This is a genomic window from Rhodoglobus sp., assembly GCF_053580035.1.
The window spans coordinates 285,592-400,934 of record NZ_JBMDVL010000001.1 but is presented as its reverse complement, the minus strand read 5'-3'; the positions used below and the strand labels follow the sequence as shown (position 1 = coordinate 400,934).

The 115,343-nt window shown below is 58.2% G+C and carries 102 protein-coding genes, 5 tRNA genes and 1 other RNA gene (1 of these 108 running past the window's edge); 77 read left to right on the top strand and 31 right to left on the bottom strand.

Features of this window, described 5'->3' with window-relative positions; genetic code table 11:
• The 6 genes from ACOH1Z_RS01935 to aceE all read right to left on the bottom strand — a co-directional run.
• Positions 1–168, bottom strand: the 5' portion of a protein-coding gene (locus ACOH1Z_RS01935; RefSeq protein ID WP_449646809.1) for a beta-ketoacyl-[acyl-carrier-protein] synthase family protein. 1,068 nt of this gene lie to the left of the window's left edge; the window shows 168 of its 1,236 coding nt (coding positions 1–168); its start codon is at positions 166–168; the stop codon falls past the left edge of the window.
• A 116-nt stretch (positions 169–284) separates the two neighbouring features.
• Positions 285–533, bottom strand: coding sequence for an acyl carrier protein (locus tag ACOH1Z_RS01930; protein WP_009772406.1), 249 nt, complete (start codon positions 531–533; stop codon positions 285–287).
• Between the two features lie 68 nt (positions 534–601).
• On the bottom strand, positions 602–1,606 hold the full coding sequence (locus ACOH1Z_RS01925) for a beta-ketoacyl-ACP synthase III (RefSeq protein ID WP_449646808.1): 1,005 nt from the start codon (positions 1,604–1,606) through the stop codon (positions 602–604).
• Complete coding sequence (locus tag ACOH1Z_RS01920; RefSeq protein WP_449646807.1) at positions 1,603–2,523, bottom strand: ACP S-malonyltransferase; 921 nt, start codon at positions 2,521–2,523, stop codon at positions 1,603–1,605. The genes ACOH1Z_RS01925 and ACOH1Z_RS01920 overlap by 4 nt, the downstream gene beginning before the upstream one ends.
• Positions 2,524–2,618: 95 nt before the next feature.
• Entirely contained in the window at positions 2,619–3,767 is a 1,149-nt protein-coding gene (locus tag ACOH1Z_RS01915; RefSeq protein ID WP_449646806.1) for a PucR family transcriptional regulator, read from the bottom strand.
• A 50-nt stretch (positions 3,768–3,817) separates the two neighbouring features.
• A complete protein-coding gene (gene aceE / locus ACOH1Z_RS01910; RefSeq protein WP_449646805.1) occupies positions 3,818–6,544 on the bottom strand; it encodes a pyruvate dehydrogenase (acetyl-transferring), homodimeric type in 2,727 nt (908 codons plus the stop codon).
• Between the two features lie 179 nt (positions 6,545–6,723).
• Here aceE and ACOH1Z_RS01905 point away from each other — a divergent pair, with 179 nt between their 5' ends.
• The 8 genes from ACOH1Z_RS01905 (at position 6,724) to rnpB (ending at position 17,016) form a co-directional block, all read left to right on the top strand.
• The gene (locus ACOH1Z_RS01905) at positions 6,724–7,200 is read left to right on the top strand and encodes a redoxin domain-containing protein (RefSeq protein WP_449646804.1); all 477 of its coding nucleotides are present in this window, start codon (positions 6,724–6,726) and stop codon (positions 7,198–7,200) included.
• 75 nt (positions 7,201–7,275) lie between these two features.
• A tRNA-Val gene (locus tag ACOH1Z_RS01900) sits at positions 7,276–7,351 on the top strand.
• Between the two features lie 122 nt (positions 7,352–7,473).
• Positions 7,474–8,868 (top strand): pyridoxal phosphate-dependent decarboxylase family protein, encoded by a 1,395-nt coding sequence (locus ACOH1Z_RS01895; RefSeq protein ID WP_449646803.1) that lies wholly within the window; start codon positions 7,474–7,476, stop codon positions 8,866–8,868.
• Between the two features lie 26 nt (positions 8,869–8,894).
• Entirely contained in the window at positions 8,895–9,809 is a 915-nt protein-coding gene (locus ACOH1Z_RS01890) for a DMT family transporter (protein WP_449646802.1), read from the top strand.
• A gap of 9 nt (positions 9,810–9,818) precedes the next feature.
• On the top strand, positions 9,819–14,990 hold the full coding sequence (locus ACOH1Z_RS01885) for a cytosine permease (protein WP_449646801.1): 5,172 nt from the start codon (positions 9,819–9,821) through the stop codon (positions 14,988–14,990).
• 9 nt (positions 14,991–14,999) lie between these two features.
• Positions 15,000–15,818 carry a Nif3-like dinuclear metal center hexameric protein gene (locus tag ACOH1Z_RS01880; protein WP_449646800.1) on the top strand — a complete coding sequence of 273 codons (819 nt, stop codon included), beginning with the start codon at positions 15,000–15,002 and terminating at the stop codon, positions 15,816–15,818.
• Positions 15,819–15,848: 30 nt separating this feature from the next.
• Complete coding sequence (locus tag ACOH1Z_RS01875; protein ID WP_449646799.1) at positions 15,849–16,589, top strand: zinc ribbon domain-containing protein; 741 nt, start codon at positions 15,849–15,851, stop codon at positions 16,587–16,589.
• 56 nt (positions 16,590–16,645) lie between these two features.
• Positions 16,646–17,016, top strand: an RNA gene (gene rnpB, locus ACOH1Z_RS01870) — RNase P RNA component class A.
• 9 nt (positions 17,017–17,025) lie between these two features.
• On the opposite strand, the gene ACOH1Z_RS01865 is transcribed toward rnpB, so the two are convergent.
• The 3 genes from ACOH1Z_RS01865 to map are packed head-to-tail and all read right to left on the bottom strand — an operon-like array spanning position 17,026 to position 19,373.
• The gene (locus ACOH1Z_RS01865) at positions 17,026–17,736 is read right to left on the bottom strand and encodes a VIT1/CCC1 transporter family protein (protein WP_449646798.1); all 711 of its coding nucleotides are present in this window, start codon (positions 17,734–17,736) and stop codon (positions 17,026–17,028) included.
• A gap of 3 nt (positions 17,737–17,739) precedes the next feature.
• Complete coding sequence (gene ppgK / locus ACOH1Z_RS01860; RefSeq protein WP_449646797.1) at positions 17,740–18,486, bottom strand: polyphosphate--glucose phosphotransferase; 747 nt, start codon at positions 18,484–18,486, stop codon at positions 17,740–17,742.
• Between the two features lie 20 nt (positions 18,487–18,506).
• On the bottom strand, positions 18,507–19,373 hold the full coding sequence (gene map, locus ACOH1Z_RS01855) for a type I methionyl aminopeptidase (protein WP_449646796.1): 867 nt from the start codon (positions 19,371–19,373) through the stop codon (positions 18,507–18,509).
• Positions 19,374–19,421: 48 nt separating this feature from the next.
• Here map and ACOH1Z_RS01850 point away from each other — a divergent pair, with 48 nt between their 5' ends.
• Positions 19,422–19,589 carry a methionine aminopeptidase gene (locus ACOH1Z_RS01850; RefSeq protein WP_449646795.1) on the top strand — a complete coding sequence of 56 codons (168 nt, stop codon included), beginning with the start codon at positions 19,422–19,424 and terminating at the stop codon, positions 19,587–19,589.
• Positions 19,590–19,621: 32 nt separating this feature from the next.
• On the opposite strand, the gene panB is transcribed toward ACOH1Z_RS01850, so the two are convergent.
• Positions 19,622–20,452 (bottom strand): 3-methyl-2-oxobutanoate hydroxymethyltransferase, encoded by an 831-nt coding sequence (gene panB, locus ACOH1Z_RS01845; protein WP_449646794.1) that lies wholly within the window; start codon positions 20,450–20,452, stop codon positions 19,622–19,624.
• Positions 20,453–20,602: 150 nt separating this feature from the next.
• Here panB and ACOH1Z_RS01840 point away from each other — a divergent pair, with 150 nt between their 5' ends.
• Both ACOH1Z_RS01840 and ACOH1Z_RS01835 read left to right on the top strand, forming a co-directional pair.
• Positions 20,603–21,940, top strand: a complete 1,338-nt coding sequence (locus tag ACOH1Z_RS01840) for a glutamine synthetase family protein (RefSeq protein ID WP_449646793.1) — start codon at positions 20,603–20,605, stop codon at positions 21,938–21,940.
• Positions 21,941–21,956: 16 nt separating this feature from the next.
• Positions 21,957–24,887 (top strand): bifunctional [glutamine synthetase] adenylyltransferase/[glutamine synthetase]-adenylyl-L-tyrosine phosphorylase, encoded by a 2,931-nt coding sequence (locus ACOH1Z_RS01835; RefSeq protein WP_449646792.1) that lies wholly within the window; start codon positions 21,957–21,959, stop codon positions 24,885–24,887.
• Between the two features lie 64 nt (positions 24,888–24,951).
• Here ACOH1Z_RS01835 and glnA read toward each other — a convergent pair whose 3' ends face one another.
• On the bottom strand, positions 24,952–26,388 hold the full coding sequence (gene glnA, locus ACOH1Z_RS01830) for a type I glutamate--ammonia ligase (protein WP_449646791.1): 1,437 nt from the start codon (positions 26,386–26,388) through the stop codon (positions 24,952–24,954).
• A gap of 136 nt (positions 26,389–26,524) precedes the next feature.
• Between glnA and ACOH1Z_RS01825 the strand changes: the two genes are divergently transcribed.
• Positions 26,525–26,929 carry an RDD family protein gene (locus ACOH1Z_RS01825; RefSeq protein WP_449646790.1) on the top strand — a complete coding sequence of 135 codons (405 nt, stop codon included), beginning with the start codon at positions 26,525–26,527 and terminating at the stop codon, positions 26,927–26,929.
• Positions 26,930–26,979: 50 nt separating this feature from the next.
• Here ACOH1Z_RS01825 and ACOH1Z_RS01820 read toward each other — a convergent pair whose 3' ends face one another.
• Positions 26,980–27,696 (bottom strand): DUF4191 domain-containing protein, encoded by a 717-nt coding sequence (locus ACOH1Z_RS01820; protein WP_449646789.1) that lies wholly within the window; start codon positions 27,694–27,696, stop codon positions 26,980–26,982.
• Between the two features lie 181 nt (positions 27,697–27,877).
• On the opposite strand from ACOH1Z_RS01820, the gene ACOH1Z_RS01815 reads away from it, so the two are divergent.
• Positions 27,878–29,365, top strand: coding sequence for a hypothetical protein (locus tag ACOH1Z_RS01815; protein ID WP_449646788.1), 1,488 nt, complete (start codon positions 27,878–27,880; stop codon positions 29,363–29,365).
• Between the two features lie 11 nt (positions 29,366–29,376).
• On the opposite strand, the gene sucB is transcribed toward ACOH1Z_RS01815, so the two are convergent.
• The 3 genes from sucB to ACOH1Z_RS01800 form a co-directional block, all read right to left on the bottom strand.
• Positions 29,377–30,963 (bottom strand): 2-oxoglutarate dehydrogenase, E2 component, dihydrolipoamide succinyltransferase, encoded by a 1,587-nt coding sequence (sucB, locus tag ACOH1Z_RS01810; RefSeq protein WP_449646787.1) that lies wholly within the window; start codon positions 30,961–30,963, stop codon positions 29,377–29,379.
• Between the two features lie 60 nt (positions 30,964–31,023).
• The gene (gene lpdA / locus ACOH1Z_RS01805; protein WP_449646786.1) at positions 31,024–32,397 is read right to left on the bottom strand and encodes a dihydrolipoyl dehydrogenase; all 1,374 of its coding nucleotides are present in this window, start codon (positions 32,395–32,397) and stop codon (positions 31,024–31,026) included.
• A gap of 97 nt (positions 32,398–32,494) precedes the next feature.
• Entirely contained in the window at positions 32,495–33,982 is a 1,488-nt protein-coding gene (locus ACOH1Z_RS01800; protein WP_449646785.1) for a leucyl aminopeptidase, read from the bottom strand.
• Between the two features lie 101 nt (positions 33,983–34,083).
• On the opposite strand from ACOH1Z_RS01800, the gene ACOH1Z_RS01795 reads away from it, so the two are divergent.
• From ACOH1Z_RS01795 to ACOH1Z_RS01785, 3 genes are all read left to right on the top strand, one after another.
• Positions 34,084–35,019, top strand: coding sequence for a proteasome assembly chaperone family protein (locus ACOH1Z_RS01795; protein ID WP_449646784.1), 936 nt, complete (start codon positions 34,084–34,086; stop codon positions 35,017–35,019).
• Positions 35,020–35,160: 141 nt separating this feature from the next.
• Positions 35,161–36,522 carry an RNA polymerase sigma factor gene (locus ACOH1Z_RS01790; protein WP_449646783.1) on the top strand — a complete coding sequence of 454 codons (1,362 nt, stop codon included), beginning with the start codon at positions 35,161–35,163 and terminating at the stop codon, positions 36,520–36,522.
• 7 nt (positions 36,523–36,529) lie between these two features.
• The gene (locus ACOH1Z_RS01785; RefSeq protein WP_449646782.1) at positions 36,530–37,231 is read left to right on the top strand and encodes a coenzyme F420-0:L-glutamate ligase; all 702 of its coding nucleotides are present in this window, start codon (positions 36,530–36,532) and stop codon (positions 37,229–37,231) included.
• A 58-nt stretch (positions 37,232–37,289) separates the two neighbouring features.
• Here the strand turns inward: ACOH1Z_RS01785 and ACOH1Z_RS01780 are convergent, their stop codons facing one another.
• Together ACOH1Z_RS01780 and ACOH1Z_RS01775 are read right to left on the bottom strand one after the other, a co-directional pair.
• The gene (locus ACOH1Z_RS01780) at positions 37,290–38,291 is read right to left on the bottom strand and encodes a sugar-transfer associated ATP-grasp domain-containing protein (protein WP_449646781.1); all 1,002 of its coding nucleotides are present in this window, start codon (positions 38,289–38,291) and stop codon (positions 37,290–37,292) included.
• Positions 38,292–38,352: 61 nt separating this feature from the next.
• Positions 38,353–38,583 carry a DUF7455 domain-containing protein gene (locus ACOH1Z_RS01775; protein WP_449646780.1) on the bottom strand — a complete coding sequence of 77 codons (231 nt, stop codon included), beginning with the start codon at positions 38,581–38,583 and terminating at the stop codon, positions 38,353–38,355.
• Between the two features lie 214 nt (positions 38,584–38,797).
• Here ACOH1Z_RS01775 and ACOH1Z_RS01770 point away from each other — a divergent pair, with 214 nt between their 5' ends.
• Entirely contained in the window at positions 38,798–40,876 is a 2,079-nt protein-coding gene (locus tag ACOH1Z_RS01770) for a DNA gyrase/topoisomerase IV subunit B (RefSeq protein WP_449646779.1), read from the top strand.
• Positions 40,877–40,914: 38 nt separating this feature from the next.
• Here ACOH1Z_RS01770 and ACOH1Z_RS01765 read toward each other — a convergent pair whose 3' ends face one another.
• Entirely contained in the window at positions 40,915–43,374 is a 2,460-nt protein-coding gene (locus ACOH1Z_RS01765; RefSeq protein ID WP_449646778.1) for a DNA gyrase/topoisomerase IV subunit A, read from the bottom strand.
• Positions 43,375–43,386: 12 nt separating this feature from the next.
• Between ACOH1Z_RS01765 and ACOH1Z_RS01760 the strand changes: the two genes are divergently transcribed.
• Positions 43,387–44,526 carry an alkaline phosphatase family protein gene (locus ACOH1Z_RS01760; protein ID WP_449646777.1) on the top strand — a complete coding sequence of 380 codons (1,140 nt, stop codon included), beginning with the start codon at positions 43,387–43,389 and terminating at the stop codon, positions 44,524–44,526.
• A gap of 23 nt (positions 44,527–44,549) precedes the next feature.
• On the opposite strand, the gene sepH is transcribed toward ACOH1Z_RS01760, so the two are convergent.
• Positions 44,550–45,560 (bottom strand): septation protein SepH, encoded by a 1,011-nt coding sequence (gene sepH / locus ACOH1Z_RS01755; RefSeq protein WP_449646776.1) that lies wholly within the window; start codon positions 45,558–45,560, stop codon positions 44,550–44,552.
• 200 nt (positions 45,561–45,760) lie between these two features.
• Here sepH and ACOH1Z_RS01750 point away from each other — a divergent pair, with 200 nt between their 5' ends.
• A complete protein-coding gene (locus tag ACOH1Z_RS01750; RefSeq protein ID WP_100389298.1) occupies positions 45,761–46,054 on the top strand; it encodes a DUF4193 domain-containing protein in 294 nt (97 codons plus the stop codon).
• Here ACOH1Z_RS01750 and ACOH1Z_RS01745 read toward each other — a convergent pair.
• Positions 46,029–46,484, bottom strand: a complete 456-nt coding sequence (locus tag ACOH1Z_RS01745) for a DUF3093 domain-containing protein (RefSeq protein ID WP_449646775.1) — start codon at positions 46,482–46,484, stop codon at positions 46,029–46,031. The genes ACOH1Z_RS01750 and ACOH1Z_RS01745 overlap by 26 nt on opposite strands.
• 69 nt (positions 46,485–46,553) lie before the next feature.
• Between ACOH1Z_RS01745 and dut the strand changes: the two genes are divergently transcribed.
• The 5 genes from dut to dxs all read left to right on the top strand — a co-directional run bounded on the left by dut (position 46,554) and on the right by dxs (position 53,453).
• Positions 46,554–47,018 carry a dUTP diphosphatase gene (gene dut, locus ACOH1Z_RS01740; protein ID WP_449646774.1) on the top strand — a complete coding sequence of 155 codons (465 nt, stop codon included), beginning with the start codon at positions 46,554–46,556 and terminating at the stop codon, positions 47,016–47,018.
• On the top strand, positions 47,015–47,626 hold the full coding sequence (locus ACOH1Z_RS01735) for a DUF3710 domain-containing protein (protein ID WP_449646773.1): 612 nt from the start codon (positions 47,015–47,017) through the stop codon (positions 47,624–47,626). The genes dut and ACOH1Z_RS01735 overlap by 4 nt, the downstream gene beginning before the upstream one ends.
• Positions 47,623–48,366: a DUF3159 domain-containing protein gene (locus ACOH1Z_RS01730; protein ID WP_449646772.1), complete on the top strand. Its 744-nt coding sequence runs from the start codon at positions 47,623–47,625 to the stop codon at positions 48,364–48,366. The genes ACOH1Z_RS01735 and ACOH1Z_RS01730 overlap by 4 nt, the downstream gene beginning before the upstream one ends.
• A gap of 181 nt (positions 48,367–48,547) precedes the next feature.
• Entirely contained in the window at positions 48,548–51,364 is a 2,817-nt protein-coding gene (gene acnA, locus ACOH1Z_RS01725) for an aconitate hydratase AcnA (protein WP_449646771.1), read from the top strand.
• A gap of 142 nt (positions 51,365–51,506) precedes the next feature.
• Positions 51,507–53,453, top strand: a complete 1,947-nt coding sequence (dxs, locus tag ACOH1Z_RS01720; RefSeq protein WP_449646770.1) for a 1-deoxy-D-xylulose-5-phosphate synthase — start codon at positions 51,507–51,509, stop codon at positions 53,451–53,453.
• A gap of 159 nt (positions 53,454–53,612) precedes the next feature.
• Here the strand turns inward: dxs and ACOH1Z_RS01715 are convergent, their stop codons facing one another.
• From ACOH1Z_RS01715 to ACOH1Z_RS01700, 4 genes are all read right to left on the bottom strand, one after another.
• The gene (locus tag ACOH1Z_RS01715) at positions 53,613–55,736 is read right to left on the bottom strand and encodes a 3-hydroxyacyl-CoA dehydrogenase NAD-binding domain-containing protein (RefSeq protein WP_449646769.1); all 2,124 of its coding nucleotides are present in this window, start codon (positions 55,734–55,736) and stop codon (positions 53,613–53,615) included.
• Positions 55,737–55,738: 2 nt separating this feature from the next.
• The gene (locus ACOH1Z_RS01710) at positions 55,739–56,935 is read right to left on the bottom strand and encodes a thiolase family protein (RefSeq protein WP_449646768.1); all 1,197 of its coding nucleotides are present in this window, start codon (positions 56,933–56,935) and stop codon (positions 55,739–55,741) included.
• A 77-nt stretch (positions 56,936–57,012) separates the two neighbouring features.
• Positions 57,013–58,269 carry an HRDC domain-containing protein gene (locus ACOH1Z_RS01705; protein WP_449646767.1) on the bottom strand — a complete coding sequence of 419 codons (1,257 nt, stop codon included), beginning with the start codon at positions 58,267–58,269 and terminating at the stop codon, positions 57,013–57,015.
• Positions 58,262–58,858 carry a DUF3000 domain-containing protein gene (locus ACOH1Z_RS01700; RefSeq protein WP_449646766.1) on the bottom strand — a complete coding sequence of 199 codons (597 nt, stop codon included), beginning with the start codon at positions 58,856–58,858 and terminating at the stop codon, positions 58,262–58,264. The genes ACOH1Z_RS01705 and ACOH1Z_RS01700 overlap by 8 nt, the downstream gene beginning before the upstream one ends.
• Before the next feature lie 78 nt (positions 58,859–58,936).
• On the opposite strand from ACOH1Z_RS01700, the gene ACOH1Z_RS01695 reads away from it, so the two are divergent.
• The gene (locus ACOH1Z_RS01695) at positions 58,937–60,139 is read left to right on the top strand and encodes an alpha/beta hydrolase family protein (RefSeq protein WP_449646765.1); all 1,203 of its coding nucleotides are present in this window, start codon (positions 58,937–58,939) and stop codon (positions 60,137–60,139) included.
• On the opposite strand, the gene ACOH1Z_RS01690 is transcribed toward ACOH1Z_RS01695, so the two are convergent.
• Together ACOH1Z_RS01690 and ACOH1Z_RS01685 are read right to left on the bottom strand one after the other, a co-directional pair.
• A complete protein-coding gene (locus ACOH1Z_RS01690; RefSeq protein ID WP_449646764.1) occupies positions 60,136–60,573 on the bottom strand; it encodes a SufE family protein in 438 nt (145 codons plus the stop codon). The genes ACOH1Z_RS01695 and ACOH1Z_RS01690 overlap by 4 nt on opposite strands.
• Before the next feature lie 9 nt (positions 60,574–60,582).
• Positions 60,583–61,482 carry a sulfurtransferase gene (locus tag ACOH1Z_RS01685; RefSeq protein ID WP_449646763.1) on the bottom strand — a complete coding sequence of 300 codons (900 nt, stop codon included), beginning with the start codon at positions 61,480–61,482 and terminating at the stop codon, positions 60,583–60,585.
• 139 nt (positions 61,483–61,621) lie between these two features.
• Here ACOH1Z_RS01685 and zapE point away from each other — a divergent pair, with 139 nt between their 5' ends.
• Together zapE and ACOH1Z_RS01675 are read left to right on the top strand one after the other, a co-directional pair.
• Positions 61,622–62,635, top strand: a complete 1,014-nt coding sequence (zapE, locus tag ACOH1Z_RS01680) for a cell division protein ZapE (protein WP_449646762.1) — start codon at positions 61,622–61,624, stop codon at positions 62,633–62,635.
• 108 nt (positions 62,636–62,743) lie between these two features.
• Entirely contained in the window at positions 62,744–63,820 is a 1,077-nt protein-coding gene (locus ACOH1Z_RS01675; protein WP_449646761.1) for an ammonium transporter, read from the top strand.
• Here ACOH1Z_RS01675 and ACOH1Z_RS01670 read toward each other — a convergent pair.
• Both ACOH1Z_RS01670 and ACOH1Z_RS01665 read right to left on the bottom strand, forming a co-directional pair.
• Entirely contained in the window at positions 63,746–64,576 is an 831-nt protein-coding gene (locus ACOH1Z_RS01670) for an EI24 domain-containing protein (protein ID WP_449646760.1), read from the bottom strand. The genes ACOH1Z_RS01675 and ACOH1Z_RS01670 overlap by 75 nt on opposite strands.
• Positions 64,577–64,677: 101 nt before the next feature.
• Positions 64,678–64,750, bottom strand: a tRNA-Val gene (locus ACOH1Z_RS01665).
• Positions 64,751–64,866: 116 nt separating this feature from the next.
• On the opposite strand from ACOH1Z_RS01665, the gene ACOH1Z_RS01660 reads away from it, so the two are divergent.
• From ACOH1Z_RS01660 to ACOH1Z_RS01585, 16 genes are all read left to right on the top strand, one after another.
• Positions 64,867–64,938, top strand: a tRNA-Gly gene (locus ACOH1Z_RS01660).
• Between the two features lie 40 nt (positions 64,939–64,978).
• Positions 64,979–65,049: transfer RNA gene (locus ACOH1Z_RS01655), tRNA-Cys, on the top strand.
• Positions 65,050–65,078: 29 nt separating this feature from the next.
• Positions 65,079–65,150 (top strand) — tRNA-Val (locus ACOH1Z_RS01650).
• Between the two features lie 154 nt (positions 65,151–65,304).
• Positions 65,305–67,218: a threonine--tRNA ligase gene (gene thrS / locus ACOH1Z_RS01645; RefSeq protein ID WP_449648177.1), complete on the top strand. Its 1,914-nt coding sequence runs from the start codon at positions 65,305–65,307 to the stop codon at positions 67,216–67,218.
• Positions 67,219–67,221: 3 nt separating this feature from the next.
• A complete protein-coding gene (locus ACOH1Z_RS01640) occupies positions 67,222–67,785 on the top strand; it encodes an HIT family protein (protein WP_449646759.1) in 564 nt (187 codons plus the stop codon).
• Positions 67,786–67,838: 53 nt separating this feature from the next.
• The gene (gene pdxS, locus ACOH1Z_RS01635; protein WP_449646758.1) at positions 67,839–68,741 is read left to right on the top strand and encodes a pyridoxal 5'-phosphate synthase lyase subunit PdxS; all 903 of its coding nucleotides are present in this window, start codon (positions 67,839–67,841) and stop codon (positions 68,739–68,741) included.
• The gene (gene pdxT, locus ACOH1Z_RS01630) at positions 68,731–69,342 is read left to right on the top strand and encodes a pyridoxal 5'-phosphate synthase glutaminase subunit PdxT (RefSeq protein WP_449646757.1); all 612 of its coding nucleotides are present in this window, start codon (positions 68,731–68,733) and stop codon (positions 69,340–69,342) included. Before pdxS ends, pdxT begins: the two co-directional genes overlap by 11 nt.
• A gap of 18 nt (positions 69,343–69,360) precedes the next feature.
• The gene (locus ACOH1Z_RS01625; protein WP_449646756.1) at positions 69,361–69,975 is read left to right on the top strand and encodes a hypothetical protein; all 615 of its coding nucleotides are present in this window, start codon (positions 69,361–69,363) and stop codon (positions 69,973–69,975) included.
• A 51-nt stretch (positions 69,976–70,026) separates the two neighbouring features.
• Positions 70,027–70,785: a YebC/PmpR family DNA-binding transcriptional regulator gene (locus tag ACOH1Z_RS01620; protein ID WP_449646755.1), complete on the top strand. Its 759-nt coding sequence runs from the start codon at positions 70,027–70,029 to the stop codon at positions 70,783–70,785.
• A gap of 3 nt (positions 70,786–70,788) precedes the next feature.
• Positions 70,789–71,400 carry a crossover junction endodeoxyribonuclease RuvC gene (gene ruvC / locus ACOH1Z_RS01615; RefSeq protein WP_449646754.1) on the top strand — a complete coding sequence of 204 codons (612 nt, stop codon included), beginning with the start codon at positions 70,789–70,791 and terminating at the stop codon, positions 71,398–71,400.
• A complete protein-coding gene (ruvA, locus tag ACOH1Z_RS01610) occupies positions 71,397–72,014 on the top strand; it encodes a Holliday junction branch migration protein RuvA (RefSeq protein WP_449646753.1) in 618 nt (205 codons plus the stop codon). The genes ruvC and ruvA overlap by 4 nt, the downstream gene beginning before the upstream one ends.
• Positions 72,014–73,045, top strand: coding sequence for a Holliday junction branch migration DNA helicase RuvB (gene ruvB / locus ACOH1Z_RS01605; protein ID WP_449646752.1), 1,032 nt, complete (start codon positions 72,014–72,016; stop codon positions 73,043–73,045). The genes ruvA and ruvB overlap by 1 nt, the downstream gene beginning before the upstream one ends.
• A gap of 64 nt (positions 73,046–73,109) precedes the next feature.
• Positions 73,110–73,547 (top strand): preprotein translocase subunit YajC, encoded by a 438-nt coding sequence (locus tag ACOH1Z_RS01600; protein WP_449646751.1) that lies wholly within the window; start codon positions 73,110–73,112, stop codon positions 73,545–73,547.
• Positions 73,548–73,638: 91 nt separating this feature from the next.
• Positions 73,639–75,384, top strand: a complete 1,746-nt coding sequence (secD, locus tag ACOH1Z_RS01595) for a protein translocase subunit SecD (protein WP_449646750.1) — start codon at positions 73,639–73,641, stop codon at positions 75,382–75,384.
• Positions 75,384–76,400, top strand: coding sequence for a protein translocase subunit SecF (gene secF, locus ACOH1Z_RS01590; protein ID WP_449646749.1), 1,017 nt, complete (start codon positions 75,384–75,386; stop codon positions 76,398–76,400). The genes secD and secF overlap by 1 nt, the downstream gene beginning before the upstream one ends.
• A gap of 112 nt (positions 76,401–76,512) precedes the next feature.
• On the top strand, positions 76,513–78,759 hold the full coding sequence (locus ACOH1Z_RS01585) for a RelA/SpoT family protein (protein ID WP_449646748.1): 2,247 nt from the start codon (positions 76,513–76,515) through the stop codon (positions 78,757–78,759).
• On the opposite strand, the gene ACOH1Z_RS01580 is transcribed toward ACOH1Z_RS01585, so the two are convergent.
• The 3 genes from ACOH1Z_RS01580 to ACOH1Z_RS01570 form a co-directional block, all read right to left on the bottom strand.
• On the bottom strand, positions 78,756–79,328 hold the full coding sequence (locus ACOH1Z_RS01580; RefSeq protein WP_449646747.1) for a hypothetical protein: 573 nt from the start codon (positions 79,326–79,328) through the stop codon (positions 78,756–78,758). The two genes, ACOH1Z_RS01585 and ACOH1Z_RS01580, sit on opposite strands and share 4 nt — an antisense overlap.
• An 82-nt stretch (positions 79,329–79,410) precedes the next feature.
• Entirely contained in the window at positions 79,411–80,640 is a 1,230-nt protein-coding gene (locus tag ACOH1Z_RS01575; protein ID WP_449646746.1) for a DUF349 domain-containing protein, read from the bottom strand.
• 85 nt (positions 80,641–80,725) lie between these two features.
• On the bottom strand, positions 80,726–81,520 hold the full coding sequence (locus ACOH1Z_RS01570) for a peptidylprolyl isomerase (RefSeq protein ID WP_449646745.1): 795 nt from the start codon (positions 81,518–81,520) through the stop codon (positions 80,726–80,728).
• A 152-nt stretch (positions 81,521–81,672) separates the two neighbouring features.
• Here ACOH1Z_RS01570 and ACOH1Z_RS01565 point away from each other — a divergent pair, with 152 nt between their 5' ends.
• The 34 genes from ACOH1Z_RS01565 (at position 81,673) to ACOH1Z_RS01400 (ending at position 115,313) form a co-directional block, all read left to right on the top strand.
• A complete protein-coding gene (locus ACOH1Z_RS01565; protein ID WP_449646744.1) occupies positions 81,673–83,004 on the top strand; it encodes a replication-associated recombination protein A in 1,332 nt (443 codons plus the stop codon).
• 251 nt (positions 83,005–83,255) lie between these two features.
• Complete coding sequence (rpsD, locus tag ACOH1Z_RS01560; RefSeq protein WP_010202678.1) at positions 83,256–83,885, top strand: 30S ribosomal protein S4; 630 nt, start codon at positions 83,256–83,258, stop codon at positions 83,883–83,885.
• 118 nt (positions 83,886–84,003) lie between these two features.
• Complete coding sequence (locus ACOH1Z_RS01555; RefSeq protein ID WP_449646743.1) at positions 84,004–84,366, top strand: DUF948 domain-containing protein; 363 nt, start codon at positions 84,004–84,006, stop codon at positions 84,364–84,366.
• 68 nt (positions 84,367–84,434) lie between these two features.
• Entirely contained in the window at positions 84,435–84,662 is a 228-nt protein-coding gene (locus ACOH1Z_RS01550; protein WP_449646742.1) for a hypothetical protein, read from the top strand.
• A gap of 46 nt (positions 84,663–84,708) precedes the next feature.
• Positions 84,709–87,363: an alanine--tRNA ligase gene (gene alaS / locus ACOH1Z_RS01545; RefSeq protein ID WP_449646741.1), complete on the top strand. Its 2,655-nt coding sequence runs from the start codon at positions 84,709–84,711 to the stop codon at positions 87,361–87,363.
• A 3-nt stretch (positions 87,364–87,366) separates the two neighbouring features.
• Positions 87,367–87,828, top strand: a complete 462-nt coding sequence (gene ruvX, locus ACOH1Z_RS01540; protein ID WP_449646740.1) for a Holliday junction resolvase RuvX — start codon at positions 87,367–87,369, stop codon at positions 87,826–87,828.
• Positions 87,829–87,831: 3 nt separating this feature from the next.
• Positions 87,832–89,175: an endolytic transglycosylase MltG gene (gene mltG / locus ACOH1Z_RS01535; RefSeq protein WP_449646739.1), complete on the top strand. Its 1,344-nt coding sequence runs from the start codon at positions 87,832–87,834 to the stop codon at positions 89,173–89,175.
• A complete protein-coding gene (locus ACOH1Z_RS01530; RefSeq protein ID WP_449646738.1) occupies positions 89,169–90,053 on the top strand; it encodes a shikimate dehydrogenase in 885 nt (294 codons plus the stop codon). Before mltG ends, ACOH1Z_RS01530 begins: the two co-directional genes overlap by 7 nt.
• Positions 90,054–90,134: 81 nt before the next feature.
• Complete coding sequence (gene aroC / locus ACOH1Z_RS01525) at positions 90,135–91,340, top strand: chorismate synthase (RefSeq protein WP_449646737.1); 1,206 nt, start codon at positions 90,135–90,137, stop codon at positions 91,338–91,340.
• Positions 91,330–91,839 (top strand): shikimate kinase, encoded by a 510-nt coding sequence (locus tag ACOH1Z_RS01520; protein WP_449646736.1) that lies wholly within the window; start codon positions 91,330–91,332, stop codon positions 91,837–91,839. Before aroC ends, ACOH1Z_RS01520 begins: the two co-directional genes overlap by 11 nt.
• The gene (gene aroB, locus ACOH1Z_RS01515) at positions 91,836–92,912 is read left to right on the top strand and encodes a 3-dehydroquinate synthase (RefSeq protein ID WP_449646735.1); all 1,077 of its coding nucleotides are present in this window, start codon (positions 91,836–91,838) and stop codon (positions 92,910–92,912) included. The genes ACOH1Z_RS01520 and aroB overlap by 4 nt, the downstream gene beginning before the upstream one ends.
• A 28-nt stretch (positions 92,913–92,940) precedes the next feature.
• A complete protein-coding gene (locus tag ACOH1Z_RS01510) occupies positions 92,941–93,396 on the top strand; it encodes a type II 3-dehydroquinate dehydratase (protein WP_449646734.1) in 456 nt (151 codons plus the stop codon).
• A gap of 71 nt (positions 93,397–93,467) precedes the next feature.
• The gene (efp, locus tag ACOH1Z_RS01505) at positions 93,468–94,031 is read left to right on the top strand and encodes an elongation factor P (protein WP_449646733.1); all 564 of its coding nucleotides are present in this window, start codon (positions 93,468–93,470) and stop codon (positions 94,029–94,031) included.
• A complete protein-coding gene (gene nusB / locus ACOH1Z_RS01500; RefSeq protein ID WP_449646732.1) occupies positions 94,032–94,445 on the top strand; it encodes a transcription antitermination factor NusB in 414 nt (137 codons plus the stop codon).
• 92 nt (positions 94,446–94,537) lie between these two features.
• A complete protein-coding gene (locus ACOH1Z_RS01495; protein ID WP_449646731.1) occupies positions 94,538–95,350 on the top strand; it encodes an ABC transporter ATP-binding protein in 813 nt (270 codons plus the stop codon).
• 33 nt (positions 95,351–95,383) lie between these two features.
• Positions 95,384–96,424, top strand: a complete 1,041-nt coding sequence (locus ACOH1Z_RS01490) for an aliphatic sulfonate ABC transporter substrate-binding protein (RefSeq protein WP_449646730.1) — start codon at positions 95,384–95,386, stop codon at positions 96,422–96,424.
• Positions 96,387–97,262, top strand: a complete 876-nt coding sequence (locus ACOH1Z_RS01485) for an ABC transporter permease (RefSeq protein WP_449646729.1) — start codon at positions 96,387–96,389, stop codon at positions 97,260–97,262. The genes ACOH1Z_RS01490 and ACOH1Z_RS01485 overlap by 38 nt, the downstream gene beginning before the upstream one ends.
• Before the next feature lie 78 nt (positions 97,263–97,340).
• A complete protein-coding gene (gene pyrR / locus ACOH1Z_RS01480; protein WP_449646728.1) occupies positions 97,341–97,868 on the top strand; it encodes a bifunctional pyr operon transcriptional regulator/uracil phosphoribosyltransferase PyrR in 528 nt (175 codons plus the stop codon).
• Positions 97,865–98,812: an aspartate carbamoyltransferase catalytic subunit gene (locus tag ACOH1Z_RS01475; RefSeq protein WP_449646727.1), complete on the top strand. Its 948-nt coding sequence runs from the start codon at positions 97,865–97,867 to the stop codon at positions 98,810–98,812. Before pyrR ends, ACOH1Z_RS01475 begins: the two co-directional genes overlap by 4 nt.
• A 58-nt stretch (positions 98,813–98,870) precedes the next feature.
• Complete coding sequence (locus ACOH1Z_RS01470; protein ID WP_449646726.1) at positions 98,871–100,196, top strand: dihydroorotase; 1,326 nt, start codon at positions 98,871–98,873, stop codon at positions 100,194–100,196.
• A complete protein-coding gene (locus ACOH1Z_RS01465) occupies positions 100,189–100,689 on the top strand; it encodes a PH-like domain-containing protein (protein WP_449646725.1) in 501 nt (166 codons plus the stop codon). Before ACOH1Z_RS01470 ends, ACOH1Z_RS01465 begins: the two co-directional genes overlap by 8 nt.
• Complete coding sequence (carA, locus tag ACOH1Z_RS01460) at positions 100,679–101,818, top strand: glutamine-hydrolyzing carbamoyl-phosphate synthase small subunit (RefSeq protein ID WP_449646724.1); 1,140 nt, start codon at positions 100,679–100,681, stop codon at positions 101,816–101,818. The genes ACOH1Z_RS01465 and carA overlap by 11 nt, the downstream gene beginning before the upstream one ends.
• A complete protein-coding gene (gene carB / locus ACOH1Z_RS01455; protein WP_449646723.1) occupies positions 101,818–105,132 on the top strand; it encodes a carbamoyl-phosphate synthase large subunit in 3,315 nt (1,104 codons plus the stop codon). The genes carA and carB overlap by 1 nt, the downstream gene beginning before the upstream one ends.
• Entirely contained in the window at positions 105,125–105,967 is an 843-nt protein-coding gene (pyrF, locus tag ACOH1Z_RS01450) for an orotidine-5'-phosphate decarboxylase (protein ID WP_449646722.1), read from the top strand. The genes carB and pyrF overlap by 8 nt, the downstream gene beginning before the upstream one ends.
• The gene (gene gmk / locus ACOH1Z_RS01445; RefSeq protein ID WP_449646721.1) at positions 105,967–106,896 is read left to right on the top strand and encodes a guanylate kinase; all 930 of its coding nucleotides are present in this window, start codon (positions 105,967–105,969) and stop codon (positions 106,894–106,896) included. Before pyrF ends, gmk begins: the two co-directional genes overlap by 1 nt.
• Positions 106,889–107,149: a DNA-directed RNA polymerase subunit omega gene (gene rpoZ / locus ACOH1Z_RS01440; protein ID WP_009772249.1), complete on the top strand. Its 261-nt coding sequence runs from the start codon at positions 106,889–106,891 to the stop codon at positions 107,147–107,149. The genes gmk and rpoZ overlap by 8 nt, the downstream gene beginning before the upstream one ends.
• Before the next feature lie 11 nt (positions 107,150–107,160).
• Positions 107,161–108,360 carry a bifunctional phosphopantothenoylcysteine decarboxylase/phosphopantothenate--cysteine ligase CoaBC gene (gene coaBC, locus ACOH1Z_RS01435; protein ID WP_449646720.1) on the top strand — a complete coding sequence of 400 codons (1,200 nt, stop codon included), beginning with the start codon at positions 107,161–107,163 and terminating at the stop codon, positions 108,358–108,360.
• A 29-nt stretch (positions 108,361–108,389) separates the two neighbouring features.
• Positions 108,390–109,586 (top strand): methionine adenosyltransferase, encoded by a 1,197-nt coding sequence (gene metK, locus ACOH1Z_RS01430; RefSeq protein ID WP_449646719.1) that lies wholly within the window; start codon positions 108,390–108,392, stop codon positions 109,584–109,586.
• A gap of 2 nt (positions 109,587–109,588) precedes the next feature.
• Positions 109,589–111,565 carry a primosomal protein N' family DNA-binding protein gene (locus ACOH1Z_RS01425; RefSeq protein WP_449646718.1) on the top strand — a complete coding sequence of 659 codons (1,977 nt, stop codon included), beginning with the start codon at positions 109,589–109,591 and terminating at the stop codon, positions 111,563–111,565.
• Between the two features lie 54 nt (positions 111,566–111,619).
• The gene (fmt, locus tag ACOH1Z_RS01420) at positions 111,620–112,540 is read left to right on the top strand and encodes a methionyl-tRNA formyltransferase (RefSeq protein ID WP_449648176.1); all 921 of its coding nucleotides are present in this window, start codon (positions 111,620–111,622) and stop codon (positions 112,538–112,540) included.
• Positions 112,537–113,901, top strand: a complete 1,365-nt coding sequence (locus ACOH1Z_RS01415; protein ID WP_449646717.1) for an RsmB/NOP family class I SAM-dependent RNA methyltransferase — start codon at positions 112,537–112,539, stop codon at positions 113,899–113,901. Before fmt ends, ACOH1Z_RS01415 begins: the two co-directional genes overlap by 4 nt.
• Before the next feature lie 13 nt (positions 113,902–113,914).
• On the top strand, positions 113,915–114,577 hold the full coding sequence (gene rpe, locus ACOH1Z_RS01410) for a ribulose-phosphate 3-epimerase (RefSeq protein ID WP_449646716.1): 663 nt from the start codon (positions 113,915–113,917) through the stop codon (positions 114,575–114,577).
• A gap of 36 nt (positions 114,578–114,613) precedes the next feature.
• Entirely contained in the window at positions 114,614–114,988 is a 375-nt protein-coding gene (locus tag ACOH1Z_RS01405) for an FKBP-type peptidyl-prolyl cis-trans isomerase (RefSeq protein ID WP_449646715.1), read from the top strand.
• Between the two features lie 61 nt (positions 114,989–115,049).
• Entirely contained in the window at positions 115,050–115,313 is a 264-nt protein-coding gene (locus tag ACOH1Z_RS01400; protein ID WP_449646714.1) for a phosphoribosyl-ATP diphosphatase, read from the top strand.
• Positions 115,314–115,343: the final 30 nt, after the last annotated feature.

Genomic DNA, 115,343 nt, shown 5'->3' with positions numbered 1-115,343 from the left:
CTTCGCCTGAGCGGCAAAGGTCACAGGCAAAGAGTGTTCCGCGACCCAGTCGTGTTCGAGTGAGCGGGCACCGGATTCGCCGGCGAGGAGGGCGTTCCACGACTCCGTCGCGGTTCCGCCGAGTGGCGTAGTGGCACCAATGCCGGTGACAACGATCTTTTTGGTCATTTCACGTTCCTTTTGAATATACGACTCAGGCATTCCACAAGGGGCTGCGCGTAGACATAGTGCTGCGCGGCGGCCAACCGAACTCGTGTCGATTGGCCGGCCGCGATTAGCTCGATCTAGCCTTGAGCGTTGGTGATGAAGGTGACAGCGTCACCGACGGTCTTGAGGTTCTTTACCTCTTCGTCGGGGATCTTTACGTCGAACTTCTCTTCGGCGTTGACAACGATCGTCATCATCGAAATCGAGTCGATATCTAGGTCATCGGTGAACGACTTGTCCATCTCGACAGTGTCGGTCGCAATGCCGGTCTCGTCGTTGATGAGCTCAGCCAGTCCGGCCATGACTTCTTCGGTGGACAGTGCCATGTTTTTCTCCTTGGGGTGTGAATTGACCGTTAGCCAGTGTAGGCCAGCGGCCGCGCTTAGCGGGGGTGCTACGGCAGAACGATTACCTGCGCGCCGAAAACAAGACCAGCACCGAAGCCAATCTGCAGTGCAAGGCCCCCACTGAGTTCAGGGTTTTCCTTGAGCAGACGGTGAGTGGCCAGCGGGATTGATGCGGCTGATGTGTTGCCAGTGTCGGCAATATCGCGTGCGATGACAACAGACTCCGGAAGCTTGAGTTGCTTTGCGAACTCATCGATGATCCGCATGTTTGCCTGATGGGGGATGAACGCTGCGAGGTCCTCTGCAGTGATGCCTGCGACATCCAGAGCTTCTTTCGCTACCTTCGCCATATCCCAGACGGCCCAGCGGAAAACCGTCTGGCCCTCCTGGCGGAGCGTCGGCCAAGCCGCATCACCCTCGCGGAAGTCGACGAGTGTCGCATTCATCTTGATGGCGTCTGCTTTAGAGCCATCGGAGCCCCATACTGGTGCGGAGATTCCGGGAGTGTCACTCGGTCCGATAATGACGGCACCTGCACCATCGCCGAGCAGGAACGAAATACTGCGATCGGTGGGGTCGACCACGTCTGACAGCTTCTCGGCACCGATAACTAGCGCGTACTTCGCTGCACCGCTGCGGATAAGCGCGTCGGCCTGAGTGACGGCATAGCTGAAACCAGCGCATGCTGCATTCATGTCATAGGCCGCAGCCGGATTCGCGCCAACGCGGTCGGCGACGACGGCGGAGATTGAGGGGGACTGCTGAACGTTGCTGATCGTTGCAACAATCACCACACCGATCTCGGCAGGATCGATACCCGACTTCTCAATCGCTTCACGTGCCGCATCCGTTGCCAAGTCGAGCGCGAGGATGCCAGCGGAAGCACGACGGCGTGTGATCATTCCGGTGCGCTGTTGAATCCACTCATCGCTCGAGTCAATCGCCTCGACAAGCTGGTTGTTGTCAACAATAAGGTCACCGCGTGCGGCGCCGTAACTATAAATTCTGGTGAACTGTGTGCCGACTGACTGGTTCAGTGTGGGTGCGGTCATGCGTTGGCCTCCATCAGGTCAAATGCTGCTGATAAGTCATCTGGTGTCTTGACGGCGACCGCCGGGATGCCCCGGAGTCCACGCTTCGCGAGACCAACTAAAGCGCCGGCAGGCGCAAGTTCAATAATTCCGGTGACGCCAGCATCCGCCAGCGCGTTCATAGTGAGATCCCAACGCACCGGTGACGACACCTGGCCAACCAACAACTCAACGAAGTGCTCGCCGACTTCAATGAGCGATCCATCACGGTTGGTAAAAATGGGGAGAGTGGGATCGTTCTTGGCGAGTCCAGCGGCGACCGTCTCCAGGTGAGCGACGGCGGGCTGCATGTAGTGCGTGTGGAATGCCCCAGCGACCTGCAGGGGGATAACGCGAGTGCCCTTGAGCGGTTCCTCGGCAAGTTTGGCGAGAGCATCGAGCGCTCCAGCGACAACAATCTGGCCGCCACCGTTGAAGTTTGCCGGCTGCAGCCCAAGCTCAGCAAGGCGCTCGAGCAGCGCTTCTTCATCGCCGCCGATAACCGCGGACATTCCTGTCTCCTCGAGGGCGGCCGCAGAAGCCATGGACGAGCCACGTTCAACAACGAAGCGGATTGCATCATCCTCAGAAAGGATTCCCGCCGCCGCCGCTGCCGTAATCTCGCCGACAGAGTGGCCAGCAACCGCACCGATGTGCTTACGGCGGTCGCCGCCGGTGAGCGCAGTGAGGGTCAGAAGACCGGCCGCGACGATGAGGGGTTGGGCAACCGCGGTGTCGCGGATAGTGTCGGCATCCGACTCCGTGCCGTGCTTGACGAGATCGATTCCCGCGACCTCAGAAATGGCCCCGAGCTGATCGCGCAGGGTTTCATCCTCGAGCCAAGGTGCGAGAAAACCGGGGGTCTGGGAGCCCTGACCGGGCGCTACTACAACAATCACTTAGCTAGTCTGCCAATCTTTTCTCAGAAACGCTTGGATGACCCCACCAAACCTTTGGGGGATCGTTGTGTGAAATCACCAAAGAAGGAACGAGGCTAGTGTGAGCGGCCCGCGTCTGGGTCCGAAATCGACCCGACAATGAGTGCTGCCTGCAGGATTAGCGCTTCACGAGCCCCGGTAGCATCCCAGCCGATGACTTCGCTGACACGCTTGAGGCGATACCGCACCGTGTTGGGGTGCACGAAGAGTTCCCGCGCCGTCGCCTCAAGCGAGCGGCCGTTGTCGAGATAACACCACAGCGTGGTCAGTAGATCGGTTGAATGAGCCTGAAGAGGCTTGTAGATCTTGTTGATGAGCGTCGAACGCGCGAGCGGATCTCCAGCGAAAGCACGTTCCGGCAGTAGATCATTGGCCAAAGTCGGTCGTGGAGCGTTTCGCCACGACCGAGCAACGGCGAAACCTGCCAAGGCGGCCTTCGCGCTCTTAGACGCATCAACCAGACTCGCAACCTCAGGACCAAGAACCAGATGGCCACTTCCGAACCCGGGTTCGAGCTGTTCGGCGATCGTGATGAACGGGAGGGGCTCAGCATCCTCGCTCTTTTCAGAACGGGGAGCAGCGCGCCCGATCACCAAAACAAGGCGACTACCTTGAACACCGATCAGAACATCGGCATCCAAATGCCGCGCTGTGCGGCGAAGCTGGTCGACATCGAGCATCCGAGGTGCGGTGCCAACAAGCACACACACCTCTCCATGACCGTTCCACCCCAAAGCGGCAATGCGACTGGGGAGCTCGTTGTCGTACTCCCCGCTGAGAATCGAATCGACAACGAGAGCTTCAAGACGTGCATCCCAGAGTCCTCGTGCTTCAGCGGCTCGAGCGTAGACATCTGCCGAAGCAAACGCGATTTCCCGTGAGTAAAGCAGGATTGCTTCACGCAAGACATCGTCATCAGCCTTGACCCGTGCTTCAACAACCTCAACCGTGATGCGGATCAGCTGCAGCGTCTGTTGCAAGGAGACCGAGCGGAGCAGCTCGCGAGGTGCTGCCCCGAAAACATCTGCCGCAATCCACGGTGTCGTTGTCGGATCTTCGAACCAACTGATGAAGCTCGTAATGCCGGCCTGCGCCACGAGTCCGACAGCGGAACGCCGACCTGGTGGCATTTCGCCATACCAGGGCAGCGTGTCCTCAAGCTGTTTCAGTGTTGCTGTCGCAAGTTCGCCCGAAATCACACGCAACCAGGCGAGCGTCTGCGCCTTGGTCTTCTGTACCGGGGGAATGGTTGCGCCTAGCTTTCGCCGCCGGCAGAACCGGTGGTGCCTGCATTGACGTCATGGAGGCTGTACTTCTCAATTGCTTGAGCGGGAACAGCTGGGTCCATTTCGCCGCGCTTGACGAGTGACTCCAACGTGCGAACGACGAGCGAGTGGCTGTCGATCTTGAAGAAGCGTCGTGCAGCGGCGCGTGTGTCTGAGAAGCCGAAGTCATCAGCACCGAGCGTCGCGAAGTCGCCAGGTACGAACGCACGGATCTGATCCGGCACCGCATGCATGAAGTCAGTGACCGCAACAAACGGGCCCTTGGCATCCGCAAGCTTCGAGGTGACATACGGCACACGCGGCTCTTCGTTGGGGTTGAGGAAGTTGTATTCCTCAGCCGCAAGTCCGTCGCGACGCAACTCAGTCCACGAGGTGACTGACCAGACATCAGCAGCAACGCCCCAATCGGAGGCGAGAATTTGCTGCGCTTCGAGCGCCCACGGAACAGCGACACCGGACGCCAACAATTGTGCCTTCGGACCAGTGATCGTCGGAGCAGTCAAGTGATAAATACCCTTGAGAGCACCGTCGACGTCGAAGTTCTCCGGTTCGGCAGGCTGAACAAGAGGCTCGTTGTACAACGTCAAGTAGTACATGACGTTGGGATCCTCGTGCTCGCCGCCATACATACGCTCGATTCCCGCGCGAACAATGTGGCCAAGCTCATAACCGTATGCGGCGTCATAACTGACGACTGCAGGGTTAGTCGATGCCAGCAAGAGCGAGTGGCCATCAGCGTGCTGAAGCCCTTCACCCGTGAGCGTCGTGCGACCCGCAGTTGCGCCCATGATGAAGCCGCGCGCCATTTGGTCGCCGGCAGCCCACATCGCGTCACCAGTGCGCTGGAAACCGAACATCGAGTAGAAGACGTAAACCGGGATGAGGGGCTCACCGTTGGTGGCATACGAGGTGCCGACGGCAGTGAAGGCAGCAAATGCTCCTGCCTCGTTGATGCCGACGTGCACAATCTGCCCCTGAGGGCTCTCCTTATACGCCAGCAACTGCTCACGGTCCACCGAGGTGTAATGCTGACCGGCAGGGTTGTAAATTTTCGCCGTGGGGAAGTAGGCATCCATGCCGAACGTGCGCGCCTCATCCGGAATGATCGGAACGATCCGGTTACCGATTGACTTGTCGCGCAGCAGGTCTTTCAACAAGCGAGCGAACGCCATTGTGGTGGCGATCTCCTGCTTGCCTGAGCCCTTCTTGACGACGTCGTAGGTCTTTGCCTCTGGCAGTGAAATCTGCGTGTACTTCGTGCGACGTTCGGGAACGTAGCCGCCGAGTTCGCGTCGGCGCTCCTGCAAATACTGAATCGCTTCGTCGTCTTCACCCGGGTGGTAGAACGGGGGCTGGTACGGATCTGCTTCGAGTGCGGCATCCGTAATCGGGATGTGCATTTCGTCGCGGAACTTCTTGAGGTTATCGAGCGTGAGCTTCTTCATCTGGTGGGTCGCATTGCGGCCCTCGAAGCTCGGGCCGAGACCGTAGCCCTTGACCGTCTTCGCGAGGATGACCGTTGGCTGGCCCTTGTGTTCACTGGCAGCCTTAAACGCTGCGTACACCTTGCGGTAGTCATGGCCACCGCGCTTGAGGTTCCACACCTGATCGTCGGAAAGGTGTTCAACCATTTTGAGCGTGCGGGGGTCGCGACCGAAGAAGTTCTCGCGAACGTAGGCTCCCGACTCTGCTTTATAGGTCTGGTAATCGCCATCGGGGGTTTGGTTCATGAGGTCGCGAAGTGCACCCTCATGGTCGTTGGCAAGCAGGTCATCCCACTCGCGGCCCCAAATCACCTTGATAACGTTCCAGCCAGCACCACGGAAGAAGCTCTCGAGCTCCTGAATGATCTTGCCGTTACCGCGCACAGGGCCGTCGAGGCGCTGCAGGTTGCAGTTGATGACGAAGTTGAGGTTGTCGAGCTTCTCGTTCGCGGCCCACTGGAGGGCTCCGCGGCTTTCGACCTCATCCATCTCGCCGTCACCCAGGAATGCCCAAACTTGTTTCTCTGAGACGTCGCGGATGCCGCGGTTGGTGACGTATTTGTTGTTCTGTGCCTGATAGATGGCGTTGATCGGGCCGAGACCCATCGACACGGTGGGGAACTGCCAAAACTCCGGCATAAGGCGCGGGTGCGGATAGCTCGAAATGCCGTTGGGTGCCTGAGACTTCTCTTGACGGAAGCCCTTCAGCTGATCTTCGCTCATGCGGCCTTCAAGGAAAGCACGAGCGTACATACCGGGGGAGGCGTGGCCCTGGTAGAAGATTTGGTCTCCACCAGATTCGTGGTCTGCACCACGGAAGAAGTGGTTGTGGCCTACTTCGTAGAGAGCGGCAGACGAGGCATAGGTCGAGATGTGCCCTCCGACGCCGACGCCTGGGCGCTGCGCGCGGTGCACGGTGATCGCTGCATTCCAGCGGATCCACGCACGGTAGCGACGCTCAAGAGTCTCATCACCCGGGAAGTCGGGTTCGTCATCCTTGGCGATGGTGTTGATGTAATCGGTGGTCGGGACCATCGGTACACCAAGGTGCAAATCTTTAGAACGCTTAAGAAGGCTGAGCATGATCTCGCGACCGCGCTCGTGGCCTTGTGCTGCAACGAGGGAGTCGAGTGATTCGTTCCACTCGGCGGTCTCCTCCGGGTCCTTGTCGGTGTTGGTTACCGAGTATGGGTCCTGGTCGTTTACCGTCACCGTTGACCTCTTTCGTGTAGAGAACAGAGTCGTGCGAGTCGAGGCACTACCGGGTTACGGATGTGATGGGATCAACTACGCCCATCGATTCTAGTTGTCGAATGCAGCAAGTCTCGAACCGAGGGTGATTGCGGCCTGAACTCACAGGTCACGCGCTTGCGAATGAAAGGTCTGAAGCCATGAAAATTGCTGTCGGAGATCACGCACCGGACTTTGAATTGAAAAATCAGCACGGTCAGCTGGTGCGATTGAGCGCCCTGCTCGCACACGAACCGGTGCTGGTCGTGTTTTTGCCGCTCGCGTTCTCTCTGGGGTGCACGAGTGAAGTCGAGACTCTTCACCGCGAAAGACAGCGTTTTGTGGATGCTGGGCTCGCCGTAGTGGTGGTTTCTGTTGACTCGACAGCCACGCTTCGAGCATGGGCGGATGCTGGCGCCTATGACTATTCGTTTCTTTCAGACTTTTGGCCGCATGGCGCTGTGGCCCAAAGCTTTGGTGTGCTTCTCGAAGACAAGGGTTTTGCTTCGCGAACGAGTTTCTTGATCGATCGATCGAGGATCGTGCGTGATGTTGTTGAGGCCCCACTAGACGGCATCCGCGATTTTTCTCGGTATGAAGACGCGATTTCGTTGATGGAAATCGCCGAGTGGTCGTGAGCGTAGCTGCGGTGTTCAACGCCTTGTAAAAAAACCTGTAACATTATCTCGCGCTGCTTCGCATTGCGACGCTGCGGGCCTTTAGCTCAGCTGGTAGAGCGCCACGTTTACACCGTGGATGTCATCGGTTCGATCCCGGTAGGGCCCACCACACAGAAAACCCCCGCAATCGCGGGGGTTTTCTTCGTTTTCGCCGCCTTTTCAGCGATAGGCTCCGGGCAAGATCACGGGCGATCAACTCGGATTCGCCTTACCCTCGCGAGGTGGAGCATCATGTCAAATGATTTGCTAGATCCTGTGTTTGAAACGGCACGTCTGCATGCCGCAAGGTATCTCGAGGGGCTTGCGACCCGTCATGTTGGTGCGTTACACGGTCGCAATGAGATGTTTGAGAGCCTGCGCGCTCCGTTGCCGGTCGACGGAGAAGACCCTTCGGCCGTAATTGACCTTTTAGCGAGCCAAGCTGAGGTCGGGATGACGTCGTGCAGTTCTCCTCGATATTTCGGGTTCGTGATCGGCGGCACTCAACCAGTGGCACTCGCTGCGGACTGGCTGGTGTCGACCTGGGACCAAAATGCAGGCATCCACGCCATTTCACCGTTCTCGGCCGCAGTGGAGGAAGTAGCGGCTGAGTGGATGCTCGAACTTTTCGATCTTCCGCGAGATTCTTCTGTCGGGTTCGTCACTGGTGGGCAGATGGCAAATTTCACTTGTCTGGCAGCGGCGAGGCACAACGTGTTGAGGCGAGTGGGGTGGGATGTAGAACTCGATGGGGTTGCTGGTTCCCCCCATGTCAATATCGTCGTTGGGGCGGGCGCGCACGTCACGATCGATGTGGCTCTCCGCTATCTCGGGTACGGAACCCGCTCACTGTTGATTGTGGAGTCCGACAATCAGGGACGTATGCGCGCAGACAAATTGCGCGAACTGATGGCGACGCTCGAAGGTCCGACGATCATCTGCGCGCAGGCAGGCAACGTCAATAGCGGGTCGTTCGATCCGTTGCGAGAAATAGCGGTGGTGGCCAACAAGGCTGAAGCATGGTTGCACGTTGATGGTGCCTTCGGTTTGTGGGCCCGCGCCAGCACGCAGCTTTCAGCGCTTGTCGACGGGATCGAGTTGGCGGATTCATGGTCGACCGACGCCCACAAATGGTTGAACGTACCGTATGACAGCGGCGTGGCGATTGTGAGGCACTCTGCTGACCATCGTGCAGCGATGACATCATCCGCTTCGTATCTCATCCAAACCCACGGGCCAGAGCGAGACGCGATCGATTGGGTTCCTGAACTATCCCGGCGGGCGCGAGCCATACCGATTTACGCGTGTTTGCGGGCATTGGGCCGGAAAGGTGTTGCGGATCTCATAACGCGGGGTTGTGCGCGAGCCCAACAAATGGCGTCGATGCTGGAAGCAGAGGAAGGCGTCCAGGTTCTCAACGATGTCGTGTTGAATCAGGCACTGATTCGTTTCGGTGACGACGATGAAGTCACTCGTGCCGTTGTTGCTCACGTTCAAGATGAAGGAACGTGCTGGGCTAGCGGAACCAACTGGAATGGCCAAGCGGCAATGCGGATCTCGGTAACAAATTGGGCTACGTCAGAAGAAGACATCGCTCAGAGTGCAGTCGCCATCCTGTCGATCTACCAGAGGCTGCGACGCGAATGAGGCCAGCGCAGCAATAGGCTGACCTAGTGCCGACAACTGCAGCAAACCGGGCTGGATCTCTGGCCATAATTGGCGCGGCCGTACTGTGGGGCACTACGGGAACCGCAGCAAGTTTCTTCCCGGAAAACGTCAGCCCACTAGCTATTGGTGCCGTGACGATGATTGGCGGCGGAGTACTTCTCTTTCTTCGCAGTTTTCGGAGTTCCCAAGTTGCGTTGCGCGATTCACGTGCGCGACGGTGGCTGTTGCTCGGGGCGCTCGGGGTGGTCATGTATCCGCTCGCGTTTTACAGCTCAATGAATCTCGCAGGAATAGCTGTCGGAAACGTGGTTTCTCTGGGCACGGGCCCCCTCTTCGCGGCTCTCCTTGAGCGTCTTATCGATCACAGGCACCTCAGCAGACTGTGGGCAGCAACAACATCAATCGCGCTGCTCGGAGTCATCCTCTTGGCGTTCGGTGGCAGTCACCTAGGCGCTACGACTAGCGGAACACTATTTCCCGGCGTGATTCTTGGTCTCGTCGCCGGGTTCGCCTACGCCCTCTACACCTATTGCTCAACGCGAGCTATCCGTATCGGTCACTCGTCGGACGCCACAATGGGCGCAATGTTTGGAACGGGCGCTCTCGGGCTGTTGCCCGTGCTTATTGCCTTCGGCGCGCCCATTCTTCACTCTGCTGGGAGTATGAGCCTCGCGGTGTATTTGATCATCGGTCCCATGTTCGTGGCGTATGTCCTGTTTGGTCGAGGACTTCGGACAACCAGCAGTTCGACGGCGACCACGATCACCCTTCTCGAACCTGTTGTTGCGACGCTTCTTGCGGTGCTCATCGTGGGGGAGGTGCTTTCGCCGGTGTCGTGGGTGGGTCTTGGCCTCATATTTGTTGCGGTATCTGTACTGAGCACGGCTCGTCATCCCCGCAAAACACTGGACTCGTCTTAGTATCTGTGCATGGCATTCCACGACGACGTTGACGACGCGAACGATGCGAACGACAAAACGTCTTCCGAGCATGAGTTCGAACTACCTTTCCCTCGACGTGCCGCGTCGGGAGTGCCCGCTGCGAATTCGGCGGATGACGGCGATGACTCGACGCCCGTCGACCTCAGCGAAGCGTCCACGGGGGGCGTTTTCGATTTGGATGCCGAATTTAATTTGGGCGCCGAATTTGACTTGGATACCGCGCTGGGTTTGCCCGCTTCGCCCGATATCGCAGCGCCGGCGGACTTGCCACCGCCTCCCAGCGCATCCAGTTTCGCCCCGATTGATTTGAACGAGGAGTTCGAACGTTCCGACCTTTCGGAGGGTCTCGACCAGGGAAAGCCACCGTGGGCGATGGCGCCAGCTCCCGATCCAACGCAGGCTGTCTCTCAGCTCGAAGCGCCGGATGGTCTCTCAGACGAACAGCGCACGGCAGCAAGCGAATCGGATGATGCCGGGACGGCCCAGAACTCGGGCAGTTTCGAGAACGCTTCCGATGCAGATGGTGCTTCGGTCGACGACTTTGCGCCAAAGTCTGCTGCGGCAACACACGACGATCCGTACCAGATTCCTGCTGACTACACGACACCGGATTTCTTCGCTTCGCGCATCTCACGCCGTCGTGTAACTCCCGACGAGAACGATCTCGATAACACCGCAGAGAACGCTCCTGCGGACGACACTTCTCTAGAGGGCGCTTCGGTAGAGGGCACTTCGGCGGAGAATACCGAGGAGCACGCGTCGCCCGTTAATATGCCTGCAGAACCGTTTGATGAACGCGGTCCGCAGGTCGATGAGTTTGCTGACTCGGCAGAGCCAGAAGATACGCGTGACTTTGATTTCGATTCCCTGTTCGCAACGACGGAACCTGATAGCGCTGCGAGCCCCATGCCTGCAGGCGAGGATACGGCGGCGGATGTCGCGCCACCGTTGAGTGCAACGCACTCGGCTCCGGCCGACGATAACCTCGCGACCAATAACGTTTGGAAGCTTGGGCCACTCGAGCCCAACGTTCAGCCTGAGGCGCCCGACGAACCCGTAGATTCGGATGAGGTCACAGTTCCCGCTAACGGTGATTCGGCATCCGCTGGACTCCCGCCAGCGATTGAAGAGGTCATCGAGGGCGCACCGATGTGGAACCTCGACGGCGTTGATACTCCAGAGGCTGCCAGCGCTGCAGGCTCGAATGAGCCTTCGCCCCCAACTGCAGCGTCGTCTTTCGGAGGCTCACAGCCGGTCGAATTTCCTGCGGACGCGTTCTCCGCTGCCGCTGCCGAATTCGCTCCACAGTCAGGAGCTTCGTCGTCTGTAGATGACCAGTCCGAGAACTCAGAGACGTCGGCGGCAGCGGGAACTGTTGATGCCGATGGCTTCCTGGTACTGCCCGAAGTCAGCGACGAGTCAGATCTGTTTGATGATTTCGACAACGACGAGCCGGAAGAGCCTTTCTTCACCCCACCCGCAGAGCCCGCGACGGACAGCGTTGCGTCGGCGGACACCGAGTATGTTGCAGATGCTGCAGATGCTGCAGATGCTGCAGATGTTGGCGACGCTGCAGATGTTGGCGACGCTGCCGACACTCCCATTGACTCATCGGTCGCGCCATCCGAGGAGCAGCTGCCGGTCGTGCCATCCGACTCGTTAGCGGCATCTGCCGAAACAGAGCCTCCCGAAACAGAGCCTGCCGCGGAGACAGAGCCTGCTGCCGAAACAGAGCCTGCCGCGGAGACAGAGCCTGCTGCCGATCCACAGGTTGGCGTCGAGGACGACTTTACTGCTGTAGCCGTCGTGCCTGCGGCCGATGGCGAACCGGTCGAACCCGCAGAAACTGATGCGATCGCCAAAGAGAGTGGCTGGGTCGACGCGCCATTCGCTTCGGCGGCTAGTGAATCACCGTCAGCAGCTTCGACGACTGAGCGTTCTGAACCAGAAATAGCTGAATCGCCCGCATCTGCAGAGCCGACTTCCGAGTCCGGAACGACTGACGACACTGCGATTGAGCTTACGGCCGAGCAGACTGAGACCCCTGAACTCGTGTATGAGTCGGAAATTCCGGCACCACCGGTACGGCGATCAATGGCTGACGATGAGCTGCTGAATTGGGCTGATAATCCGGAAAACCAGTCAACCGGCACCCTCAGCGTGATCGAAGTGCTCGAAGCTCAACTACGACTTCGCGAAGAAGAAGCTCGCGAATATCGTGAATGGGAAACAACACTTCGCTCTAAGGCAGCTCCTCTTCCTGAAGAGAGCATCGAGTCAGTTCCGGTGGAAGAACGAGCATCCTCGGCTGAGTCACCAACTGAGCCCGCGGCGTCGAGTGAACCCACTGCCGTTGCTTCGCCCGCAGCGACAGAAACAGCGCCAGAACCCGTCGCGCCCGAAACGTCGGCAGCAGCACAATTGCCAGCCTGGGATGTGCCGCCGCCCAGCGACACCTGGGCACCCGGTGATGACTTCGACGACGAAATTCCGTTCGCCGCGCACGCAGACCCGACCGGGTCAATCACCCTGCCCGTTCTCGACGACGAACCCACTAAAGAGACTCGTGACGACGACGAGGCTACCGCCTTCGCTGCAACCGGGTCATCTACGGTCGACCAGTCCGCAGCAGACGGAAGTGGCTTACCGAGCGACGCAACGTCGCCGATGCCAGCACCCGTAACACCACCAGTCGAAGACAGCGCCGCTGTAGCGGCTGGTCAATTTGCCTCATCTCCGCAATTTCCGGCCGACGAAGATGGCGACTACGACGAGATTCCGTTCACTCCGCCGCCTCTAGTCGAACCGATTACGGCGCCATCGACACCGCGCGCAAACCTCGACGAACACGTCTCTTTCGGAGACTTCGGTTTCACGCCGCCAATCACAGGAGAACCAGAAGCCGGTGACGAACCAACGTCACCTTCCGCGACGGCAGCTGCGAGTGACACCGACACCGAGGCTCCCTTCGCGTTTGATCTCGACTCGCCCGCAACATCCGCCGTCGCAGAATTTGAGCGTTCTGAGGCCGACCTGGCCGACAGTGCGAGCACGGACGGTGCCGTAGGAGATGACGGATCAACGTCGGCTGGCTCGCTAGCCGAAAGCGATACGGGCCCTGTTGCATTCAATTTCGCTTCGCAGGAAACACCGCGCTACGTTCCCGCAGCACCTGTGAGCTTTGATGACCTGCTCAAGACCGCTGGCCTCGACGAGGCGATCGACGAGCCGGAAGCGGACGAGGACAATCCGTTAGACGCGTTCCTCGCCGAACCGCAGAGTGACGCCGCTCCAGCGTCTGGGGCGCGGCCTGATTCCGAGTCCGAACTTGTGCAGCAGAGCGACCCGCTCGCCGCAGTGCAGACGGGTTCGTTCCCGATCGCCCAAACCGCGTTCGAAGAAGAATCCGACGATGCTGTAGACCCAAGCGATCGCCGGGTACCGCTGGCAGACCTGCCTGATTCACCAGCTACAGACGAAAGCAACCCCATCCCGTTTGCGGCAGCTGGAGCGGGTACGGCCGTTGCTGCAGGGGCCGCAGCAGCGGCAACTCAGCCTGCATCAAGTGGCATAGCCGCGCCAACGTCTGCCGCGATTCCGCCAGTGACAGACTCATCCGCTATTCCGCAGCCGATGCCCCTCGCGACAGCGATGGTCAGCCAGCAGCCTCTCGGCCTTGACGACGTCGCCCCTACCGCGCAACGCGTTTTTAGTCTTGAGGAAAGCGGGCTTGAGCCGACTCCAATCGACCGACGCATCGGTCACGCCGCTCGTTTGTTCTGGCTCTGGTTCGCCGCGAACTCATCGATCATTAGTATCGGACTAGGAGCAGCAGTCTTTGCGGTGGGAATGAGTCTCCGACAGTCTGTTGTGGCGATTCTCGCCGGTGTAGCACTGTCGTTCATCCCCCTTGGCCTAACGACACTGGCGGGCAAGCGAAGCGGCCAGCCCACAATGGTCATCTCACGATCAGCATTTGGGTTGATTGGCAACGTTGTTCCCTCAGTGATCGCGTTGATCGCTCGACTCTTCTGGGGAGCAGTTCTCCTCTGGGTCCTTGCCTCGTCCGTCGCCATCGTCCTGATCGGCTCCGACATGAATGTCGGCCTGGGTGATCGCCAGATATTGCTGCTCGCTCTCGCGCTCTCGTTCCTCGTTGCGCTCGTGATCGCCTTCGCCGGCTACCCGCTGTTTGCGCGCATCCAGCTAATCCTGAGCATCATTTCGGGACTGTTGGTCGTCGGCCTCATCGTCTTCACTGCTCAGTACATCGATGTATCGCAGGCCCTTGCTACCCCAGACGGATCGTGGCTACTGACCGTTACAGGCGCGGTACTTGTCTTCAGCTTCTTAGGACTCGTCTGGGCTTACAGCGGTGCCGATATCGCGCGCTACCAACGCCCATCGTCAAGCGGACCGGCTTCAGCTCTCTCTGCCGCGTTCGGTGCCACTCTTCCCGCGTTCGTGCTGATTGCCTATGGCGCACTACTGGCAGCGTCAGACCCGGCGATCGCTCGCGGTTTCTTGGCCTCACCACTCGACACCCTCCTACTGCTGCTTCCTGGCTGGTACCCGATTCCCCTCCTGTTGGCTGCGGGGCTGAGCCTGCTTTCCGGCATAACGCTGAGTCTTTACTCTGGTGGTTTCGCTCTACAAGCTGTCGGTGTGCGCCTCCCTCGCCAGTGGTCGATCGTCATTGTCGGAGTGCTCTTGGGGGCGCTGGCCGTCTTGTTTGCTTTCGGAGTGGATGGCGGAATCAACGAACTCTTCCGCGATGTGGCAACGACCCTTGCTGTGCCGACGGCAGCGTGGGTAGGAATCTTTGCCGCAGAAACGATGATTCGCACTCGCCGTCTCGACAGCGCCGCGCTGACTACGCGCGGAGGAATCTACCCAGACTTCCGGTGGGTAAACCTCAGCGCCTTCATCGTGATTTCGGCGATAGGGTTTGCGCTGACCAGCGCAACGATTGCATGGCTCTCTTGGCAGGGGTATGGCTTCGTAGCGTTGGGCATCGATCTCAGCTCTGAGCTGGCCGCAACCGACCTTGGGGTACTCGTCGCGCTCGTTCTCGGAATTCTCACGCCAATCGTTGCTGGCATCCCCGCGATCCGGCGTCAAGAAGCGGGCAGCCCTGATCGTGCTGCCCGCCCCGCCTAGACTGAAAGCGTGTCTACTACTGTTGCCGAAGTAATCGCTGCATCCGAAAAACTCTGGCCGTCTTCTGGGGCCGAGTCGTGGGATGCGGTCGGTCTCATTGCGGGTGATCTCGATGCACCGGTGTCAAGAATTTCCCTCGCAGTTGATGCTGTGCTGGACACGGTGAACGAAGCGATCGAAGATGACGCTGACATCCTCATCACCCACCACCCATTACTGTTGCGCGGCGTCACGTCAATTGCGAGCGACCGCTATAAGGGCGCAGTTCTTACCAAACTTGTCAGGGCCGAGTGTGCGCTCCTCGCTGCACACACCAACGCGGATGTCGTTGAGACCGGTACTTCTGGGCGCTTCGCAGCACGGTTGGGCCTCACTGACGTTGCACCGATCGTTGCTGGTCAGACTCCGGATCGCGGCATCGGTCGCACCGGAAATTTGCCAGAGCCAATGACGCTCGGCAGACTCGCTCGTCTCATTGGCGAGATCTTGCCGCCAACAGCGACCGGCATCCGAGTCGCTGGTGATTTCGATCAGCTCGTGCAATCGGTGGCGCTGTGTGGGGGAGCCGGTGACGCATACTTGAACGAGCCGGCGGTTCTTGCCGCTGATGTGTACATCACGAGTGATTTGAGGCACCATCCGGCCTCGGAGGCACGAGAGAACGCTCGCCTCATGAAGGGCCCGGCGCTTGTGGATGTTTCGCATTGGGCAAGTGAATGGCTGTGGCTGGAGGCTGCAGCAGAAGAATTACGGGCTTTGCTCCCAGAAGTCATGATTACGGTGAGCGAACTGCGCACCGATCCTTGGGATTTTGCGGTTGTGCAGTAAGCGCACCGGTAGACAGAAAGAAGTATCACTATGGCGTTAACTGCTAGCCCAGCCGACCAGGCATTACTCCTCGACTTGCAGGCGTTTGACACAAAGATTTCGCAGCTTGAGCACCGTACCAAGAAGCTCCCGCAGCACGAGGCACTAGCGGAGTTGCAACAACACCGAGACAAGCTTCAACTGACCCTTCTTGAAGAGCGTGGAATCAAAGAAGATATCGAGCTTGAGCTGAGTCGTATTGACTCCGATGTGAAGGTTGTTGACGCCCGTATCGCTCGGGACAGCGCCCGTCTCGATGCAACGTCGTCGGCAAAAGACGCGGCGGCTTTCGAACACGAGTTGACCGCACTGCGAACGCGCTTGAGCAACCTCGAAGACATTGAGCTTGCCGTTATGGAGCGCCTCGAGGGTCAGCAGAAAGTTGTCGACAACCTCATTGAGCAGGGCCAAAACCTTACTGCCCAGACTGCTGAGCTTGAAGCAGCCCGAGATGAAGCTCTTCGAGAGATTGAGGCCGAGTTGGGCACCGTGCGGGCGGGGCGTACTGCGCTCCAGAGCACGATTCCTGAAGACCTCCTCGCTCTCTACGAGCGCCAGCGCACTCGCTACGGAACCGGTGCTTCGCTCCTGCGAGGAGGCGTTTCCTTGGCATCCGGTGTGAAGCTTCTCGAGAACGAGATGCAAGAAATTCGCGCGGCAGCTCCCGAGGCGGTCATCATGTGTGCCAGCAGCGAAGCAATTCTGGTGCGCACGGACCAGTCCGGACTCTAGCGCCACAGCACTGTGGTGTGCCACCTGCAGCTCGAACGATAGGATTGACAGCTGAATGGGTCGGCAAGACGGTCGCGTTGCCCGCAAGGGTACCGAGGAACGTCCGGGCTCCGTAGAGCAGGATGGTGGGTAACACCCACCCGGGGTAACCCGCGAGAACAGTGCAACAGAAAGCAGACCGCCACAGGTTTCGACCTGGGGTAAGGGTGAAACGGTGGTGTAAGAGACCACCAGCGGCCGGGGTGACTCGGTCGGCTAGGTAAACCTCGTCCGGAGCAAGATCAGACAGAAGACGCTAAGGCTGCTCGCCGAGTCTTCGGGTAGATCGCTAGAGGTGTGCGGCAACGTACATCGTAGATAGATGACCGTCCAGCACGAGATCTCGGTCTCGTGTGAACAGAACCCGGCGTACTAGCCGGCCCATTCTTCTCTTCGGTTAGACGATTCCTGAGGTTCCGAGCAAAGTTCCGATAAGGAACGTTGTTGCGAGAGCCAGTGCTCCACCGATCACAATTCTTAGCGTAGGGCGCAGCCAATGGTTGCCGCCGACCCTAGCCGAGAGAGCACCGGTGATGATGAGCGCGGTGAGCACCGCGATGAATGTTGCGAGTACCCGCACCGGTTCGGGAGCGAGAAGGATGGCTGCTACCGGCAGTATCCCACCGACGGTGAATGCCAACGCCGATGCTCCAGCAGCGTCCCACGGGCTAGCAACGGCATGTTCTGTGATCCCGAGCTCGGCTTCCAGATGCGCGGCCAACGCGTCGTGTTCGGTGAGTTCTTTCGCTACCTGCGTGGCCGTAGCCAAACTGATGCCCTTTGACTCATAAATCGCCGTCAGCTCGGCAAGTTCCTCTTCAGGCATTTCGGTAAGTTCTCGTCGTTCTTTCTCGATGAGTGCGCGCTGGCTATCGCTTTGACTGCTGACGGAAACGTACTCGCCAAGAGCCATCGAGATCGCACCGCCGACCAGCCCGGCAATGCCGGCAGTGAGGATGGGCGCTATAGCTGACGTAGCTCCAGCAACACCGACGACAATCGCCGCAACAGACACAATTCCATCATTGGCTCCCAGAACTCCAGCGCGAAGCCAGTTAAGGCGCCCTGCGAGATCTCCGGTGTGGGGTTCATTCGGGTGAATACTCACGACTTATTCCTTTACGGCAAGGGCGGCTGCGCCAAGAATGCCAGCATTGTTGCGCAGCTCTGCAGGGATGATGGGGGTAGTGAGCTTCAATAATGGCAAGAACTTTTCGTGGCTTTTTGAGACTCCGCCTCCGACAAGGATGAGGTCGGGGGAGAAGAGCAGCTCGAGGTGTGAATAGTAGCGCTGCAGTCGCTTTGCCCACGATTTCCAACTGAGTCTGCGACGTTCCTTCGCTGCGAAAGATGCCCCCTTTTCGGCATCACGACCGCCAATGAGCAGGTGGCCGAGCTCAGAGTTCGGGATGAGCGTGCCGTTGTAGATCAGCGCGCTGCCGATTCCCGTTCCCAACGTTGTGAGTAGCACGAGACCGCGAACGCCTTTTGCGGCACCGTAGCGAACTTCGGCGACACCAGCGGCATCCGCATCGTTGACAAAGTGGATGTCGCGCCCGAGTGCTTTCTCGAACAGTTCTTCCGCTTCGAGGCCGATCCATTCGTCAGAGATGTTGGCTGCTGACATGGTTTTTCCGTTGTGAACGATGGCAGGAAAGCAGATTCCGATGGGCATGTCCTCAGGGATGCCACCGAGTTTCTCGATGAGTTCGACGACGACATCAATGATGGCGTGTGGTTTGCCCGACTTGGGCGTCGCGAGCTTCTTTCTCTCGCTGACAAGTTCTCCGGTACTTGTATCGACGATGGCACCTTTGATTCCCGTGCCGCCAATATCGATGCCTAGAGCCTGAGTCATTGTGTGTCTCTTTCGCGTAGTTAGGGAAGCGTCAGAATTTCAGTGCCGCGTTCTGTGACGACCATCGTGTGCTCGAATTGTGCGGTCAAACTCTTGTCGCGGGTTGTGACCGTCCAGTCGTCTTCCCATTGATCCCACTCGTGAGTTCCGAGCGTGAGCATTGGTTCGATTGTGAAGACCATCCCGACCTCAATGAGGTCATTGAATTGCGGCGCCGAATCGTAGTGGGGAATGATGAGGCCGGAGTGGAAGGCTTCGCCAACTCCGTGGCCAGTAAAGTCCCGAACAACGCCATAGCCGAAGCGCTTGGCGTATGACTCGATTGCACGACCTATGACGTTAACCTGGCGGCCGGGAGCTACAGCCTTAATTCCACGATTGAGTGCTTCTTGAGTTCGCTCGACGAGGTTGCGCGCATCTTCTGACACTGTGCCGACCAGGAAGGTCTTGTTGAGGTCTCCGTGCATCCCGTTTTTGTATGCGGTGATATCAATGTTGATGATGTCACCTTCTTCGAGCACGGTGTCATCGGGAATCCCGTGACAGATCACCTCATTGATGCTCGTGCAGCACGATTTGGGAAAGCCCCGATAGCCCAGGGTGGATGGGTAGGCTCCACGGGAGATCATGTATTCGTGAGCGATCTGGTCGAGTTGTGCGGTGGTAACGCCCGGTGCGACCGCGGCGCCTACCGCTTCAACAGCACCGGCTGCGATCTTGCCAGACTCACGGATGCGGTCAATCGCTTCTGCACTGTAGACATCAGACCCGGTGAACGGGCGTGGTGCCTTCTTGCCGACATACTCCGGACGGGTTATTGACGACGGAACTGCGAGTGGGGGTGGGATTACTCCCGGAACGAGGTGACCAGATTTATTCCGAGGCATCTGACCAGTCTACCGGCGTAGCCTTGTGCTTAACGAAGGGACGAGACCATGACGCAATGGTGGTACAACCATAAGACCGGTGAAGTCGAAGAGGGCCCACAATCTCTCGGGGTAGATCGGGACGGTCCGTTTGATAGCCGTGAGAGCGCTGAGCGCGCACCCCAGATCATCGCCGAACGAGCTCGCAAGTGGGCCGAAGAGGAAAAGGCAGACTAAGTCGTGTCCGCGCTGTTCTACAGCGGGGCGCTCTAATAGGAGTGTTCCGCTGTGGGATAGATTCCTGCTTCGACTTCAGCGCGATACTCAGAGACGGCACCGGAAAGTGTCGAACGCAGATCGGCGTACTGCTTCACAAATTTGGGGATGCGGCCCTTCGTGAGTCCCGCCCAGTCCGTCCAGACGAGCAACTGCCCGTCAACGTGGGGGCCGGCGCCAACACCGATCGTGGGGATCCTGAGCGCTTCGGTGATCTTGGCGGCAGCATCCGCAGGAACCATTTCAAGCACAACAGCGAATGCACCGGCCTCTTGAACCGCGAGTGCATCCTCAAGCAACTGTTCGAAACCTTCGCCTCGCCCTTGAATGACGTGCCCGCCGAGGCCGTGTTCACTCTGCGGGGTGAAGCCGATGTGCGCCATGAGAGGGATGCCGGAGTCGACAATTCGACGGATCTGTTCGGCACTGCGAACTCCGCCTTCAAGCTTCACGGCGTGAGCGCCCGTCTCTTTCATGAACCGGAACGCGGTGTGGAGGGCTTCATCGGGGCCAGTCTCGTAGGAGCCGAACGGGAGATCCGCAACGACAAAAGCGCGCGTAACAGCGCCTGCTACCGCCCGCGTGAGCGGAATGAGGTCATCGATGCTGACCGGCAAAGTTGTGTCATAGCCGTAAACGTTGTTACCTGCGGAGTCCCCGACTAGGAGAAAGTCGATGCCGGACTCGTCAAAAATGCCAGCAGTTAGTTGGTCATAGCTGGTTAGTCCAACGATCTTGATGCCATTCTCTTTTGCCGTCTGAAAATGGCGAGTGCGGACACGTTTCAGGTTGGCTTGCGCGGCAGCTGCTGCAGGGTCAGTCATACGGGTAAGTCTAACGACACCGCAGCGGCCGATGATTGGGTCGCGCGGCGGCGATTGCGCTGCAATGCCGCTTCAGAGCAAGTAGCCTAAGGAAGGCACAATCGACGTCGCGGTTTCGCGACACGGCACGGATCGAGGGACTCAATGTCAATGGACAAGCAGCGCGACTTCGTTCTTCGTACGATCGAAGAACGTGGAATCAAGTTCGTTCGTCTCTGGTTTACGGATGTCGTCGGAACCCTCAAGAGCGTTGCTGTTGCTCCTGCCGAAATCGAGGGCGCGTTTGCCGAAGGATTGGGCTTTGATGGTTCAGCTATTGAAGGTTTTACCCGCGCTTACGAAGCAGACATGCTTGCGCATCCAGACCCCACAACTTTCCAGATTCTGCCTTGGCGTGGCGAGATTGATCCCACAGCACGCATGTTCTGTGACATCACAACGCCAGATGGCCAGCCTGCAGCTTCTGACCCCCGCAATGTTCTGAAGCGCACACTCGAAAAAGCTGCGGATCGCGGCTTCACTTTCTACACACATCCTGAGATCGAGTTCTACCTCCTCAAGTCGAGCAAGCTGAAGAACGGTAAGCCGCAGCCCGTCGATTCAGCCGGCTTCTTTGACAACGTTCCTGGCGGAACAGCACACGATTTCCGTCGCCGTTCTGTGCGGATGCTCGAAGACCTGGGCATTTCGGTTGAGTTCAGCCACCACGAGTCTGGTCCTGGCCAGAACGAAATCGATCTTCGCTACGCAGATGCGCTGACGACGGCTGACAACATCATGACGTTCCGCACGGTGATCAAAGAGGTCGCAATCGAGCAGGGCGTTTATGCAACGTTCATGCCGAAACCGATGTCCGACCAGCCAGGTTCTGGCATGCACACCCACATGTCGCTCTTCGAAGGCGACCAGAATGCGTTCTACGACGCGAGCGGGCACTACCAGCTTTCCAAGGTCGGGCGGCAATTCATGGCTGGCGTTCTCAAGCATGCACCCGAAATTACGGCGGTTACGAACCAGTTCGTCAACTCCTACAAGCGGCTCTGGGGTGGCGACGAGGCGCCGAGCTTCGTAACGTGGGGCCACAACAACCGTTCTGCACTCGTCCGGGTTCCGCTGTACAAGCCAGGCAAGGGCCAGAGCGCTCGCATCGAATACCGTGCCCTCGATTCTGCAGCGAACCCGTATTTGGCATACTCGCTTTTGCTCGCTGCTGGGCTCAAAGGCATCGAAGAAGGCTACGAATTACCTCTAGAAGCTGAAGACGCCGTCGGTGACCTTTCCGAGCACGAGCGCCGGGCTCTCGGCTACGAGCAGTTGCCCTCGAATCTCAATGATGCACTCGCGATCATGGAGAGTTCCGAGCTCGTCGCTGAAACGCTGGGGGAGCAGGTCTTCAATTTCGTTCTCCTCAACAAGCGACGCGAATGGAAGGCGTACGGCGCTCAGGTGACTCCCTATGAGCTGGAGAGCAACCTAGAGATTCTCTAGAGGACGCCGACGTCTCATGTCTAAGTCTCCGTATACTCTGACCGAACTCGCCAAGCTGGGTTTCCTAGAACTGAGCGAAGCGCGTGAGCGGCTTCTTGCTCTCGATCGTCCTGAAGTTCCGCAACTTTTCGCGCGAGCGGCAGATCCCGATCAGGCGTTACGGCTGCTGTTATCGCTCTCCGAAACGGCACCAGAAAAGCTTGAACCCATTCTCGAAGACGCTGCCGCTGCGGTGCGTCTTGTGCAGATCTTGGGTGCGTCATCCGGTTTGGGCGATTTCTTTGTCCGGCATCCTCAAGAATTGGATGCTCTTTGCTCGCCTATCGAGGGCCCGCCAACGCCAGAAGAATACGTGGCGAAGCTGGCTGAGGCGACGGTGGGACATGACGGCGAAGATGCGTGGGTCGCATTGCGAATCCGCTACCGGAGCGAACTGGCCAAGCTCACGGGGTGGGATTTAGCGCAGGAAGACCCCCTTGCTGCGGTGGACCGTGTGGCGATGGCACTGGCGGATCTCGCGGGGGCAGCGCTAGAAGAATCGCTAAACATTGCTCGCCGCACAGTCAATTTTCCCGCATCTGATATCGCGGGCACTCGGGTCGCGATTATCGGAATGGGGAAAGCCGGCGCCCGCGAACTCAATTATGTGTCGGATGTCGACGTCATTTTTGTCACCGAACCGGATGGCATCGAGGCGAACCGTGCTGTCGACATCGCAACGAGCCTTGCTGTTCAGACTATGCGCGGAATCAATGACCTCACCCTTGAACCCGGGCTGTGGGAAGTCGACGCTAATCTCCGGCCAGAGGGCAAAGACGGTGCGCTGGTTCGTACGTTGGAATCGCATCTTGCCTACTACGAACGCTGGGCAGACAGTTGGGAGTTTCAAGCACTCCTTAAGGCCCGACCGATTGCGGGCGATCAGGACCTCGGCGAACGCTACGTTGCCGGAGTTGCGCCGATGGTGTGGTCGAGTGCATCTCGCGAGAACTTTGTTGCGTCGGTCCAGCGGATGCGGGAGCGGGTAACAGAGAACATCCCGCCAGAAGAACGCGACGTGCAACTCAAACTGGGCCCCGGTGGCTTGCGTGATATTGAATTCACTGTTCAATTGCTGCAACTTGTGCACGGACAAAACGACGAAGAAGTGCGTCAAACTTCGAGTCTGCGGGCACTCATCGCTCTAGCGGAGCAGGGCTATATCGGCCGTACTGAGGCGGGCGAGTTTGCGCGTGATTACCGGTTCCTCCGCCTATTGGAGCATCGCATCCAGTTGTCACGACTGCGGCGCACTCACCTGATGCCGCGCGATCCTGATGATCTGCGCGTCTTGGCTCGCGCTACTGGTGTTGCTAAGAGTGCAAGTGATCTGACCGAGCAGTGGCAGCGGACCAAGATTGCGGTTCGTCGTTTGCACGAGCGCCTGTTCTATCGCCCGCTCCTTTCAGCTGTCGCCGCTCTTCCAGAAGAAGGGCTCGCGCTGTCTAGCGATCAGGCGGCGGCGCGACTTGCTGCTATCGGCTTCCTCGATCCGAAGGGTGCTCTTGCCCATATTGCGGCACTCACCGGGGGAGTCAGCCGCCGAGCGACTGTGCAAAAGACACTTCTTCCCGTCATGTTGCAATGGTTCGCTGACGGAGCGGACCCCGACTATGGGCTTTTGGCTTTTCGACGACTCAGCGAGGCTCTCGGAGAGGCGTACTGGTTCCTGCGGATGCTGCGAGACTCCTCAGGGGCAGCGGAGCGGCTCACCCAAGTGCTCTCCTCATCGAAGTATGTCGGTGGGCTTTTTGAGAGGATTCCCGAGGCGGCCGCCTGGTTGGAATCAGAGAAGGAGCTTCGCCCCCGATCGGCGGACGTCTTGCGGGATGAGGCACGAGCAATCGTCGCGCGTCATCGCGGTGACGAGGATGCCGCGGCTGTCGCGCTGCGCACTGCGAGGCGACGTGAGGTGTTACGTCTCGCACTTGGCTCGATCCTCGGAGTTATTTCTATTCGGGAGTTGGGCCGTGGTCTCAGTGATGTGACCACAACAATCCTCGAGGGCGCGTTGGCGGTGCTCCGGCCCGAGCCCGACGGCATAGAGTTCGGCGTAATTGCGATGGGGCGCTACGGCGGTGCGGAGTCTGGCTTCGGCTCAGATACCGACGTGATGTACGTCTACCGAGCCACGGATGCCGAGAGTGAAGTTGCCGCCAAACGAGCGGAAGCTCTCGCTAAGGGGCTCAAACGCATTACGGAAGATGTGAAGTTGCCGCTCGACTTGGATCTCGACTTGCGGCCAGAGGGGAAGAACGGCGCAATAGTGCGCTCATTGGACTCCTATCAGGCCTACTACGAGCGTTGGTCACTCACGTGGGAAGCACAGGCGTTGTTGCGTGCGCGCGGCGTAGCGGGCGATCTGGGGCTGCTAAACGACTTTGAAACCTTGGCTAATGGTGTTCGCTATCCGAAAGCGATTTCTCCCCAAGATGTACGCGAAGTGAAGCGGATCAAAGCCAGAGTCGAGTCCGAACGACTTCCGCAAGCTGCTGACCCCTCGCGACACCTCAAACTGGGACGCGGGTCGATTAGCGATGTCGAGTGGTTTGTCCAGTTGCTTCAACTCCAGCACGGCGCACGGGTGCCGGGGCTCCGCACGACGTCAACTTTGGATGCACTTGACGCTGCTGTGGCAGAAAAACTCGTCATTGCCTCTGATGCTGCCCGGTTGCGTGAAGCGTGGATTTTGGCTTCGCGCGCACGCTCCGCAATCACCCTGTGGACGTCAAAGTCTGCCGACGTGCTTCCTAATGATCGGCTCCAGCTAGAGGGTATAGCCCGAATGCTGGAGTACCCACCTGGCTCTGCTACCAAACTCGAAGAAGACTACCTTCGTGCAACCCGCCGAGCTCGACGGGTCTTCGAGCGACGCTTCTATGGTGTCGCGAATACCGTCCGCCGCTAGCCGGGTTAACGCAAATCGGGCCGCACCCCGAAAGGTGCGACCCGATTATGTGCTGTGTTAGCGCTTAGACGCCGAAGTACAGTTCGTACTCGTACGGGTGCGGGCGCTGTGCGAATGGGAGCAGTTCGTTCGTACGCTTGTAGTCGATCCAGGTCTCAATGAGGTCCTTGGTGAAGACGTTTCCTTCCATGAGGAACTCGTGGTCACCTTCGAGAGCTACGAGAGCTTCTTCAAGAGAGGCAGGAACCTGAGGAATCAGGCGTGCTTCCTCGGGAGGCAATTCGTAGAGGTCCTTGTCGACGGGCTCGTGCGGCTCAATTTTGTTCTTGATGCCGTCAAGGCCAGCCATGAGCTGGGCAGCGAACGCGAGGTAGGGGTTACCTGATGCGTCGGGTGCGCGGAACTCGATGCGCTTTGCCTTGGGGTTCGTTCCGGTAATCGGAATACGGATGGAAGCCGAACGATTTCCGGCCGAGTACACGAGGTTCACGGGAGCTTCGAATCCAGGGATCAAACGACGGTACGAGTTGACGGTCGGGTTGGTGAATGCGAGCACCGCTGGTGCGTGCTTGAGCAGTCCACCGATGTACCAACGAGCCACGTCGCTGAGTCCGCCATAGCCCTTTTCGTCATAGAACAACGGAGTTCCGTCGTTCCACAGCGACTGGTGCGTGTGCATTCCCGAACCGTTGTCGCCAAAGAGCGGCTTCGGCATGAACGTTGCAGTCTTGCCCCATTCGTTCGCCGTGTTCTTGACGATGTACTTGAACTTGAGGATGTCGTCGCCAGCGTGAACCAGAGTGTCGAACTTGTAGTTGATCTCACCCTGCCCTGCCGTGCCGACCTCGTGGTGGCTGCGTTCGACGTCGAGTCCGACATCGATGAGCTTGACGACGATGTCGTCGCGCAAGTCAGCGTGCTGGTCGACGGGGGAGACGGGGAAGTAGCCGCCCTTGAATGGCGTTTTGTTTGCGAGGTTTCCGCCTTCTTCCGTGCGTCCGCTGTTCCAAGCACCTTCGCTGGAGTCAACTTCGTAGAAGCTCTTGTTGGCGCTTACTTCGTAGCGAACATCGTCGAAGATGTAGAACTCTGCCTCGGAGGCGAAGAAAGCAGTGTCGGCGATTCCCGTCGACGTGAGGTACTTCTCAGCCTTCTTGGCTACCTGGCGCGGGTCGCGAGGGTAAATCTCACCATTGCGCGGGTTGTAGATGTCGAAAATGATGATGAGGGTGCGCTCGACACGGAACGGGTCAACGTATGCGGTGGTGACGTCGGGGATGAGCTGGAGGTCTGATTCGTGGATCGACTGGAAACCGCGGATTGATGAACCATCAAAGAGCTGGCCTACGGTGAAGAAGTCTTCGTCGACGGTGGCAGCAGGAATGTTGAAGTGCTGCTGGATTCCGGGCAGATCGGTAAACCGGATGTCGAGAAACTTCACGTCTGTGTCCTTGATAAATGCAAGAACCTCAGACGAATTGGAAAACTTCGGATGAGACATTGAGTGGAACTCCAAGGGGTTCATTGGCGATCGGCTGTCGTTACAACCACCTCTTAGGGTACAGAACCCGAGTTTCACAATCATCACCGAATTGTTTCGGGCGTGTTACATGCGCGGTATTGGTTAGGCTGAGGCAGTGAATCAGCAGCAAAACTCTAATGATCAGTGGCCGGGCAAGCGAATCGGACTCCCTGCCGAGGGCCCACGTTCGATTGTGCGACTCGGCCGTCGCCTTGTCGCCTTGGCGATCGACTGGGGTTTTGCCGTCGTTGTATCGATTGCCTTTTTTGATTATGACGCGTTCGCGACCCTTGCTGTTTTCGTGACAGCCGAGATTGTCTTGCTCATGACAGCGAATGGCAGCTTCGGGCACCTCATTATGGGGATGCGAGTGGTGCCCCTTGCCGGAGGCTACCTCGGTGTCTGGCGTCCCATTGTAAGAACGCTCCTCATGGCCATTGTGATTCCGGCGGTGATTTGGGACATCGATCAGCGAGGCATGCACGATCGACTAGCAGGGACTCTACTCGTTCGTCGCTAGCCCGGCAGGTCTGCGCAAGCAGCACACTCCTGCACGTGGCGCGAGAAGTGCTAAGCGCGTTGTGAGCGCTGCGCGCGGGCTTTCATCGGATCGATTCCCTTGGGAATGGGCAGCCCATTCTTGTCGAGGGACGTAAGACGATTCGAAATCGCGAGTATTTCTGGCTTGCGGAGAACGCTCTTGAGTCGACCGAGGGCGGGGGCAAGTTTGTGAAGCGGCACCGACTCAGCGTCAGGGCCGACATAAATGAAATGGACGGGAACGTTGGGCAAGAAGCGAACAAGCTTGCGACGTTCGTCTTCAAGCATCTTTTGCGTGCGGCTTCGCGGGCCTTCGCCGATTAGTGCGACGCCACCCTTGCCGACCGCACGATAGACAGCATCCTGGGTCTTGGGGCTAATCGCGACCGGCATTTCGCTCGCGGTCCAGCCGCGGCGAAGAGAACTCTTCAAAACGGCGCCAACTGCACCGGGCTCGCCAGCGATCTGCGAGTAGGCAGCGCGTTCGGCGCGACGACCGAGAACGATGAGGAAGGCGAGGAGTCCAGCCATAACGCCAGCAATGATATAGAGGACGAAGCCGAGTACGTTGTCTGCAGAGAGCAGGAACGCAAGGGCGAGTCCGACGACTATCGGCAGCAGGAATGCGAGCAAGAAGAACCATACTGCGAGGTTGTCGTACCGCCTCGTCATCTGGAAGACCTGATACATCTGCTTGATGCGGCCTGGTTCTTTTGGAGCCTTTGTCGTCTTTTCTCTGCGTGCCATGCTTCTAGGATACGGCCTAGAGCGCGTTCCGGAATTCCGGATCTGAGCTCTCGCCGCAATCGGATCGTTCTCAAAGGAGAGGCGCGCCCACCTCGCCCCAACGGGTAGGGGTAATGGACGGTTTTCCCCAGCTCGCCTCTCGTCCCCAGTGCCCCCGGAATTCTCCGCAAAGAATGGTTCCGTGACTGATGACGTTGTGGCTGGCTATAGGAGTGTTCGGGTTCTGGAAGAGAACGCTCGGGCACGCCTTGTTCTTGCCCACGCTCGACGGCGGAAGCGGATATCCGCACAAGATCAGCACTCTGTAACTCCGCAATCATCTGCGGAAAGCTGGCCTGAAATTCGATCTCTCAAACAATTCCCGAAGACCACGACGAGCACGCAAATACTTAATGAGATCCACTGTCTCTCTCTGGCTAGTGGTCGTCACGTTCCCGATATCGACGATGTGGCTGCGTCCGCGGACGACGAGCCGATTCTGGTCGGGCGATGGGGCGGAGGCGTTTCGCTCCGAAAGATTCTGCGCGATCGCGACTCGTTGCGTCCAGGCGAGGCGATCACGATCGTTGCACCGCTCCTGACGTCACTCGGCCGTGCGCATCGATCGGGTGTCGCGATCGTCGCAATAAATCTGGATGCCGTCCAATTTGATGAGACGGGGTGCCCATTCTTTACTGATTTCAGTTTCGCGCAGCTTCATACCGCACCGCGAACACCTCACGAGCTCCAGATTAACTGTGCTTTCACCGATGATCGTCGATTGTTGGCACAGCTCGCTCGAAGCGTTCTCGCCGCTGTGCGCGGTCATCGAGACGGGCAGCGTGCGGTGTGCGAGCTCGATGATTGGCTCGCTGACGATGCTCACTTCGATGAACCCAACTGGGATCACCACCTAGAGAGGCAACTGTTCAGCATTGGCGCTCCTGAGCCGCTGCGGCTCAACAGCGATGCCCCCCAGTCCGCCGCTGAGGAACCGACCGCCCTCCGCGTGAGTGCTGTCGTCGATCGTGCGGTGCACACTGAGAGCGAAGCCAGTTCCGTTCTTGCTCTACCGCCGTGGCTCGACCTTGACCTCACGCAGGTGCTTGAGTTAGTGCGCCGGCGGAGCGCGGCGGGGATTCGTGCGGCATCTGCGTGGTGCAGGCCCGTTCGCAAGCGAACGTGGCTGTTCGCGACTGCTGGCCTACTCTGTGTGTTGCTCGCTGGCGTGGTCCTCGCCGTCGATGCAACCGATGAGGGCGAGGCTGCAGTGCAGGCGAATCGACTCTCCGGTCCGGTGGAGGAAGAACCAACTGAAATCACTGAGGAAACGGTCGATGCGCCGGTATCGGTGGCGCTGCTCGGGGGTGAGGCCGCGGATGCATTGCCTGTGTTGTTGAAGGCAAGGTCAGAATGTCTTCGAGACCTCTCCACGGTGTGTCTTGAGTCTGTTTCTCTTGTCGGCACCCCGTCGTATGCGAGCGATGTCGCGCTGGTCAACGCCGTATTCGCTGGCGGTGAGTTCCCGACTGCGTCGCTTTTCGCTATCGAGAAAAGTGTGGAAGTTCAACAACTTGGGGATAGCGTCCTTTTTGAGTTCGCGACAGCGGATACAAGCAAACCGGCCTCGATCCTTCTGGTGAAGGGCGAGGCCGGTTGGCGAATAAGAAGCTACACGCTTGCTCAGTAGTGCGTAGTTATCTAGATTCCGAGCTTGTCGGCGAAATCGCCACCCTCGAGACGGTTCTTCATGTCAACGAGGAAACGAGCTGCGTCGGCGCCATCTACGATGCGGTGATCGTAGCTGAGAGCCAAGTAGACCATCGAGCGGATGCCGATTGAGTCACCGTTAGCGTCGCTGATGACAACGGGCTTCTTCGTGACGATTCCGGTGCCGAGGATGGCGGATTGCGGGAGGAACACAATCGGAGTGTCGAAGAGTGCGCCGCGCGAACCTGTGTTAGTTAGCGTAAACGTTCCTCCAGAAAGCTCGTCGGGCGTGAGCTTGTTGTCGCGGGTTCGCTTGGCGAGATCGGCGATCTCTCCAGCGAGTCCTGCAAGGTCAAGCGATGCCGCGTCGCGGATGACCGGTGTGAGGAGCCCACGCTCGGTGTCGACAGCAATGCTGATGTTTTCCTGCGCAGGGTACACGATCGAGTTGCCTTCGATTGTCGCGTTGATAATCGGGTTCGACGTGAGTGCTTCAGCTGCCGCAAGGGCAAAGAATGGCAAGAACGAAAGCTTCGTTCCGGTCTTCTCTAGGAACTTGTCCTTGACCGAAGTGCGGAAGTTGGCCACTGCGGTGACATCGACCTCAACCACCGAGGTGAGTTGCGCGGAGGACTGCATCGAAATGACGGCACGCTCAGCGATGACCTTGCGCAAGCGAGACATCGGTACTGTCGTTCCGCGCAACGGTGAAACTTCGCGAGCAGCGGGTGCACTTGCAGCAGCCGCGGGCGCTTCTACGTTAGCGGCCTTTTCGCTTGCTTCGAGAACATCCTGCTTACGAATTCGACCACCAACACCGGTACCGGTGATTGTGCTCAAGTCAACACCACGCTCATTAGCTAGCTTGCGCACGAGGGGAGTGAGGTACCCGGCCTGCGAGTCATCAGCGTCGGAGTCATCAGCCTCGGAATCGTCAGCGTCAGAGTCATCAGTCTTAGTGTCGCTGTTGGACTCGACACTAGCTTCTGCTGCAGCGTGAGCCGGAGCTTCAGCAGCAGGCGCAGCCTCAGTAGCTGCAGCCTCAGTCGCCTGAGTTTCCTCGGCAGGAGCCTGCTCAGCGGCAGGAGCTTCCTCAGCGGGGGCTTGCTCGGAAGCCGGAGCTTCAGCGGAAGGCGCCGCAGCCGGAGTTGGCTCGGGCTCAGCCGCAGCAGGTGTCGCTTCGGGCTGTTCTTGAGCTGGTGCTTCTTGAGCTGGTGCTTCAGCAGCGGGCGCAGCTTCAGCAGCGGGCGCAGCCTCGGTAGCGGCCTCAGCAGCCGGGGCGGTCGCCTCAGCTTCAGCGGCGGCGGGTTCGGCGGCGGGAGCAGCATCAGAGCCGCCAGATCCGTCACCGATTCGTACCAGTGCAGTGCCCACTTCTACTGTTTCGTCTTCGGCGACCAGGATCTCTTCGATGACGCCGGCGACAGGAGAAGGAATCTCCGTGTCGACCTTGTCAGTTGAGACCTCGAGTAGGGGCTCATCGACCTCTACGCTATCGCCGACTTGCTTAAGCCAGCGGGTCACCGTGCCCTCGGTGACACTCTCGCCGAGTGCCGGAAGGTTAACGGATTCGCTCATCAGTACTGCTCCTTTGTGATGCTTGTCATCAATAGCTTAGTTCCGTGGTTGAGGCGGAGCCTATACCGCGTGAAGCGGTTTACCGGCCAGAGCGAGGAATGCCTCGCCGAGGGCCTCGTTTTGGGTGGGGTGTGCGTGAAGCAGCGGCGTAATGTCCTCTGGATGCGCTTCCCAGTTGACGATGAGCTGTGCTTCACCAATCAGTTCGCCTACTCGTGCACCAATCATGTGGACGCCGATGACGGGCCCGTCGACTACCCGAACTACCTTGATCGATCCAGCAGTACCGATGATGGCGCTCTTGCCGTTTCCGCCAAGGTTGTAGTCGTAAGCCTTGACGTTGTCCGCGCCGTGAAGCTCAATGGCCTTCGTTTCGCTGAGACCTATGGAGGCAACTTCAGGGTCGCTGTACGTGACCTTGGGGATGTTGAGGTCGTCGATAACGATCGGCTTGAGGCCAGCGATTTCTTCGACAACGAAGATTCCTTGCTGGAACCCGCGGTGTGCGAGCTGGAGGCCAGGAACAATGTCGCCTACGGCGTAGACGCCGGGAACGTTTGTTGCGAGTCGGTCATTGGTTAGCACGAAGCCGCGATCCATTTCGATGCCAACTTCTTCGAAGCCAAGCCCGGCAGTGGATGGTCCACGCCCGACAGCAACCAGAAGAAGCTCCGCCTCGACAGTCTCACCGTTCTCCAGCGTGACAACGACACCGTCATCGTTCTGCTCAACGCTCTTGAAGCGCACACCGGTGTGGAAGTTGATTCCGCGACGGCGGAACGCACGTTCGAACTGCTTGCTGACGGATTCGTCCTCATTGGGAACGAGGTGAGGGAGACCTTCGATGATCGTCACGTCGGCGCCCCAGCTCTTCCACACGCTAGAGAATTCGACACCGATGACGCCGCCGCCGAGAACGGCAACCTTCTTCGGAACGAAGTCGAGTTCAAGAGCCTGTTCGGAGGTGATTACTCGACCGCCGATTTCGAGACCGGGAAGCGAGCGAGAGTAGGAACCTGTGGCAAGAACTACATTCTTGCCAACTACGGTGTCTTCACCGACCTGGACGGTATTGGGCGCGACAAGCTTGCCCTCGCCCTCGATGACGGTGATTCCGCGCATCTTGATGAGTCCCTGAAGGCCCTTGTACTTGCTGGCAACGATGTCTTGGCGGTACTTCGTTACCCCCGCGATGTCAATGCCTTCAAGGGTGGTGTTTACGCCGTACTTAGCCGCTTCCCGAGTAACGTCAGCAACTTCTGCCGAGTGGAGAAGCGCCTTCGTCGGAATGCAGCCGACGTGGAGACACGTGCCGCCGAGCTTGCCCTTCTCGATCAAGCCAACGGTCATGCCCAGTTCGGAGGCGCGCAACGCGGCTGCGTAGCCACCGCTTCCTCCACCAAGAACGACAAGGTCAAAATTGTGCTCAGCCAATACAGCAGCTCCTCTGTAAGGAAATTTGTTCGACGGTACGCAGAGTGTGTTCACGGTGCGACCGGATGGTGCGGAAAGTACCCGCGTAAAAACCTTACTACGGTCGAGAAAATTCCTCGGCCAGTTCGATGAGCGTTCTTACACCGATTCCGGTTGCGCCCTTGCCGATGTAACCCCAGCCAGTGGCGCGATTATCGGAAGGCCCGGCAATATCGATGTGCGCCCACGGGATAGTTTCGGTGCTGTCAGCGCGCTTGCCAACGAAGTCCTTAAGGAAAGCGGCAGCGATCAGCATGCCTCCCGCCGAGTTCCCCGCCTTTATGTTGGCGATGTCCGCAATGTCCGAGGCAAGCATCGGGCGCAGTTCTGGGCTGATCGGCATTGGCCAGAAAGGCTCTCCGACTCGATCAGCAACCGCAACTACCTGACTTACGAGTTCCTTGTCGCCCATTGTCCCCGCATAGCGATTTCCGAGGGCGACAACCGCCGCGCCGGTGAGCGTCGCGATATCGACAATGGCATCGGGGTTCTCTTCGCTGGCGGCGACGAGGCCATCGGCCATGACCAGGCGGCCCTCAGCATCCGTGTTGAGGACTTCAACGGTCTTACCGCCGCGAATGGTCAGTACATCGTTGGGGCGGATAGCGGTGCCAGATGGCATGTTTTCCGCAAGGCAGAGCCACGCAGTAAGGCGAACCTTGGTGCCGAGTTTCGCGCACGCTTCGACTACAGCCATGACGGTTGCTGCGCCACTCATGTCGAACTTCATGCCGATCATGCCGAGTCCTGGTTTGAGTGATAGCCCGCCGGAATCAAACGTGATTCCTTTACCAACCAGTGCAAGGTGCTTGGTGGCGCCTGCCGGGTTGTAGCTGAGCTTCACCAGTCGGGGTCCGCGGCTCGATCCTTGACCTACACCGAGGATGCCGCCATATCCGCCATCTTCGAGTTCTTTCTCGGCAAGGATTTCTACCTCGATATTATCGAGATCGGCCAGCGCACTTGCGCGTTCAGCGAAGGTAGCGGGGTAGAGCTCACCGGGAGCTTGATTGACAAGGTCGCGGGTCACGTGGGTGGCATGGGCGATGATGAGCGCGCGCTCTACTAACGCAGGGTCGTCTGCCGGGCTTACTACCGTGATCGTGGCGGCAAGGCTCTTTGCGGCATCGGGTGCAGTTGACCGGTAGACGTCGTAGGAGTATGCGCCGATCGCTGCGCCTTCTAGGGCCGCGAGCGTGTCCTCAGATGATTCGATACCTAAGGCGAGAGAAATGTGCGCAGCACCCTTCAACTGGCGAGCAGCGGAGCCAGCGGCGTAGCGCACAACCTCGGCGGTAACTTCCTTGTCTCCGAGGCCGATGAAGGCAACTGCTGGTGCTGAGATTCCGGAAGCGGGGATGCGGTAAAGCTCATCCTGAGCGCCAGTCGCGCCGATGATCTTCAGCGCGTCAGCAAAAGGCGCAAGCGCGGCAGAACTGTCGACCAATTGCGGTCCAGATTCCGTCTTTACCACCCCAATTACGAGTACATCGGATTCAATTTCAGAGGCGGGCGCGGTGGACAAATGCAAAGTAGCAACGGTCATACCCTCATGATATCCAGCATCCGGCTGCGTGTTCGCTAGCAGCTTGATGTTGTGGGCCGTAATCCTCAGGATGCAGGCGCCCACGCGATTAGAGTTGAATCATGCGAGATCCGGCAGGCCTATACGACATCGTCACCGATGTTGCTGCAGTGCCCCGCGGCCTCCCACTGGTAGCGGGTCTTACGGGCTTTGCTGATGCTGGCGGGGCTGTCAGTCAGCTCAGCCAATACCTACTCGATACGCTCGAACGCACGGTGGTTGCATCATTCGACAATGACACCCTTCTTGACTACCGGGCGCGACGACCGACGATCTATTTCGATCAAGACCACTTGAGTGATTACCGTCCGGCCAAGCTTGAGCTGTATCTCGCCAAGGACGAGCTAGGGCAACCCTTCTTGTTGCTTACGGGGTACGAACCAGATTTTCAGTGGGAACGATTCTCGGCTGCAGTCCTCCGCCTTGTTGAGAAATTCGACGTAGCGTCAACCACTTGGGTTCACGCTATTCCCATGCCGGTTCCGCACACGAGAGGTATCGGCGTTACCGTCAGCGGCAATCGCACTGAGCTGATTGACGCACTTTCCGTCTGGAAGCCTCACACGCAGGTCCCGGCAAACGCCATGCACCTCATTGAGTTCCGCTTGCAAGAGCTCGGGCATCCGACCGCAGGTTTCGTCTTACTCATTCCGCACTACTTGGCCGATACCGAATGGCCGACCGCCGCTGTTACCGCGCTAGAAAGCGTGAGCGCGGCGACTGGCTTGATTTTTCCCACCGATCGACTGCGTGAAGATGGCCGGGAATTTTTGGCCAAGATCGATAGCCAAGTCGAGAGCAATCAAGAACTCGCGCGCCTCGTCGGCACTTTAGAAGAGCGTCACGACAATTACATGGAAGAAAATCCGATGCGGTCGCCACTGACCGATGAGGATGGCGAATTGCCGTCGGCCGATGAAATCGCCGCAGAACTGCAAAAGTTCCTCGCCATCAAGCGCGCGGGCGATGACAATAGCAACCCGGGACTCCCTCTTTAGCTCTGGTGTGTAACCGCCCAAAAGCGTGGCATACTAGAAGTAAGACCCGTTCTTGTTCTGGGACTTTTGTGCAGTGCACAAAAGGTTCAGATACTTGACATGGGTCTTAGTACTGCCCGAAAACCTCGGAAAGGTGTTCACATGGCGACCCGAACCAAGACTGCGGAGTCCGTAACCGCATCGAAGAAGGCTCCTGCTAAGACAGCAGCGAGCACGAAAGCCGCCGCAGCGGCCGACGAGGCGACCACATCTGTTGATGGCGTGGAGACTGCCGCCAAGAAGCCAGCAACCAAGAAGGCGACGACGACGAAGTCGGCCGCCGAATCGGCAACGGCAAAGAAGGCTGCAGCAGTGAAAAAGCCAGCCACAGCTAAGGCGCCGGCCAAGGCGAAAGCCCCGGCCAAGGCCCGTAAAGCTGCCGCTTCGACCGTCGAAATTGTTGAGGCTGATGGTAACGAGGAGCCGAAAGACGACGACCAAGAAGAGAAGTCGACGAGCAAAGACGAAGCGCTGCCCACTGGTGCGCTCGTACTCTCGCTCGTTGATGATGAAGATGACGTTCCGGTTTACTCGGCTGCGATCACCGGAGCAACTGCTGACCCCGTCAAGGACTACCTGAAGCAGATCGGTAAAGTTGCTCTGCTCAACGCGGCTCAAGAAGTTGAGCTCGCGATGCGTATCGAAGCGGGACTTTTCGCTGAAGACAAGCTCGCTGCGATGACTCCAGCCGAAGTTCGTTCGACTCTTGGTCGCGAACTTCAGTGGGTTGCCAAAGACGGTCAACGCGCTAAGAGCCACTTGCTTGGAGCCAACCTTCGACTGGTTGTCTCGCTCGCCAAGCGTTATACGGGCCGAGGAATGCAGTTCCTTGACCTCATTCAAGAGGGAAACCTCGGTCTTATCCGTGCTGTTGAGAAGTTCGACTACACCAAGGGCTTCAAGTTCTCGACCTATGCAACGTGGTGGATTCGCCAGGCGATTACCCGGGCGATGGCCGATCAGGCTCGCACGATCCGCATCCCCGTGCACATGGTTGAAGTCATCAACAAGCTTGCCCGCGTTCAGCGCCAGATGCTCCAGGACTTGGGTCGCGAGCCCACTCCGGAAGAGCTTTCGCGCGAACTCGATATGACCCCTGAGAAGGTTGTCGAAGTTCAGAAGTACGGGCGTGAGCCAATTTCGCTCCACACGCCGCTTGGTGAAGACGGCGATAGCGAGTTCGGTGACCTCATCGAGGACACCGAGGCCGTAGTTCCTGCGGATGCCGTTGGATTCACCATGTTGCAGAAGCAACTGGAGAGCCTGCTTGATTCACTTTCCGAGCGCGAAGCTGGAGTAATCCGCATGCGCTTTGGACTCGGCGATGGAATGCCGAAGACTCTCGACCAGATCGGTGACACGTTCGGTGTTACGCGCGAGCGCATCCGACAGATTGAATCCAAGACGATGGCCAAGCTGCGCCACCCGTCACGTTCGCAGTCCCTACGCGACTACCTCGAATAGGCCAACAATGGGTTCTGAAGCGAATGCGGGAAAGAGTCTCACCGTCGAGGTAGATGGAGTTGTTTACGAGCGACTTCCCATCAAGACTCGCTTGGTGGTTCATAATGACGACATAGTTCAGGTTGTCACGGAGTACGCGACAGACGTCGTGCGCGATGGCGACATTCTTTTCGTGACGGAGAAGATCGTCGGAATCACGCAGGGCCGCGCGTACCCAATCTCTGAGGTTGTACCGCGCAAACTTGCGACGACGCTCTCGAAATACGTCACCAAGACCTCTCATGGCATTGGCCTTGGCATGCCCGAAACGATGGAAATGGCGCTTCGGGAGTGTGGAACGCCCCGGATTCTTTTTGCTGCAGCGGTCGCCGCCGTCACGAAGGCTTTTGGCCGCCGTGGTGATTTCTACCGGATTGCTGGTCCGAAGGCTCGCGCCATCGATGGCCCGACAAAGAACACCATCCCGCCGTACGATTCCCACGTCGTGCTCGGCCCGGCTCGGCCCAATGGCGTCGCGAACGATATTGCTCAGGCTCTCGGCGGTTCGATCACGGTGGCAGTCGTCGATATCAACGACTTCGGTGGCAACGTTCTCGGCTCAACAGACAAGAGCACGAACGCGTTAGTACTGCACGTTCTCAAAGATAATCCGCTCGGGCAAGACCACCAGAGCACGCCACTTGGTGTCATCCGTCGCGCTGCAGTTTAGATTCCGGCTGCCGGCGTAACTGCCTCGAACTGTGGCAGCTGCCGAACAAGGTGTGCAACTAGAAGTCGATTACTTCGCGGAACTTGGGCAACAAACCTGTCTTGATTCCGGTCAGGCTCGGTTTCATCTGAAACACGCCAGTGTTGTAATTGCCTTCGATAATTGCCGGACCTGTGGTCGAAATTGCGATGTCCCATCCGACATACGGTATCTGCGGAATGATGCGAGAGACCGTGTCGAGGGTACTCAGTACCTCGTCGTAGAGGGGAACTTTGAACCCGACGATTGGGGTTCCTGTTTGTGGATGAGTAACGAAAGTATTCGCGTACTTATCGAAGGCGCCATAGGGGGCGATGCCAGTTTTTTCGTCGAGAACGGTATACATGCCGCCTCGGCCATAGTTATCGACGTCGGCGCCGTTGCCCATGCGCAGTACCGCCTCAAGGACATGCACATCGGTTCCATCGAAGAAAGTGATCATGCGCAGCGAGTTGACGCTAGTAGGACACAGCGCTGACATACCAGGGTGTTGCTCGATGAACGCTTCCACCAGAAACTGGCGATTGTTCATGAGCTCGCGGTACAAAGCAGGAGCATCAGCTAGTTCTTGACCGGAATGTTTCGCGATTCCGGCACCGCTCATGCTGTCGACCACTTTGACCATGATGGGGTCATGGGAACCGACAAATTCGACAAACTCAGACTCCGTGGCGGTTCTGAGATCTAGCCAATCACGACCAAGCCATTCGTTGAACGTTGTGTTGAACGTTGGTTTGTCGTAGAAGCGTTGTCGAAAGTCACGCTGGTTATATTTGACGACGATCGAGTTTGCATTCCCGCTCGTGATCCACGTGCGTCGTTCGGCGCGACTGAGCACGTTAAATTCGAATTCCTCATAGTCGAGGTAACCCGCTTGATAAACGAGCGAGCACCACACCATGTCGAGCAAAATTTGGATGACCGGAGTGCGGTCGCGCGCGCTAATGGCCCGCGCAACCGCCAACATATTCGAAACGTCCAAAGACTTCAGACGCGACACATAATGCCGGATGCGCTTCACAGTTCTCCTACGAAGGTCACACCGACACGGGTGCCGGTTACGAGCTAGCTAGCGGGCGAAACTAAACGGTGCGTCCAGAGGCCAGACGGCTCGACTCGTCGATCCACCCAAGAGCGGTAGGGAAGAGCTTCTCCTTGAATTTTGCGCCGTGGTGAGCGCAGAAGAGGAGATCGCCACTGGCGAGAGTCGCGCGAATGTATGCCTGCGCGCCACAACTGTCACAGCGATCGAGCGCCGTGAGGGTGTAGTCCATCTCATCGACTGTGGTGTCTTCTGTTGCAATGTTCGACATGGCCTACTCCTTCTTGCTTGCGGTTGTTAATCCGTACGCCTATACAAGCATGCGGACCTGCGGATTGTTCCTATATCGAGGGCATTTCGCTCAGCGCGTATCAGAATCAGTCCATGGCGGTCTCAGTGCGCGATGGGTGTTGATGGGCAGCAATGTCGTGCGGAGAACGTAGTCTTAACGCTGGTCTTCCGTCGTCAAACCCTAGGAGCACATCATGGCGAGCTCTGACTATTCAGCCCGTCACCTTTCAGTACTTGAGGGGCTCGAAGCTGTACGCAAACGTCCCGGTATGTACATCGGTTCCACTGACTCCCGCGGGCTTATGCACTGCCTATGGGAAGTCATCGACAACTCAGTCGACGAGGCGCTCGACGGGCACGGTTCAGAAATCAGCGTGATTCTGCACGCTGACGAGAGCGTTGAAGTGCGAGACCAAGCACGGGGCATCCCCGTCGATATCGAACCTAAGACCGGGCTCTCAGGGGTCGAAGTAGTTTTCACAAAGCTGCACGCCGGAGGCAAGTTTGGTTCGGGCTCGTATGCGGCATCCGGTGGTCTTCACGGTGTCGGCGCCTCGGTCGTCAACGCTCTGTCTGAACGACTCGACGTTGAGGTCGACCGCGACGGCAAGACCTGGGCAATGTCATTCCATCGTGGCGAGCCAGGAACATTCGCGGACACGGGCGCACCTACGCCAGACGCACCATTCACTCCTTTCGTTTCCGGCAGTGAACTTCGCATCGTTGGCAAGGTGCCCAAGGCACGCACCGGTACCCGTGTTCGTTACTGGGCTGACCGCCAGATTTTCACCAAGGGCGCAACATTTCAGTCTGACGGATTGATCGATCGACTTCGCCAAACCGCGTTCCTCGTGCCCAACCTCACGTTGAATGTCACGGACGAGCGCGGTGACGAGCCCCGCCACGAGAGCTTCGCGTTTGAAGGCGGAATCTCAGAGTTCGTTGAACATCTCGCCGTTGATCCGCCCATTACCGACACGTGGCGGCTCACTGGCTCAGGCGGCTTCACTGAGAGCGTGCCCGTCTTGCAGCCAAACGGTCACATGGTTTCTACCGAGGTCTCCCGAGACTGCGTCGTGGATGTCGCTCTCCGTTGGGGCACGGGGTACGACACTGTGGTCAAGAGCTTCGTCAACATCATTGCTACCCCCAAGGGCGGAACGCACCTCGCAGGTTTTGAGCAGAGCTTGCTCAAGTTCTTGCGGGCCGAGACAGAAAAAAATTCACGACGACTGAAGCTGGGCAACGACAAGCTCGACAAAGACGACGTACTTGCTGGTCTGACGGTTGTATTGACAGTGCGATTGCCAGAGCCTCAGTTCGAAGGGCAAACTAAGGAGATCTTGGGAACCCCGGCGGTACGCGCAATCGTCGCGAAGGTTGTTGCCACCGCTCTGGCTGAAAAGTTCTCATCGACGAAGCGCGACGACAAGGCTCAGTCCTCGTTGGTGCTCGACAAGGTCGTTGCTGAAATGAAGTCGCGCATTTCCGCGCGTGCCCATAAAGAGACTCAACGCCGAAAAAATGCGCTCGAGAGCTCGAGCTTGCCGGCGAAACTTGTGGACTGCCGCTCGAGCGATGTTGCCAATAGCGAACTATTTATCGTCGAGGGTGACTCGGCACTTGGCACGGCGAAGCTCGGCCGTGACAGTGAATACCAAGCGTTGCTACCCATCAGAGGCAAGATCCTCAACGTTCAAAAAGCATCGATTAGCGACATGTTGTCGAATGCAGAGTGCGCGTCGATCATTCAAGTTATTGGTGCTGGCTCCGGGCGAAGCTTTGATCTTTCAACAGCCCGCTACGGCAAGGTCATCATCATGGCCGATGCAGATGTCGACGGTGCCCACATTCGTACCTTGCTCCTCACTCTCTTCTTCCGCTACATGCCTGACATGATTCGTGACGGCCGGGTCTACGCCGCGGTCCCACCACTTCACCGGGTAGTCGTGATCAATCCAGGGTCGAAGCCCAATGAGACGATCTACACGTACTCCGAAAAGGAACTCAACGGCGTCTTGGCTGGCCTCAAAAAGTCGGGCAAGCGCTACCAAGATCCCATCCAGCGCTACAAGGGTCTGGGTGAGATGGATGCCGATCAGCTAGCGACGACGACCATGGATCGCAATAACCGGGTGCTGCGTCGCGTGAACATCTCGGATGCCGAACAAGCCGGAACCGTGTTCGAGCTGCTCATGGGCAATGAGGTTGCTCCGCGCAAGGAGTTCATCATCCAGGGTCAGGGTCTCGACCGCGACCGGATCGACATCTAGCGACGGAAGGGCCGCCGCCTACACAGCCGACTGCCCAGCTAGGGAGTCGTTCCAATCGAGCCAATTACGCCGTCAAGAGGTGCCCCTGAGGCATCGCGTTTCACTAGCTCTGTTGGGAGGTGACGTACGACCCCATCGGGCGCTACGGCGGTTGCAGGAGCCGCTCCGACCCATCCAAGGGTGAGCACGTCTTCGCCCTTGAGGAGTGAGTGTGCGCGCACCCCGCCTGTTCCTCGTCCTTTGGCCGGGAACTGGTCGAATTCGCTTACCTTAGCGCGGCCAGGGTCGGTGCCGGCAATCGTTGCGCTCGAACCGGAAACGGTCACGGCTACAGGGGTGGTGCTTGGGTCGATGGAATCGAAGAAGATCACGGCGGCGCTGGACTCCACGCGGATTCCGGCCATTCCTCCAGCCGTGAGTCCTTGGGGGCGCACTGATGACGCCGCAAAGTGAAGCAATTGTGCATTTGAGGTGATGAATGTGAGTTCATCACCGTCTTTGCTGTGTCCCGCTCCGACCAGTTCGTCGCCATCTTTCAGAGCGATGATCTCGAAGTCAGGTTTCGATGGCCACGCGCCGGGGGTGACCCGCTTTACCGTGCCGAGTCGAGTTCCCAACGCGATCGGCTGATCGCTCTCGAGCGAGACGAGAGCCAATACTTTCTCTTTGCCGTCGATTGCTAAGTATTCGTTGATCTTGGATCCGGCTCCCAGCTGCACCGAGTTTGAGGGAACGTTCGGCAGTTCCATCGCCGTGAATCGAATGAGGCGGCCACGGCTTGTGATTGCGCCGACTTCGGTGCGGCTTGTTGTTGTAACGCGCGAGCGAATCGCATCATGCTGTGATCGACGGGGAGTGGCAAGGACGGTTTCACCCTCGGGTATACCAACGCGGATGACGCGGCCCGTTGTTGACAGCAGAATGACGCACGGCTCGTCCGCTATTTCGAGCACCGGCAAGTTCTTGCGGGCGGCGGAGCGTGAGGTTGTTGCGATCGATGCGGGAGCTTCGGTGAGTAGCGTGCGTCGCGGTGTACCAAATTTCTCAGCGACTTCTTCGAGTTCGTCTGAGACGAGTGCGCGAATCAGTTTTTCGTCTGCCAGTAGGGCTTCAAGGCGCGCAATCTCGGCACGCAACTTGTCGGCCTCTGCCTCGAGTTCGATCCGGCTGAACTTCGTGAGTCGTCGCAAGCGCAGCTCAAGAATGTATTCAGCCTGCAGTTCGCTCAGATCGAAGACATCGCGCAGGCGCGTTCGCGCTTGATCGCTGTCATCACTCTGGCGAATGACTTGAATCACTTCATCGATGTCGACGATCGCGACGAGCAGTCCCTCGACCAGGTGCAAGCGCTCACGGTGCTTGGTTAGACGAAAATTGCTGCGCCGCGTAACCACTTGGAGGCGGTGCTTGAGAAAAACTTCAAGCAGCGCTTTGAGGCCCAAAGTTTGTGGGCGACCGTCAACGAGGGTGACGGCGTTGATGCTGAAGTTGTCTTCTAGGGGAGTGAGGCGATAGAGCTGTTCGAGGACAGCATCCGGGCTGAAGCCCGTTTTGATTCCGATGACAAGGCGAAGACCATGATTTCGGTCAGTGAGGTCGGTAACGTCAGAGATGCCGACGATCTTTTTTGCGTTGACGCCGTCTTTGATCTTTTCGATCACACGCTCGGGGCCAACGAGGTAGGGGAGTTCGGTGACGACGAGCCCCATTTTGCGGGCTGTGATGGATTCGACAGAAACTTTCGCTCGTGTCTTGAACGCTCCTCGGCCGTTCGCGTACGCATCCTTTACACCGGCGAGTCCGATGATTTTTCCCCCGGTCGGCAAGTCTGGACCGGGTACGAACTGCATGAGTTCTTCGAGCGAAGCGTCGGGATTTGACAGCAGGTGGCGTGCGGCTCCCACGACCTCGATGAGGTTGTGCGGTGCCATGTTCGTTGCCATGCCGACAGCGATTCCGCTGGCGCCGTTGACGAGCAGATTGGGGAATGCCGCAGGCAAAACTTCTGGCTGAGTTGTGGAGTTGTCGTAGTTCGGCACGAAGTCGACGACGTCTTCGTCGAGGTTGTCGGTCATTGCGATCGCGGAGGCCTGCAAGCGTGCCTCGGTGTAACGCGGGGCAGCGGGACCATCATCGAGCGAGCCAAAGTTACCGTGGCCGTCAATGAGCGGAACGCGAAGAATAAAGCTTTGGGTCAGTCGAACCATCGCGTCGTAGATTGACGCGTCACCGTGAGGGTGGAGTTTTCCCATGACGTCGCCAACGACGCGGGAGGACTTGACGTGACCCTTTTCGGGGCGCAGCCCCATCTCGCTCATCTGGTACAAAATGCGGCGTTGTACGGGCTTGAGGCCGTCGCGGGCATCGGGAAGAGCGCGCGAATAAATCACGGAGTACGCGTACTCCAAGAACGACCCCTGCATTTCAGTGGTTACATCGATATCTTCGATGCGTTCGCCGGCAGGGGAGTCTGGGGTGGGTTTTGTGGGAGTAGCCATAGGATTGCCCTAATGTTACCGGCGCTTAACCCAGACTCAGCGAACCTCACCGATGTGTTGTCAAGTTCACTCCAGGCAATCGAAGGTGAGGCTAATCGCTTAAGCTTGCCATCCGTCCGGCACGCGGTAGTTGTGCTCGTCGATGGCCTTGGCGCTCAGAGCTTGAAGGCCCGCGCCGGCCACGCGCGCACTCTCAGTTCTGCGTTCTCAAAAACTTCGGTGATTCAATCAGGATTTCCCACCACAACGGCAGCAGCGCTAGCGAGCCTGACGACTGGCGCTCGAGCTGGCCAGCATGGGTTGGTCGGCTATAGCGCTCTCGATACCGTCAATGATCGGGTGGTCAATCAGCTTTCTGGTTGGGATGCTCGGCTCGACCCTGCCGTATGGCAGCGTGTTCCGACTCTCTTCGAACGCGCTAGCGAGCGCGGACACACGGCAGTGGCGGTTGGGGCGGCTCGCTATCGCGACTCTGGGTTCACTCGAGCCGTACTGCGTGGAGCGAAATACGTCGCGGCAGGTTCTTTAGCTGACCGATTGCGCGCGGCCGTGGCAGTTGCCGGCTCGAGTGATGCGGCATCCCTCACCTACGTTTATGCACCAGAACTTGACATGGCCGGTCACGCTAACGGTTGGCAGTCACCGCAATGGACTCACGCGCTGGAAGCTCTCGATGGGGCTCTCGCCGGTGTTGTTGGGCAGCTTGCTGATGATCAGGGAATGCTCGTTACCGCCGATCACGGCATGGTGGATGTTCCTGCCCACGCTCATGTGCTCTTCGACACTTCGCCAGAGCTCCTTGCTGGCGTGCGTCACGTTGCCGGAGAACCTCGCTGTTTGCAGCTTCATTATGAACCGTCATTGACGACGGATGAACGCACCGAGGTCTTCGATCGTTGGTACGCGGCTGAGAGTCATCGTTCGTGGGTCGTTAGCCGTGACGACGCAATAGCTGCTGGCTGGTTCGGCGATGTCGCCCCTGCAGTCGCACCGCGTATTGGCGACATCATCGTTGCGGCACGCAAGGCAATCGCGTACTACGACTCACGAATTCCGAATGATCACGGTCGACTCATGGTTGGTCAGCATGGATCGTGGACAGACGATGAGCTGCGCGTTCCGCTCGTGCGTTTCGGCGCGTTTGCCCATTAGCGGGTTGCGCTGGATCTAGCGGTTTAGGCAGGGTCGTCGTCTGGCTTCGTACCGAAGACGATGTCATCCCAGCTGGGCATTGCTACACGTCGCCTGCGCGACTTAGTGGTCGGTTGGGGCGCAGTTGCCTGAGGCGGGGCAGGAGCATCATGACGCTGTTCAACAACCGGTGGATCGAGAAGGCGCATTGATGCTTCGGGGGCTGCCGCGGGCGAGTCATCCTCGTCAGAAGCATCGAAGCTCGCAGGCTCTCGCTCACCGCGGCGTCTGCGCAGCGCATCAAGAAGATCAGCCGTTTGATTACCAACCCCAGCTTCGGCGGTGCGATCACGCATGACTGGGAGTTCAGCTGGCCGAACGGGCGTTGGTTCGTCATCGAGACCGTTCATGTCAAACGCCCCGCTGTCGAAGCGAGCGGCATCCGCTGCACTGTCTACGGGCGCAACGGCACGGAGTCGAGGGATAAGGGCGCCAGTGGACTCTCCTTGCTGCGACAAGGTCTTAGCTTCGTTGTTGAGGGGAGCTAGTGATTGACGTTTCGGATCAAATTGCCAGCGAGCGTCGTGGTCAATCTCGCTCGCGGTAAAAGCTAGTTTGACGATCCACCCGGTTTCGGGATCTTTCCAGCTTGCCCAACGCTCATCTGTGGCACGGAGCTCGAGGAGGCGATCGCGAATAGCGGATCCGAAAGTGCGCGAGGAGGTGAGAGTGTCAGTCTCGCCAGCAACGTGCACGGGAATTCCCAGCGCGGATTCAATGACAAACTCACGCTCGGCCATGACTGGACCTTCGAAACGAAGAATGTATTCCAAATCGGCACCGGTGACACTCGCGACGTCTTGCGCAGACATTCCGGCACGGATGTGCGCCTGGATTTCACGGGGCGCAATTTTGGGGCTAGCGCTGGCTTGACCGCGACTCTGGCGGAGGCGTGACTGCAGCACGCTATCTACCGCGAGGCGGTACTGCGTTCCATCAGTGCCTGAAACGATCAGTGCACCGTCTTGTACTTCGACTACCCGAAGGTCTTCCATAGTGAACTTCTCCAGCCCTGACGATTCTGTTTCAGGATCGCATGAAGTTGCCCGAAAACGTGGGAATAACACGCCTCGGATAACAGTTGTCTCAGGCGCTGCACAGTGATGCAGATTCGGCGGTTTGCATTTCGGCTCGCTTTCATGGAGACTGTGCCCGCCGATTCCGGTGATTCAACGTAAAACAGAAGTGGATGGGCATGGCCACCGACTACGACGCACCTCGTAAGACTGACGACGACTCCGAGTCGATCGAAGCTCTTAAAGAGCGTGTTCCTGACAAGATGTCGGGCTCGGTTGACGTCGACGATTCAGATAACCCTGCGAACTTTGAACTCGCTGGGGCAGACCTTTCTGATCTCGACCTCGACGTGGTTGTTCTGCCTCCTCAGGCCGACGAATTCACTTGCGTGAGCTGCTTCCTTGTGAAGCACCGCTCGCAGGTAGACCACACCACCAAGCTCGGCGCTATCTGCTTGGAGTGCGCAGCCTAGACTGCGCAATTGCTTCAGCAAGCAACTCGGGAGTGCGACTCGACAACAACCAATATGGTGTCGGGTCGCCCTCATCGTTGACTTCGAGTTTCGCTACGGGAGAAACCCAGCCCCGAATCATTAGCCACGCACGAGCGTCGAGTCGCTGACCTCGTTCGAGAGTCGCCTCAGCCCCGTGGAATGTCGTTACCGCGCCAATGATTGAAATCGGCAGCCGTGCTTTTCCGGCCCGAAGTTCAGTCTCATCAACTTCAATCGTTGGTGCCGATGCCACGAGAAATAAGACGATTCCCCCATACAACACCGCTGCGGTGATGTAGCCGGCAAGAATGTTGATGGGCATAAAGACCAAGATGCTTGCGGGAATGATGAGTGCGGTGCTGACATATAGCCAAGCAGTTGGCCACAAACGTTCGCGATAGATAGTCACTCATCCATTACACACTGCTTTTCTTGATGGCGTTTCGGGCTGGCTGGCGTTCTGCACTAGCCTCGACTCGTGATTGACAACGTAGAGGTGCTCATCTCCGGTGGGCAAACTCCCACCTATGCACATCCCGGTGATGCCGGAGCTGACCTGTATTCGGCAGGAAGCTACTCCCTACCTCCCGGCCACCGCGACACCGTCGCTACCGGAGTTTCGCTCGCGCTTCCCGATGGATACGTTGCTTTTGTTGTGCCACGAAGTGGTTTGGCGGCACGCAGCGGAATCACTATTGTGAACAGCCCGGGCACCGTAGATGCCGGATATCGTGGAGAAATTCGCGTTACCTTGCTTAATACGGATACAGCATCCACATTCGAGATCGAGCCGGGGGATAGAATCGCGCAATTGATCGTTATGCCGGTGTCCCGTGCTCGCTTCATCCCGGTATCGACACTTCCCGGCAGTCATCGCGGTGAGTCGGGCTTTGGCTCGACCGGATTCCGTGCAGATTCAACCCAACAAGGAGCCACTTCGTGAGCGACAACACCGAATCTCTTGAACCTCAAGACCAGCCAAAATCAGCGCCAGAGAATCGTGCAAGCGAGGGTCCGCTTGACGAGAGCGAAGCCAATGCAGTGCGACCCTATGTCGACCTCGGTGGCGTGAAAATTCTGCCTCGCCAAGAACTGCACTTGCGCCTTGAAGTTGAGGAAGCCAGCAAGCGTGTTGTTGCGGTCGGACTGGACTATTCGGGTTCTACACTTCAAATTCAGCCGTTCGCTGCTCCGCGATCAAGCGGGCTGTGGCACGAAATTCGCCAGCAGATTATTGATCAGGTGCACACCCAGGGTGGGACGACGAAGGTTTCGGAAGGCCCATTTGGGCCTGAAGTGTTTGCAGAGATTCCGGTTGCCGGGGCACAGTCTGGTGAGAAGCGAATCGCTCGCTTTGTTGGCGTTGACGGTCCGCGTTGGTTCCTGCGTGGCGTGATCGCTGGTGAGGCTCTCACTAATGCGGATGCCGCGACAAAGATCGAAGACCTGTTCCGTTCCATCGTCGTCGTTCGGGGCAATACGCCAATGCCGCCGCGGGACCTGATTCCGCTGCACATGCCAGCAACGGGAGAGAAGGAAGCTCAGGCGTGAGTTCTTCCGACCTGCCGTCTGGAGCGCCGGAGGATCCTTCCTCGGCGGACCCTTCGTCGGCCGAACCGTCGGTGCGTGACGCTCTCGCGGCTGCCGCACGCCGATCCGCGGTTGGGCATGTGGCTCCTGGCGAGACGCCTACGGGTGGCGCATTGCTCGCCGCCATGGGGGGAATTCGAGGACTCGTCGAGTCGATTCTTCCCGGGCTGAGTTTTCTGGTTATTTTCACTCTCACTCAACAGTTGGTCATCTCGGTTGCTGCCCCGGTGATCGTGGCTTTGGGGTTCGTTGCGGTTCGCTTGATCACGCGCACTCCTGTGTCGTCAGCCCTTGTCGGCGTTGTCGGAGTAGCGCTGTCAGCGGGACTGGCGCTTATTACCGGGCGAGCCGAAGACAATTTCGTCCTCGGCTTCATCATTAACGTGGTCTTCCTTGTCGCCATCATCGTCAGCATCATCGTTCGTCGACCTCTCGTCGGATTGATTGCGATGCTCTTGGTTCCTTCTGCTGCTGACTGGCGTGAGGACAAAGCGAAGTTTCGCGTTGCGTCCATCGCTACCGTCATGTGGGCGGGATTATTCGCACTTCGACTCGGCGTCGAGTTGCCGCTCTATTTCGCCGAAGAGACTCAGGCTTTGGCCACGATGAAGCTTCTCTTGGGCGTACCGCTGTATGCGGGAGTGTTGTGGGTTACATGGTTGCTCATGCGCACGGCCTACGGACGAACGGCATCCGACTAGTTCGTGTTTTTCGTCGTGGCGATCTCGCCCGAGGTTCGCGATGGTGTATATTTATCTCGACGTCAAGATACTTTTGGCCGCAATCGTAGTCTTGTTGCTGCGATTCAGCCTTAGGCTTGCCTTGCTGGATGCAGCGCACGCTCCGCGCAAGGATTGATGAACCGTAGCAAGGGAGATGACAGTGTCGACAGTCAATAGTTTTGGGTCGAAAGACACACTCACAGTCGGGTCAACCGACTACGAAGTGTTTCGCATCGACAAAGTAGCGGGATACGAAAAGCTTCCCTTTAGCCTGAAGGTTCTGCTCGAGAACCTGTTGCGCACGGAAGACGGAAAGAACGTCACCGAAGCGCACATTACGTCGCTGAGCTCCTGGGTTCCCAGTGCAGAGCCCGACACCGAGATTCAGTTCACTCCAGCACGCGTCGTCATGCAGGACTTCACTGGAGTTCCCTGCATCGTTGACCTCGCTACGATGCGCGAAGCTGTCGCCGAGCTCGGTGGAGACCCCACCAAGATCAATCCGCTCGCGCCAGCAGAGCTCGTCATTGACCACTCCGTGATTGCGGACCTGTTCGGTTCTGAGAACGCGCTGGAGCGCAACGTTGAACTTGAGTACGAGCGCAACGGTGAGCGTTACCAGTTCCTTCGGTGGGGACAAACGGCTTTCGACGACTTCAAGGTAGTTCCTCCCGGAACGGGAATCGTTCACCAGGTGAACATTGAGCACCTCGCTCGAGTCACCTACACGCGCGAGGTGGACGGCAAGACGCGCGCCTTCCCCGACACTCTTGTCGGAACCGACTCGCACACCACAATGGTCAATGGCCTCGGTGTTCTCGGATGGGGAGTCGGCGGAATCGAAGCCGAAGCAGCGATGCTCGGCCAGCCGGTTTCCATGCTCATCCCCAAGGTTGTTGGATTCAAGCTCAAGGGTTCGATCCCGGCCGGCGTCACCGCAACTGACGTTGTTCTCACGATCACGCAGATGCTGCGCCAGCACGGCGTCGTCGGCAAGTTCGTCGAGTTCTATGGTGAGGGCGTTGGCGCAGTTCCGCTCGCGAACCGCGCAACTATCGGAAACATGAGCCCTGAGTTCGGTTCGACCGCCGCGATGTTCCCCATCGATGACGTGACTCTTGACTACCTGCGTCTTACCGGTCGCAGCGAAGAGCAGGTTGACCTTGTGGAGGCGTACTCGAAGCTGCAGTCGCTGTGGCACGACCCCAGCGTTGAGCCAAACTACAGCGAGTATCTCGAACTTGACCTCGCTACCGTTGTGCCTTCGATCGCCGGGCCGAAGCGTCCTCAGGACCGTGTCGAGCTCACGAATGCGAAGAACCAGTTCGAAATCGACCTCAACAACTACGCGTCGAGAGATCACTCCAAGGTTGATGCCGCGGTTGAGGGTACGTTCCCGGCATCCGACCCGATTGGTCTCACGCCGCAGGATGAGGACTCGGCTCACGAGCGCTCGCACACTCACGCTAGCCATGCGCCGTACACTGCTTCCTCGCCCACTTCCGTGAGTGTTGATGGGGGAGACCCGTTCACCCTTGATCACGGTGCTGTCGCAATCGCGGCTATCACCTCGTGCACGAACACCTCGAACCCATCGGTCATGCTTGCTGCCGGCCTTCTGGCTCGGAATGCTGCCGCCAAGGGCTTGAAGTCGAAGCCGTGGGTCAAAACCACTCTTGCACCAGGCTCCAAAGTAGTCACTGACTACTACGCAAAGTCTGGACTTGACGTTTCTCTCGAGGCTTTGGGTTTCTACACCGTCGGCTATGGCTGCACAACGTGTATCGGAAACTCGGGACCGCTGGAAGATGAAATCTCTGCCGCGATCAACGAGAACGATCTCGCGGTCACTGCGGTGCTCTCTGGTAACCGCAACTTCGAGGGCCGTATCAACCCCGATGTGAAGATGAACTATCTCGCTAGCCCGCCCCTGGTCATTGCATACGCGCTTGCCGGATCGATGAACTTCGACTTCGACAGCGATGCTCTCGGTCAAGATCAGGATGGCAATGATGTCTTCTTGAAGGACATTTGGCCCGATGCATCTGAAGTTCAGGCCACGATCGACTCGTCGATCGACCGAGACATGTTCATCCACGAATACGCGGGTGTCTTCGACGGCGACGAGCGTTGGCAGAACTTGCCAACGCCAACCGGATCCACTTTCGAGTGGGATGACGAGTCGACCTACGTTCGCAAGCCTCCGTACTTCGAAGGCATGACGATGGAGATCACTCCGGTCAGCTCGATCACGGGTGCACGTGTCCTCGCAAAGCTTGGCGACTCGGTCACCACCGACCACATCAGCCCCGCTGGTTCGATCAAGGGCGACAGCCCGGCCGGACAATACCTGGCTGAGCACGGCATTGATCGCAAGGACTTCAACTCCTACGGATCGCGTCGCGGAAACCACGAGGTAATGATTCGTGGAACGTTCGCGAACATCCGCCTCAAGAACCAGCTTCTCGATGGCGTCGAGGGTGGCTACACCCGTGACTTCACCACGCCGGATGCTGCGCAGTCGTTCATCTACGATGCGGCTCAAAACTATGCAGCCCAGGACACTCCGCTCGTCGTTCTTGGTGGCAAGGAATACGGCTCTGGTTCCTCACGCGACTGGGCGGCTAAGGGCACGAGCTTGCTCGGCGTCAAGGCTGTCATCTGCGAGAGCTTCGAGCGCATTCACCGCTCGAACCTCATCGGAATGGGTGTTCTTCCGCTCCAGTTCCCTGAGGGACAATCCTGGGAATCGTTGGGTCTTGACGGCACTGAGAGCATCAGCATCTCGGGAGTCGAAGAGCTCAATGACGACCGCATTCCGGGCACCCTGCACGTTGTAGCGGAGCCGACTGCGCACTCTCCAGAGGGCAAGACGACGGTGGAGTTCGACGCGAAACTGCGCATCGATACTCCTGGTGAGGCTGACTACTACCGAAATGGCGGCATTCTTCAGTACGTTTTGCGTTCGCTGGTCTAGCTCGAACTAGCTGCTCAAGGCGCGTGGCCGAAAGTATTTACTTTCGCCACGCGCCTTCTGCGTTCCCCGGCGGAAAATCCCGGTACCGCAGAACCCCGTGCGTAATCCTTCACGGTCAGCTGAAGGAGCCTAGACTGAAGGAATGAACTTACTCGAGGGAATCAATGGTCCCCGAGATCTTGACGGTCTCTCTACTGCCCAGCTTGTCGAGTTAGCGCAAGAGATCCGTGAGTTTCTGATTCAGAATGTTTCGCAAACCGGTGGGCATTTGGGGCCAAATCTCGGAGTGGTCGAGCTCACAACCGCTATTCATCGTGTCTTTGATTCGCCGCGGGATTCCATTGTGTTCGATACGGGGCACCAGAGTTATGTTCACAAGATTCTGACGGGACGCAAAGACTTTACGAAGCTGCGCACTGAGGGCGGCCTAGCGGGGTATCCGCAGCGTTCAGAGTCAGAGCACGACATTGTTGAGAGTTCTCACGCCTCAAGTTCACTCTCGTGGGCCGATGGAATTTCACGAGCGTTCGAGATGACAGGGCAGAGCGATCGCCACGTTGTCGCTGTCGTTGGTGACGGCGCGCTCACAGGCGGAATGACGTGGGAAGCGCTCAATAACATCAGCGACGACAACAGTCGCAACCTCATTATCGTAGTGAACGATAACGGTCGTTCATACGCGCCGACCATCGGCGGAATGGCTCATTTCCTCAACAGCGTACGGACTCGTCGTTCGTACCGCTCCCTGTACAGCTCAAGCCAGCGCTTCTTCGGCGCTTTTGGCGGTCCAGGCCGTGCCCTATATCGCGGTATTCGCGGGGGGACGCACGGCTTCCTCTCTCGTTTCAGCAACAACGAGGCTCTGTATTCGAATCTTGACATCAAGTATCTTGGCCCGGTTCATGGCCACGATATTGCGGCCCTCACTGAAGTTCTCGAACAGGCCAAGTCATACGGTGCGCCGGTCATTGTTCACGCGATCACCGAGAAGGGCCGTGGCTACGAGCCAGCACTGCTCGACGTTGCGGATCAATTTCATGCCGTGGGTCAGATTGATCCAGCAACAGGCGAGCCGGTTCAGTCCGGGGGAGCAGCATCGTGGACCTCGGTGTTCTCAGAAGAAATCGTCGCGCTTGCTGACGAGAACCCTCGACTCGTTGGTATCACTGCGGCGATGTTGCGGCCAACAGGGCTCCATCTATTTGCGGAAAAGTATCCAGAACGTGTTCACGATGTTGGCATCGCCGAGCAGCACGCTGTCACTTCGGCCGCTGGGCTTGCCTTTGGCGGTCTGCACCCGGTAGTGGCGCTGTACGCGACGTTTATGAACCGTGCCTTCGATCAGGTACTGATGGATGTCGCGTTGCACCGAGCTGGCGTCACGTTCGTGCTCGACCGTGCAGGGGTCACTGGTCCCGATGGTGCTAGTCACCACGGTATGTGGGACCTTGCTCTGCTCCAGGTTGTCCCGCACATCCGCATTGCGGCCCCTCGCGACGCTGAGCGCCTGCGTGAAGAGCTCGGAGAAGCCGTCGCGGTTGATGATGGTCCCACGGTCATCCGTTTCGCTAAAGGCACTGTGGGAACCTCCTACGATGCGGTTCGCCGAACGGACGACGGCGTGGATGTTCTCCGCGAGGATGAGCAACACGATGTGCTCATTGTCACCGTTGGCTCAATGGCAAAGACCGGACTCCAGGTCGCTGAGCTTCTCGCGGCGCAGGGAATCGGCGCAACCGTAATTGACCCGCGATGGGTAGTTCCCGTAGCGCAGAGCGTGATCGATTTCTCGGCTCAATACCGAATTGTGATCACGATTGAAGATGGAGTTCGTGTAGGCGGAATCGGTACCCGGATTCGTCAGGATATGCGGGCTCAGGGCGTAGATACTGCGGTGAATGAGTTGGGACTCCCTGCCGAGTTCTTGGATCACGGCAGCCGCGACTACGTTCTTGATCAGGTCGGGCTTACTCCTCAACACATCGCGCGCGACGTGGTAGCGCAAGTCCTCGGAAGCAAAATTCCTATTGCTCGACCGCTGAGTGATACCGATTCGCAGGCTGTTACGCTTCCCGCCGAACGAAGCTAGATTTCCCGGGTTATTCTCCGTGACGTCAACGAGATAGTTCTCTTCGACACTTTCTGCGTGCTCCAATGAGCCCCTCGGCTTTTAACAGCAGAAGAGGGCCGACCCAGACAGTGTCCGGGTCGGCCCTCTTCCTAGCTATGCCGCGTTAGTGCGAAACGCTTACTGCACTCCGCGAATCTGCGGATCGTGGAAAGTTCCACCAAACGCCCGCTCCGAAGCGCCAGCGCGATCGAGGTAGGGCGTGACTCCACCCATCTGGAAGGGGTAGCCGGCACCGAGGATGAGGCACAGGTCGATGTCCTCCGCCGCCGCAACCACCTTGTCTTCAAGCATCCGGTGAATCTCGTCGGCAAGACCGTCTTCGATGCGAATCTGAAGCTCCTCGGCCGTCATCGGTGAAGTGCCGCCCTTGACGATTTCTACAGCCTTCTTGGAAACGCCCTTTGCCTTGCCCTTACTGTCACGGTCAAAGATGTATCCGAGCTCGGCGAGCTTGTGCAGGTTCTCACTCTTGAAGAATCGTTCAGGGAATGCAGCGTGATGAGTGTCGAGCACGTGCGCCCCGACCTTGAGTCCAACCAGCTCGAGAAGTTCGAACGGAGTCATCGGCAGCCCGAAAGGACGGGTCGACTCCTCGACGACCTCAAACGGCGTTCCGGTGTCGACAGCGTTCATTGCCTCGCCCAAAACCTTGGCCAAGATGCGGTTCACGACGAAACCGGGCGTATCGGTTGTGATCACCGCGTTCTTGCGCAGGTTCTTAGCCGTGACCATTGCGGTCGACAACGTCTCATCGTTGGTGTGCGGTGTTTTGACGACTTCGATGAGCGGCATGACTGCGACGGGGTTGAAGAAGTGGAACCCAACAAGGCGCTCCGGATGCGACAAGTTTGCACCGATCTGTTCCACCGACAACGACGAAGTGTTTGTGGCCAGGATTGCTTCCTCGGAGATGTACTGCTCAACCTCCGCGAACACAGCCTGCTTAGCACCGAGTTCTTCGTAGATCGCTTCAATCACCCAGTCGCAATCAGCAAAGTCCGCTTTGTTCGTGGTGCCGGTAACAAGGGCTTTGAGGCGGTTAGTGTCGTCTGATGACACCCGGCCTTTGTCGTGCAGCTTGTCGATCTCCGAGTGAATCGCGACAACACCGGCATCCGTCGCTGCCTGATCGAGGTCAGTAATAACAACCGGGACCTGCAGGCGGCGGACGAAGAGCAATGCGAATTGGCGGGCCATGAGCCCTGCGCCAATCACACCCACCTTTGTTACTTTGTGGGCCAGTTCCTTGTCTGGAGCCCCAGCCGGTCGCTTGGCGCGCTTCTGAACGAGGTTGAATGCGTAGATGCTCGCCTGGAACTGATCTCCAGAGATCATGTCAGCCAGAGCCTCATCTTCAGCTTCGAACCCGGTCTTCTTGTCAGTGTTCTTGGCTGCCTTCAATAATGCGAGCGCTGCATAGGGCGACTTGGCGACGCGACCAATGCGGTTCGCGAGCATCTTCTCGGCGATTCCGATCGCAACATCCCATTTGACGGTACGTTCGATTTTTCCCGGCTCGTTCTTGCGCTTGACCTTCGTCGTGCCAGCAATGACACCGTCGGCCCAGCGAATAGAGTCTTCGAGGAAGTTCGCAGGACCAAACATGGCGTCAGCAATACCCAGCTCGAAAGCTTCTGGCCCCTTCAGCATTCGGTTGTTCTTGAGCGGATTCTCGATCACTACCTTGAGTGCATTTTCGATTCCGATCAGGTTAGGAAGCAACCAGGCGCCGCCCCAACCAGGAATCAGACCGAGGAATACCTCAGGAAGCGCCAGCGCAGGTACCGAACTGTCGATGGTGCGGTAGTCAGCGTTGAGAGGAACCTCGACGCCGCCACCGAGAGCGAGTCCATTAATGAACACGAACGAGGGAACACCCAAGTCGCTCAGCTTGCCGAGCGCCCAGTGACCAAGCTGCGCCATCTGCTTACCGGTTTCGCGGTCAGGGATTTCGCTGACCTTCGAGAGGTCGGCGCCTGCGGCAAAAATGAATGGCTTGCCGGTGACAGCCAATCCGTGGATTTCTCCAGCGGATGCCCGTTCTTTCTGCTCATCGAGTACTTTTGCAAACTCAAGAAGAGTTGCTGGGCCGAGAGTGTTCGGCCGAGTGTGGTCTTTCCCGTTGTCGAGAGTGACGAGAGCAAGCGTGCGCCCGCCGGACAACGGCACATCGCGAACGAAGGAGTGGGTGATGACCTCGTCTTGAGACAGGCCAGCGAGACGTGCAAACTGCTGGGTCATTGTTACTTAGCTCCCTTGTAGTTGGGGTTTTCCCAGATAACGGATCCACCTTGGCCAAGACCGACGCACATTGCCGTAAGCCCGTAGCGCACCTCAGGGTGCTGTTCGAACTGGGCTGCGAGCTGAATCATAAGACGGACACCCGATGACGCTAGGGGGTGGCCCATCGCGATCGCGCCGCCCCACTGGTTTACGCGGGGGTCTTCATCGTCGATGCCATAGTGATCGAGCAGTGAGAGAACCTGCACCGCAAAAGCTTCATTGAGTTCGAAGAGTCCGATGTCGTCGATCGAGAGGCTCGCCTTGCGCAGTGCTTTCTCGGTTGACGGAATGGGCCCGATGCCCATGATTTCTGGCTCGACACCGGCGTAGGCGAAGCTCACCATGCGCATTTTGGGCTTCAATCCCAACTCGCGCGCTACTTCGCCGCTCGCCATGATGCTGGCTGTTGCACCATCGTTAAGACCGGATGCGTTTCCCGCGGTGATGCGTCCGTGAGAGCGGAACGGGGTTTTGAGTGCGGCGAGTCCCTCAAGAGTTGTCTCGGGGCGGAGTCCCTCGTCGCGAGTGGCCATTCCCCATCCGGCGTCACTTCGCGTGGCGACAGGAATCAGGTCAGGCTGAATGTTGTTGGCTTCGTACGCAGCGGTTGCACGCTGCTGGCTGCGAAGTGCAAAGGCATCGGCGCGAGCCTTCGTGAGGTGAGGGAAGCGGTCGTGTAGCTTCTCAGCAGTGTTTCCCATGTTGAGCGCTTCGGGGTCGACGAGCTTCTCTGACATGAATCGGGGGTTAGGGTCAACGCCAGATCCCATCGGGTGGTGCCCCATGTGCTCCACGCCGCCAGCAATTGCCAGATCGTAGGCGCCGAATGCGATGCCTCCGGCGACATTCGTGACGGCGGTCATAGCTCCGGCGCACATGCGGTCGATGGCGTAACCAGGAACTGAAATCGGCAATCCAGCGAGAATTGCTGCGCTGCGTCCGATTGTGAGTCCCTGATCACCGGTCTGAGTTGTCGCGGCAATCGCAACTTCGTCAAAGCGTTCTTTAGGGATTTGGGGGTTACGCTCCAGCAGTCCGATCATCGCCTTGACGACGAGGTCATCCGCTCTGGTATTCCAGAACATGCCCTTCTCGCCAGCACGCCCAAATGGAGTACGGACTCCATCTACGAACACAATCTCGGTTTCCTTGGCCACAATGCCTCCACTAGATCCTTGGATGTAGGACTGATCCTAGGTGGCCAAGATTAGGGTTAGGAATCCTTTGATTGTTCCTACGACTCGGTGTCGTCGGACTCCTCAGGCGTTTGGTGGGCTTCGACAAAGGCTTGGGCGATTGACTGTGCAGAAACGTCAATTTGCCATTGGCGCGCGCCGAGGGCATGAAGTACTGCCGCAATGCTCTCGCGCATGATCTCGGTCGGTGGGGTCCAAGCGACACGTCGGAGGTAGTCAGGAGTGAGCAAATTCTCGATCGGGATCGACAATTCTTCCGAGCGCTCGGTCATCATCGCTCGTGCTGCCTTCAGCCGAAGATCGGCTGCGGGGTTCTTGTCTGACCACACTCGTGGCGGCGGAAGTGCGTCGCTAGCGACACGAGAAGCCGGAATGTCCGTCGACGCGATTCCCGCTTGAATCGCGTCCCACCAACGATCAATTTGAGTACGACTAGCACGCCCGCTGAACTCTTTCATCGCAGAGAGCTGACGCTTTGACTCGGGCAGAAAGCGCGCGGCGGCGAGAAGCGCCGAATCAGGAACAAGTCGACCGGGAGCCGTGTCTACTTCTTGAGCGTAGGCATCCCGAGCAAGCCAGAGTTCACGCGCAATGGCGAGATTTTTTCCGCCACGAAGTGAGTGAACCCCGCTGAGCCGGCGCCAAGGTTCTGCGCGAACATTGCTGAGATCCCGAACTAAGACAGAATCGAATTCCTGCTGTGCGATGTCGTGTTTGTCTGCAGAGTCGAGCAGTTCACCAAGAGCTTCGCGAAGATCTACGAGCAACTCAACATCGAGAGCGGCATAGACGAGCCACGCCTGCGGAAGCGGCCGCGTTGACCAGTCCGCCGACGAATGCTCTTTCGCTAGGTGAATGCCGAGGAGATGTTCGACGACAGTGCCGAGTCCAACACGGGGGAGCCCCGCGAGACGAGCGCCCAATTCTGTGTCAAATAGTCGAGTGGGGTGGAGACCAACTTCGCGCAAACACGTGAGGTCTTGTGTCGCTGCGTGCAGAATCCACTCTTCACCGGCGATGATGTCATTGAGCTCGGCGAAGTCGCCGATAGCTGGCGGATCAAATAAGAAGGTGCCAGCTCCGCGACGAAAGATTTGAATGAGGTACGCACGCTGCGAGTAGCGATAGCCGCTCGCACGTTCGGCATCAATTCCGATAGGACCATGGCCCGCAGCAATAGCCGCAACGGCGGCAAGGTATTCTTCCCGATCGTCTATGACGTTTACGGGATCATGAGGGGCTTGGGTTGCGTGCGACTCACCCTCAGGGGTTGCACTTTCGGTTGCGCTATTCACGTCCAACTTTACGGGCCGACAACAGGGTGACTCCTTCAATGGCTGGTGGTAGGCCAGCTAACATGCAGACCAATTCACTCCAGCCTTCCACATGCGCGGCCATGCTGAGATCTTTGGGGCTCCACGAGGCACGTAATTCGATCTGAGCACCGTCAGGCTGCGACTCAAGTTCGCCAAACCCTGTCGACAAAATTCGGGTCGCAGTTCCGGACACTTGATCGTAGGTAGCACCGCGACCGTCAAGAGCATCAACGAGCCACGACCAGGTGACCTCGCTCAGGAACGGATCAACGCCGATCTCCGGTTCTAACGGTGCCTGTGCGAAGCAAATTATGCGAAACTCGCTGTCCCAAGCGTCCGGAACTTCGGGATCGTATAAAAGAACAAAACGGCCAGTGCCAAGATCTGAGTCTTCACCGTGACGTGACGGAGTGACGTCGGCGGCCAGAGCGAATGACCATGGTGCGATCTGAGACGGAGCAGTGATTTCGGTTACTGCGAGCTCCGAGCGCAAAGATGCGCCACGAAGCGACTCGACCGCGGCAGTGAAGACTGCGGGTGGTGTTGGTCCAGCTGGTGAATCGGGCACGACTGAAGATTAGGCTTTAGAGGAACGATCGCTAGTGAGGCACGCCGCGCCAGTGCGGGTGCAGACGGAGGTTTGCGGATGCGAGCACCACAACCGGGGCGCATGGTCGTCGGCATCGTCAGCGGAATTGCTATCGGTGTCACAGCAGTCGGAATCGTCGGTTTGGTCGCTAGCGCGGTTCTTTCCGTAGTTTTTGCTCGGCGGCTCGTGACCCCACCAGGGCGAGCAGACAGTGGACTGCAGATTCTTGCGGTCGGCGAATCGACGATTGTGCTTTCAGCCGCTCTGGAGAGTCGCGCGCCAGGCCGCTTTAGCTTGTGGTTTGCCGACGAGGCAGGTCACGCCCGCATCGGTGCTGTCGTTTCGGAGAGTTCACGATGGGTCGCACGAGAGTTGATCTCGGTTCAACGAGGGATTCCGCACGCCGGGGACAACGCGCGAACGAGTGGCTGGTTCTATCTCAGTCCCGCAGAACTTGGGCTCGAATTTTCCGAAGTACACATTGAAACGGAGCTGGGCGCGGCACCGGCGTGGTTGGTCCCAGCAGCGGCGGCGAGTTCGACGTGGGCAATTCATGTACACGGTCGGGGAGTCCGACGCCAAGAGACTCTGCGCGCTCTGCCCGAGTTTTATGACGCCGGAATCACATCACTTGCCGTGTCATACCGCAATGATACTGAAGCACCAGATTCACCCGACAGGCGCTACGGGTTGGGTTCTACGGAGTATCGCGACGTCGACGCTGCTATCAGTTATGCGCTCGAGGCAGGTGCAGAGCGAATCGTTCTGATGGGATGGTCAATGGGAGGTGCGACAGTCTTGCAGACACTGATGCGCTCCAAGAGTCGGGAAGTAATCGTTGGCCTCATCTTGGATTCTCCCGTAATCGCCTGGGGTCCCATCCTCGAGCTTCACGGCACAATTAACCGAATCCCCACTCCGATTCAGCGCGCGGCGCAAGAAATTCTCGCGGGCGAACAAGCGCAGCTGCTCGTAGGCACCGAGAACCCGCTCGATTTTGCCGCGATGAATTTCGTCGGCCGCGCGACCGAACTCGATCGTCCCATCCTGCTGATGCACAGCACAGCTGACGCTTATGTTCCCGTTGAACCGTCACGTGCGCTTGCGGTGCTTCGCCCGGACATCGTCACCTTCGAAGAATTTGACACTGCCGGTCACACGAGGCTGTGGAACTACGACAGCGAACGGTGGCTTTCGGCTATTCGGTCATGGTTGAGAATTCACGTGGGCGAAGACGACGCCCGAGAAGGTCTCGACTAGGAAATGCTCTTGAGGCGAATCTGACGCTTAGCTCGTGCCAGCATTCCAGTCATGCCGCGAAGGCGGAGTGGACTGACTGCCTTGGCCAGGCCAAGTGACTGAGGGAAGTCGTCCGACAACTCCAGGACTTCCTGGGTGCTGAGGCCAGAAAGGCCCTGTGCCAAAATCGAAGCAAACCCGCGTGTGGTCGGAGCTTCGGGAGGCGCGGTCGCGAACATGTGCACCGTGTCGTTTTCGACCTCAATGAAAATGAAGACCGGGGACTGGCACTCCTCTACCCGTTCAAAAAGATCGGGGTGATCGCGGTAGCGCTCCGGGAGTTCCGGCAGCTCATTCGAGAACTCAAGGAGAAGTTGCAGCCGATCCCGCAGCTGGAGGTCCAAAAAATCGTCGCGGATTTCAGCCAACTGGGTCGGGATCTGCTGCTCACTCATCACTTAAGTCTAACGGGAAGGAACCTCGCCGGGCTCAGTGCCGATGACGATCGGCACTGCGACCAAAGATCCCCATTCAGTCCAAGACCCGTCGTAGTTGCGAACGTTATCGAAGCCCATCAGGTAGTTGAGCACGAACCATGTGTGGCTCGAGCGCTCACCGATACGGCAGTACGCAACAATATCGTCGCCATCTTTCAGCCCGGCACCGTCACGGTAGATCGCGTTCAGCTCGCTGAGCGGACGGAAAGTTCCGTCATCCGCGACAGCCTTGGACCATGGCACACTCTGAGCGCTGGGAATGTGACCGGCACGGAGCGCACCCTCTTCAGGGTAGGCAGGCGCTGTGGTGCGCTCTCCGCTGTACTCCTCAGGGGAACGGACATCAATGAGCGGGTTGCCCAAGTGGGTGAGTACGTCGTCACGGAACGCGCGAATTGTGGAGTCGTTGCGCTCGACGATCGGGTACTCGGTGGCTTGGGGAGTCGGTACCTCGAGAGTGTATTCGCGGCCATCAGCTTCCCACTTTGCGCGCCCACCATCGAGCAAGCGGACATCATCGTGCCCGAAAAGAGTGAAGACCCATAGTGCGTAGGCCGCCCACCAGTTTGTCTTGTCGCCGTAGATGACGACGGTAGTGTCTCGGGAAATTCCGCTACGAGACATGAGCTCGGCGAATCCCTCACCGTCGATGTAGTCGCGGGTTACGGGATCATTGAGATCAGTGTGCCAGTCGATTTTTACGGCGCCGCGGATGTGGCCAGTTTCGTAAAGCAAAACGTCTTCATCAGATTCGACAACTACTAAGCCAGGAGTTTCGAGACGTTCTTCAAGCCAGTCCGCCGAAACCAATCGTTCAGGGTTCGAGAACTCAACGAATTGGGGGGCCGGGTCGCGTTCGATAGTCATAGCTACCTCCGATAGTGGATGGAAAAACTGGCGCGGGCTTCAAACTAAGCTTGATTAGTCCCTTGCCCAAGAAAATTACGCATTCGCCGCTGATTACACCGCGTTGCCGTAAGACTGCGAAACATAACCGAGGCTGAGAATGAGCGCTACTGCGCCTACGACTCCTGAGCGTCTAGTCGATCGTATCCCGTCGTTGACCGGAGCGCAGATGCTCGCCGAACTGGTGCCACCGCGTCAGTTCACCGGGGCGACCTTAGATTCCTATCGACCTGACCGCGACTACCCCTCTCAGGGCGCCGCCGTTGCCGCGATGCGCCACTTTTCTGCCCCGACGAAACCCGGCGGAGGACTGTTTTCTCGCAAAAAAACGCCGGTAGCTAAACCTGGAGTTTATTTGGACGGCGGGTTTGGGGTTGGTAAGACCCACTTGCTTGCGGCTTTGTGGCATCACATTCCTGGCCGCAAGTATTTCGGCACGTTCATTGAGTACACAGCTCTCGTCGGTGCCGTGGGCTATGCCCAAGCTGTTGAGCTTCTCAAGGGTGCTTCGCTGGTGTGCATCGACGAATTTGAGCTTGACGATCCCGGAGACACTCGGTTAATTTCGCGACTGCTGTCTGACCTCGTCGGCTCGGGCACCAAGATTGCGGCAACCTCGAATACTCCGCCGAACGCGCTCGGCGAAGGACGGTTTGCCGCTCAGGACTTCTTGCGAGAAATTGACTCCCTTTCAGCCAAGTTCGAAACCATTCGAATTGATGGAGTTGACTATCGGCGCCGAGACACCGGGGCGCACGCGCTCACAGTCGAGGATGCGGCTGCGGCGGTTTCTCAGATAGCCGGGACAGTGACTTTGGACTCGTTCGATGAAGTGCTGAAACATCTATCGGGAGTTCACCCCTCGCGCTACGTGAAACTGATTGAGGGGATCGACGCGATTGGCTTGACGGACGTGCATCCATTTTCTAACCAGACGGATGCGCTGCGATTTGTTGCGTTTGTAGATCGACTGTATGACGCGCAGGTTCGTATTTTCGCTGAGGGGACGCCACTCGACGGTGTTTTCCCCGACGACATGCTCGCTGGCGGCTATAGCAAGAAGTATTTGCGTGCCGTATCCCGACTTATTGCGCTGACTGCCAACCACGTCTAGTCGCGGTATGCAGTGGACCGGCCCAATTCGCCCATCAAGGGTGGTTCTTGGCGAAGTCATTGTGTATGTGCCCGCTGAGGCATAAGACTGGTCACGGGGAGGTTCACTGTGGCGGAAGAATTCGCGGCGGCGACCATTGGGGTAATTGCGCTTGCAGTGTTGTTGTCGGCGCTGATCGTTTTGTACGCCCGGATTCTTCCGGAAGCGTCTTGGGCACGCGTGATGACAGAGTCTCTCCTGTGCTCGTTGCCCGGTGTCGTTGCGTGGCTGGCTCTTGGCCCTCTTATGTCATCGACATTGCGCCCCATCATGATGCCTTCGCTATCGTTGCTCGGGGGAATCTGTAGCTACCTGGTGACCGTCGTCGCGCGAAGTGCGGGTGCATCGTTTGTTCGGAGTATGACTTTTGGATCTATTTGGGCCGTTGGTGTGTTTGTGCCGACGGCGATCCGCACGTTTGAGCCATTCGGAGCAACCACGCCTCTTGGGCTGAGTCCGATTGATCACGGTGGTGCGCTCGTTATGAGCGTTGCGGTTGGTGCCGGCATGTTCGCCGTCCTGGTGGTGGAACGGAAGTCGCTGATTCGTGGTCGTCGGATGTTTGTCCCCGTCCCGCTGGGGATCGTCGCACTGGTCATCGTGGTTGTGTCGTGGATTGGTTGGCTAGTTGGAGCAGAGTTTGCCATCGACGATGTCGCGGGCCTCATTATCGTCAATGGTGTAGTGAGCGCTATCGCCGGTGCGGTTGGTTGGATCGCAGTTCAGTTGATTGGCCACGGTGTAATTAGTCTCAGATCGCTCGCAGGCGGCGTGGTGAGTGGCCTGATTGCGGTAACGGCCGGCGCACCACTTTTCACTCCAGTTTCTGCGGCAGTGGCCGGGCTTATTGCGGGTGCTGTGGCGTGTGTGTTTACCGTGCGGCGCGGATCGCCGCTGGGTAACCAGTTGCGTTTTCTGGTCAACACCCATTTATTGGGTGGGAGTCTTGGCGTTGTTTCCTTGGGCGTACTCGCGACCGGGTCAGGTTTTCTATTCACCGGCCAGACGGGAATTTTCCAAGAACAGCTCCTCAGCGTCGTCGCGACGGCAAGCTGGTCGTTTGTTATTTCGTCAGGATGCTGGTGGTTGCTCAGCAAGGTCGGTAGAGGCGTTCGCGCCCGCGACTCGCACCTCTTCGTCAAGTAGCGATCGCGTGAGGAGCGTGGCACCGGCGACGGCAGCGGGCATGGCGAACACAGCACCGAACGGAATCAAGAAGACAAGATAGGTCGCTGTTCCCAATCCGAGCGACTGTGCCCGTGAGGCTCTGAGGATGCGACGCCGTGCAGTGAGGTGCATATCTCGAGCCTCGAAGGGGATGTTGGCGAGCTCGACGACTAGGAGCCAGCCGCCGAGTAAGGCACCGGCGGTGGCAGCAATAATGGCGCCGACGATGGGGATAAATCCGAGCAGGAGCACGAGCAGGGCTAGACCGATCGTGGGGAAAAGCAGTCGCAGGCCCTCGCCGAATCCGCGTCGTGCGTCTTTCCAGAACCCTTGCGTCGCGGGCGTGGGCGGCGCACCATGACGGAAATCTACGTGGCTAGAAATTTGACGATAAAAGAAATCTCCGACCATCAGCGTCACCGTCGTGTAGGTGTTCACGATGATGAGGATGCTCGCTAAGAGCAGCGCAACCCCGGCGGCAAATCGCACAGCGGTTCGGGGGAGTTCGTCCCAGTCGTTAGCGAAAGGGGTTATCAGGGTCGCTATGGGGTCAATGGTGACAATCAGGGTAATTAATACCGCGATTGCGACAGCGCCGACGATAGCTGCAGGAATCATCCCCAGAAACATTTGGCGGGGCGCCGTGAGCACTTCGCGGAAGCCTCGAAACAAGAAACTGACGCCGACGAAGAATCGACGAAGTGGCGTTGATCTGGGGGACTTCGCGGCGCGCATTCCCCAAGGGTACTGGCATTGGGCAAGGCCTCAACGTGGCTGATTGCACACACGGCCTGATGGCGAATACGTGTCGCTCTTGCAATTCAGTGCATAAATAGTGGGCGATACCGGACTCGAACCGATGACCTCTTCCGTGTGAAGGAAGCGCGCTACCAACTGCGCCAATCGCCCCGCAGGCCAATCTTCGCATATCTTCGCGACACGCTCGCTACCGAATTGGCTCTCAGCGCAGACTTCGTATACAGTCATCTAGCACGCGAAAACGGGTAACCGAATAGCTGCAAAGTGCGGATGTGGCGCAGTGGTAGCGCATAACCTTGCCAAGGTTAGGGTCGCGAGTTCGAATCTCGTCATCCGCTCGAGTGGGAAGTGTCAGCCTCGCTGGCACTTTCCATGTGCGGTGGAGTGGCCGAGAGGCGAGGCAGCGGCCTGCAAAGCCGTATACGCGGGTTCAAATCCCGTCTCCACCTCGGTATCTAGTGTTTCAACTAAATAGCATGAGCGATTGGCGCAGCGGTAGCGCGCTTCCCTGACACGGAAGAGGTCGCTGGTTCGATCCCAGTATCGCTCACTCGAAAACACCCGACTCAGGTCGGGTTTTTTCGTTTAAGAAGCGCAACCGAACGCTCGTTTGTCTCGTGACACGGCAGTGACCTGATCGCCGCTAAAGTTGCACTGTGACTAAGACTGGATTTGACCTATACACCGACCGCAACGTCGTCGCCATGCGCGTCAACGGTGAGCTGAAAGACCTCGCCACGACGGTAACTGACACGGATGAGGTCGAGGCTGTCACTATCGATTCGCCTGATGGGCTCAATATCCTTCGTCACTCGGCGGCGCACGTCGCAGCTCAAGCGATCCAGACCATTAACCCTGAGGCAAAACTCGGTATTGGTCCGCCCGTTACGGATGGTTTCTATTACGACTTCGATGTCGAGGAGCCGTTTACGCCCGAGGACCTCAAGGCGATCACCAAGGCGATGGATCGCATCATCCGTCAGGGGCAACGCTTTCAGCGTCGTGTCGTGACTGAGGCTGAAGCCCGGGAAGAGCTCGCTAACGAGCCGTACAAGCTTGAACTTATCGGCCTGAAGGGGGCTGTTGCCGAGGGCGACGCCGATGCAGATAACGAGTCGGTCGAGGTCGGCGGCGCCGAGCTCACCATCTACGACAACGTCGATGGCAAGACTGGCGAGGTCTACTGGAAAGATTTGTGCCGTGGACCGCACCTTCCCAACACTCGCATGATCGGCAACGGGTGGTCACTCACGCGTACCGCTGCCGCATATTGGCGCGGTTCGGAAAAGAACAAGCAGCTGCAGCGCGTCTATGGCACGGCCTGGCCGACCAAAGATGAGCTTCGTGAATACCAAGCGCGTCAAGAGGAAGCATTGAAGCGCGATCACCGCAAGCTCGGCGCTGAGCTAGATCTCTTTTCGTTCCCTGACGAAATCGGTTCTGGCCTTGCTGTCTTCCACCCCAAGGGCGGAATCATCCGCCACGAGATGGAGAACTACTCCCGAACGCGCCACTTGCAGGAGGGCTATTCCTTCGTCAACACGCCTCACATCACTAAAGAGGCGCTGTTCGAAACTTCCGGTCACTTGGGCTGGTACAAAGACGGTATGTTCCCACCGATGCACCTCGATGAGGCGCGCAATGAGGAAGGCGAAATAACTCGCCAGGGTGCCGACTATTACCTCAAGCCCATGAACTGCCCGATGCACATCCTGATTTACAAGTCAGGCGGCCGCTCCTACCGCGACCTTCCCATGCGCCTGTTTGAATTCGGCACGGTGTACCGCAATGAGAAGTCTGGTGTTATTCACGGACTGACTCGCGTGCGTGGACTCACCATGGATGACGCCCACATTTTCACAACAAAGGAGGGGATGAAGGCTGAGCTCACTAACACTCTCAACTTCGTGCTCTCTTTGTTGCGGGATTATGGCCTCACAGACTTTTACCTTGAACTGTCGACGAAGGATCCTGAGAAGTATGTCGGTGACGACGATGTGTGGGATGAAGCGACGCAGACCCTTGCCGAGGTGGCCGAAGAGTCGGGGCTTGAACTTGTTCCTGACCCGGGCGGAGCCGCGTTCTATGGCCCCAAGATTTCGGTTCAGGCTCGCGACGCCATCGGGCGTACGTGGCAGATGTCTACCGTGCAGCTCGACTTCAACCTTCCGGAACGCTTCGATCTGGAGTACACGGCTGCGGATGGTTCACGCCAGCGTCCCGTCATGATTCACCGCGCGCTGTTCGGCTCGATCGAGCGCTTCTTCGGCGTTCTCACCGAGCACTACGCTGGGGCATTCCCGGTCTGGCTTTCGCCAGTTCAGGTTGTCGGCATCCCTGTCGCTGAAGCCTACGAGGAGTACTTGGGCGGTGTTGTCGACCAGCTCAAAGCTCTCGGTGTTCGCGCCGAGCTCGACGCATCCAGTGAGCGCATGCAGAAGAAGATCCGCACGCACACGAAGTCGAAGGTTCCGTTCCAGCTCATTGCTGGAGAGCAAGATCAGGCTGCTGGCTCGGTCAGCTTCCGTTTCCGTGACGGAACTCAGGAGAACGGCATCCCGATTGCGGACGCGGTTGCGCGTATTACCGACGCGATCGCGACCCGAGCCCAGGTTTAATTCGTGCGCGACTACGACGGTTCCGAGCTTCCGGCGGGGGAGTCTAGTAACGACTTCGCTGCGGTGCCTGACGCGTTCCAGCGGCTGTGGACGCCCCATCGCATTGCGTACATCATGGACCAGACCCAACCAGAGAAGGATGATTGTCCGTTCTGCGTTGCGCCAACCCTGGATGACGAAAAGGCTCTCATCGTTGCGCGGGGAACTCACGCGTACGTTCTGCTCAACCTCTTTCCGTACAACAGCGGGCACTTGCTCGTGTGCCCGTACCGCCACGTCGCGCTCTATGACGAAGCTACGGATGACGAAGTTGCCGAGATCGCCTCACTCACTCAGACAGCAATGCGAGTGCTGCGCGAAACCTCGAAATCGCACGGATTCAATATCGGCATGAATCAGGGAGCGTTGGCCGGAGCGGGCATCGCTAACCACCTTCATCAACATGTGGTGCCTCGGTGGGCCACCGACTCGAACTTCTTTCCCATCGTTGCGGGAACAAAGGCGATTCCGCGTCTACTTGGTGAAGTGCGTGACGAGCTCGCTAACGCGTGGCCAACGAACCACTGAGAAGGAATTGGCTACGCCCTTCACCGCCAATCCGACGGTAAAATTGGGTCACTATGAGCGACAACACTTCATCAAACCAGTCGGGCACGAGCCGCGTTAAGCGTGGACTCGCTGAAATGCTCAAGGGCGGCGTCATTATGGACGTCGTCAACGCAGAACAAGCGAAGATCGCTGAAGACGCCGGCGCAGTAGCCGTGATGGCTCTCGAGCGCGTTCCCGCAGACATCCGTTCACAAGGCGGAGTGGCTCGCATGAGCGATCCCGACCTCATCGACGGAATCATCGAAGCTGTGTCGATCCCGGTTATGGCGAAGGCCCGCATCGGTCACTTCGTTGAGGCGCAGGTTCTTCAGGCGCTCAAGGTTGACTACATTGACGAATCAGAAGTACTGAGCCCTGCTGACTACGTGAACCACATCGACAAGTGGAACTTCGATGTTCCCTTCGTTTGTGGTGCTACCAACCTGGGTGAGGCGCTGCGTCGCATCACTGAGGGTGCCGCGATGATCCGCTCGAAGGGTGAAGCCGGAACCGGTGACGTCTCTGAGGCGACCAAGCACATCCGCACCATCAAGGGCCAAATCAACGAGCTTCGTTCGAAGACTGCTGACGAACTCTATGTTGCAGCTAAGGAGCTTCAGGCTCCCTACGACCTCGTTCGGGAGATCGCTGAAACCGGCAAGCTCCCGGTTGTTCTTTTCACCGCTGGTGGAGTTGCGACTCCGGCCGACGCTGCGTTGATGATGCAGCTTGGTGCCGATGGCGTATTCGTTGGTTCAGGAATCTTCAAGTCGGGAAACCCGGCTCAGCGCGCCGCCGCGATCGTCAAGGCAACGACGTTCTTCGATGACCCCAGTGTGATTGCGGCAGCATCGCGCGGACTCGGTGAAGCCATGGTCGGCATTAACGTTTCTGACCTCGCTGCTCCTCACCGTCTCTCTGAGCGTGGCTGGTAGTTCACCAGTCGGTCAACTCCCTATTGGAGTTCTCGCTCTCCAGGGCGATTTTCGTGAGCACCTGCATGTGCTCCAGCAACTGGGCGAAACCGCAGTAGCGGTCAAGACGCCTGAACAGCTGGAGCACATCGCCGGCCTTGTCATTCCTGGTGGCGAATCAAGTGTGATCGACAAACTGTCCCGCCTCTATGGGCTTGCTGAACCCATCCGGTCCGCGATTGCGGCGGGTCTGCCCGTGTACGGAACCTGCGCAGGGCTGATTATGCTCGCAGACACCGTTCTTGATGCAATCGAAGGTCAACAGTCCTTTGGCGGTCTCGATATCGTCGTCAGGCGCAATGCGTTCGGCTCGCAGACTGACTCTTTTGAGACTGATCTTGTCGTGCCTGAGCTCGGTGAAGTACCCGTGCGCGCTGTTTTCATTCGGGCTCCAGTCGTCGTCTCTCTGGGGACGGATGTTCGTGCTCTCGCTACCCTCGAAGACGGTCGCGTGGTCGCTGTCGAACACGGCCAGCTCATGGGTACCTCTTTTCACCCAGAGATCACGGGCGATACACGTTTTCACGAGTATTTCGTCGCGCGAGTGCGGAGCCGCAGCTAGTTCCTGCATCATGGGGGAATGAAACTGTACGCAGACCATGCTCCTCGTCGGGCTCGCCAACTGACCGGTGACATCCTCGCGCTAGTTTTCATCGTTGGGTGGATTGCGCTCGGAGTATGGGTGTATCAACTGATCGCTGCGTTCCAGCAGCTCGGTGTTCAGATGCAGGAGGCGGGGGCCGGCTTCAGGTCTACGATGATCGAGCTGGGGGACACTCTGGGTTCGGTTCCCCTCATCGGGGCGGGCATCCGAGTTCCCTTTGATGGAGCGAGCGACGCCGGGGTCGCGTTGGAAAATGCCGGACAGAGCCAACAAGACACGGTGCTTGCTACTGCGACCGTCGTTGGGATAGTGATTGCGGTTGTTCCCATTGCGCTAATCCTGTTGTTGTGGCTGGTGCCCCGACTGCGATTCGCGCGCCGAGCAACCGAAGCGAAAATCCTCTTGAGTTCTCCAGGTGGCGCAGATTTGCTTGCTCTTCGCGCGTTATCTACTCACAAGCTGGGGGATCTTGCCGAGGTGGCGCCAGACGCCGCCGCGCTGTGGCGGGCTGGGGATCCGGTGATTGTCGCGCGTCTTGCACAGCTCCAGTTGCACTCGCTCGGCGTGCGCAGCGCGCTTGTCGAGCACTAGAGCGGGGATTCGCGCAGGCGAACTGTCTGCGTGCCCGGTAGAATGGTGTTTATGTCAGGGCATTCCAAATGGGCAACTACCAAGCACAAGAAGGCGATTACTGATTCTCGCCGCGCGAAGTCATTCGCGAAACTGATCAAGAATATTGAGGTCGCCGCCAAGATTGGCGGAGCTGACCTCTCGGGTAATCCGACTCTTGTTGACGCTATTCAAAAGGCGAAGAAGACATCGGTGCCCAACGACAACATCGATCGTGCAGTCAAGCGCGGCTCCGGCCAGCTTGGCGATGCCATTGAGTATCTCAACATCATGTACGAAGGCTACGGCCCCAATGGTGTTGCTCTTCTGGTCGAATGTCTCACCGACAACAAGAACCGCGCTGCGGCAGACGTACGCACCATCATGAGTCGTAACGGCGGTTCGCTCGCTGACCCTGGCAGCGTCGCTTACAACTTCGAACGCAAGGGTGTTATCTCGATCACTAAGACCGAGGGCGTCACCGAAGACGACATCCTCATTGCCGTACTCGATGCCGGTGCTGAAGAGGTCAAGAACCACGGCGAAGGCTTCGAGGTAATTACCGACACGGCGCACCTCGTTCAATCGCGGGACGCCCTTCAGGCGGCAGGGATTGACTACGACTCCTCAGAGGCAGAATTCGTTCCCCACCTCAAGGTCGAAGTTGATGCGGACACCGCGCGCAAGGTTTTCCGACTGATTGATGCTCTTGAAGAGTCTGACGACGTTCAGAATATTTACTCGAACTTCGACATCACGCCTGAGGTGCAGGCCGAACTCGACGAGGACTAGTCGATGACGCTCCGCGTGATCGGGATTGATCCCGGTCTCACGCGATGCGGCATCGGTGTGGTGGATGTTGCACCAGATCGTCGCGCGACGCTCGTGCATGTTGGCGTGGTGCGCACCCCTCCGGGCATGGCGTTAGAAGAGCGACTCCGCGAAATTGGCGACGGCATCGATGCGGTGATCGCCGAATTCGCGCCTCAACAGCTTGCGCTCGAACGAGTCTTTGCCCAAAACAACGTGAGCACAGTGATGGGAACGGCTCAAGCAAGCGGAGTCGCAATGTATGTCGCCGCTCGCCACGGCATACCGGTCACCCTCCACACCCCCACCGAAGTGAAGCTTGCGATTACGGGATACGGTGGCGCTGAAAAGAAGCAGGTTGGCACAATGGTTGCGCGTGTTTTGGGCCTCGCTGAAGCTCCTAAACCTGCGGATGCGGCGGATGCCTGTGCTCTCGCAATTTGTGGAGCGTGGAAGAGTGGCCCTGGTTTCGCTGCTTCTCCGTCAGGTCGCGGGGCTGATCGCTCAGGGGCATCCGGCTCATCACAGCTGACACCGGCCCAGGAGGCGTGGCGGTCAGCAGAGAAGTCGGCGGGTGCTCGTAGGCTGAACCTATGATTTCTTCCCTTCGTGGCACCGTTCTTGCCGCGGCCGGAACCACGGTCGTCATCGAAGTTGGGGGAGTGGGCCTCTCGGTGAGTGTCACTCCCGAGCACGCACTATCGGTGCGCGTCGGATCCGAAACTCAACTCAATACAGCGCTCATCGTGCGTGAAGATGATTTAGCGCTCTATGGGTTTCACACTCCGGACGAACTTTCTGCGTTCACCCTGCTTCGCGGCGTAACGGGCGTTGGCCCTAAGAGTGCGATGGGCGTGCTTGCTGCCCTCGCGCCAGAGGAGATAGCTCGTGCCGTGGCCGAAGAGAACGACGCCGCATTTCGTAAGGTATCGGGCATCGGTCCGAAGACGGCAAAACTCATTGTTCTCAATCTCGCAGGCAAACTCTTCGTTAGTTCTCCGCAGCGTGGCGCTCAGCCCGTTGTCTCCACCCCGGTATCCGAAAGTGTGTCGATGGCGTTGCAGGGGCTCGGGTGGTCTGAGAAGCTTGCCCGGCCCGCGGCTGAGGCTGCCTTCCGCGAGGCAGCAGAGTCCGATAAGGGCAATACGCAGGCTGTATTGAGGCGCGCGCTCCTGCTCGTCGGCTCGCAAGCCCCGAATGGTGGTTCGTGATGCCTGACAACGATGATGTCGTCGCCAACTCTGGTGTTGAGTCGGATGCCGAGCTTGCCTTTGAGGGCGCGCTTCGACCGAAATCCCTCCATGAGTTTGTCGGTCAGCAGAAGGTGCGTGGCCAACTGCAGCTTCTTCTGAAGGCAGCAGCGATGCAAAACCGCACGGCAGACCACATCTTGCTTGCAGGCCCACCCGGCCTCGGCAAGACAACATTGGCGATGATTGTTGCGCACGAAAGCAACCGACCATTGCGCATGTCTAGCGGTCCTGCGATCCAGCACGCCGGTGATCTTGCGGCGGTATTGTCGTCGCTTCTTCCCGGCGAAGTTCTCTTCATCGACGAAATCCACCGGATGGCACGCTCGGCCGAAGAGATGCTCTACCTTGCGATGGAAGACTTTCGCATCGATATTATGGTCGGCAAGGGCGCCGGCGCGACATCCATTCCTTTAGACATTGCGCCGTTCACGCTTGTCGGTGCCACGACGCGATCGGGATTGCTGCCGAACCCGCTGCGAGATCGTTTTGGGTTTACCGCACACCTTGAGTTCTATGACGAGCCCGAGCTTGAACAGGTACTCGTTCGTGCTGCCGTGATGCTTGAGCTCGAGATTGATCGCGATGCGATCGCGGAGATTGCTGGTCGTTGTCGCGGCACTCCTCGAATCGCGAACCGATTGCTTCGGCGTGTGCGCGATTACGCGCTCGTCAATCACATTCCGGCTTCTCGGGATGCGGTGCGTGCCGCCCTTGAGCTGTACGACGTCGATGAACGCGGCCTTGATCGTCTGGACAGAGCGGTGATGCAGACCGTACTGACCCGCTTTGATGGCGGACCAGTTGGACTCAGCACGCTTGCAGTTTCCGTCGGAGAAGAAGCAGAGACGGTCGAGTCAGTCGTCGAGCCGTTCCTGGTGCGAATAGGGCTGTTGTCGCGCACGCCGCGCGGTCGTGTTGCGACTCGCGCAGCGTGGGAGCACTTCGGCATCGACGATCGAAATTCGTCTCTCTTCAGTGATGAACTATAGTTTTATTGGCTTAGTACGCGCCTCAGCTTGAGCGCCAGGCCCACAGACCACCGAAAGGTACCTCATGGATCCTCTTTCTATTGCGATGCTCGCCATTCTTGGCGTACTCATCTTCTTTATGTTCCGCAACAGCCGCAAGCGCAAAGCTCAGATGGCAGAACTGCGCGAGCAGATGGTTCCTGGCGTCGAAGTTATGACTAACTTCGGGCTTTTTGGAACGCTCGTTACCAACGACACCGTTGCCAACTCTGCCGAGATCGAGATCAGCACTGGCGTAATCGTCAAGGTTCACAGCCAGACGCTGGCCAAGGTCGTTGTCGAAGAAGAGGCTGTCGAAGGCGCTCCTCGTTCGGTGGAAGAAGCTATGGAAATCGCCAACCGCGAAGCTGCGGAACGCGAAGCTGGCACTGCTGAGGTTGACGCTGACGTGAAGCCAGAATTTGGTGAGTTGTCAGACACGAAGCCGGCTAGCTCTGCTGAGTCAAAAAAGGCGTCCGAGTAACCCACTAGTGTTGAGAGTCGTCCCTCCCGAGGACGGTTGTCCAATGGCGTGCGCTTCTGCACTGCTCTGTTAAGAAAGCTGAGTCAATTAGGTGGCAAGAACTACCCCTGTGAAAAACGCGTGGCGAGCCATCGTCTGGCTCACCGCACTCACGGTGGGGCTCTCCGTATTGATCGGTGCTGGCTCCATTTTCGGTTCGGCCTCCTGGGCTCCGAAGCTCGCTCTTGACCTTGAGGGGGGAACGCAAATCGTTCTCGCCCCTCAGCTCGAGAGCGGACAGACGGTTTCCAAGGAGCAGCTGGCTCAAGCAGTCTCGATTATTCGAGATCGTGTCGACGCCAGTGGTGTCGCTGAAGCTGAAGTTACGACTCAAGGCGCGAGCAACGTCATTGTCTCGATCCCGGGTACTCCTGATAAGGAAACACTCAACCGGATCCAGTCATCGGCAAAGCTCGAATTCCGCCCGGTGCTCTACACCGAGGTCGCGACGACTGCTGCTGCTGAAGCAACTCCTGAACCGACCGATGCGGCGGAGACGCCGGACGGAGAGTCGGCAACGAGCACCCCAGAGCCGACCTTGGCCACAACGCCAACCGCGACACCCACCGACGCAAGCGATCTCAACTGGATTACCGAATCTCTTTTCGACGAATACACCAACTTCGATTGTGCTTCGCTCGACAGCTTTAGCGTTGCTCCCGCTGCTGAGCCGCTCATCACTTGTGATTCGGATGATGCCTTCAAGTACATTCTCGGCCCAGTCGAGGTAGAGGGCAGCACGATCACCGACGCGAGCAGCGGACTGATTTCCAGCTCGCAAGGCGTCAGCACCGGACAGTGGGGCGTCTTCCCGACGTTCAACGCCGAGGGCACCACAGACGTCGCAGCGATGACTACGCGTCTCTTCGGCTTCGACAACACTGATCCGCGCAACCGATTCGGAATCGTGCTCGACGGTCGTGTCATTTCGGCGCCGACGACTCAGGGCATCATTACTGGCGGAAACCCACAGATTTCGGGTTCGTTCGACCAGGACAGCGCAAAAGTTCTTGCTGACCAGTTGAAGTTCGGTGCGCTACCCATTGGTTTCGAAGTACAGAGCAACGATTCCATCTCAGCGACGCTAGGTACAACTCAGCTTAATTCTGGGCTGATCGCTGGTCTGATTGGTCTCCTGCTGGTCGTCATCTACTCGCTGTTCCAATACCGCCTTCTCGGTCTCGTTACGGTGGCTTCGCTTGTAGTCGCCGGAGTGCTCACCTATCTCGTCATCGCCTACCTTTCGTGGCAGCACGGCTACCGACTCTCGTTGGCTGGTGTTGCCGGACTGATTGTGGCGATCGGATTTACCGCGGACTCGTTCATCGTCTACTTCGAACGCATTCGAGACGAACTTCGCGATGGTCGATCTCTGACCGGCGCGGTCGAGGCCGGTTGGAAGCGTGCCCTGCGCACTATCTTCGCTGCGAAGGCCGTCAACCTTCTTTCGGCCGTAGTTCTGTTCGTCCTTGCCGTGGGAAACGTTCGCGGTTTCGCGCTGACCTTGGGACTCACCACAGTGATCGACGTGCTCGTTGTCGTTCTCTTCACGCATCCCATGCTTCAGTTGCTCGCAACAACGAAGTTCTTTGCGAGCGGACACCCCATTAGCGGTCTTGATCCCCGAGCTCTGGGCGCGGTCTACCGCGGTCGAGCTCAGTTCAGAACGCCGGTAGCCACGAAGGCGACCGCGGGAGCAAGCCGCGAGGCTGCTCGCCGCCAAACTATTGCTGAACGAAAAGCTGCTGAGTTGGCGGGAACCGCCAAAGATTCCAGCTCAGATGGAAAGGAATCCTGATGGCTAGCTTCTCGAAGTTCGGCAACGACCTCTACACCGGTGAACTATCGGTTAACTTCATCGGGCGTCGGATGGTGTGGTACACCCTCGCGATAGTTTTGATTGTGGTGTCCATTGCTGGCCCCGCGCTCCGTGGTGGTTACGTACTGGGCATTGAATTTACTGGTGGATCACAATTCCAGATCGACTCGGTCGAAGCGCTAACAGATCCTGCTACCAACGCCGACGCTCAGAACCTTGCGATTGACACCGTATCGGGAGTGGTAGCAGAAGCTGATCCCAAGGTCACCGTGGTGGGAACTGACTCCTTGCGTGTGCAAACGGAACAGCTTGAAGCCGACCAGTCCGACGAGGTGCGCGATGCCTTGGCCGGCGCGTTCAATGTCGACAGCGACCAGGTGGCCGCATCGTTTGTTGGCCCGTCATGGGGCGCAGACATCACGAGTTCTGCACTGCGGGCTTTGCTCGTCTTCGTCGCTCTCGCGGCCATCATGATGGCGATCTATTTCCGCACGTGGAAGATGTCGCTCGCAGCGATGATTGCGTTGCTCCACGACATTGTCATCACTGCCGGCGTCTATGGACTCTTCGGATTCGAGATCACTCCTTCCGCAGTTATCGGGTTCTTGACGATCCTTGGTTTCTCGCTTTACGACACCGTTGTGGTGTTCGACAAAATTCGAGAGAACACCTCGGAAGACGGGGCCGAATCCCGACGCACGTTCGCTGAATCTGTCAACCTTGCGGTTAACCAGACTCTTGTTCGCTCGATCAACACCGGAGTCGTTGCAGCTCTGCCTGTCGGTGCGATTCTCTTCATTGGCGCTTATGTGCTCGGTGCCGGCACGTTGCGCGATATTGCTCTTGCGCTCTTTATCGGAATCATTGTTGGTACTTATTCCACGATCTTCATCGCTGCTCCGCTCTACGCGCAGTTCCGTGAGAATGAGCCTGCAATTCTCAGTCGCACGAAGCGGTTGACCGCAGCGCGCGCCGAAGAGAAGGACCGCAAGTAGCCAGCGTGCGCGGACGTGGATCTCGACGTTCGCAGGCTGCGCAGTGCCCCGATAGGGGTAACGGTATGCCAATGCAGCTACGCGTTCTAGAATTGTTCTAGGGGGTAGCGGAATGAGTGAATCACCACAGTCAGCTGCCTCGTTCCGTGCGCTGTTGCCGAGGATTTTCTCCCGCGCTCAGCCCGCTGGAGCCGTAGAGAATTTACTGCGAACGGTAAAGACTCATCACCCTAAAGCGAACCTTGCACTGATCGAGCGCGCCTATGCCGCAGCTTTCCGAGCGCACGACGGTCAGAAGCGTAAGAGCGGTGAGCCCTACATAACTCATCCCGTCGCGGTGGCGCAGATTCTCGCTGATCTCGGTATCGGTGAGAAGACGATCGCCGCTGCACTCTTGCATGACACCGTTGAAGACACTGACTACTCGCTTGATGAGTTGAGGGTTGAATTCGGCGATGAGATTGCGATGTTGGTCGATGGTGTGACCAAGCTCGACAAGGTCAAGTACGGCGACAGCGCGCAAGCCGAGACGGTGCGCAAGATGATCGTCGCGATGTCGAAAGACATCCGAGTCCTCGTGATTAAGCTGGCCGACCGTCTCCATAACGCTCGCACGTGGGGCTTTGTGCCGCGCGAGTCTGCTTCCCGAAAAGCACAAGAGACACTTGAGATTTATGCACCGCTCGCGCATCGTCTGGGTATTCAGGCGATAAAAATTGAACTCGAAGACCTGTCGTTCGCTGTGCTCCACCCTAAGATCTACGTCGAAATCGAGAGCCTGGTAACTAAGCGCACCCCGATGCGTGACGAATTCGTCAAAGAGGTCATTGCTTCGGTTAATGACGACCTCAAGACATCGCGGATCAAGGGCACTGTCGCTGGCCGTCCGAAACAGTACTACTCGATCTATCAGAAGATGATCGTTCGAGGTCGCGAGTTCGATGAAATTTATGACCTTGTGGGCATTCGTGTTCTCGTGAACTCTGTTCGCGATTGTTATGCGGTGCTTGGGTCGATCCACGCCAGATGGAATCCGATTCCTGGTCGTTTCAAGGACTACATTGCGACGCCTAAGTTCAATCTTTATCAGTCTCTTCACACGACGGTCATCGGACCGCACGGTCGCGCGGTTGAGATCCAGATTCGAACGAGCGAGATGCACCACCGTGCCGAGTTCGGTGTAGCTGCGCACTGGAAATACAAAGACCGTAGTGCGGGCAAGATCGTCGAATCTGGGCCCGTTGATAGCGATATGGCGTGGCTTGCGCACATCACGGACTGGCAGGCCGAAACGTCAGACCCCGGTGAGTTCCTTGAGTCGCTGCGATTCGAGATCGGCGCCAAAGAGGTATACGTCTTCACTCCTCAGGGAAAAGTGATCGGCCTACCAGCTGGCGCGACGCCCGTCGACTTTGCCTACGCGGTGCACACGGAAATCGGGCACCGCACTATGGGTGCCAAGGTCAATGGGCGGCTCGTTCCCCTAGAGACAGAACTCACCAGTGGCGACTCTGTTGAGGTCTTCACCTCCAAGAGTCCGGATGCTGCTCCTAGCCAGGACTGGCTCAGTTTCGTCAAGAGCACTCGAGCCCGAAACAAGATTCGCGCCTGGTTCACGAAGGAACGCCGCGACGAAGCTATCGAGCAGGGCAAGGACGCGATCGCGCGCGCAATGCGTAAGCAGAATATGCCACTGCAAAAGCTCATGAATCACGAGTCTTTCGCCGACCTCGCGTCGACAATGCGTTACGAAGACGTATCTGCGTTGTATGCCGCAGTGGGTGAAGGGCACGTTTCCACTCAGTCGGTAATTGAAAAGCTTGTCGCGTCGCTGAGTTCAGGTACTGAAGAGGACGAAGGGGAACTCACATTCCCCGCGCAGGGAAAGCTGCGTCCCTTCAAGCACTCTGACTCCGGAATTCTCGTGCGGGGAGCGCCAGACATTCTGGTGAAGCTGGCGCGCTGTTGCACCCCGGTACCGGGAGACAAGGTTGTCGGATTTGTCACTCGTGGCGCCGGTGTTTCCGTTCACCGGGCGGATTGTAAGAATGTTCAATCGCTCCTAGACGAGCCCGAGCGCATGATCGACGTTGAATGGGCGCCAACGTCAAAGAGTCTCTTTCTCGTGCAGATTCAGGTTGAGGCGCTCGATCGTTCTGGCTTGCTTTCAGACATCACCAAGGTGCTGAGCGAAACACACGTCAACATTCTTTCTGCCACCGTCAACACGTCAACGGACCGTTTAGCTATCAGCAAATTTGTTTTTGAAATGGGAGATACAACCCATCTCGATCGCGTGCTCAATGCCGTGCGTCGTGTTGACGCGGTCTATGACGTTTATCGCGTCAATAGCGGCTAGCTCGCGGCGGGCTGAGGATGTCTCGCACGCACCAACGTGAGTCGCTCAAGGGCGATCCGTTTTTGGGGCAAATTGCGACGGACCAGCATTGAGTTAGCGCACTCGGAATAATCCAACGTGCCTTCGGTCATCAATGTTGCAATTGCTTGGATCTCGCGGTTTCCGAAGCTCTCGCTAAATCTCAGTAGGTCAATTACTGTGCGGAGTCGTGAGGTCACGCTCACGCCGGCCACGCTATCAATCTCTTCTGGAGAGATCACGACTTCCCGCAGCGTTGCATTCAGGCTCGCATGCGGCCTAGTTCGTGCGCCGATGGCAACGCAGAGCTGATGCCGCCGTGGGGGAGTCACCAGCGCACCCCACACCCAGGCTGCGCTCAACCTCTCGGCAATTATTCGCGGATCGAGCACCACACCGAGGGCCCGTGCACGCAAGTGCGTCGTTTCAAATTCGTCAATAGGGCAGAAGCATTGATCGAGGGCATAGAGCTCTCCATCGAGGACGGCACACTGCAGCTCAACAAGGGGCAGATCGAGTGCGCTGAGCACGGAAGGAAGTCGCGAGGTCATTCCTCTATCGTGCAGTGGCACTCACGCCGACGGTGTGTTCACTCTGGTTCGGTGGACAAACAGATGGCCTGTGGAGAGTCTGCTACTTCAGTGCCCCGAGCCATGCCTTGCGAGCATCTAGTGCGTCCTGAGCATCCGCAATCTTCCTAGCATTGCCGGTGGCCTTCGCTTCAGCAAGTTCGGCTTCAAGTTTCGCGATTGCGTCGTTGAGCTGACCCAAGAATCCTTCGGAACGCTCTTGGCGCTCGGGGTTGCTCTTGTTCCAGTGATCCTCGTCGAGCTTGCGCACGGCCGTTTCGATTTTGCGCAGGCGTTCCTCGGCGACTTTGATCTTGTCGCGAGGGACCTTACCAATTTCATCCCAGCGCTTCTGAATCGACAACAACGACTTCTTGGCTTGAGCGCGGTCTGTGGCGGTCAAGAGTGGCTCGGCCTCGTCGAGCAACGCTTTCTTGAGCTCCCAATTTGCGGTGAACTCGACGTTGTCTTGCGCATCCACCTCGGACTTTGCGGCGTAGAGCACGTCGCCAGCCTGCTTAAACTTTGCCCAGAGTGCATCGTCAAACTTCTTGCCAGCGCGCCCGGCTGCCTTCCAACGATCGAGGAGGCGACGGTAGTTGGGGATGGCGTCGGCACCCTGAGCTACCAACGCTTCCGCTTCGTCGACAAGAGCCTGTTTGTCAGCGCGGGCTTGTTTGTGACTCGTGTCGAGTTCAGCGAAGAATGCGCGGCGATGGGTGTCGATCGTGCTGCGGGCGGCTCGAAAACGCTTCCACAACTCGTTCGCTTCCGCCTTCGGAAGACGGGGGCCATCGGCCTGGTGGGCTTTCCAACGCGCGAAGATGTCGTCGATCTGAGCCGTGACCTGCTTCCACTGTGCTTTGGCAGGATCTGCCGCAGCAAGCGTCTCAGCTTCGACAACAAGGGCAGTTCGCACAGCGATAGCTTCGCCCAGAGCCAGTTTGGCTTCTTCGCTCTGCTTCTCGGTGAGTTTTGAGACCGAGCCACCAAGGGCTTCGACACGTGCGCTGAGCGCCGCGAGATCGCCAACGGCGTTTGCGGTTGCGATTGACTCCTTCAGGGCGCTAATCGCCTTCGAGACGTCTGCGGCGGGCGCACCGTTCTTCACGCGCTGCTCGAGCAACGTCACTTGACCTGCAAGCTCGTGATACTTGCGGGTGAAGTAAGCCAAAGCTTCTTCCGGTGTTCCATCGGGGTATTGACCGACAGCGCGCTCGCTTTCTGCTTCGCGTACAAAGACGGTACCCGTCTCATCGACGCGTCCCCACTCGTTTTGCTCCTGTGTAGCCAATTACTTCACCTTGCTGGTTATGCCGGAAGCCGCTGCCCGGGTGAACCCAAGCTTAGGACAACCACGCTTACGGTCGTTGACGCTGTTACTGGATCGTGAAGCCCGTGATGCTTGTGGCAATCACCGGAGCCCCATCCTCGGCATTGTCGACAATGCCTCCAGAGGTGATCTCGGACTGCAAAGCATCGAGACCAGAAACGACCGTACCGACAATGCTGTAGCCGCCGGCGGTGTCGTCAGGAATTATCGCATCGTCAAAGACGATGAAGAACTGTCGCCCATTGGAGAAGGCATTGTTTCCGGTACGCGCCATTGCGATAGTGCCCGCGGGGTAGAAGCCGCCAACTCCTGCATTTTCCACCGGCCCATAGGCGTAGTCGGGATCACTGGCGCCGGTGCCGTCGAGCGATCCACACTGGATCAACCCGGCGTTCTCAGTTTTCACCATGCGGTGGCAGGTAGTACCGACGTAGTAGTCAGTAGCGATCGAGTCGATGATTGAGGCAACAGCTTGAGGTGCAGCGGCTCCGTCGAGTTCAATTCCGAGAGCCACGTCGTTGAGAGTAAGCTCACCCGTCCACGTGCGGTCTTCGGAGACTGAGACATCTGGAACGTCGCCGACGTTCTCCTGGGCGGCCGCAGTGGGTTCGGGGGTGAAGGACGGCGCGGGTTCCGGCGTTCCTGGTCCAGCACTGAAATAGAACACTTGAGCGGTCGAGACAAGCGCGATTACGAGGATCCCAACGCCAACGGCCAGAACATTGTCGCGCTTGCGGCGTGCAAGAGTGTTCTCATGGACCGCATTGCGGGCAGAGTAGTGGCGCAGGCGTTCCCGAGCGTCTCGTTGCTCGCGTGAATGCTTTTTGCTGGATGCCACCATTACTCCTTGAAGAATTGCGGATTTCGCCGCGGTCGTAGGAACGCCACACTGAACCTTACGGTCTCGTGCGAATCTCGACCAAACGCCACGGCGTTCTAGCCCTGAGCCGAAGGGCTGCGCATTTCATCAGTGCGGACGATTACGATTGACCTATGGATGCTTCCGCAAGTCTTCACAGCGGGGCTACGCCTCTTGCTGTGCGCATGCGTCCGCTGACACTTGACGAGATCGTTGGGCAGAAGCATCTGCTGCAGCGAGGTTCGCCGCTCATGAGTCTCGCATCGGATGCTGGCGGCAGTCATGGCTCGGCATCCATTATTTTGTGGGGTCCTCCGGGCACGGGCAAAACAACCATCGCGAAGGCAATCGCGCGAGGGTCTCAACGCAAGTTCGTTGAATTGTCTGCCGTGACCGCCGGGGTTAAGGACGTGCGTCTGACAATTGAAGAAGCCTTGACCGCGCGCGACCTCTACGGCGTCTCTACCGTGTTGTTTCTCGATGAGATTCACCGGTTCACGAAGGCACAGCAGGATGCTCTGCTGCCGGGGGTCGAGAACGGGTGGATCATTTTGATTGCCGCAACGACCGAGAATCCGTCGTTCTCTGTAATCTCTCCTCTCCTCTCACGGTCATTGTTGTTGACGCTCAATCAACTTGACGATGATGAGCTAGGCGAGTTGGTCGATCGGGCGGTTTCCGACGCTCGTGGACTGAACGATGCGGTAGTGCTTGAATCAGACGCTCGCGCATTGCTTGTACGGCTGTCATCTGGCGACGCGAGACGCGCCCTCACGGCGCTAGAGGCTTCAGCGGTATCGGCTGCCAACGAAGACAACGCTTCGAGTCCACCCGTAGTTACCGCAGAGCATGTTGCCACTGCCGTTGACCGTGCGCTGTTGCGCTACGACCGTCAGGGCGATGAGCACTACGACGTCATCAGCGCTTTTATCAAATCGGTGCGTGGTTCAGACGTCGACGCTGCCATCCACTACTTGGCGAGAATGATCGAAGCGGGTGAAGATCCGCGGTTCATCGCCAGACGGATCATCATCAGTGCCGCTGAAGATGTCGGCGTCGCAGACCCCCAAGCTCTCGTCATCGCCGTCGCTGCGGCCGATGCCGTGCAGATGATCGGGATGCCGGAGGGCCGAATCCCTCTCGCGGAGGCCGTTGTGTATCTCGCGACAGCGCCCAAGTCGAACGCCGCTTATGTTGCCCTGGACGCCGCAATCGCCGATGTTCGCGCGGGAAAGATTGGGCGGGTTCCCAAGCCGCTGCGCGATGCGCACTATCCGGGAGCAAAACGCCTCGGCCATGGCAAGGGGTACCAGTATTCTCACGATTCCGAGTTCGGCGTCGTGAAGCAGCAGTACCTCCCCGATGTCCTTCAGGGGACCGAGTACTACCGCCCAACCAACAACGGAAACGAACGCGACGTGTCGGCTCGACTGGCGAAACTTCGAGAGATTATCCGCGGAGAGTGACCAGCCGACGCGCCAAACCCTTGCTGGCCTCGTTTCGTGCCATAGCGATGCTTGGCGTGTTAGAGTTATGCGTCCCATCGATACGGTTTCGGCGCGCGGCTGCAATGAAACCGGAAATCGCGGAGCAAGGTCTGTAGCCGACCAGTCTCCATTGGGCCATCCCTCTACTTTCTTCTGGTGTGTTGTGTACGCCCGTTCGCGTGCGAGTAATCACCAGAGTGTTCTTACTTGAATCAATCGAAAAGGATCTTGTGTCTACTAAGTCACGTACCCGCAGCAAGACTCGCCTTTCGCGTGCACTGGGCATTGCCCTCACGCCGAAGGCTGCAAAGTACCTCGAAAAGCGCCCCTATGCTCCCGGTGAGCACGGCCGCACCAAGCGCAAGCAGGACAGTGACTACGCTGTTCGTCTTCGCGAGAAGCAGCGTCTACGGGCCCAGTACGGAATCCGTGAAGCTCAGCTGAAGATTCAGTTCGAGGAAGCTCGCAAGACCGCCGGCCTAACCGGTGAGAACTTGGTTGAGCAGCTCGAAATGCGTCTCGATGCACTGCTCGTTCGTTCGGCTATCGCTCGCACGACCGCTCAGGCTCGTCAGATGATCGTTCACCGCCACATCCTGGTTGACGGCCAGCTCGTTGACCGTCCCTCGTTCCGCGTCAAGCCGGGACAGCTCATGCACGTCAAGGCTCGCAGCGAGGGCATGGAAATCTTCCAGGTCGCCGCAGCTGGCGGACACGTGGATGTTCTTCCTAAGACTCCTGGTTACCTCGAAGTTGAAATCGACAAGCTTCAGGCACGTCTCGTACGTCGCCCGAAGCGCGCCGAGGTTCCCGTGACCTGTGAAGTTCAGCTCGTTGTTGAGTACTACGCAGCACGCTAACTAACGCACGAAAGGGTCGGGGCTTATGCTCCGGCCCTTTTTTGCGTTTGGCGGGATGTTGGTGCGATTGTCGAATAGCGTGTAACCACCACTTTTTCTGAGACGGATCGGAGCAAGCATGACTGGCGGAGATATCGCAGGGCTTATCGCGGCAGGAGTATTCGCAGTCCTTGTCGGGTTGCTCGCCGTTCCCTTGCTCAAGTTGGGGCGGGTGTTCGACGAAACGAGTTCCGCAATACGTGGAGTCAGCGACAATCTCGACCCCATGTTTACTGAGGCAACGGCCACAATTTCGGAGACGAATCGCCAATTGGCTCGCGTCGATGCGATCACTCAGAATGTGGAAGAAACCACCGGGAATATCTCAGCATTGGTCGCACTAGCAGCCGCAACCGTCGGCGGCCCTTTGATCAAGATCGCTGGCCTCAGTGCCGGAGTGCGTGCTGCTGTGCTGAGCATCCGCCCGAAGCGCCGTCGCTGACCTTTTCGCACGGCCTAAGCTAGTACGGTTCTAGTACCGCTCTCGCACCCAAATCTGAAGGAGAAGTTATGAAAGGCGCAGTTCTTTTCGTTGTAGGTATTGCCGTCGGTTTCGTCGCAGCCCACCAAGTCGCGAAGACACCTGAAGGCAAGCAGTTCTTCTCTGAGGTTGACAGCAAGGCACGCGAGTTCACGAGTGCCGTTGTTGATGGCTACCGCGAGCGTGAAGCAGAACTTCGCGCAGCAGTGGGCGAGGCAGAAGAAGCTCTCTCGGACTTTTCGCAGCGTTCTAAGTAAGAAAATCAGGGCCCTCGGGCCGCATTATTGAGTTCCCGGGGATCCCATGCAGACCGCAGACATTCAGAACCGTTGGTTGACCTATTTTGGCGACCGTGGTCACACTATTGTTCCTTCAGCCTCGCTCGTCAGCGATGACCCGACGCTGTTGTTCACTGTCGCGGGCATGGTTCCCTTCGTTCCCTATCTGACGGGCCTCGTTCCGGCGCCGTTCGATCGCGCAACGAGCGTTCAGAAGTGCATCCGAACGCTCGATATCGAAGAAGTCGGCAAGACGCCGCGTCACGGAACGTTCTTCCAGATGAACGGAAACTTTTCCTTCGGCGACTATTTCAAAAAGGAAGCCATTCAGTTTGCCTGGGAGTTCCTCACGCTTCCCGAGGCCGATGGGGGACTTGGTTTTCACGCAGAGGACCTCTGGGTCACCGTTTACGAAGACGATGACGATGCTGTCGCCTATTGGAAAGAGACCGCAGGGCTTCCTGACGAGCGCATTCAGCGACTCGGGATGGACAGCAACTACTGGTCAACAGGCCAGCCAGGTCCCGCTGGACCCTGTTCGGAAATTTTCTTCGATCGAGGCCCTGCTTACGGCGCCGATGGCGGCCCAGCCACCGACGACGATCGTTACGTTGAAATCTGGAACCTCGTCTTCATGCAGTACCTCCGTGGCGAAGGTAAAGGCAAAGATTTCTCGATCCTCGGCGAACTGCCCAAGCAGAACATTGACACCGGCATGGGCCTGGAGCGCGTTGCGTTCCTCAAGCAGGGCGTCGAGAACATGTACGAAATCGACCAAGTCCGTCCCGTGCTCGACAAGGCCGCAGAACTTTCTGGCCGCACTTACGGCGCTGACCATGAAGCTGACGTTCGACTGCGCGTAGTCGCTGACCACGTTCGTTCGAGCCTCATGCTCATTGCGGATGGCGTTACTCCCAGCAACGAAGGTCGCGGGTACGTGCTGCGGCGCCTACTACGCCGCACAGTGCGCGCCATGCGCCTGCTTGGGGTTGAAGGAACCACCTTCGCTGAACTCTTTCCCGAGTCGCGGGATGCCATGAAGGCCGCCTACCCCGAAGTCGAGAAAGACTACGATCGCATTTCGCGCGTCGTTCTCGCCGAAGAAGATACCTTCATGCGCACGCTCGCTAGCGGAACAACGATCCTTGACACTGCGGTCGAAAACACCAAGAAGTCCGGCGCTTCGGAACTGCCTAGTGACACCGCATTCCTCCTGCACGACACCTTTGGATTTCCCATCGACCTGACGCTGGAGATGGCGGGCGAAGCTGGACTATCGGTGGACCGCGAAGCTTTTGATTCGCTCATGAAACAGCAGCGCGATCGCGCAAAAGCAGACGCAGGCTCCAAAAAGCAATTCCTTGCTGACCTGTCGGTTTACGGCGCGTTCCGCGCGCTCGGCGAGACCACCTTCACCGGCTACGAAAATCTTGAAACCGAATCTAGCGTTCTCGGGATCATCGTCGACGGCGTCTCGGTATCGCAAGCGACATCCGGCCAAATCGCTGAAGTGATCCTCGCCGAAACGTCGCTCTACGCCGAATCCGGTGGTCAAGAAGCGGATGCGGGTGCGATTGTTGGTGCCAGCTACCACCTAGAGATTCTCGACGTCCAACGCCCGGTAAAGGGACTCATCAGCCACAAGGTGCAAGTGACGTCCGGTGAGGTCGGCGTCGGAGACGCTGCAACAGCGATCGTGGATGCCGATTGGCGTCGCGGCGCAACTCAAGCGCACTCGGCAACCCACGTCATCCACGCAGCTTTGCGTCAAATTTTGGGCAAGGATGCTCACCAGTCTGGTTCATACAACAAGGCTGGCTACATGCGTCTGGACTTCTCGTGGTCGCAGGCTCTCTCGGCTGAGACAAAGTCTGAGATTGAAGAAGTCGCGAACACTGCTGTGCGTGACAACCTCGAAGTCACGACACGAATCATGGCACTCGATGACGCCAAGGACCTCGGCGCGATGGCGCTGTTTGGTGAGAAGTACGGCGATACGGTTCGCGTTGTCGAAATCGGTGGACCTTGGTCGCTCGAGTTGTGTGCTGGCACCCACGTTGCCCGTTCCGCTGAGATCGGACTTATTTCGCTCGTTGGTGAGTCGTCGGTCGGATCGTCAAACCGCCGCGTTGAGTCCTTCGTCGGCATGAGCGCATTCCGAAACTTTGCAGCGGAGCGCGCAATCGTCTCAGAACTTACTGCCAATTTGAAGACGCCTAAGGAGCAATTGCCTGATCGGATTGCCGAACTGATGGCAAACCTTAAGGCAGCCGAGCGCAAGATTGCCCAGCTTGAGGCTGGCCAGCTCTCGCAGCGCGTACCGGCCTTGGTCGAGACAGCGCAAGTGCTGGGCTCGGTGAAGGCCGTCGTCGAGAATGTTGGCGAGCTTCCGTCAAACGATGACCTTCGTGGACTTGTCCAGTCAGTTCGTGAGCGGCTCGGCTCGAAGGCTGCTGTCGTAGCACTTGCTGCCACAATTGGCGAAAAGCCTGCCGTCATTGTCGCGACCAATGAGGCGGCTCGTGCTCATGGTCTCGCCGCTGGGGCACTGGCCAAGGCGGCAGCAGGGGTGCTCGGTGGCGGCGGTGGCGGCAAGCCAGACATCGCACAGGGTGGTGGCGCAAACCCCGCTTCGATTCCCGACGCTCTCGCACTTATCGTCTCGACTCTGTCCGCTTAGTCCATGCGCTCAGGTACTCGAATCGGTATTGACGTCGGAAAAGTTCGGGTCGGGGTTGCGAGAAGCGACCCTCACGGGATGTTGGCGACCCCAGTAGAGACGGTGAAGCGCGCACAAGCAAGTATCACAAGAGTGCTGGCTATCGCGAAGGAATACGAGGCTGTTGAACTGGTCGTCGGCCTCCCCATCGCTCTTTCTGGACGGGATACTGCGTCAACCGGTGATGCTCGAGAATTCGCTCAACAGCTTGCCGATAGCTCCGATTTGCCCGTGCGGCTCGTAGATGAGCGGATGACCACGATGAGTGCGCATACTGCGCTGCGGGCATCCGGTCGCACCGCAAAAAATTCTCGCTCGGTCGTCGATCAGGTTGCCGCCGTTATAATTTTGCAACACGCCCTCGACTTCGAGCGCTCAGCGGCGCGATTGCCCGGAGAACTTGTCGAACCGACGCTAGGATCCTGAACCATGGCCGATGAACCGAACTGGGAAGATATCTTCAACGATCAACCCGGTGAAAGTGCACCGAAGTCGGCTCGCGCCGCGGCCTCGCATGGCACCGAACGTGCCGATGGCGCGGCAAGCACCGAATCCTCTACTCCGGTAGTAGGCGCTGGCGAACAGCCACTGACCCGGCGCGAAGCGCGAGCGGCTCACGAGGCGCAAGCATCGCGGGGGAGGACCGCAGAAGCTGCTCCGGAAACTGACGGTTCGACACCAGGAGGCCTACCACGCAAGCGTCGTTGGTGGCTCATCATTGGGCTCCCGATTCTTGTTATTGCCATCGCCGGTGCTGCAGTCGCAACTTTTGCGTGGGTCAACTACGAAGAGAAGATCCGCGAAGTGCTCGGCTGGGAACTGCCAAACGACTTTGAAGGAAGTGGCAACGGCGAGGAAGTTATCGTCACCGTCAACTCGGGTGATATCGGATCCGATATCGCGCGGAGCCTTAATGTTGCTGGCGTCACGATGACCTTCGATGCGTTCTACGATCTGTTGCTTGCGCAAGAAACGGACCCAGCCTTCTTTCCAGGAAACTACTCCCTTCAAAAGGAGATGAGTGCTCAATCTGCACTTGATGCTCTGCTTGACCCAGAGAACAAGGTAACCGACAGAGTCTTGATCACCGAGGGCACAACCTTGCCCGACGCGCTCGAAATCATCTCCCAAACCACCGGCATTGCCCTCGCTGATGTGCAGGCGGCATCCGAAGATCTCGCACACTTTGGGCTTCCCGCCGAAGCTGTCAGCCTTGAGGGCTACCTGTTCCCTGCAACCTACGAACTCGACGGCAGCCAAGACCCCTACGTCGTACTCGACCTGATGGTCAACACCATGTACGAGAAGTTGGATGCAGCGGGTGTCCCTGTTGAAGACCGCTACCGAATTCTGACAATGGCAGCGCTTGTCCAGCGCGAAGCCGGCCCCAATACCGACGACTTCTACAAAATTGCCCGTGTCTTCTACAACCGACTCGATCAGGGGATGTTGCTTCAGTCCGACGCGACCGTCGCCTATGGCACCGGAAATCTCCACACGGTGTGGACAACAGACTCCGAACGCGCTGATGCCAGCAATCCCTACAACACGTACGCCAATCCCGGTCTGCCTGTCGGACCGATTGGTCTCCCCGGCGAGTTGGCGATCGATGCTGCCCTGAACCCTGCCGCCGGCGACTGGCTATTCTTCGTTCCGATCAACTTGGCGACAGGGGAGACGGTCTTCACCAGCAATGTTGACGACCATGAGGCTGCAGCCCAGCAGCTTCGCGATTGGTGCGCCGAGAGCGAAGAGAATGGCAGCTATTGCTAGACAGCTCACGTGTTCCGGCCGCGGGATCCGCCCGATCGAAGCTTGCCGTTCTCGGTTCTCCCATCGCTCACTCGTTGAGCCCGGCAATCCATCGTGCGGCGTACAAAACTCTCGGTTTCGATTGGGAATACGATGCAATCGATCTGTCAGAAGAGTCTCTGCCCGCGTTTCTTGCGGCTCTCGATGGACGCTGGCGTGGACTGTCACTGACGATGCCTCTCAAGCGCGATGTCGTTCCACTACTCGATTGGGCTGACCCGCTTGTTGAGCTCGTTGGAGGGGCAAACACTGTCGTAGTGACGGATGCCGGTCTCCGTGGCTACAACACGGACGTCGAGGGCGCCATGCGCAGTTTTCTCGATGCCGGATTGTCGAGCTTGGAATCCGTCTGGATTCTGGGGGCGGGTGCCACTGCCGCATCGCTTCTCGTGGCTTCTGTTCGTCTCGGCGCGCAAAAGATCGTCATCTTCGCGCGCCGCCCAGCAAAAGCGGAACCCCTCAAGGTGCTTGGCGAGTCGCTCGGTGCAACGATTATTGTTCGACAATGGCACGATGCGGCTCGGGCGGCCGACATTCCCTCTGTTGTTGTCACAACGGTCCCTGGCGGGGCCATAGATCTTGAGTTCGCTGAGGCTGTGCGCAAGCAAGCAGCCCTCTTTGATGTTGCCTATGACCCATGGCCGAGCGACATTGCGCACAGCTGGATGGCTGCAAGCGGAACAGTAATTTCTGGTCATGATTTGCTGATCAATCAGGCCATTGCTCAAGTACGTATTTTTGCCTCAGGAACGCCAGATGTGCCGCTGGCGCATGAGGCGGATGCGATTGACTCGATGCGTGCCGCAATTGAGACGCCGTCGATTCGCGACGAGGTCTAGCAACAGGTACGGCGAGTTCACTGGGACGGTGATCCAGCACTGCGTAAAATGTGGCGTCATCTCGTGTGGGAGGATTGACGCATGCTTCGATGGTTAACGGCCGGTGAATCTCACGGCCCAGAATTGGTCGCAATTCTTGAGGGGATGCCTTCGGGCGTGCCCATCTCACCTGAACAAATTCAGGCGGACTTGGTGCGTCGTACGCTCGGCTATGGCCGTGGTGCCCGCATGAAGTTTGAGCAGGATGAGCTCACGCTGAGTGGGGGAATCCGTTTCGGTGCCACGATGGGTAGCCCCATTGCGTTGCGCATCGGTAACACTGAATGGCCTCGGTGGGTCGAAGTGATGAGTCCGGTTCCCGTCGACCCAGAGACTCTGCCCAAGGGGCGCGGCGCCGCCCTCACGCGTCCGCGTCCGGGGCACGCCGACCTCACAGGGATGCAAAAGTACGACTTTGCCGAGTCCCGTAACGTTCTCGAACGAGCGAGCGCACGCGAAACTGCAGCTCGCGTTGCTCTCGGGGCCGTTGCGCGCGCGTTCCTCGACGGTCTCGGAATTCATCTCGTTAGTCACACTCTGTCGATTGGTACGGTTCGGGTGCCAGCAGGAAGCGCACTGCCAACACCCGGCGATGTTGCGACCCTCGACGCCGACCTTTTGCGGTGCTTCAACCCCGAGACATCTGAGCAAATGGTTGCTGAGGTCGATCTCGCCCATGAAGATGGCGACACCCTCGGGGGAATCGTCGAAGTCCTCGCCTATGGCTTGCCACCGGGACTCGGTTCGTACACCCACTGGGATCGTCGTCTCGACGCGCAGCTTTCTGCCGCACTCATGGGCATCCAAGCGATCAAGGGCGTCGAAGTCGGGGATGGTTTCGAGACAGCTGCACGTCGTGGTTCAGTCGCGCACGATGAACTTGTGCACTCGCCTGACGGAATCTCTCGAGAGAGTGACCGTGCCGGCGGAATCGAAGGCGGAATGTCTACCGGCACTGTCTTGCGTGTTCGTGCCGCCATGAAGCCAATCTCGACGGTTCCTCGTGCTCTTCGAACGGTGGATATTGCGACGGGCGAAGCAGCCGTGGCGCATCATCAGCGTTCGGATGTGTGTGCCGTTCCCGCTGCGGGCGTGGTAGCGGAAGCGATGGTTGCGCTCACTCTGGCGAACTCAGTGCTCGAAAAATTTGGTGGAGATTCGCTTGGCGAAACTAAGCGAAACCTCGAGGCATACCTAGCCGCGATCCCTGATGCGCTCCAGACCACCGGGGCTACGTATGCTCAATGATGGCGGAGCGATCGTTGTCATCATTGGGGCGCCCGGTGCAGGAAAAACTAAAGCAGGCAAGCGACTAGCCAAAATTTTGGATGTGCCCCTTGTCGACACTGACAAGGTTGTCGTCGCCTCACACGGCCCCATCCCTGAACTATTCGCAGAATTTGGCGAAGAATATTTTCGTGCGCGAGAGCGCGAAGCCGTCGCCAACGCACTACTCGAACCTGCCGTCGTCACTCTGGGTGGGGGAGCGGTGCTGAACCTGGAGACGCGTGCTGACCTTGCGTCCCACCGCGTTGTGCAATTGACGATGTCGAAGGCTGCCGCGCGCCTGCGGATTGCCGGAAGTAAACGGCCATTGGCCAATAACGCTGATGAATGGGAAAAGCTCGTCGAAGCCCGTCGTCCTATTTATGACGAGCTTGCTTCTCTCACGATTGATACCTCACTTAAGCCTATGGAGAAAGTTGCGCGCGAGATCGCCGACTGGTTGGGAACCCAACAGCAATGACTGAAACCACGATCATCCCGGTCCCTGGAACGAGCCCCTACGATGTTCTCATCGGCCGAGGCCTGCTGCCGAAGCTCGCTGAGCAGCTAGGTCCGCGAGTAACAAAGGTGTTGATCATTCACCCGCCGACGCTTGGTGCGAGAGCAAATGCACTGCGCGAGTCGCTCTCGGAGAACTACGAGGTACTTCTTGCGGAGATTCCGGATGCCGAAGACGCCAAGCGGATCGAAGTTGCCGCTTTTTGCTGGCAGATCATGGGTCAGACCGATTTCACTCGCACCGATGCTGTGATTGGTTTCGGCGGGGGAGCAGCGACTGACCTTGCTGGCTTTGTCGCCGCCACCTGGCTGCGCGGAATCAAGCTCATTCAGTGCCCAACGAGTGTCGCGGGCATGGTTGACGCTGCTGTGGGTGGAAAAACCGGAATCAACACTGCTGAAGGCAAGAATCTTGTGGGAGCGTTCTATGCCCCGAGCGCTGTGGTCGCGGACCTCGACGTGTTAGAAGACCTTCCTCGCAACGAGATCTTGGCCGGATTCGCTGAGATCGTCAAGTGCGGATTCATCGGTGAGCCCGAAATTCTTGACATCATTGAAGCTGACGTCGACAAGGTCATCGATCCACATTCTGAACAGTTTCGGCGCGTTGTTGAATTGTCGATCGGACTGAAAGCTCGTGTAGTTGGCGAAGACTTCACGGAGACCGGTCTTCGAGAGATTCTGAACTACGGGCACACTCTTGGTCACGCAATTGAGCATGCCGAGCGTTACCGCTGGCGTCACGGCGCTGCAGTGTCCGTCGGAATGGTTTTTGCTGCGGAACTAGCCCACCTCGCTGGATCGCTCAGTTCTGAAGTTGTCGACAGGCACCGGAGCATCCTGCAGTCGCTCAGCTTGCCCATCGATTACCCCCTCGGTCGTTGGAACACTCTTCTCGCGACTATGCAGCGCGATAAGAAGGCCCGGGCGGGAATGATTCGTTTTGTGGTGCTCGACTCGGTCGGCCGCACATCCATGTTGAATGGCCCCGACGAAGCGATGCTGTACTCCGCCTATCAGGAAGTCGGGGTCTAGCGGGCTCGTGCCTCGCTAGAGTGGAGCGGTGACTACAGTATTTGTCCTCAATGGGCCCAACCTCAGCAGGCTCGGCAGTCGAGAGCCTGATGTTTATGGTGGGGGAACGCTTCGCGAGCTGCAATCCGCTCTTGAAGCTCACACCCGAGGGCTGGCCAATGGAGAAAATGTTGTGCTCGACTTTCGCCAAACCGACAGCGAAACAGAACTGATTTCTTGGCTCCATGAGGCTGTCGATTCAGGATCGCCGGTCATCATGAATCCTGCTGCTTTCACTCACTACTCGTACGCTCTGCGGGATGCTGCAGCTCAAGTCACTGGCGCAGGGCTCCCGCTCGTGGAGGTGCACATCACGAATCCACACGCCAGAGAAGAATTCCGTCACACGAGCGTGATTTCTGGTGTGGCAACCGGAGTGATTGCCGGATTCGGTTTCGAATCGTACATTCTCGCCCTCGACGCGGTTGCTCGTCGACTCAGTTAGACTCGAACGTCGCATTTGTCGCCTTCGCGACTTACTCGCGCTTTTGCTCGTTAACAGAAACGGATTTACGCATGGCCTCTACCGCTGACATCAGGAACGGCGTCGTTCTCAACATGGACGGTGGATTGTGGACCGTTATCGAGTTCCAACACGTCAAGCCCGGCAAGGGTGGCGCTTTCGTTCGAACCAAGGTGAAGAACGTGCGTTCGGGTAAGACCGTTGACCGCACATTCAACGCTGGCGCCAAGATCGAGACCGAGACTGTTGACCGTTCCGAATTCCAGTACCTGTACAAGGACATGGAAAATTTCGTGTTCATGAACACGAGCGACTACGACCAGATCACGTTGAGTGCTGAAGCTGTTGGCGATGCCGCAAACTTTATGCTCGAGAACCAGAACGTGGTAATCGCACTCCACAACGGTGACCCTCTCTACGTCGAGCTCCCGGCATCCGTTGTTCTGGAGATCACGTACACGGAGCCTGGCCTTCAGGGCGACCGTTCGACCGGTGGCAGCAAGCCTGCGACCGTCGAAACCGGATATCAGATTCAGGTTCCTTTGTTCCTCGAGCAGGGCACCCGCGTCAAGGTTGATACTCGCGATGGTAGCTACCTCGGCCGCGTGAACGAGTAAATGGGGGCACGCAGCAAGGCGCGTAAGCGCGCGCTTGACCTTATGTACGGTGCCGATGTTCGTGGCGAAAGCATCAACGAAGCGTTGGCAGCAGAGTCACTCCGTGCGATGAACGATCCGGCACGGGCAACCTCGTGGGCGTACGCCCAGCAAGTTGTCTTAGGGATTACCGCTCACGGTGACGAGATTGATGAACTCATCGAGACCTATTCGCAGGGGTGGCCCCTTAACCGGATGCCCGCGGTAGATCGCGCTCTATTGCGTATCGGTCTCTGGGAAATCTTGTACAACGATGATGTTCCCACCGGTGTCGCGATTTCTGAAGCCGTCGAATCGGCCAAGGTTCACTCCACTGAAGATTCAGCAGGTTTCATCAACGGTTTGCTCGGTCGCATTGCGGCCAGTAGCGAGTAACTAGCTCTATTGTGACGTAGCGTTACGCAGTTGCGTGACGCTACGTTACGGCGCAGATCGCCATTGTCGCCGAGGAGTTCTAGCGTTCAGGGATGAGTTCTTCATCCCCCCGCCGCAGCACGGCAGCCGATGCGCTGTCCGTCAGTATTCGCGATCTCTCGCGAAGGTTTGGCGAGCGCCGTGTTCTCAACAACATCGATCTCGACATCAGCGCCGGAGAAATTGTTGCCCTCATCGGGCCCTCTGGCTGCGGCAAGTCAACGCTGTTGCGCCATATCGGTGGATTGGATTCACCAACCGGTGGCGCAATCAGCATCGGCGGTGCACCCGTTACCGGTCTTGACGCGCGTTCGGCAATTGCTTTTCAAGAGCCTCGTTTGCTTCCGTGGCGTTCGATCAAACGAAATGTCGAGGTCGGGCTTCCTCGTGGCAAGCCTACGAGCGACGATAGCGATCGGGTCGCTGACCTCCTCGAGCTTGTCAAACTGTCTGAATCTGCACAGCTTCGCCCGCGGGAAATCTCGGGGGGAATGGCGCAGCGAGTTTCTCTCGCGCGAGCTCTCGCCCGCCGGCCAGGCGTGCTCCTTCTCGACGAACCTTTCGGAGCGCTCGACGCGCTAACGAGGCTCTCAATGCAAGATCTGCTTCTCGAGCTTCATGCTGCTGAACCCGCCACTATCGTCATCGTCACTCACGATGTTGATGAAGCGCTCTACTTAGCGGATCGCGTCATTTTGCTTGGTGCGGTCGGTAGTGACACCGCACACGAGGGCTCGAGTATCAGGGCCACTGTCACTGTCCCCGGTGTGCGCCCTCGTGATCGCGGCAGCGGAGATCTTGCCGAACTTCGGGCCGAACTACTTGAAGGCCTCGGGGTTCCCACCCACCATCTCAGTTCCCACTAATCCCCGCTTCTTTACTCACCCACGAAGGAAATCATGTCTCGCCGTTCACTTTTTTCTCCCCTTGCCGCTGGCGCAGTTGCGTTGACGCTTGGCATTTCTGGCTGTGTTGCCGGTGAAGGTTCCGCACTGTCTCCGGAGGCTGCAAACAACGACGGTGGCTGGAGCAGTGACCACCTCGCTGTTGACTTCGCTACCTACAACCCTCTGAGTCTCATCATCAAGGAAGAGGGCTGGCTTGAAGACACCCTGGGCGATGATGTCGAGGTGACCTGGATTCAGTCATCCGGTTCCGCAGCGGCGAACGATGCTCTCCGCGCCGGAGCTCTTGACATCGGTTCGACTGCTGGCTCAGCAGCACTGCTGGCGCGGGCTAATGGTTCACCGATCAAAACGGTTGATGTGTACTCGCAACCAAACTGGTCCGCTATTGTCGTTGCCGCGGATTCGCCTATTCAATCGGCTGAGGACCTGCGCGGTAAGAACATTGGAGCCAATGCGGGAACCGACCCCTATTTCTTCTTGCTTCAAACTCTCGCAGAATTCGGTATCGGCCTTGATGAAGTTACGATCACCCAGCTTCAACACGCTGACGGTAAGACGGCGTTGGAATCGGGTGCAGTGGATGCGTGGGCTGGTCTTGATCCGCTGATGAGTGCATCCGTCGTCAATGCGGGTTCGCGCATCGTCTATGACAATCCTGACTTCAACAGCTACGGGTTCTTGAATGCGACGGAAAGTTTTCTCGAGAAGTCCCCTGATCTCGCCCAACTCGTAGTGGATGCTTACGAGAAGGCTCGGCAGTGGGCCGCAGATAACCCCGATGATGCTGCAGCGATTTTCGCTGATGTTGCGGGTATTGATCTTCCCATCGCCAACTCGGTGCTGCTGGAGCGCACCAACCTTGCCATCGATCCCGCGCCGGGCCAGAAGCAGCTCGATGTGCTGAACATAATCGGTCCAATTTTCGTGGATTCTGGTGCTGTTGCTGCGCAATCACAGATTGACGATGCACTCGCCTCACTCTTCGAGACCACATATGTCGATGCTGCGGATCCGAGCCGTGTCGCCGAGTAACGATTCAAGCGTGTTGGAGCGGCCCGACGTGAACCACGTCGAGGCCGTTCCGGCGATCTCTGCCGCAGCGCCACAGCGCCGACGTCGCTTGGTGCGCTCAATGATTCTGGGTGCGGTTGTTCCTGTTGCGTTAATCGTGCTGTGGCAAATCATTGCGACTTCCGGCGTGGTAGCGAGCTATCGACTGCCAACACCCCTCAGTGTCTGGATAGCGGGCGTAGATCTCTACGAGCGTGGAGTGCTCTATCAGCATGTTGCTATCTCGACGCAACGGGTGATCCTTGGCTTCGCGATGGGCTCAATTGTTGGTTTGGCATTGGCAGCCGTTGTCGGATTGTCCGCTCGCGTCTCTGATTTTTTTGCCCCGACGTTGGGGGCGCTTCGTGCAGTCCCGTCGCTGGCTTGGGTTCCGCTCCTCGGGCTCTACCTCGGTTACAACGAGGATTCCAAAGTTGTTTTGATTGCGATCGGCGCGTTCTTTCCTGTCTATACAACGGTCGCGTCCGCTCTCAGACATGTGGATGCTCACCTAGTGGAATTGGGTCGTAGCTACGGTTACTCCGGCCCGGCCCTCCTGAGTCTCGTTCAGCTGCCAGCGGTGGTGCCTGCAGTTATTTCTTCGCTGCGGCTTGCTCTGGCGCAGGCGTGGTTATTTCTGGTGGCGGGCGAGCTGCTAGGAGCATCTTTGGGACTCGGTTATCTGCTGGTTGATTCACAGAACAATGGTCGGATCGATCGATTGTTCTTGACGATCATTCTGCTTGGTGTGCTTGGCAAGACCACCGACAGCCTTGTGGGCTTGCTTGAGCGTTTCCTACTCAAGCGCTGGGGTTCATAAGTCTGTCGTGAGCACGCTATAGTCGGTGAAACAGATTTCCTTTAAATTCCGTCCAGAGAGGCGGGGAAGGAGGTCAGAATGCCTGTACGCACAGTGCTGCAGCATGCTGATATCACCCGAGCGTTGACTCGTATTTCCCACGAGATTCTTGAGTCCAATCGCGGTTCAGACGATCTCGTCATTCTCGGTATCCCTACCCGCGGTGTAACTCTCGCGAAGCGAATCTCGACGATCATCCACTCCGTCGACTCTGCGGTTATTCCCGCCGGTGCGCTCGACGTGACGATGTACCGCGACGACCTTGCTCAGAACCCCACTCGCGCAACTGGCCCGACAGACATCCCCGGTGGTGGTATCGACGGTAAGACTGTTGTGCTCGTTGACGACGTTCTCTACTCAGGCCGAACAATTCGCGCTGCTCTTGATGCGCTGGGTGACCTAGGGCGACCGAGAGCGGTTCGATTAGCTGTGCTTGTTGACCGTGGCCACCGCGAGTTTCCGATTCGCGCTGACTTCGTAGGGAAGAACCTTCCGAGCTCAATGGAAGAACGCATTAATGTGCGCCTGGAAGAAATCGACGGCACTGATGAGGTGACGATCGGATGAGGCACCTACTGACAACACAGGGTCTACAACGTGACGAAGCCATCGCGATTCTCGATGTTGCCGAAGACATGGCGGCTGTTGGCGAGCGTGAGGTCAAAAAGTTGCCGACTCTCCGCGGCAAGACCGTCATCAACCTGTTCTTCGAAGACTCCACTCGCACTCGTATCTCCTTCGAGGCAGCAGCGAAACGGCTCAGTGCCGATGTGATCAACTTCGCCGCCAAGGGCTCGAGCGTATCTAAGGGGGAGAACCTCAAAGACACCGCTCAGACTCTTGCCGCCATGGGGGCTGATGCTGTGGTCGTTCGTCATTGGGCATCTGGAGCGCCCAAAACACTCGCTGACAGCGGATGGATCGATGCCGGCATTGTCAATGCTGGCGACGGAACCCACGAGCATCCCACTCAAGCGCTGCTTGACGCGTTTACCATTCGGCGCCGACTTCATGGTGCGAACGCTCGCGGACGGGATCTCGACGGCGTCACCGTCACCGTTGTTGGCGACATTGTGCATTCTCGGGTAGCCCGGTCGAACGTCTGGCTACTCACAACGCTCGGAGCGCACGTCACTCTCGTCGCCCCGGCCACGCTCTTGCCGGTGAACCTCAGCGGGTGGCCTGTTGAAGTGTCCTATGACCTCGATCACGCGATTGCCCAGGGCCCAGATGTCATCATGATGTTGCGAGTTCAGGGTGAACGAATGGCTGCCGCATTCTTTCCTAATGCTCGCGAATATTCGAAGCAGTGGGGACTCAACGACGAACGAATGCGTGCACTTCCAGCCAGTAGCATGGTTATGCATCCTGGGCCGATGAACCGCGGTCTAGAAATCTCCGCTGCGGCGGCAGATTCGCCGCAGTCGACAGTGCTCGATCAGGTCAGAAATGGCGTCTCAGTGAGAATGTCGGTGCTGTATCACTTGCTGTCCGGAGCTGTAGAGCGATGAGTGAAGAACTAGCCTCTGTCACCGACGTCCGTGTAGTACCCCAGAGAAGAGGACTCTCTTGAGTATAAGAATTGTCAACGCAACTTTGCCTAGTGGCGAGCGCACCGACTTCACCATTGACCGGGGCGTTTTTACCGACGACAGCACTGCGGATCGCACCATTGATGCTTCGGGACTTCAAGCCTTGCCAGGTCTGGTTGACCTCCACACCCACCTTCGTGAACCTGGCTTTGAACAGAGCGAAACCGTCTTGTCAGGCACGCGGGCAGCGGCTATCGGCGGCTTTACCGCCGTCTTTGCTATGGCAAACACCATGCCGGTGCAAGACACTGCCGGAGTAGTAGAGCAAGTGCAGTCATTGGGCGATACCCACGGCTATGCCACAGTGCGCCCCATCGGCGCTGTCACCGAGGGCCTTGGCGGCACGACACTCTCTGAGATTGGTGCCATGGCGAACTCGCGTGCGGGTGTCCGGGTTTTTTCCGACGACGGCAAGTGCGTTCACAACGCGCTTCTCATGCGCCGAGCGCTTGAATATGTGAAGACGTTTGATGGAGTTGTTGCTCAGCACGCGCAAGAGCCGACTCTGACAGTGGATGCCCAAATGAACGAGGGCGCTGTATCGAGCGAGCTTGGTCTCGCCGGGTGGCCGGCGGTTGCCGAAGAGTCGATCATCGCTCGCGATGTACTGCTCGCTGAGCACGTCGGAGCACGGCTTCACATTTGTCACCTCTCAACGGCAGGTTCGGTTGACGTCATTCGGTGGGCGAAAGCCCGCGGCATTGCGGTAACGGCAGAAGTCACACCGCATCACCTTCTGCTGACAGACGAACTTGTGCGTGGCTACGACGCTCGATTCAAAGTGAATCCGCCGCTTCGCCGTGATGAGGATGTGCACGCGTTACGAGCGGCTCTCGCCGACGGAACCATCGACATTGTTGCTACCGATCATGCTCCGCATCCTCCCGAGGCAAAAGAGTGTTCGTGGGCAGAGGCAGCGTTTGGAATGGTCGGTCTCGAATCAGCGCTGAACGTTGTGCAAGAGGCCGTTGTCGATACCGGTCAGTTGACATGGGCAGATGTCGCGCGCGTACTCTCACAGGCGCCGGCACAGATCGGGCGTCTCGACGGCTATCAGGTTCCGTTTGCGCTCGGCTCGCCAGCGAACCTCGTGCTGATTGACCCGAGTGCACGATCGACGTTCAGTACCGAATCGTTGCGCGGCAAGAGCACGAACTCGCCGTATTTGGGGCGCACGCTTCCCGGCCGCGTGCTCACTACGATCCATAACGGGTATGAAACCGTGAGGGATGGCGAATTGGTTGATAGTGATGAAGTTGCTCGGAGCGCGCGACTTGCCACCGTGGAGGCCAACAATGTCTAAAGATGTGTCAACGCTGATCGTGGTCGCTTTCCTCGCGCTACTCCTGGGGCTGATGGTTGCCGGGTGGTTCGCGCGCAAGCGTCGCCAATCGCACATCAGCGTTCCCCAGCTGCCTCCAGCAGATTTGCCTGGCACGCACCCGAGCTTCACGGGAAAGTATGTGTCGACGACGCTCGGCGGAGATCAACTCAATCGTGTTGCCGTTCACACGCTGGGCTTCCGCGGCAACTGCAGCATCGAGGTGCACCCCCACGGCGTCGCGGTGTTCCGCACTGGCGAACGCGATGTGTGGATACCGCGCGCCGACGTGCGCGGCATTTCGCGGGCATCTTTGACGATCGACCGTGTCGTCGAGAACAACGGATTGCAGGTGATCGAGTGGACGCTCGATGGCACAGCAGTCGATAGTTATTTCCGAATGGATGACCCCGAGGCCTGTGAACAAGCCCTCGCCGGTGTCATCAGCAATGAGAGGCAGCCCCATGACCTTTGAAGCAGCAGTGCTCGTACTGGAAGATGGCACTCGCTATCTCGGACAGGCATACGGTGCCCGCGGCCAGCGTCTTGGCGAAGTCGTGTTCGCCACAGGGATGACCGGTTACCAAGAGACGATCACCGACCCGAGCTATGCCGGACAAATCGTCGTGATGACGGCGCCGCATATTGGCAACACCGGGGTTAACGACGAAGACCCTGAGTCCTCGCGCATCTGGGTATCGGGCTTTGTCGTTCGCGACGCTAGCCGCGTTGTTTCCAACTATCGCGCAAACGGTTCCCTCGATGACCAGCTCACCGAGCAGTCAATCGTGGGCATCAGCGGTGTCGATACTAGGGCGATCACCCGGCGCTTGCGTGATTCTGGGTCAATGCGCGGCGGAATCTTTTCCGGTGCTGACGCTGAGTTGAGTCACGAAGATCAGCTCGCCGCAGTGAACAGCACAGCGCAGATGACCGGCCGAAGCTTGTCATCCGAGGTGTCCACCGCTGAAAGCTATGTCGTCGACGCGATCGGCGACAGCATCGGGCGTCTCGCCGTGCTTGATCTCGGTGTGAAAACATCCACCCTGAGATTCTTGGCGGAGCGCGGCTTCGAAGTGCACGTGCTGCCACAGACGGTCACTTTCGATGAGCTGCTCGCCATCAACCCGGTCGCAGTCTTCTATTCGAATGGGCCCGGCGACCCTTCTGCATCGGATGATCATGTCGCCCTCCTCACCGACGTCCTCAAGAAGGGACTTCCGTTCTTCGGAATTTGCTTCGGAAACCAACTTTTGGGCCGAGCCCTCGGGTACGGAACCTACAAGTTGCCATTCGGTCACCGCGGAATCAACCAACCAGTTGTCGATGTGAACACACTCCGCACTGAGATCACTTCTCACAATCACGGCTTCGCGGTTGACGCCCCCGTCGGTGTGATCAGCCAGTCACCGGCCGGCTTCGGTCGCGTCGAAGTAAGCCACGTCAACCTCAATGACAACGTGGTCGAGGGCCTTCGAGCGCTCGACATCCCCGCCTTCTCAGTTCAGTACCACCCCGAGGCGGCCTCTGGCCCCCACGATGCCAACTATCTTTTCGACAGGTTCCGCGACCTTGTTCTCGAGAACGCAAAGGACAGCAAGTAATGCCCAAGAGACAAGACATTTCCTCGGTACTGGTCATCGGTTCCGGCCCGATCGTTATCGGTCAGGCAGCAGAGTTTGACTACTCGGGAACACAAGCCTGTCGAGTGTTGCGCGAGGAGGGCATCCGGGTCATCCTGGTCAACTCGAACCCCGCGACGATCATGACCGACCCCGATTTCGCCGATGCAACCTACATCGAGCCCATCACGTGGGAAGTCATCGAGTCGATCATCGCCAAGGAGCGTCCGGATGCTCTGCTCCCGACCCTCGGCGGCCAGACGGCGCTCAACGCGGCTATCGAGCTCGACGCTCACGGCATCCTCGAAAAGTACAACGTCGAGCTGATCGGCGCGAACCTCGAAGCGATCAACCGCGGAGAGGACCGCCAGATTTTCAAGCAGCTCGTGATCGACTGTGGGGCAGACGTCGCAAAGTCGTACATCGCTCGTACAGTTACCGAGGCGGTTGAGTTCGCTGAGGATCTTGGATATCCACTCGTGATCCGCCCCTCTTTCACAATGGGCGGTCTCGGTTCGGGGTTTGCGTACTCTCGCGAGGAACTGATCCGTATGGTCACAGACGGCTTGCACCAGAGTCCAACTACCGAGGTGCTGCTCGAGGAGAGCATCCTGGGCTGGAAAGAGTACGAGCTCGAGCTCATGCGCGACACGTCAGACAACACTGTTGTCGTGTGTTCGATTGAGAATGTTGACCCGGTCGGTGTTCACACCGGTGACTCGATCACAGTCGCGCCGGCGCTCACTTTGACCGACCGTGAGTATCAGAACCTTCGCAACATTGGCATCGACATCATCCGTGCTGTTGGGGTCGACACTGGTGGCTGCAACGTTCAGTTCGCTATCGATCCCGCGACCGGTCGTGTGATTGTCATCGAGATGAACCCACGGGTATCACGCTCAAGCGCACTCGCGTCGAAAGCAACCGGATTCCCGATCGCAAAGATCGCGGCCAAGCTCGCCATCGGCTACCGTCTCGACGAAATCCCGAACGACATCACCAAGGTCACCCCCGCAAGCTTCGAGCCGACCCTCGACTACGTTGTGGTCAAGGTTCCGCGGTTCGCGTTTGAGAAGTTCCCGGCGGCAGACACCCGCCTCACGACCACGATGAAATCGGTCGGTGAGGCCATGGCAATCGGTCGCAACTATTCGACGGCCCTGCAAAAAGCGCTTCGCTCACTAGAGAAGCGAGATTCAAGCTTCCACTGGAACGGTCAAGTGGGTGACAAGACGGAATTGCTTGCCCTGTCGGCCATCGCTACTGACGGTCGCATTGTTACGGTGCAGCAGGCCATGCGCGCCGGCGCCACGACCGAAGAGGTGTTCGATGCCACCAAAATCGACCCGTGGTTTATCGACCAGATCGCGCTAATCAACGAGGTCGCAATCGACATTGCCGAAGCAGACAAGCTGACTGTTGCCCTGCTCACTCACGCCAAGAATCATGGATTCAGCGACGTACAGATTGCTGACCTTCGTGGTTCCACCGAGGCAGAAATTCGCGATCTTCGCTGGGGCCTGAACGTACGTCCCGTCTTCAAGACGGTCGATACCTGTGCCGGCGAGTTCCCCGCACTTACCCCGTACCACTACTCCAGCTACGACTCCGAGACTGAAGTTGCCCCGAGCGACAAGACGAAGGTCATCATTCTTGGTTCGGGCCCGAACCGTATCGGCCAGGGTATTGAGTTCGACTACTCGTGCGTTCATGCCTCGTTCGCCCTCTCCGATGCGGGCTACGAGACCATCATGATCAACTGCAACCCCGAGACGGTCTCGACTGACTACGACACGAGTGACCGGCTCTACTTCGAGCCCCTCACCCTCGAAGATGTGCTCGAGATCATCCATGCAGAGAGCAAGAGTGGTGAACTCCTCGGAGTGATCGTGCAGCTCGGCGGCCAGACAGCTCTGGGTCTCGCTCAGGGACTCAAGGATGCAGGCATCCCGATCCTCGGAACGACACCAGAGGCGATTGACCTTGCCGAGGAACGCGGGTTGTTCTCGGAGATTCTCGACAACGCTGGACTGCTCGCACCGAAGAACGGCACCGCCACTAACCAGTCCGAAGCGATTGAGATCGCCGAGCACATCGGGTTCCCGGTTCTCGTTCGTCCCTCGCACGTGCTTGGTGGGCGTGGCATGGAGATCATTTATGACTCCGAAGCTCTCGCCGATTACTTCGACCGGGTGCGCGACGTTGTGATCATCTCGCCGAGCTCACCGTTGCTCGTTGACCGCTTCCTCGATGACGCGATCGAGATCGACATCGACGCAATTTATGACGGTACTGAGCTTTACGTCGGCGGAATCATGGAGCACATCGAAGAAGCCGGTATTCACTCCGGCGATTCTGCATGCACCCTTCCGTCGGTCACTCTTGGCCGCGACGTGCTCAATCGCGTGCGCGAAGCAACACTCGCCATCGCTGAAGGCGTCGGCGTGCGCGGTCTGCTGAACGTGCAGTTTGCGATCGGTCAGGGCATCCTTTATGTGCTCGAAGCCAACCCTCGCGCGAGTCGTACCGTTCCCTTTGTATCGAAGGCACTCGGTATCCCGCTGGCGAAGGCTGCCGCTCTCGTGATGGCCGGTTCGAGCATCCGTTCGCTCGTCGATAGCGGCCTACTTCCGATTCTCGATGGCTCGCAAGTGCCATCGACGTCGCCGGTCTCGGTGAAAGAAGCAGTGTTGCCATTCCGCCGCTTCCGCACGGTTGAGGGTCAGGTTGTTGACTCCGTTCTTGGCCCAGAGATGCGCTCGACCGGTGAGGTCATGGGAATCGACTCCAACTTCCCGAAGGCCTTCGCCAAGAGCCAGGAGGCGGCTTATGGTGGATTACCCGACAGCGGATCGGTGTTCGTATCGGTTGCTGACCGTGACAAGCGAGCCGTCATCCTGCCGGTGCTGCGCCTCAGCCAGCTTGGCTTCACGATTCTCGCCACCGAAGGCACCGCCGAAATTCTCGCGCGCAACGGCATCGAGGCTCAAGTGGTGCGCAAATACTTCATGGGTCAAGAGGTTGACGCTGCGGAACCGTCGATCGTGGAGATGATCAACGAAGGCAAGGTGGATGTCGTCATCAACACGCCAAGCGGCCGCAGCGCGCGTGCCGATGGTTACGAAATCCGCACAGCGACGGTCGCCGCCGACAAACCGATCTTCACAACCATGGCCCAACTTGCGGCGGCGGTAGCTTCGTTTGAGGCCATCCGTGATGGCTTCGATGTTCGCTCTCTTCAGGATTACGCCCTCGATCGCGCTGCCGAGCTGGAGAAAGTTGCTAACAATGCCTAGCTTCGCGTCACGACTAGAGCAAACCTTCGAGGAATTCGGGGGAGTCTGCATGGGGGTTGACCCCCACCCGTTCTTGCTCGAGAGTTGGGGGCTTTCCGATGATGTGCACGGTGTTCGCGAATTTGCGCTTCGTGCGGTGGATGCTGCAGCAGGCAACGTAGGAATGATCAAACCACAGGTGGCATTTTTCGAGCGCTTTGGATCTGCCGGCTATGCGGTGCTCGAAGAGTCCTTCGCTTTGGCACGTTCGGCCGGAATGCTTGTCATCGCCGACGTCAAGCGTGGCGATCTTTCGTCTTCGGTAGAGGCGTATGGGCAAGCGTGGCTCACTCCGGGATCTCCTCTGGAGGCTGATGCAATGACGGCGGTCGCGTACCAGGGCGTTTCAGAACTTTCAGGACCGTTTGAGTTGGCGCGCAACGCTGGCAAAGGGATTTTCGTACTTGCGGCGACATCGAACGCTTCAGCTTTGAGCATCCAATCTGCTCGCATTGTTGAGGGTGAACATGAGGGCGCAACGGTTGCGGCCAGCGTGGTTCGAGATGTTCGTGCTCTCAACTCGGAGAGCGGGTTGGGCTCGTTTGGTGTTGTTGTTGGTGCAACGGTGAACGTCGCCGACTACGGCATGCGAGTTGAAGAGTTGATCGATGTACCGGTACTGGCCCCGGGTTTTGGCGCTCAAGGAGCATTGGTTGAGCAAGCGCGTGAACTATACGGTCCAGCGGTCGTGAACACTATTGTCACGGTCTCGCGAAGCGTTCTCCAAGAGGGAGCGAGCCAGATTCCCTCCGAATTGCGTTCGTTACGCTCTCAACTTCGTGAGCAGGTGCGCTGATGGGACCTCGCCCGGAACCCCCAGCAGTCGATAGAGCTGCTGCATCGCGCGCGGCGATTGCTGCCCGCCGAGCTCGCGCATCGGTCAAACGTGAAGTTGCCGAGCGCGCACGAACCGCTCTGAGCGTTGCACGCACAGCGTGGTCAAGTCCAGATAGCCCTGAGGCTCGGTTGTTAGTTCGCGAGCTCTTGCTCAGTGTTCCCTCGTTGGGGCCGACAAGGGTTGAATCAGTGATGGAAGATTTGGCTATTGCCGAGCGCAAGCGCGTCGGTGGTCTCGGTCCGAAACAGCGAGACCGACTCGCCGCGTACCTTTCCGATCGTCAAGGTCCGGAACCCACGCGTCTCGTCGTGCTCGCTGGTCCAACAGCCGTCGGCAAAGGTACTGTCTCGAGCTACATTCGGGAAAATCATCCCGACGTTTTGCTTAGCGTGTCTGCGACGACACGAAAGCCCCGCCCGGGAGAAGTTGACGGAGTTCATTACTACTTCGTTAGTGATGAACAGTTCGACGCCATGATCGCCGGTAATGAGCTTCTCGAGTGGGCAATCGTGCACAATTCCTACCGTTACGGCACGCCGCGTCCGCCAATCGATGCTGCTCTCGCTGCGGGAAAGCGTGTTCTCCTGGAGATTGATCTGCAAGGTGCGCGCGCCGTGCGTTCGGTCATGCCTGAGGCACTATTGGTCTTCCTTCTGCCTCCCACTTGGGAAGAATTGGTTCGCCGATTGATTGGCCGCGGCACCGAAGATGCGGCCGAACAGGCGCGCAGATTAGAGACCGCAAAGGTCGAATTGGCGGCTCAAGAAGAGTTCGATGTGAAAGTCGTGAACACAGAAGTAAGCCAAGCGGCTCAAGAAGTCGTAGAATTGATGGATGCGCCCGCTGGCGCGACCACTTCCGACTCCAAGGAGCACCCCCATGGTTGACAAGAACTCGGGCATCATTGATCCCCCCATCGACGAACTGCTGTCGAAGGTTGACTCGAAGTACCAGCTGGTAATCTTCGCGTCCAAGCGTGCTCGCCAGATCAACGACTACTACGCAGACCTTCACGAAGGAAGCCTGTTCGACAACGTCGGACCCCTAGTTGACTCCACGATCGAAGACAAGCCTCTCTCGGTTGCTCTTCACGAGATCAACGAGAACAAGCTCGAACTCAAGCGCCTCAGCGGCGAATAGGACCCACTTCGGTGACCGCGCTCAACGTAGTCGTCGGAATTTCTGGCGGAATCGCTGCCTACAAGGCTGTCTCCGTTGTGCGCGAGCTTGTGCTCGCTGGCCACGATGTCCATGTTGTTGCGACGAGCAATGCTCTGCGCTTTGTGGGAATCCCCACGCTCGAGGCGATAAGTCGCAACCCGGTCAACACCGACCTGTACGAGAGCGTTGACGAAGTTCGCCATGTTGCCGTCGGGAAAGCAGCCGATCTGATCATCGTTGCGCCAGCGACAGCGAACACGATCGCAAAAATCGCCACCGGTCAGGCCAACGACTTTCTCGGCAACACTATTTTGGCGAGCACCGCACCACTCGTCATCGCTCCGGCCATGCACACTGAAATGTGGCTCAATCCGGCCACCGTTGCCAATATTGAGACGCTGCGGTCGCGCGGCATCCACATCATTGGCCCGGAATCAGGTCAATTGACTGGCACCGATAGCGGACCCGGTCGGATGTCGGAGCCAAGCGACATAGTTTCTGCTGCTTTGGAGTTGGCGGTTTCCTCTCACGATCTCGCCGGTCGCACGGTGCTCGTTACTGCTGGTGGCACCCGTGAACCTCTCGATCCGGTGCGATTCATTGGTAATCGTTCGAGTGGAAAGCAGGGGGTTGCGTTGGCGTCCGCGGCGGCGGCGCGCGGTGCATCCGTCACGCTTATCGGAGCCAATCTTGAGGTTTCTGCCCCTCCCGGTGTTCACTTTATTGAAGTCGGTTCGACGCTAGAGCTGCAGGCGGCGGTTGTTGCCGAGGCTGTACACGCCGATCTTGTGGTGATGGCAGCCGCTGTTGCCGACTATCGGCCAGCGGAGACCGCTCAGTCCAAGATTAAGAAGCGCAGCGATTCGAGCACTCTTGAACTCCGATTGGAAGAGAATCCTGACATTTTGCGTGGACTGGCGAGCAACCGAACTCGCGATCAGGTGATCGTTGGCTTTGCCGCTGAGACTGAACCTGACGATGACGCTCTCGTCGAACTGGGGCGAGCAAAAATTTCCCGAAAGGGCTGCGATTTTCTTGTTCTCAACCGTGTGGGTTGGACCGAAGGATTCGCCACAGACAGTAACACTGTCGTCGTGATCAACACGGCCGGAGATAGAGTGGGCGAGGCAAGCGGAAGCAAGTTGTCGGTGGCCCACCGCATTCTGGATCTTGTGTTCGCAGCCCGCTGACATCCATTCATCACTACCGGAGACGGCTTATGACTTCGCCCCTGCGCACCTTCACCTCGGAGTCCGTTACCGAGGGACACCCCGACAAGATCTGTGACCAGATCAGCGACAGCATTCTTGATGCGCTGCTTGAGGAAGACCCCAACGCTCGTGTTGCGGTTGAGACACTCGTCACGACTGGTCTTGTTCATGTTGCCGGTGAGGTTACGACATCCGGCTATGCGGACATTCCGGCAATCGTTCGAGATCGCATCTCAGCGATCGGCTACAACTCTTCAGCAGTAGGGTTTGACGGCCGATCGTGCGGCGTGTCAATTTCGATTGGCGCTCAGTCGCCCGATATTGCTCAGGGCGTAGATGTCGCATTGGAGACTCGCGAGGGACACTCGAGCGACAAACTTGATGTTCTCGGCGCCGGCGATCAAGGCGTGATGTTTGGCTACGCCACGATCGAAACTCCTCAGTTGATGCCAGCACCGGTGTGGTTTGCCCACCGGATGGCTGAGCGGCTTGCGGAAGTTCGCAAGCTCGGTCTCGTGGATTATCTGCGGCCGGACGGCAAGACACAGGTCACCGTCGGTTACGAGGGCGACATCCCGCGCAGCATTGAGACTGTTGTTCTCTCGACGCAGCACTCGCCTCACATTTCGACCGCTCAGTTGCGGTCGGAGATCGAAGAGCTTGTGGTTCGCCCGATTGCTGAAAGCTCGGGTCTTGATCTTTCGAACCTGCAGTCGATCGTTAATCCGAGTGGCCGATTTGAGATCGGTGGCCCGCAGGGCGACGCTGGCGTCACTGGTCGCAAGGTGATTGTCGATACTTACGGTGGGGCATCGCGTCACGGTGGGGGAGCTTTCAGCGGTAAAGATCCGTCGAAGGTTGACCGCTCGGCGACGTATGCCATGCGCTGGGTAGCAAAGAATGCTGTTGCTGCTGGCCTCGCCGATCGCCTCGAGATCCAGATTGCTTACGCGATTGGCCGCGCGGCTCCGGTGAGCCTCTATGTCGAAACGTTCGGCACTGGCCACGTTTCAGACGAGGCAATTCTTGGTGCGATTCACGAGGTATTTGATTTACGACCTGGCGCCATCATCCGAGATCTGGATCTTCTTCGCCCGATCTACGCCAAGACGGCTACCTATGGCCACTTTGGTCGTGAGCTTCCCGAGTTCACGTGGGAACGACTCGACCGCGTTGAGGCTCTTCGCAGGGCCGCCGGGCTCTAGAGATGACTGAAGCATCCATCGCACGGGTGCTCATTGACTCTCCGCTGCCGCAACTTGACAGGCTTTTCGATTACACGATTCCCGAGAATCTTCGTCACGAAGCGCGCGCTGGTGTTCGGGTCAAGGCTCCGCTCAAGACCCTCGGCCGCTTGGTCGAGGGTTGGATTGTCGAACTAACAGACACTGTCGACTACGCCGGCAAGTTGAGCGAACTCGATTCGATTGTTTCGCCGTTTCCTGTCTTATCTCCAGAAGTGTGGACGCTCGCTCGCGCTGCAGCAGATCGCGCCGCAGGAAACGCAGCTGATGTGTTGCGTCTAGGAATTCCGAAGCGCCACGCTCGCGCCGAAAAATTGCTTCCTGATCCTGCGACCGTGACGTTTGAGCCCTCAGGGCAGCCGCTGCCGGTCACCTATTTCCACGCAGAATCTGTCACGACGCTTCTGACAACGAACAAGAGGGCGGCGCTGTCGGCTCCCACCGGGGTCGTTGAAGTTTCTCCAGGCACGTGGGTTGGTCGGTGGGCTGTAACGATGGCTGAGTTGGCCGCTCAGACGCTCGCTCGTGGCTCGACAACGATTCTGGCGACGCCAGATTTTCGTGATCAGGAGCAGCTTGAGGCTGCCGTTGCTGCGCTTATCCCGGACGACCGAATTCTGAGGCTGGATGCGCGCCAGAGCGTGCAGCGTCGCTACGGAAACTTCTTGAGAACCCACGACGACTCTCCGTATGTCATCGTCGGCAACCGATCTGCGGTGTACGCCCCGGCGAAAAACCTGGGATTGATCGTGATCTGGGATGACGGCGATTCGCTCTACAGCGAAAATCTTTCGCCATACATCCATACGCGGGATGCCGCGCTGCTTCGTCAGGAGCAGCAACAGTGCGCCTTGGTGTTTCTGAGCCACTCCCGCAGCACAGAAGTTCAGCGACTCGTCGAAGTCGGCTGGCTTGTCTCACTGAATCCCGGGGGAATCCGTCCACCGAAGGTAATCCCTTCGGCGAATCAGGAAAGTCAGGATCGACTGGCGGCGATAGCCCGCATCCCGTCGTCGGCGTGGAAGGCGGCGCGTGCCGGTCTCGATGAGGGCCCAGTTCTTGTGCAGGTCGCGCGCCCTGGCTATGCGCCACGGCTTGCCTGTACTGATTGTGCACAGTCAGCGCGGTGCACAACTTGCGCCGGCCCGCTTGCGCAGCGTTCGGCTTCAGCGACCCCAAGCTGCGTCTGGTGTGGAGCGCTAGCCGTGAAGTGGCGCTGTCGTGAATGTGACGGGACGCGATTGCGCATGGTCGGCTCGGGCAGCGCCCGCACGGCTGATGAACTGGGCCGAGCGTTTCCGGGCTATCGCGTGATCGTGGCAGACGGCGATCACCAAGTGCTCACGGTCTCGTCTGAACCATCATTGGTCATTGCCACTCGGGGTGCTGAGCCTGTCGCCGCGGGCGGCTACCGTGCGGTGCTTCTCCTTGACGGTGCCGGGATGCTCGCCCGCGAAAGCTTGAGGGTATCGGAGGATTGTCTCCGCTGGTGGTCGAACGCCATCTCGCTGGCCGCCGACGGTGCTCCAGCTGTGATCGTTGGGGTTGGTGGTTCGCTGGCCACCGCGTTGGTGACGTGGCGTCAAGAGGATTTTGCCAGTTCTGAGCTTGCCGACCGCCGAGAGTTGAGGTTTCCGCCGGCGATTCGTGTCGCCACCCTCACCGGCAAGGTTGATCTCATCACTGACGCAATCGAGAAGCTGCACGTCGAACCGCTTGATGTTCTTGGGCCAGTGGATCTTGCAGACGGGGTGGTTCGCACGATCATCCGTTTCGATTACAAGGCCGGTTCGGCGATTGCCGAACAACTCAAGGCCCTCGTTATCGCGGCCACAACAGTGTCGCGCAGCAACCGCAAACCGGGTGTGCCACGAGCGAGCCAGCCACCACCCGGACTGCGTGTTCACCTTGACGATCTCGAACCATTTGTGGATCTATAAAGCAAGAGTGCGAAAGCTTCCGTATTTTCACGAGAGAATTGGTGGATGACTTCGTTGCGACTCCTCTTTGCCGGTAGCCCCGACGTTGCTGTACCCAGTCTTGACGCGCTGCTAGAGAGCAAGCACGAGGTTGCTGCAGTGCTCACGCGGACTGACTCTGCTCAGGGGCGCCGTCGTGTGATGACCCCGACGCCTGTTGCCGCTCGAGCGGAACAGGCCGGAGTCGAGGTTATCCGGGCAAACCGCCTTGACGACACGGCGAGTGAGTCAATTGAGGCGCTCAATGTGGACCTCGGTGTGATCGTTGCTTATGGAGGACTAGTCCCCAAGCACGTGTTGACCATTCCCCGCCTTGGCTGGATCAACCTGCACTTTTCGCTGCTTCCTCAGTGGAGAGGGGCCGCGCCAGTTCAACGAGCCATTATGGGCGGCGATACGGTCGCCGGCGCGACTGTATTCCAACTTGTTGAGAAGCTTGATGCTGGGGATATTTTTGCCACCATGACCGAGCCCATCGGTGCGCAGCAAACAGCGGGTGCCCTTCTGCAACAACTGTCTTTCTCCGGTGCAACTCTTCTCTCGACTGTGGTCGATTCTTTGGCAGCGGGAACAGCTCACGCCGAACCACAGTCCGGCAACATCACACTTGCCCCCAAATTGACTTTAGAAGACGGTCGTATCGACTGGTCGCAGGGTGCTCAAGACGTGCACAACCAAATCCGAGGCGTCACCCCTGAGCCCGGCGCATCTACTCAGGTAGACGGCAAGCGACTGAAAGTACTTGACGCGGCGATCGCCCGCGAAACCCCCGCTCTCCCGATCGGCCACATCAATTTCGTCGGCAAAAAAGTTTTTGTCGGCACAGCCTCAGAACCAATCGAGCTTCTCCGGGTTCATCCGGAGGGGCGCAACGCAATGGATGCCGCAGCCTGGTGGCGCGGCCTGAATTCAGAATCAGAGGTGGTGGCTTCGTGAGCTACGCACAGTCAGCCCGTCGAGTCGCGCTCGATGTCATTATGGCGGTGCGCGAGTCCGATGCGTACGCCAACTTGTTGTTGCCGGTTCATCTCGAGCGCGCGAAGCTGTCGACAGCGGATGCGGGACTTGCCACTGAGCTGACCTATGGGACTCTCCGCATGCAGGGCTACTACGATGCGGTAATTGAGCAGGCTGCCGGTCGTGCTGTCGCAAAGATTGATCCGCCGGTTCTTGATGTTCTGAGGCTCGCAACTCATCAGTTGTTGTCGATGCGTATCCCGTCGCATGCTGCTGTCGACGAGTCGGTCCGTTTGGCTAAGACGATCGGTTCCCGCTCGGCGGTAGGTTTTGTGAACGCGGTCTTGCGTGCCATTACGAAGCACGAACCAGACGTCTGGCGTGAGCGAGTGATCGGTTCGGCTGCGTCAGGGGAAGAGGCTCTGGCGCTGGCGTATTCGCATCCGTTGTGGGTGACCCGTGCCTTCCGTCAGGTATTGGTTGCCGAGGGTCGTGAGGCTGAGCTTGAGGGACTATTGGCTGCCGATAACGTTCCTGCACGAGTTTCCGTTGTCGCGCTACCAGGCTTCGCGGATGCCACTCAGATTGGTGTGACGGTCGCTGAGTATTCGCCGGTCGGTGGCACCCTTCGCGAGGGTGACCCTGGCAAGAATACTGCAGTGGCTTCGGGGCGAGCACGTGTGCAAGACGAGGGTTCGCAATTGGCTGCACTGGCTTTGAGTCGGGCGCGTCCGATCGTTGCTGGCGAGTCGTGGCTCGATATGTGTGCTGGTCCGGGCGGCAAAGCAGCGTTGCTTGCCGCAGAGGCGCTCATCGGTGGCGCGAAGCTGACCGCTAACGAGCTCGTTCCTGCCCGCGCAAAGCTCGTGCGAAATGCCCTTGCGGTTTTCGATTCACCTCCTGAGGTCTGGGAGAAGGATGGTGTCGAGATTGGCCGCGAACATCCTGGCCAATTTGACCGCATCTTGCTCGACGCACCATGTACTGGTCTTGGGGCACTACGTCGCCGCCCGGAGGCTCGGTGGCGAAAGCAGCCGGGTGATGTTGCCCAACTTGGCGCGCTGCAGACGGCGCTGCTTCATTCGGCACTCGATGCTCTCAAGCCAGGCGGCGTGCTTGCTTATGTGACGTGTTCGCCTCACGCTGCTGAGACGAAAGCGATTGTCGGGTCTGTGCTTCGCAAAGTTCCGAATGTGACCAAAATGGACACTCCTGCGGTAATTCGCACAGTCACGGTACATGAGCTCGATCTCCCGGATGCCACCCATGTCCAGTTGTGGCCGCACCGTCACGGTACCGACGCCATGTTCATTCAGCTGCTCGTGAAGGCTGACTCCTAGATAGGCTCTCGCTATGTCAGTACGCATTAGTCCCAGCATCCTCGCCGCCGATTTTGTCAATCTCGAGCGTGACATTTCTCGCATCTCGAACGCCGATCTGGTTCACGTTGACATCATGGACAACCATTTCGTGCCTAATCTCACGTTTGGGCTACAGATGACTGAACGAATCCAGCAGGTGTCGCCGATCCCGCTCGACATTCACCTCATGATTGAGAACCCAGAACGGTGGGCTCCCGACTATGCAGACTTGGGTGCTTTTGCGGTCACCTTCCATGCCGAAGCCGCTAGGGATGCTGTTGCGCTCGCGCGCACGCTCCGATCTCAGGGCACGCGTGCTGGTGTCGCGGTTAAACCGGGGACGGCGATCGAGCCGTATCTCGAACTTCTTGAGGAATTCGATCAGGTACTAGTGATGACCGTTGAACCTGGCTTTGGTGGGCAAAGTTTCATGGAAGAGACGATGCCCAAATTGCGCCAGTTGCGTGAACTCGTCGATAAGCGTGGCCTCGATGTGTGGTTGGAAGTCGACGGAGGGGTCGATGAACAAACCATCGAAATTGCCGCTGCGGCTGGTGCGGACACTTTTGTTGCGGGGTCATCCGTTTATCGTGGATCCGATCCATCACTTCGAGTGTCAGAACTGCGCGAACGGGCAGCCGCACACCGTCATTAGTCGCCGGCAAGCGATCGGGTCTGGTTGACTAGTCCTATGAGCGATTCAGGAAAAACTAAGCCAGAGGTCGAGTTCTATGAGGGCCAAGCGCCCACTGAGCTTGTCATTATTGATATTGAAGAAGGAACCGGAGCCGAAGCAACTGCGGGTGCCACCGTTGACGTTCACTACTTGGGCGTAGATTTCGAATCCGGCGAGGAGTTCGATTCTTCATGGAGCCGCGGACAGTCCATCAACTTCCCTCTCACGTCTCTCATTAGCGGATGGCAAGAAGGTATCCCCGGGATGAAAGTTGGCGGACGTCGTCAGCTCATTTGCCCTCCTCACTTGGCATACGGCCCCGCTGGTGGAGGACACCAGTTGTCTGGTCGCACGTTGACCTTCGTGATCGACCTTCTCGGCACGAACTAGCTCCAGAGCTGCATCTCGCAAAACGGCAGGGGACCGTCCTTCGGGGCGGTACCCTTGACCTGTGAAAGACTTTGACGAACTTTTTGCAGAACTAAGCCGCAAAGCGGTCGAACGCCCAGCAGGGTCAGGGTCGGTAGCCTTGCTCGATGCTGGAGTGCACTCGATCGGCAAGAAGATCGTTGAGGAGGCCGCTGAAGTATGGATGGCCGCCGAATTCCAGTCTGACGAAGAGACTGCTGAAGAAATTTCTCAGTTGATCTATCACCTCCAGGTTCTCATGGTCGCCAAGGGGCTAACGCCCGACGACGTGTGGCGACATCTCTGACGCCAACACACCCCTTTTCGCGCGAACTGA

What these genes read in the sequence shown, in the direction of transcription:
- ACOH1Z_RS01930 (WP_009772406.1), bottom strand. Translation starts at nt 533, where the DNA reads ATGGCACTGTCCACCGAAGAAGTCATGGCCGGACTGGCTGAGCTCATC.
- ACOH1Z_RS01925 (WP_449646808.1), bottom strand. Translation starts at nt 1,606, where the DNA reads ATGACCGCACCCACACTGAACCAGTCAGTCGGCACACAGTTCACCAGA.
- ACOH1Z_RS01905 (WP_449646804.1), top strand. Translation starts at nt 6,724, where the DNA reads ATGAAAATTGCTGTCGGAGATCACGCACCGGACTTTGAATTGAAAAAT.
- ACOH1Z_RS01895 (WP_449646803.1), top strand. Translation starts at nt 7,474, where the DNA reads ATGTCAAATGATTTGCTAGATCCTGTGTTTGAAACGGCACGTCTGCAT.
- ACOH1Z_RS01885 (WP_449646801.1), top strand. Translation starts at nt 9,819, where the DNA reads ATGGCATTCCACGACGACGTTGACGACGCGAACGATGCGAACGACAAA.
- ACOH1Z_RS01875 (WP_449646799.1), top strand. Translation starts at nt 15,849, where the DNA reads ATGGCGTTAACTGCTAGCCCAGCCGACCAGGCATTACTCCTCGACTTG.
- ppgK (WP_449646797.1), bottom strand. Translation starts at nt 18,486, where the DNA reads ATGACTCAGGCTCTAGGCATCGATATTGGCGGCACGGGAATCAAAGGT.
- map (WP_449646796.1), bottom strand. Translation starts at nt 19,373, where the DNA reads ATGCCTCGGAATAAATCTGGTCACCTCGTTCCGGGAGTAATCCCACCC.
- ACOH1Z_RS01850 (WP_449646795.1), top strand. Translation starts at nt 19,422, where the DNA reads ATGACGCAATGGTGGTACAACCATAAGACCGGTGAAGTCGAAGAGGGC.
- panB (WP_449646794.1), bottom strand. Translation starts at nt 20,452, where the DNA reads ATGACTGACCCTGCAGCAGCTGCCGCGCAAGCCAACCTGAAACGTGTC.
- ACOH1Z_RS01840 (WP_449646793.1), top strand. Translation starts at nt 20,603, where the DNA reads ATGGACAAGCAGCGCGACTTCGTTCTTCGTACGATCGAAGAACGTGGA.
- ACOH1Z_RS01835 (WP_449646792.1), top strand. Translation starts at nt 21,957, where the DNA reads ATGTCTAAGTCTCCGTATACTCTGACCGAACTCGCCAAGCTGGGTTTC.
- glnA (WP_449646791.1), bottom strand. Translation starts at nt 26,388, where the DNA reads ATGTCTCATCCGAAGTTTTCCAATTCGTCTGAGGTTCTTGCATTTATC.
- ACOH1Z_RS01820 (WP_449646789.1), bottom strand. Translation starts at nt 27,696, where the DNA reads ATGGCACGCAGAGAAAAGACGACAAAGGCTCCAAAAGAACCAGGCCGC.
- sucB (WP_449646787.1), bottom strand. Translation starts at nt 30,963, where the DNA reads ATGAGCGAATCCGTTAACCTTCCGGCACTCGGCGAGAGTGTCACCGAG.
- ACOH1Z_RS01800 (WP_449646785.1), bottom strand. Translation starts at nt 33,982, where the DNA reads ATGACCGTTGCTACTTTGCATTTGTCCACCGCGCCCGCCTCTGAAATT.
- ACOH1Z_RS01795 (WP_449646784.1), top strand. Translation starts at nt 34,084, where the DNA reads ATGCGAGATCCGGCAGGCCTATACGACATCGTCACCGATGTTGCTGCA.
- ACOH1Z_RS01790 (WP_449646783.1), top strand. Translation starts at nt 35,161, where the DNA reads ATGGCGACCCGAACCAAGACTGCGGAGTCCGTAACCGCATCGAAGAAG.
- ACOH1Z_RS01785 (WP_449646782.1), top strand. Translation starts at nt 36,530, where the DNA reads ATGGGTTCTGAAGCGAATGCGGGAAAGAGTCTCACCGTCGAGGTAGAT.
- ACOH1Z_RS01775 (WP_449646780.1), bottom strand. Translation starts at nt 38,583, where the DNA reads ATGTCGAACATTGCAACAGAAGACACCACAGTCGATGAGATGGACTAC.
- ACOH1Z_RS01770 (WP_449646779.1), top strand. Translation starts at nt 38,798, where the DNA reads ATGGCGAGCTCTGACTATTCAGCCCGTCACCTTTCAGTACTTGAGGGG.
- ACOH1Z_RS01765 (WP_449646778.1), bottom strand. Translation starts at nt 43,374, where the DNA reads ATGGCTACTCCCACAAAACCCACCCCAGACTCCCCTGCCGGCGAACGC.
- ACOH1Z_RS01760 (WP_449646777.1), top strand. Translation starts at nt 43,387, where the DNA reads ATGTTACCGGCGCTTAACCCAGACTCAGCGAACCTCACCGATGTGTTG.
- sepH (WP_449646776.1), bottom strand. Translation starts at nt 45,560, where the DNA reads ATGGAAGACCTTCGGGTAGTCGAAGTACAAGACGGTGCACTGATCGTT.
- ACOH1Z_RS01750 (WP_100389298.1), top strand. Translation starts at nt 45,761, where the DNA reads ATGGCCACCGACTACGACGCACCTCGTAAGACTGACGACGACTCCGAG.
- dxs (WP_449646770.1), top strand. Translation starts at nt 51,507, where the DNA reads ATGAACTTACTCGAGGGAATCAATGGTCCCCGAGATCTTGACGGTCTC.
- ACOH1Z_RS01715 (WP_449646769.1), bottom strand. Translation starts at nt 55,736, where the DNA reads ATGACCCAGCAGTTTGCACGTCTCGCTGGCCTGTCTCAAGACGAGGTC.
- ACOH1Z_RS01695 (WP_449646765.1), top strand. Translation starts at nt 58,937, where the DNA reads ATGCGAGCACCACAACCGGGGCGCATGGTCGTCGGCATCGTCAGCGGA.
- ACOH1Z_RS01690 (WP_449646764.1), bottom strand. Translation starts at nt 60,573, where the DNA reads ATGAGTGAGCAGCAGATCCCGACCCAGTTGGCTGAAATCCGCGACGAT.
- ACOH1Z_RS01685 (WP_449646763.1), bottom strand. Translation starts at nt 61,482, where the DNA reads ATGACTATCGAACGCGACCCGGCCCCCCAATTCGTTGAGTTCTCGAAC.
- zapE (WP_449646762.1), top strand. Translation starts at nt 61,622, where the DNA reads ATGAGCGCTACTGCGCCTACGACTCCTGAGCGTCTAGTCGATCGTATC.
- ACOH1Z_RS01670 (WP_449646760.1), bottom strand. Translation starts at nt 64,576, where the DNA reads ATGCGCGCCGCGAAGTCCCCCAGATCAACGCCACTTCGTCGATTCTTC.
- thrS (WP_449648177.1), top strand. Translation starts at nt 65,305, where the DNA reads ATGCGCGTCAACGGTGAGCTGAAAGACCTCGCCACGACGGTAACTGAC.
- pdxS (WP_449646758.1), top strand. Translation starts at nt 67,839, where the DNA reads ATGAGCGACAACACTTCATCAAACCAGTCGGGCACGAGCCGCGTTAAG.
- ACOH1Z_RS01625 (WP_449646756.1), top strand. Translation starts at nt 69,361, where the DNA reads ATGAAACTGTACGCAGACCATGCTCCTCGTCGGGCTCGCCAACTGACC.
- ACOH1Z_RS01620 (WP_449646755.1), top strand. Translation starts at nt 70,027, where the DNA reads ATGTCAGGGCATTCCAAATGGGCAACTACCAAGCACAAGAAGGCGATT.
- ruvC (WP_449646754.1), top strand. Translation starts at nt 70,789, where the DNA reads ATGACGCTCCGCGTGATCGGGATTGATCCCGGTCTCACGCGATGCGGC.
- ruvA (WP_449646753.1), top strand. Translation starts at nt 71,397, where the DNA reads ATGATTTCTTCCCTTCGTGGCACCGTTCTTGCCGCGGCCGGAACCACG.
- ruvB (WP_449646752.1), top strand. Translation starts at nt 72,014, where the DNA reads ATGCCTGACAACGATGATGTCGTCGCCAACTCTGGTGTTGAGTCGGAT.
- ACOH1Z_RS01600 (WP_449646751.1), top strand. Translation starts at nt 73,110, where the DNA reads ATGGATCCTCTTTCTATTGCGATGCTCGCCATTCTTGGCGTACTCATC.
- secF (WP_449646749.1), top strand. Translation starts at nt 75,384, where the DNA reads ATGGCTAGCTTCTCGAAGTTCGGCAACGACCTCTACACCGGTGAACTA.
- ACOH1Z_RS01585 (WP_449646748.1), top strand. Translation starts at nt 76,513, where the DNA reads ATGAGTGAATCACCACAGTCAGCTGCCTCGTTCCGTGCGCTGTTGCCG.
- ACOH1Z_RS01580 (WP_449646747.1), bottom strand. Translation starts at nt 79,328, where the DNA reads ATGACCTCGCGACTTCCTTCCGTGCTCAGCGCACTCGATCTGCCCCTT.
- ACOH1Z_RS01570 (WP_449646745.1), bottom strand. Translation starts at nt 81,520, where the DNA reads ATGGTGGCATCCAGCAAAAAGCATTCACGCGAGCAACGAGACGCTCGG.
- ACOH1Z_RS01565 (WP_449646744.1), top strand. Translation starts at nt 81,673, where the DNA reads ATGGATGCTTCCGCAAGTCTTCACAGCGGGGCTACGCCTCTTGCTGTG.
- ACOH1Z_RS01555 (WP_449646743.1), top strand. Translation starts at nt 84,004, where the DNA reads ATGACTGGCGGAGATATCGCAGGGCTTATCGCGGCAGGAGTATTCGCA.
- ACOH1Z_RS01550 (WP_449646742.1), top strand. Translation starts at nt 84,435, where the DNA reads ATGAAAGGCGCAGTTCTTTTCGTTGTAGGTATTGCCGTCGGTTTCGTC.
- alaS (WP_449646741.1), top strand. Translation starts at nt 84,709, where the DNA reads ATGCAGACCGCAGACATTCAGAACCGTTGGTTGACCTATTTTGGCGAC.
- ruvX (WP_449646740.1), top strand. Translation starts at nt 87,367, where the DNA reads ATGCGCTCAGGTACTCGAATCGGTATTGACGTCGGAAAAGTTCGGGTC.
- mltG (WP_449646739.1), top strand. Translation starts at nt 87,832, where the DNA reads ATGGCCGATGAACCGAACTGGGAAGATATCTTCAACGATCAACCCGGT.
- aroC (WP_449646737.1), top strand. Translation starts at nt 90,135, where the DNA reads ATGCTTCGATGGTTAACGGCCGGTGAATCTCACGGCCCAGAATTGGTC.
- ACOH1Z_RS01520 (WP_449646736.1), top strand. Translation starts at nt 91,330, where the DNA reads ATGCTCAATGATGGCGGAGCGATCGTTGTCATCATTGGGGCGCCCGGT.
- aroB (WP_449646735.1), top strand. Translation starts at nt 91,836, where the DNA reads ATGACTGAAACCACGATCATCCCGGTCCCTGGAACGAGCCCCTACGAT.
- efp (WP_449646733.1), top strand. Translation starts at nt 93,468, where the DNA reads ATGGCCTCTACCGCTGACATCAGGAACGGCGTCGTTCTCAACATGGAC.
- nusB (WP_449646732.1), top strand. Translation starts at nt 94,032, where the DNA reads ATGGGGGCACGCAGCAAGGCGCGTAAGCGCGCGCTTGACCTTATGTAC.
- ACOH1Z_RS01495 (WP_449646731.1), top strand. Translation starts at nt 94,538, where the DNA reads ATGAGTTCTTCATCCCCCCGCCGCAGCACGGCAGCCGATGCGCTGTCC.
- ACOH1Z_RS01490 (WP_449646730.1), top strand. Translation starts at nt 95,384, where the DNA reads ATGTCTCGCCGTTCACTTTTTTCTCCCCTTGCCGCTGGCGCAGTTGCG.
- ACOH1Z_RS01485 (WP_449646729.1), top strand. Translation starts at nt 96,387, where the DNA reads ATGTCGATGCTGCGGATCCGAGCCGTGTCGCCGAGTAACGATTCAAGC.
- pyrR (WP_449646728.1), top strand. Translation starts at nt 97,341, where the DNA reads ATGCCTGTACGCACAGTGCTGCAGCATGCTGATATCACCCGAGCGTTG.
- ACOH1Z_RS01475 (WP_449646727.1), top strand. Translation starts at nt 97,865, where the DNA reads ATGAGGCACCTACTGACAACACAGGGTCTACAACGTGACGAAGCCATC.
- ACOH1Z_RS01465 (WP_449646725.1), top strand. Translation starts at nt 100,189, where the DNA reads ATGTCTAAAGATGTGTCAACGCTGATCGTGGTCGCTTTCCTCGCGCTA.
- carA (WP_449646724.1), top strand. Translation starts at nt 100,679, where the DNA reads ATGACCTTTGAAGCAGCAGTGCTCGTACTGGAAGATGGCACTCGCTAT.
- carB (WP_449646723.1), top strand. Translation starts at nt 101,818, where the DNA reads ATGCCCAAGAGACAAGACATTTCCTCGGTACTGGTCATCGGTTCCGGC.
- pyrF (WP_449646722.1), top strand. Translation starts at nt 105,125, where the DNA reads ATGCCTAGCTTCGCGTCACGACTAGAGCAAACCTTCGAGGAATTCGGG.
- gmk (WP_449646721.1), top strand. Translation starts at nt 105,967, where the DNA reads ATGGGACCTCGCCCGGAACCCCCAGCAGTCGATAGAGCTGCTGCATCG.
- rpoZ (WP_009772249.1), top strand. Translation starts at nt 106,889, where the DNA reads ATGGTTGACAAGAACTCGGGCATCATTGATCCCCCCATCGACGAACTG.
- metK (WP_449646719.1), top strand. Translation starts at nt 108,390, where the DNA reads ATGACTTCGCCCCTGCGCACCTTCACCTCGGAGTCCGTTACCGAGGGA.
- ACOH1Z_RS01425 (WP_449646718.1), top strand. Translation starts at nt 109,589, where the DNA reads ATGACTGAAGCATCCATCGCACGGGTGCTCATTGACTCTCCGCTGCCG.
- rpe (WP_449646716.1), top strand. Translation starts at nt 113,915, where the DNA reads ATGTCAGTACGCATTAGTCCCAGCATCCTCGCCGCCGATTTTGTCAAT.
- ACOH1Z_RS01405 (WP_449646715.1), top strand. Translation starts at nt 114,614, where the DNA reads ATGAGCGATTCAGGAAAAACTAAGCCAGAGGTCGAGTTCTATGAGGGC.